This is a genomic window from Fodinicurvata halophila, assembly GCF_042651425.1.
Taxonomy (GTDB): domain Bacteria; phylum Pseudomonadota; class Alphaproteobacteria; order Kiloniellales; family DSM-21159; genus Fodinicurvata; species Fodinicurvata halophila.
The window spans coordinates 54,916-165,975 of record NZ_JBHSCW010000007.1 but is presented as its reverse complement, the minus strand read 5'-3'; the positions used below and the strand labels follow the sequence as shown (position 1 = coordinate 165,975).

Annotated in this window: 108 protein-coding genes (2 of these 108 cut by a window edge); 41 read left to right on the top strand and 67 right to left on the bottom strand. The window is 64.4% G+C overall.

Features of this window, described 5'->3' with window-relative positions:
- From ACFOW6_RS13055 to ACFOW6_RS13005, 11 genes are all read right to left on the bottom strand, one after another.
- On the bottom strand, positions 1-383 hold the 5' portion of the coding sequence (locus ACFOW6_RS13055) for an ATP-binding protein (protein WP_382422824.1). 28 nt of this gene lie to the left of the window's left edge; the window shows 383 of its 411 coding nt (coding positions 1-383); its start codon is at positions 381-383; its stop codon lies off the left edge, out of view.
- Positions 368-1,534 (bottom strand): alanine racemase, encoded by a 1,167-nt coding sequence (locus ACFOW6_RS13050; RefSeq protein ID WP_382423008.1) that lies wholly within the window; start codon positions 1,532-1,534, stop codon positions 368-370. Before ACFOW6_RS13050 ends, ACFOW6_RS13055 begins: the two co-directional genes overlap by 16 nt.
- Positions 1,534-2,214 (bottom strand): GNAT family N-acetyltransferase, encoded by a 681-nt coding sequence (locus ACFOW6_RS13045; RefSeq protein ID WP_382422823.1) that lies wholly within the window; start codon positions 2,212-2,214, stop codon positions 1,534-1,536. Before ACFOW6_RS13045 ends, ACFOW6_RS13050 begins: the two co-directional genes overlap by 1 nt.
- Complete coding sequence (locus ACFOW6_RS13040; protein ID WP_382422821.1) at positions 2,211-3,275, bottom strand: ABC transporter substrate-binding protein; 1,065 nt, start codon at positions 3,273-3,275, stop codon at positions 2,211-2,213. The genes ACFOW6_RS13045 and ACFOW6_RS13040 overlap by 4 nt, the downstream gene beginning before the upstream one ends.
- 87 nt (positions 3,276-3,362) lie before the next feature.
- A complete protein-coding gene (locus tag ACFOW6_RS13035) occupies positions 3,363-5,354 on the bottom strand; it encodes an MFS transporter (RefSeq protein ID WP_382422820.1) in 1,992 nt (663 codons plus the stop codon).
- A 3-nt stretch (positions 5,355-5,357) separates the two neighbouring features.
- Positions 5,358-6,005, bottom strand: coding sequence for a hypothetical protein (locus tag ACFOW6_RS13030; protein ID WP_382422819.1), 648 nt, complete (start codon positions 6,003-6,005; stop codon positions 5,358-5,360).
- A gap of 78 nt (positions 6,006-6,083) precedes the next feature.
- Positions 6,084-7,739 carry a Na/Pi cotransporter family protein gene (locus ACFOW6_RS13025; RefSeq protein WP_382422818.1) on the bottom strand — a complete coding sequence of 552 codons (1,656 nt, stop codon included), beginning with the start codon at positions 7,737-7,739 and terminating at the stop codon, positions 6,084-6,086.
- A 238-nt stretch (positions 7,740-7,977) separates the two neighbouring features.
- Entirely contained in the window at positions 7,978-8,742 is a 765-nt protein-coding gene (locus ACFOW6_RS13020; RefSeq protein ID WP_382422817.1) for an SDR family NAD(P)-dependent oxidoreductase, read from the bottom strand.
- 154 nt (positions 8,743-8,896) lie between these two features.
- The gene (locus ACFOW6_RS13015; RefSeq protein ID WP_382422816.1) at positions 8,897-10,228 is read right to left on the bottom strand and encodes a hypothetical protein; all 1,332 of its coding nucleotides are present in this window, start codon (positions 10,226-10,228) and stop codon (positions 8,897-8,899) included.
- A gap of 62 nt (positions 10,229-10,290) precedes the next feature.
- Positions 10,291-10,716, bottom strand: a complete 426-nt coding sequence (locus tag ACFOW6_RS13010) for a YybH family protein (protein WP_382422815.1) — start codon at positions 10,714-10,716, stop codon at positions 10,291-10,293.
- Positions 10,717-10,882: 166 nt separating this feature from the next.
- Positions 10,883-11,305 (bottom strand): VOC family protein, encoded by a 423-nt coding sequence (locus ACFOW6_RS13005; protein ID WP_382422814.1) that lies wholly within the window; start codon positions 11,303-11,305, stop codon positions 10,883-10,885.
- A 259-nt stretch (positions 11,306-11,564) separates the two neighbouring features.
- Here ACFOW6_RS13005 and ACFOW6_RS13000 point away from each other — a divergent pair, with 259 nt between their 5' ends.
- The 4 genes from ACFOW6_RS13000 to ACFOW6_RS12985 all read left to right on the top strand — a co-directional run bounded on the left by ACFOW6_RS13000 (position 11,565) and on the right by ACFOW6_RS12985 (position 15,201).
- On the top strand, positions 11,565-12,449 hold the full coding sequence (locus ACFOW6_RS13000; RefSeq protein WP_382422813.1) for a methylated-DNA--[protein]-cysteine S-methyltransferase: 885 nt from the start codon (positions 11,565-11,567) through the stop codon (positions 12,447-12,449).
- A 78-nt stretch (positions 12,450-12,527) separates the two neighbouring features.
- Positions 12,528-13,253, top strand: coding sequence for a M48 family metallopeptidase (locus ACFOW6_RS12995; protein WP_382422812.1), 726 nt, complete (start codon positions 12,528-12,530; stop codon positions 13,251-13,253).
- Positions 13,250-14,608, top strand: a complete 1,359-nt coding sequence (locus ACFOW6_RS12990) for an ActS/PrrB/RegB family redox-sensitive histidine kinase (protein WP_382422811.1) — start codon at positions 13,250-13,252, stop codon at positions 14,606-14,608. The genes ACFOW6_RS12995 and ACFOW6_RS12990 overlap by 4 nt, the downstream gene beginning before the upstream one ends.
- A gap of 20 nt (positions 14,609-14,628) precedes the next feature.
- Positions 14,629-15,201, top strand: a complete 573-nt coding sequence (locus ACFOW6_RS12985) for an ActR/PrrA/RegA family redox response regulator transcription factor (protein ID WP_382422810.1) — start codon at positions 14,629-14,631, stop codon at positions 15,199-15,201.
- 6 nt (positions 15,202-15,207) lie between these two features.
- On the opposite strand, the gene ACFOW6_RS12980 is transcribed toward ACFOW6_RS12985, so the two are convergent.
- Positions 15,208-16,671 carry an MFS transporter gene (locus ACFOW6_RS12980; protein ID WP_382422809.1) on the bottom strand — a complete coding sequence of 488 codons (1,464 nt, stop codon included), beginning with the start codon at positions 16,669-16,671 and terminating at the stop codon, positions 15,208-15,210.
- A 140-nt stretch (positions 16,672-16,811) separates the two neighbouring features.
- Positions 16,812-17,744, bottom strand: a complete 933-nt coding sequence (locus ACFOW6_RS12975; protein ID WP_382422808.1) for a diacylglycerol/lipid kinase family protein — start codon at positions 17,742-17,744, stop codon at positions 16,812-16,814.
- 170 nt (positions 17,745-17,914) lie between these two features.
- Here ACFOW6_RS12975 and ACFOW6_RS12970 point away from each other — a divergent pair, with 170 nt between their 5' ends.
- The 6 genes from ACFOW6_RS12970 to phnE (ACFOW6_RS12945) all read left to right on the top strand — a co-directional run bounded on the left by ACFOW6_RS12970 (position 17,915) and on the right by phnE (ACFOW6_RS12945) (position 23,483).
- The gene (locus tag ACFOW6_RS12970) at positions 17,915-18,742 is read left to right on the top strand and encodes a UDP-2,3-diacylglucosamine diphosphatase (RefSeq protein WP_382422807.1); all 828 of its coding nucleotides are present in this window, start codon (positions 17,915-17,917) and stop codon (positions 18,740-18,742) included.
- The gene (locus tag ACFOW6_RS12965) at positions 18,742-19,809 is read left to right on the top strand and encodes a glycosyltransferase family 4 protein (RefSeq protein WP_382422806.1); all 1,068 of its coding nucleotides are present in this window, start codon (positions 18,742-18,744) and stop codon (positions 19,807-19,809) included. Before ACFOW6_RS12970 ends, ACFOW6_RS12965 begins: the two co-directional genes overlap by 1 nt.
- A gap of 144 nt (positions 19,810-19,953) precedes the next feature.
- Positions 19,954-20,724 carry a phosphonate ABC transporter ATP-binding protein gene (phnC, locus tag ACFOW6_RS12960; RefSeq protein WP_382422805.1) on the top strand — a complete coding sequence of 257 codons (771 nt, stop codon included), beginning with the start codon at positions 19,954-19,956 and terminating at the stop codon, positions 20,722-20,724.
- Positions 20,725-20,772: 48 nt separating this feature from the next.
- Positions 20,773-21,675, top strand: coding sequence for a phosphate/phosphite/phosphonate ABC transporter substrate-binding protein (gene phnD / locus ACFOW6_RS12955; RefSeq protein ID WP_382422804.1), 903 nt, complete (start codon positions 20,773-20,775; stop codon positions 21,673-21,675).
- 75 nt (positions 21,676-21,750) lie between these two features.
- A complete protein-coding gene (gene phnE / locus ACFOW6_RS12950; protein ID WP_382422803.1) occupies positions 21,751-22,617 on the top strand; it encodes a phosphonate ABC transporter, permease protein PhnE in 867 nt (288 codons plus the stop codon).
- Positions 22,618-22,631: 14 nt separating this feature from the next.
- Entirely contained in the window at positions 22,632-23,483 is an 852-nt protein-coding gene (gene phnE / locus ACFOW6_RS12945; protein WP_382422802.1) for a phosphonate ABC transporter, permease protein PhnE, read from the top strand.
- 14 nt (positions 23,484-23,497) lie between these two features.
- On the opposite strand, the gene ACFOW6_RS12940 is transcribed toward phnE (ACFOW6_RS12945), so the two are convergent.
- Genes ACFOW6_RS12940 through ACFOW6_RS12930 form a run of 3 tightly spaced genes read right to left on the bottom strand, consistent with a single transcriptional unit; the run spans position 23,498 to position 29,317 of the window.
- A complete protein-coding gene (locus ACFOW6_RS12940) occupies positions 23,498-24,952 on the bottom strand; it encodes an efflux transporter outer membrane subunit (RefSeq protein WP_382422801.1) in 1,455 nt (484 codons plus the stop codon).
- Entirely contained in the window at positions 24,945-28,091 is a 3,147-nt protein-coding gene (locus ACFOW6_RS12935; RefSeq protein ID WP_382422800.1) for an efflux RND transporter permease subunit, read from the bottom strand. Before ACFOW6_RS12935 ends, ACFOW6_RS12940 begins: the two co-directional genes overlap by 8 nt.
- On the bottom strand, positions 28,091-29,317 hold the full coding sequence (locus ACFOW6_RS12930; protein ID WP_382422799.1) for an efflux RND transporter periplasmic adaptor subunit: 1,227 nt from the start codon (positions 29,315-29,317) through the stop codon (positions 28,091-28,093). Before ACFOW6_RS12930 ends, ACFOW6_RS12935 begins: the two co-directional genes overlap by 1 nt.
- A 177-nt stretch (positions 29,318-29,494) precedes the next feature.
- Between ACFOW6_RS12930 and ACFOW6_RS12925 the strand changes: the two genes are divergently transcribed.
- Positions 29,495-30,115: a TetR family transcriptional regulator gene (locus ACFOW6_RS12925; RefSeq protein WP_382422798.1), complete on the top strand. Its 621-nt coding sequence runs from the start codon at positions 29,495-29,497 to the stop codon at positions 30,113-30,115.
- 13 nt (positions 30,116-30,128) lie between these two features.
- Here ACFOW6_RS12925 and xseA read toward each other — a convergent pair whose 3' ends face one another.
- Positions 30,129-31,739: an exodeoxyribonuclease VII large subunit gene (xseA, locus tag ACFOW6_RS12920; RefSeq protein WP_382422797.1), complete on the bottom strand. Its 1,611-nt coding sequence runs from the start codon at positions 31,737-31,739 to the stop codon at positions 30,129-30,131.
- A gap of 61 nt (positions 31,740-31,800) precedes the next feature.
- On the opposite strand from xseA, the gene purD reads away from it, so the two are divergent.
- Positions 31,801-33,078, top strand: a complete 1,278-nt coding sequence (gene purD, locus ACFOW6_RS12915) for a phosphoribosylamine--glycine ligase (RefSeq protein ID WP_382422796.1) — start codon at positions 31,801-31,803, stop codon at positions 33,076-33,078.
- Positions 33,079-33,105: 27 nt separating this feature from the next.
- On the opposite strand, the gene ACFOW6_RS12910 is transcribed toward purD, so the two are convergent.
- The 5 genes from ACFOW6_RS12910 to petA all read right to left on the bottom strand — a co-directional run bounded on the left by ACFOW6_RS12910 (position 33,106) and on the right by petA (position 37,594).
- On the bottom strand, positions 33,106-33,921 hold the full coding sequence (locus ACFOW6_RS12910) for a VOC family protein (RefSeq protein ID WP_382422795.1): 816 nt from the start codon (positions 33,919-33,921) through the stop codon (positions 33,106-33,108).
- Positions 33,921-34,817: an S-methyl-5'-thioadenosine phosphorylase gene (locus tag ACFOW6_RS12905; RefSeq protein WP_382422794.1), complete on the bottom strand. Its 897-nt coding sequence runs from the start codon at positions 34,815-34,817 to the stop codon at positions 33,921-33,923. The genes ACFOW6_RS12910 and ACFOW6_RS12905 overlap by 1 nt, the downstream gene beginning before the upstream one ends.
- A gap of 138 nt (positions 34,818-34,955) precedes the next feature.
- Entirely contained in the window at positions 34,956-35,717 is a 762-nt protein-coding gene (locus ACFOW6_RS12900; RefSeq protein WP_382422793.1) for a cytochrome c1, read from the bottom strand.
- Positions 35,717-37,015, bottom strand: a complete 1,299-nt coding sequence (locus ACFOW6_RS12895; RefSeq protein WP_382422792.1) for a cytochrome b — start codon at positions 37,013-37,015, stop codon at positions 35,717-35,719. The genes ACFOW6_RS12900 and ACFOW6_RS12895 overlap by 1 nt, the downstream gene beginning before the upstream one ends.
- A 15-nt stretch (positions 37,016-37,030) precedes the next feature.
- Complete coding sequence (petA, locus tag ACFOW6_RS12890) at positions 37,031-37,594, bottom strand: ubiquinol-cytochrome c reductase iron-sulfur subunit (protein ID WP_382422791.1); 564 nt, start codon at positions 37,592-37,594, stop codon at positions 37,031-37,033.
- Positions 37,595-37,900: 306 nt separating this feature from the next.
- Here petA and ACFOW6_RS12885 point away from each other — a divergent pair, with 306 nt between their 5' ends.
- Positions 37,901-38,365 (top strand): tRNA (cytidine(34)-2'-O)-methyltransferase, encoded by a 465-nt coding sequence (locus ACFOW6_RS12885; RefSeq protein WP_382422790.1) that lies wholly within the window; start codon positions 37,901-37,903, stop codon positions 38,363-38,365.
- Positions 38,365-39,258, top strand: a complete 894-nt coding sequence (hemF, locus tag ACFOW6_RS12880; protein ID WP_382422789.1) for an oxygen-dependent coproporphyrinogen oxidase — start codon at positions 38,365-38,367, stop codon at positions 39,256-39,258. Before ACFOW6_RS12885 ends, hemF begins: the two co-directional genes overlap by 1 nt.
- A 9-nt stretch (positions 39,259-39,267) precedes the next feature.
- On the opposite strand, the gene ACFOW6_RS12875 is transcribed toward hemF, so the two are convergent.
- From ACFOW6_RS12875 to ACFOW6_RS12845, 7 genes are all read right to left on the bottom strand, one after another.
- On the bottom strand, positions 39,268-40,410 hold the full coding sequence (locus tag ACFOW6_RS12875; protein ID WP_382422788.1) for an ABC transporter ATP-binding protein: 1,143 nt from the start codon (positions 40,408-40,410) through the stop codon (positions 39,268-39,270).
- A complete protein-coding gene (modB, locus tag ACFOW6_RS12870; RefSeq protein WP_382422787.1) occupies positions 40,407-41,075 on the bottom strand; it encodes a molybdate ABC transporter permease subunit in 669 nt (222 codons plus the stop codon). Before modB ends, ACFOW6_RS12875 begins: the two co-directional genes overlap by 4 nt.
- Before the next feature lie 43 nt (positions 41,076-41,118).
- Entirely contained in the window at positions 41,119-41,928 is an 810-nt protein-coding gene (modA, locus tag ACFOW6_RS12865; RefSeq protein ID WP_382422786.1) for a molybdate ABC transporter substrate-binding protein, read from the bottom strand.
- A gap of 65 nt (positions 41,929-41,993) precedes the next feature.
- Complete coding sequence (locus ACFOW6_RS12860; RefSeq protein WP_382422785.1) at positions 41,994-42,365, bottom strand: winged helix-turn-helix domain-containing protein; 372 nt, start codon at positions 42,363-42,365, stop codon at positions 41,994-41,996.
- A gap of 46 nt (positions 42,366-42,411) precedes the next feature.
- Positions 42,412-43,653: a CCA tRNA nucleotidyltransferase gene (locus ACFOW6_RS12855; RefSeq protein WP_382422784.1), complete on the bottom strand. Its 1,242-nt coding sequence runs from the start codon at positions 43,651-43,653 to the stop codon at positions 42,412-42,414.
- 54 nt (positions 43,654-43,707) lie between these two features.
- Positions 43,708-44,427: a CoA pyrophosphatase gene (locus ACFOW6_RS12850; RefSeq protein ID WP_382422783.1), complete on the bottom strand. Its 720-nt coding sequence runs from the start codon at positions 44,425-44,427 to the stop codon at positions 43,708-43,710.
- Positions 44,370-44,969, bottom strand: a complete 600-nt coding sequence (locus ACFOW6_RS12845; RefSeq protein WP_382422782.1) for a DUF1285 domain-containing protein — start codon at positions 44,967-44,969, stop codon at positions 44,370-44,372. The genes ACFOW6_RS12850 and ACFOW6_RS12845 overlap by 58 nt, the downstream gene beginning before the upstream one ends.
- A 34-nt stretch (positions 44,970-45,003) precedes the next feature.
- On the opposite strand from ACFOW6_RS12845, the gene ACFOW6_RS12840 reads away from it, so the two are divergent.
- The 4 genes from ACFOW6_RS12840 to ACFOW6_RS12825 are packed head-to-tail and all read left to right on the top strand — an operon-like array spanning position 45,004 to position 51,799.
- A complete protein-coding gene (locus ACFOW6_RS12840) occupies positions 45,004-46,014 on the top strand; it encodes an AAA family ATPase (protein WP_382422781.1) in 1,011 nt (336 codons plus the stop codon).
- A 12-nt stretch (positions 46,015-46,026) separates the two neighbouring features.
- Positions 46,027-46,956, top strand: coding sequence for a DUF58 domain-containing protein (locus ACFOW6_RS12835; RefSeq protein WP_382422780.1), 930 nt, complete (start codon positions 46,027-46,029; stop codon positions 46,954-46,956).
- Positions 46,956-49,706, top strand: coding sequence for a DUF4159 domain-containing protein (locus ACFOW6_RS12830; RefSeq protein WP_382422779.1), 2,751 nt, complete (start codon positions 46,956-46,958; stop codon positions 49,704-49,706). The genes ACFOW6_RS12835 and ACFOW6_RS12830 overlap by 1 nt, the downstream gene beginning before the upstream one ends.
- Positions 49,707-49,708: 2 nt before the next feature.
- Entirely contained in the window at positions 49,709-51,799 is a 2,091-nt protein-coding gene (locus tag ACFOW6_RS12825) for a hypothetical protein (protein WP_382422778.1), read from the top strand.
- 6 nt (positions 51,800-51,805) lie between these two features.
- On the opposite strand, the gene msrA is transcribed toward ACFOW6_RS12825, so the two are convergent.
- On the bottom strand, positions 51,806-52,456 hold the full coding sequence (msrA, locus tag ACFOW6_RS12820) for a peptide-methionine (S)-S-oxide reductase MsrA (protein ID WP_449267364.1): 651 nt from the start codon (positions 52,454-52,456) through the stop codon (positions 51,806-51,808).
- A 156-nt stretch (positions 52,457-52,612) separates the two neighbouring features.
- Here msrA and ACFOW6_RS12815 point away from each other — a divergent pair, with 156 nt between their 5' ends.
- The gene (locus ACFOW6_RS12815) at positions 52,613-53,107 is read left to right on the top strand and encodes a PAS domain-containing protein (protein WP_382422776.1); all 495 of its coding nucleotides are present in this window, start codon (positions 52,613-52,615) and stop codon (positions 53,105-53,107) included.
- On the opposite strand, the gene ACFOW6_RS12810 is transcribed toward ACFOW6_RS12815, so the two are convergent.
- From ACFOW6_RS12810 to ACFOW6_RS12775, 8 genes are all read right to left on the bottom strand, one after another.
- On the bottom strand, positions 53,095-53,616 hold the full coding sequence (locus ACFOW6_RS12810) for a DoxX family protein (protein ID WP_382422775.1): 522 nt from the start codon (positions 53,614-53,616) through the stop codon (positions 53,095-53,097). The two genes, ACFOW6_RS12815 and ACFOW6_RS12810, sit on opposite strands and share 13 nt — an antisense overlap.
- 25 nt (positions 53,617-53,641) lie before the next feature.
- Positions 53,642-54,382 (bottom strand): HvfC/BufC family peptide modification chaperone, encoded by a 741-nt coding sequence (locus tag ACFOW6_RS12805; protein ID WP_382422774.1) that lies wholly within the window; start codon positions 54,380-54,382, stop codon positions 53,642-53,644.
- Positions 54,372-55,256: an MNIO family bufferin maturase gene (gene bufB / locus ACFOW6_RS12800; RefSeq protein ID WP_382422773.1), complete on the bottom strand. Its 885-nt coding sequence runs from the start codon at positions 55,254-55,256 to the stop codon at positions 54,372-54,374. Before bufB ends, ACFOW6_RS12805 begins: the two co-directional genes overlap by 11 nt.
- A 24-nt stretch (positions 55,257-55,280) precedes the next feature.
- Positions 55,281-55,601 (bottom strand): BufA1 family periplasmic bufferin-type metallophore, encoded by a 321-nt coding sequence (locus ACFOW6_RS12795; RefSeq protein ID WP_382422772.1) that lies wholly within the window; start codon positions 55,599-55,601, stop codon positions 55,281-55,283.
- Positions 55,602-55,742: 141 nt separating this feature from the next.
- Entirely contained in the window at positions 55,743-56,717 is a 975-nt protein-coding gene (locus ACFOW6_RS12790; RefSeq protein WP_382422771.1) for an NAD(P)/FAD-dependent oxidoreductase, read from the bottom strand.
- The gene (locus ACFOW6_RS12785; protein ID WP_382422770.1) at positions 56,714-58,300 is read right to left on the bottom strand and encodes a glucan biosynthesis protein; all 1,587 of its coding nucleotides are present in this window, start codon (positions 58,298-58,300) and stop codon (positions 56,714-56,716) included. Before ACFOW6_RS12785 ends, ACFOW6_RS12790 begins: the two co-directional genes overlap by 4 nt.
- A gap of 101 nt (positions 58,301-58,401) precedes the next feature.
- Positions 58,402-59,241 (bottom strand): S-formylglutathione hydrolase, encoded by an 840-nt coding sequence (fghA, locus tag ACFOW6_RS12780; RefSeq protein WP_382422769.1) that lies wholly within the window; start codon positions 59,239-59,241, stop codon positions 58,402-58,404.
- A gap of 85 nt (positions 59,242-59,326) precedes the next feature.
- Entirely contained in the window at positions 59,327-60,433 is a 1,107-nt protein-coding gene (locus tag ACFOW6_RS12775) for an S-(hydroxymethyl)glutathione dehydrogenase/class III alcohol dehydrogenase (RefSeq protein WP_382422768.1), read from the bottom strand.
- 228 nt (positions 60,434-60,661) lie between these two features.
- On the opposite strand from ACFOW6_RS12775, the gene ACFOW6_RS12770 reads away from it, so the two are divergent.
- The 8 genes from ACFOW6_RS12770 to phoB all read left to right on the top strand — a co-directional run bounded on the left by ACFOW6_RS12770 (position 60,662) and on the right by phoB (position 70,882).
- A complete protein-coding gene (locus tag ACFOW6_RS12770) occupies positions 60,662-62,938 on the top strand; it encodes an NADP-dependent malic enzyme (RefSeq protein WP_382422767.1) in 2,277 nt (758 codons plus the stop codon).
- A gap of 150 nt (positions 62,939-63,088) precedes the next feature.
- Entirely contained in the window at positions 63,089-64,528 is a 1,440-nt protein-coding gene (locus ACFOW6_RS12765; protein ID WP_382422766.1) for an ATP-binding protein, read from the top strand.
- 196 nt (positions 64,529-64,724) lie between these two features.
- Positions 64,725-65,768, top strand: a complete 1,044-nt coding sequence (locus ACFOW6_RS12760; protein ID WP_382422765.1) for a substrate-binding domain-containing protein — start codon at positions 64,725-64,727, stop codon at positions 65,766-65,768.
- A gap of 75 nt (positions 65,769-65,843) precedes the next feature.
- Complete coding sequence (gene pstC / locus ACFOW6_RS12755; protein WP_382422764.1) at positions 65,844-67,232, top strand: phosphate ABC transporter permease subunit PstC; 1,389 nt, start codon at positions 65,844-65,846, stop codon at positions 67,230-67,232.
- Positions 67,225-68,541, top strand: a complete 1,317-nt coding sequence (gene pstA, locus ACFOW6_RS12750) for a phosphate ABC transporter permease PstA (protein WP_382422763.1) — start codon at positions 67,225-67,227, stop codon at positions 68,539-68,541. The genes pstC and pstA overlap by 8 nt, the downstream gene beginning before the upstream one ends.
- A gap of 40 nt (positions 68,542-68,581) precedes the next feature.
- Complete coding sequence (pstB, locus tag ACFOW6_RS12745) at positions 68,582-69,391, top strand: phosphate ABC transporter ATP-binding protein PstB (protein ID WP_382422762.1); 810 nt, start codon at positions 68,582-68,584, stop codon at positions 69,389-69,391.
- A gap of 31 nt (positions 69,392-69,422) precedes the next feature.
- A complete protein-coding gene (gene phoU / locus ACFOW6_RS12740; protein ID WP_382422761.1) occupies positions 69,423-70,193 on the top strand; it encodes a phosphate signaling complex protein PhoU in 771 nt (256 codons plus the stop codon).
- Positions 70,190-70,882, top strand: a complete 693-nt coding sequence (gene phoB / locus ACFOW6_RS12735; protein ID WP_382422759.1) for a phosphate regulon transcriptional regulator PhoB — start codon at positions 70,190-70,192, stop codon at positions 70,880-70,882. Before phoU ends, phoB begins: the two co-directional genes overlap by 4 nt.
- A gap of 29 nt (positions 70,883-70,911) precedes the next feature.
- On the opposite strand, the gene ACFOW6_RS12730 is transcribed toward phoB, so the two are convergent.
- From ACFOW6_RS12730 to ACFOW6_RS12705, 6 genes are all read right to left on the bottom strand, one after another.
- Positions 70,912-73,647 carry a bifunctional acetate--CoA ligase family protein/GNAT family N-acetyltransferase gene (locus tag ACFOW6_RS12730; RefSeq protein ID WP_382422758.1) on the bottom strand — a complete coding sequence of 912 codons (2,736 nt, stop codon included), beginning with the start codon at positions 73,645-73,647 and terminating at the stop codon, positions 70,912-70,914.
- 92 nt (positions 73,648-73,739) lie between these two features.
- On the bottom strand, positions 73,740-74,246 hold the full coding sequence (locus ACFOW6_RS12725; RefSeq protein WP_382422757.1) for an O-acetyl-ADP-ribose deacetylase: 507 nt from the start codon (positions 74,244-74,246) through the stop codon (positions 73,740-73,742).
- A 56-nt stretch (positions 74,247-74,302) separates the two neighbouring features.
- The gene (locus tag ACFOW6_RS12720) at positions 74,303-75,622 is read right to left on the bottom strand and encodes an AmpG family muropeptide MFS transporter (protein WP_382422756.1); all 1,320 of its coding nucleotides are present in this window, start codon (positions 75,620-75,622) and stop codon (positions 74,303-74,305) included.
- Complete coding sequence (gene typA, locus ACFOW6_RS12715; protein ID WP_449267366.1) at positions 75,619-77,439, bottom strand: translational GTPase TypA; 1,821 nt, start codon at positions 77,437-77,439, stop codon at positions 75,619-75,621. Before typA ends, ACFOW6_RS12720 begins: the two co-directional genes overlap by 4 nt.
- A gap of 42 nt (positions 77,440-77,481) precedes the next feature.
- Positions 77,482-78,480, bottom strand: coding sequence for an adenosine kinase (locus tag ACFOW6_RS12710; RefSeq protein WP_382422754.1), 999 nt, complete (start codon positions 78,478-78,480; stop codon positions 77,482-77,484).
- A 139-nt stretch (positions 78,481-78,619) separates the two neighbouring features.
- Positions 78,620-79,534, bottom strand: a complete 915-nt coding sequence (locus tag ACFOW6_RS12705; protein WP_382422753.1) for a hypothetical protein — start codon at positions 79,532-79,534, stop codon at positions 78,620-78,622.
- 121 nt (positions 79,535-79,655) lie between these two features.
- Here ACFOW6_RS12705 and ACFOW6_RS12700 point away from each other — a divergent pair, with 121 nt between their 5' ends.
- The 4 genes from ACFOW6_RS12700 to ACFOW6_RS12685 all read left to right on the top strand — a co-directional run bounded on the left by ACFOW6_RS12700 (position 79,656) and on the right by ACFOW6_RS12685 (position 82,269).
- Complete coding sequence (locus tag ACFOW6_RS12700) at positions 79,656-80,318, top strand: Fe2+-dependent dioxygenase (protein ID WP_382422752.1); 663 nt, start codon at positions 79,656-79,658, stop codon at positions 80,316-80,318.
- A gap of 71 nt (positions 80,319-80,389) precedes the next feature.
- Entirely contained in the window at positions 80,390-81,169 is a 780-nt protein-coding gene (locus ACFOW6_RS12695) for an EI24 domain-containing protein (RefSeq protein ID WP_382422751.1), read from the top strand.
- Between the two features lie 221 nt (positions 81,170-81,390).
- Positions 81,391-81,867, top strand: coding sequence for a bactofilin family protein (locus ACFOW6_RS12690; RefSeq protein ID WP_382422750.1), 477 nt, complete (start codon positions 81,391-81,393; stop codon positions 81,865-81,867).
- Between the two features lie 24 nt (positions 81,868-81,891).
- Entirely contained in the window at positions 81,892-82,269 is a 378-nt protein-coding gene (locus tag ACFOW6_RS12685) for a hypothetical protein (protein ID WP_382422749.1), read from the top strand.
- Positions 82,270-82,278: 9 nt separating this feature from the next.
- Here the strand turns inward: ACFOW6_RS12685 and nth are convergent, their stop codons facing one another.
- Positions 82,279-82,917 carry an endonuclease III gene (nth, locus tag ACFOW6_RS12680; protein ID WP_382422748.1) on the bottom strand — a complete coding sequence of 213 codons (639 nt, stop codon included), beginning with the start codon at positions 82,915-82,917 and terminating at the stop codon, positions 82,279-82,281.
- A gap of 180 nt (positions 82,918-83,097) precedes the next feature.
- On the opposite strand from nth, the gene ACFOW6_RS12675 reads away from it, so the two are divergent.
- Positions 83,098-83,433 carry a DUF3253 domain-containing protein gene (locus tag ACFOW6_RS12675; RefSeq protein ID WP_382422747.1) on the top strand — a complete coding sequence of 112 codons (336 nt, stop codon included), beginning with the start codon at positions 83,098-83,100 and terminating at the stop codon, positions 83,431-83,433.
- On the opposite strand, the gene ACFOW6_RS12670 is transcribed toward ACFOW6_RS12675, so the two are convergent.
- From ACFOW6_RS12670 to hslV, 9 genes are all read right to left on the bottom strand, one after another.
- The gene (locus ACFOW6_RS12670) at positions 83,402-84,298 is read right to left on the bottom strand and encodes a transglutaminase family protein (RefSeq protein ID WP_382422746.1); all 897 of its coding nucleotides are present in this window, start codon (positions 84,296-84,298) and stop codon (positions 83,402-83,404) included. The genes ACFOW6_RS12675 and ACFOW6_RS12670 overlap by 32 nt on opposite strands.
- A 156-nt stretch (positions 84,299-84,454) precedes the next feature.
- Positions 84,455-85,114, bottom strand: a complete 660-nt coding sequence (locus ACFOW6_RS12665) for a hypothetical protein (protein ID WP_382422745.1) — start codon at positions 85,112-85,114, stop codon at positions 84,455-84,457.
- A 9-nt stretch (positions 85,115-85,123) separates the two neighbouring features.
- Positions 85,124-85,822: a hypothetical protein gene (locus ACFOW6_RS12660; protein ID WP_382422744.1), complete on the bottom strand. Its 699-nt coding sequence runs from the start codon at positions 85,820-85,822 to the stop codon at positions 85,124-85,126.
- A gap of 149 nt (positions 85,823-85,971) precedes the next feature.
- On the bottom strand, positions 85,972-86,640 hold the full coding sequence (locus ACFOW6_RS12655; RefSeq protein ID WP_382422743.1) for a hypothetical protein: 669 nt from the start codon (positions 86,638-86,640) through the stop codon (positions 85,972-85,974).
- Positions 86,637-87,314: a hypothetical protein gene (locus ACFOW6_RS12650; RefSeq protein WP_382422742.1), complete on the bottom strand. Its 678-nt coding sequence runs from the start codon at positions 87,312-87,314 to the stop codon at positions 86,637-86,639. Before ACFOW6_RS12650 ends, ACFOW6_RS12655 begins: the two co-directional genes overlap by 4 nt.
- Before the next feature lie 20 nt (positions 87,315-87,334).
- Positions 87,335-88,321, bottom strand: a complete 987-nt coding sequence (locus ACFOW6_RS12645; RefSeq protein WP_382422740.1) for a hypothetical protein — start codon at positions 88,319-88,321, stop codon at positions 87,335-87,337.
- Between the two features lie 181 nt (positions 88,322-88,502).
- Positions 88,503-91,190 carry an aconitate hydratase AcnA gene (acnA, locus tag ACFOW6_RS12640; protein WP_382422739.1) on the bottom strand — a complete coding sequence of 896 codons (2,688 nt, stop codon included), beginning with the start codon at positions 91,188-91,190 and terminating at the stop codon, positions 88,503-88,505.
- 272 nt (positions 91,191-91,462) lie between these two features.
- Positions 91,463-92,854 (bottom strand): ATP-dependent protease ATPase subunit HslU, encoded by a 1,392-nt coding sequence (gene hslU, locus ACFOW6_RS12635; RefSeq protein WP_382422738.1) that lies wholly within the window; start codon positions 92,852-92,854, stop codon positions 91,463-91,465.
- A complete protein-coding gene (gene hslV, locus ACFOW6_RS12630; protein ID WP_382422737.1) occupies positions 92,826-93,389 on the bottom strand; it encodes an ATP-dependent protease subunit HslV in 564 nt (187 codons plus the stop codon). Before hslV ends, hslU begins: the two co-directional genes overlap by 29 nt.
- A gap of 205 nt (positions 93,390-93,594) precedes the next feature.
- On the opposite strand from hslV, the gene hisB reads away from it, so the two are divergent.
- From hisB to ACFOW6_RS12590, 8 genes are all read left to right on the top strand, one after another.
- Positions 93,595-94,182 carry an imidazoleglycerol-phosphate dehydratase HisB gene (hisB, locus tag ACFOW6_RS12625; protein ID WP_382422736.1) on the top strand — a complete coding sequence of 196 codons (588 nt, stop codon included), beginning with the start codon at positions 93,595-93,597 and terminating at the stop codon, positions 94,180-94,182.
- Positions 94,183-94,198: 16 nt separating this feature from the next.
- On the top strand, positions 94,199-94,843 hold the full coding sequence (gene hisH / locus ACFOW6_RS12620) for an imidazole glycerol phosphate synthase subunit HisH (protein WP_382422735.1): 645 nt from the start codon (positions 94,199-94,201) through the stop codon (positions 94,841-94,843).
- Positions 94,840-95,400: a GNAT family N-acetyltransferase gene (locus ACFOW6_RS12615; protein WP_382422734.1), complete on the top strand. Its 561-nt coding sequence runs from the start codon at positions 94,840-94,842 to the stop codon at positions 95,398-95,400. The genes hisH and ACFOW6_RS12615 overlap by 4 nt, the downstream gene beginning before the upstream one ends.
- Before the next feature lie 18 nt (positions 95,401-95,418).
- On the top strand, positions 95,419-96,168 hold the full coding sequence (gene hisA, locus ACFOW6_RS12610) for a 1-(5-phosphoribosyl)-5-[(5-phosphoribosylamino)methylideneamino]imidazole-4-carboxamide isomerase (protein WP_382422733.1): 750 nt from the start codon (positions 95,419-95,421) through the stop codon (positions 96,166-96,168).
- Positions 96,168-96,944: an imidazole glycerol phosphate synthase subunit HisF gene (hisF, locus tag ACFOW6_RS12605; protein WP_382422732.1), complete on the top strand. Its 777-nt coding sequence runs from the start codon at positions 96,168-96,170 to the stop codon at positions 96,942-96,944. The genes hisA and hisF overlap by 1 nt, the downstream gene beginning before the upstream one ends.
- On the top strand, positions 96,941-97,288 hold the full coding sequence (locus tag ACFOW6_RS12600; RefSeq protein WP_382422731.1) for a phosphoribosyl-ATP diphosphatase: 348 nt from the start codon (positions 96,941-96,943) through the stop codon (positions 97,286-97,288). Before hisF ends, ACFOW6_RS12600 begins: the two co-directional genes overlap by 4 nt.
- A 178-nt stretch (positions 97,289-97,466) precedes the next feature.
- The gene (locus ACFOW6_RS12595) at positions 97,467-97,847 is read left to right on the top strand and encodes a histidine triad nucleotide-binding protein (RefSeq protein WP_382422730.1); all 381 of its coding nucleotides are present in this window, start codon (positions 97,467-97,469) and stop codon (positions 97,845-97,847) included.
- Positions 97,848-97,906: 59 nt separating this feature from the next.
- A complete protein-coding gene (locus ACFOW6_RS12590) occupies positions 97,907-98,086 on the top strand; it encodes a PLDc N-terminal domain-containing protein (protein ID WP_382422729.1) in 180 nt (59 codons plus the stop codon).
- Positions 98,087-98,126: 40 nt separating this feature from the next.
- Here ACFOW6_RS12590 and ACFOW6_RS12585 read toward each other — a convergent pair whose 3' ends face one another.
- The 13 genes from ACFOW6_RS12585 to rsmI all read right to left on the bottom strand — a co-directional run bounded on the left by ACFOW6_RS12585 (position 98,127) and on the right by rsmI (position 110,567).
- Positions 98,127-98,996, bottom strand: a complete 870-nt coding sequence (locus tag ACFOW6_RS12585; RefSeq protein ID WP_382422728.1) for an ion transporter — start codon at positions 98,994-98,996, stop codon at positions 98,127-98,129.
- Between the two features lie 152 nt (positions 98,997-99,148).
- Complete coding sequence (locus ACFOW6_RS12580) at positions 99,149-100,861, bottom strand: cation:proton antiporter (RefSeq protein ID WP_382422727.1); 1,713 nt, start codon at positions 100,859-100,861, stop codon at positions 99,149-99,151.
- Positions 100,862-100,941: 80 nt separating this feature from the next.
- The gene (locus ACFOW6_RS12575) at positions 100,942-102,471 is read right to left on the bottom strand and encodes a YifB family Mg chelatase-like AAA ATPase (protein ID WP_382422726.1); all 1,530 of its coding nucleotides are present in this window, start codon (positions 102,469-102,471) and stop codon (positions 100,942-100,944) included.
- A 288-nt stretch (positions 102,472-102,759) separates the two neighbouring features.
- Positions 102,760-103,188 carry a hypothetical protein gene (locus ACFOW6_RS12570; RefSeq protein ID WP_382422725.1) on the bottom strand — a complete coding sequence of 143 codons (429 nt, stop codon included), beginning with the start codon at positions 103,186-103,188 and terminating at the stop codon, positions 102,760-102,762.
- Positions 103,189-103,205: 17 nt separating this feature from the next.
- Entirely contained in the window at positions 103,206-103,697 is a 492-nt protein-coding gene (locus ACFOW6_RS12565; protein ID WP_382422724.1) for a hypothetical protein, read from the bottom strand.
- Entirely contained in the window at positions 103,694-104,527 is an 834-nt protein-coding gene (locus ACFOW6_RS12560) for a TIGR04255 family protein (RefSeq protein ID WP_382422723.1), read from the bottom strand. The genes ACFOW6_RS12565 and ACFOW6_RS12560 overlap by 4 nt, the downstream gene beginning before the upstream one ends.
- Before the next feature lie 134 nt (positions 104,528-104,661).
- Positions 104,662-105,870, bottom strand: coding sequence for an MFS transporter (locus ACFOW6_RS12555; protein ID WP_382422722.1), 1,209 nt, complete (start codon positions 105,868-105,870; stop codon positions 104,662-104,664).
- A gap of 15 nt (positions 105,871-105,885) precedes the next feature.
- A complete protein-coding gene (locus ACFOW6_RS12550) occupies positions 105,886-106,599 on the bottom strand; it encodes a ZIP family metal transporter (RefSeq protein ID WP_382422721.1) in 714 nt (237 codons plus the stop codon).
- 42 nt (positions 106,600-106,641) lie between these two features.
- A complete protein-coding gene (gshB, locus tag ACFOW6_RS12545) occupies positions 106,642-107,598 on the bottom strand; it encodes a glutathione synthase (RefSeq protein WP_382422720.1) in 957 nt (318 codons plus the stop codon).
- 109 nt (positions 107,599-107,707) lie between these two features.
- Complete coding sequence (locus tag ACFOW6_RS12540; RefSeq protein WP_382422719.1) at positions 107,708-108,562, bottom strand: SirB1 family protein; 855 nt, start codon at positions 108,560-108,562, stop codon at positions 107,708-107,710.
- Positions 108,563-108,589: 27 nt separating this feature from the next.
- On the bottom strand, positions 108,590-109,162 hold the full coding sequence (locus ACFOW6_RS12535; protein ID WP_382422718.1) for a BON domain-containing protein: 573 nt from the start codon (positions 109,160-109,162) through the stop codon (positions 108,590-108,592).
- Positions 109,163-109,338: 176 nt separating this feature from the next.
- Positions 109,339-109,701: a YraN family protein gene (locus ACFOW6_RS12530; protein ID WP_382422717.1), complete on the bottom strand. Its 363-nt coding sequence runs from the start codon at positions 109,699-109,701 to the stop codon at positions 109,339-109,341.
- A complete protein-coding gene (rsmI, locus tag ACFOW6_RS12525) occupies positions 109,698-110,567 on the bottom strand; it encodes a 16S rRNA (cytidine(1402)-2'-O)-methyltransferase (RefSeq protein ID WP_382422716.1) in 870 nt (289 codons plus the stop codon). Before rsmI ends, ACFOW6_RS12530 begins: the two co-directional genes overlap by 4 nt.
- Before the next feature lie 52 nt (positions 110,568-110,619).
- On the opposite strand from rsmI, the gene ACFOW6_RS12520 reads away from it, so the two are divergent.
- A protein-coding gene (locus ACFOW6_RS12520) for a penicillin-binding protein activator (RefSeq protein WP_382422715.1) crosses the window boundary here: on the top strand, positions 110,620-111,060 show its start. Its footprint extends 813 nt past the window's final position; only the first 441 of its 1,254 coding nucleotides appear in the window; the start codon lies at positions 110,620-110,622; its stop codon lies off the right edge, out of view.

Here is a 111,060-nt window from a genome sequence, read left to right as displayed (position 1 = left end):
GTCAGGTGATTGCGGCCACCCTTGCGCCAATAGCTCTGGTCCCGGGTCATTTTGCGCAGGAAATGGAGACCCAGGCCGCCGATCTGGCGGTCCTCCACGGAACTGCTGGTATCTGCCGCGTCGACCTCCAGGGGATTGAAGGCCTTTGCGTCATCGATCACCTGGGCCCGAATCCCGCCGTCCGTGGACTCCAGCGTGACCACGATCTCGTGCGCGCGCGCATCCTCATAGCCGTAGGAGACGATATTGGTGAAAATCTCCTCCAGGACGAGGTTCAGTTGCAGGGCTTCGGATTGCTCTATGCCCTCGGTCGCGCAGAAAGCCCCCACCTCCTCCGCCAGCCTGTCGAGATCGGACAGATCGTTGGTCAGCCTGATATCCACTCCGCCCCTCCGTCACCTTGCGGCGCTGCCGGATGATAGCGCCGCGCCGCTCGCGCGCCGAAGCTGCTCAGTACACGGTTCGGATTGATGCCCAGCGCATGACCGACGGCGTTCACGTCCTGATATGGCCCGACAATCTCGACCGCCTGCCCGCGCCGGAGCCTACCCGGCGGAAGAGTGGAAATATCCAGCGTGCTGAGCGTCATCGAGTCGCTTCCCAGAAAATCCAGGGCCCTGTCCGCGACATAGGCCTGACAGGTCTGCGTGAAGCGCTCGGGCAAGCCATCGGCGTAGCCCAGGCCCAGCGTCGCCGCACGCTTCGCCCGCTCCAGTCGGCGCCCACCGTAGCCAATGGCACTGCCGGCCTCAAGCTCGCGCACTGCGAGAACAGGGGCCTCCACCGAGATGACCGGCTCGCAGTTATAGTCCGGCAAGGCGGCGCTGCGCACGCCGTAGAGGGCGCTGCCGACTCGCGCCAGGTCCAGGTGCCAGCCGGCATCATGATAGAGGAACGACGAGGTCGCGACGCTCAACGGCACGACGGGCAACAGGTCGGCCAGCGCCTTCAGGCGGGCGAGCTGCCGGGCGTTGACGGGATTGGCCGGCTGCTCGAAATCGCTGAGCATGGTCATGACCAATTCCAGGGAGACGTTTTCCAGGAAGGCGCTGTTCTGCGCCAACTGCCGGAACGCCGCCTCGTCCATTCCCGCCCGCGACAGACCGGTATCGAGGTTGAGCGCCAAAGGAAAGGGCGCTGCGTTTCCCCGCGCCGCGCCGGCGCAGAGTTCCAGTTCCTCCGGCTGGTCGATGACGGGAACCAGTCCGGCCTGCGCGAATCGCTCGGGCGCATGCCCGAACAGGCCGTCCATGACGAAGATCCGGCTGTCCGACGGCAGACAGGCGCGCAGCCGTTCCCCCTCCTCGACCCCGGCCACCCAGAAGGCCCGGCACCCCGCAGCGGCGAGCGTCGTGCTCACCGCCTCCAGGCCGAGGCCGTAGGCATCCCGCTTGACGACCGCCGAGACCTCGCACCGAGCAAGATTCGAGAGGCGGCGGTAGTTCCGGGCAAGGGCATCCAGGTCGATGTGCAGGACCGCACGGGCAGTGCCCTGCTCCGCCTCGGTGCGCATGCTCTCCTGCCTGTTCTCCATCAGCGACACGGCCGCAGCTCCAGCCGGCGTCCGCCGTCCGGCAGAGTGGCGAGCGTCACACCGCGCCAGCCTTGTTCCAGCAACTCCTTCTGGCCTTCCAGGTCCTGCAGGTCCCGCAGGGCCGGTTCTGCCTCCTCGTCCGGCAGCTGCTCGTCGCGCACCAGCGTGTAACGCAGACGTCCTCCGTAGCGGAGCCCCAGTGCGCCAATCTGCATGCCGGCATTCAGCAGGCTGACCCAACTGGCCGCGTTGCCCGGAGCCGCCGTGGCGAACAGTCGCTGCATTCCCAGTGAGTCTGCCATCTCCAGACGTTCGAGACTGAGCGTCTGCTGCAGCCTGCGCCCACGCCATTCAGGGGCCACGGCGGAACCGCAGAACTTGGCCACCATGTCCGTTCCCCCGTCGCTCCAGAAGAGATGAGCCAGGTCATCCTCCTCGAGGCGGGTCTGCAGCAAGGCATAGGCTACCAGCTCGCCCTCCGCATCGAAGGCGCCAATTCCGCTGCCGCCCGGACCCAGGACCTCGTCGAAGAACTCGGGCGCTTCCGGGCGCACCCACTGGGGATCGGCCATATGCTGCAGAGCGCGGCGATGGAGATCGAGCACCTGGCCGACATCCGCCGGCTCCAGCCTGCGCGTGGTCAGTCCCTCCTCCTGCAGGGCGCGCGCCGCCGGGCTCATGTCAGGACCTCGGCGTAGTTCAGCATGGCCAGCGGCGGATAGAGCTCCAGCTCCTTGGCCACCTCCATGTTGATGATCAGCGAGAAGCGGCTGAGCGTTTCCGCGGGGATCTCGGCCGGCGTCTCGCCGTCGCGCAGAACGCCGATGACTTTGGACGCCGCCAGCTGGCCCACGGAATAATAGCGGCTGACCAGGCCCACCAGGGCGCCGCCCTCGCGCACCGCCAGCTCCGCCGCCCCGAAGGTCGGCAACCCGGCATCCAGGGCCGCCGGCGACACCCGATCGTAGATCGTGCCGAGAAAGGTGTCGGGCAGATAATAGAGCCAGTCCGCCCCCTGCTCCTTCAGGCCGACAACCAGGTCCTCGACGCCCTCGGCCGTGGGGCGTCCCTGGTCATCCTCGGCAAACGGTTGGGCCAGCAGCGTGAACCCCATCTCGTCGGCCAGTTCCTCCAGGTCCTCGACGATCACCACCGAGTTGTCCTCGTTGCGATTGTAGAGCACGCCCAGCCGATCGAAATCGCGATAGGCCTGCATGGCGCGCAACTGGGTTTCCGGCGGCACCACATGGATCGCACCGGTAACGTTGCGACCCGGCTTCGCGCGCTCGGGGATGATGCCGGACTGCACCGGCGCCGAAACCAGGGCGAAGACCACGGGAATGTCGCGGATATGATCCTCCGGCGCATCATCCTCATAGCGCCCCGCGATGCCGAGCGTCACTGTCGTCCCCCAGGTGTAGACCAGATCCGGCTGCACCTCCTGGATTTCCTCCACCAGCTCCGGCAGGCGGCTGTTGTCGCGATCGATATCGCGCCGGGTGAAGTCGGCCTCGAAGCCCTGAGCCTGCAGGTAGTCGAAGAAGCCGCGCTCTACTTCGGTCTCCCCGCGATAGGTCACCATGTAGATGTGCGGCCTCTCCTGGGATTGCGCGCGCGGCCGGCCCGACCCCGCGACCAGAGCGCTGCAAGCGCCGGCGCCCGCCAGGGCCAGTAGCCGGCGCCGACTGAAGCCGGCCCGTAGCTGAACGTCAGTCCGGCCCGTATGCGCATCTCGAGTCATGCGGTTCTCCCTGGATGACGCGGCGTCCTGTCCCGATATCGCAAGCGCGCTGGTAGCATAGGGTCTATCAGTGACACAAAAAACCTTTTAAGAAGACATTAAGCGCACTGCAAGGAATGCCAGGCCTCCCACGGCGGAGATGGCCCCCAGAACCAGCACGGTGGGCGCGAATCCCGAGGTCACGAGCAACAGGCCGGCCAGTACCGGGCCGATGGCACTTCCGCTGCGTTCGACCAGGCGGTAGAGACCATAGGCGGCATCCTCGTCCAGCCGATCTCCGCCCGCGCTCACCAGCTGACCGACAAGGCTGGCCTGGGGCGTGATCAGCATGGCCTGGGCGATTCCGAAGACCAGCAGCACCAGCGCCAGGGCCAGCTCTTGCGTCCCACCGAGGACGAACAACATCGCCAGTCCCGTCAGCAGCTGGCCGCCCACCACGTAGGGCAGCGCCCGGTTCCCGCGGCTGGCCAGACGCGAGAAGACGGGCACCAGCAGGACGGTCGCCACGGGATAGATCATCTGCAGCCGGCCGATCTCGGCCTCGCTGGCTCCGATCGAGAGCAGGTGAACGGGTACAAGATAGAAGCACAGCGCACTCAGCACCAGCTTGGCCGGCAGGGCACAACCTATCAACAGCGCCATGTAGACCGGCGCCCCGAGCAGGCGCCGCCAGCGCCCCCTCGTCTTGGGACGTTGCGCGTCTGCTGCCGCTTGCCTGCCCTCGTCCCGCGGCAGGCCCACATGACAGAGCAAGAAACTGAGCAAGGTCAGACAGGCGATCACCCAGAAGGCCCAAACGGCGCCGAGACGGTCCGACAGCAGGCCGCCCAGTGGCGGGCCACAGAGGGCCGCCACCATGATCGCCCCCACCATCACCGTCATGCCAAGCGTACGCGAGCGACCTTCCGTGCGGTCGATGATGAAGCCCTGGGAGGCCGCGAAGACCAGGGCAAACCCGACGGCCACCAGGGCATAGGCCAGCGAGAAGCTGAGGAATCCCGGCGCCAGCGCCCCTAGCCCGTAGCCCACCACGGCCACCGCCGCTCCGAGCAGGAAGGAAGGCTTGCGTCCCCAGCGCGCTGTCAGCAGGGAGAGCGGAATCTGCAGGACGGCAACCACCGCCATGAAGAGGCCGAGGGTCAGGCTGACGGCGAACTGCGGCGAGATCCAGTCCAGCCCCACCGCCAGGTGCTCCACATGGGCGGGCAGGAAGGGCCGCGTCATCTCGTGGGCGAACATGAACAGGAACAGGGGTGGCCGCAGCGCCTGGGCCCGGTCGGCCCCGGCCTCGAGGCGAGCGCCCAGCCCGAAACTCTCCGCCAGACGGTTGAGGCGCGCGGCGACCTGGCTGTCCTGGCGAATGCGCTGGCGCAGTTCCCTGTGGCGATGATGCAGCCGGGCAAGCTCCGCATCGATGCGCGAGACGAAATAGCCCGGCGTGCCGCGGTCGCTTTCGTCCTCCCCCGGCACCGGCGGATGCGGCCTCAGGTCGCCACGGGCCAACGCCTGCAGTCGACTTTCCAGCCCGTCCAGGCTGGCCGCCATGCGCCGTCCGAAGATCAGGCTGTAGAGCTCGAGACCGACCAGGACGGTGATCAGCAGGATGATTCCCAGATTGATCCAGAGATCCCGTATCAGGCGCTGGGCGAAGGCCTCGTCCACTGTAACCAGGATCTCGGCCAGCTGTTCGCCCTCCAGCCTCACCGGAGCACTGGCGGCCGTCTCGAAGGTTTCGACCCGGCCCGTACCGAGTTCGAAGGGGCTGCCCTCATCTGTCGATCGCAGGGTGATCCCGGCGAAGGCCTTGCTGTCCTCGAGGCGTTCGCGGAACACCTCTTCCACGCCGACCAGTTCGCGCAAGGGAATGCCGAGCTCCAGGGCATTTTCCACCTGCCGCGAGAGGGATTGGGCCGTGATTTCGGCACTCTGCTCGACCTCGGGCAGCAGCAGGCGTTCGCCCAGCTGGACCGAGACCAGCGTGATCGTCGTGTATCCCAGGGCCAGCACCGCCACCAGCAAAACGGCGATCTGGGCACGGATCCCGGGGCCCTGAACACGCAGTCTCGACAGTCCCGTCATGCGTCAGGCCCGTCCGCTACCCAGTTCCTCGGCGGCGCGGCGATGGACGTCCTCCAGCTCCTCGACCTGCGGGCGGGCCGCGCGCAGGGGCTCGGAGGGCGGCGCCAGACGCTCGGCCCGGCGCCGCAGGGCATGCAGGATGAACAGGAGTCCAAGAGTGGCCAGCACAAGCGCACCCAGAATGAACGGCAGGCTGTGCAGCAGCAGGTCCAGCGCCAGCGCCCGAATGGTCGACTGGGCTGCCTCCCTGTCCATCCACACCACGACGCTGCCGATCGTCTCGCCCAGGTCGTTCGAAAGCTCGCTGGTCACACTCCACCGTTCATCGGGCTCCGCTGCGTCTCCTACCCTGGCCTCACGGCTGCTGTAGAGCACCTCGCCGCCGGCACCGAGAACATCGATCTGCTGCAGGTAGCGCACGCCGACGCCCTCGCGCCGCAGGAGCGCCGGCAGGGTCTCCTGCTCCTCCAGGGCAATGCCAAAGGACTGGCTGCTGCGAATGGAGGTCGCAATCTGTTCGGCGACGGTCTCCATGCGCTCCGAAAGGGTGCCGAGGAAAGAGCTGCGCACGGCCTCGTAGCTCATGTAGACCCCCAGTGCGAGACTGAGGGCCACGATCAGCAGGAAGAAAGGTAGGATGCGACGAATCATGACGCCTGACGCCCCCGACAGCCCGACGCCTCACGGTAGTCTCCGCCGCAGAGGCCGGCAAGACCGCTGTCCGCCTGTCTAGGCATGCGCACTCACCTCCTCTGGAGAGACGGAGGCGGAATAACGGCGGATTAGCCAGACCAGCTGTTCGAACGTCCGGGTTGCCTCAAAGAGGGTTTCGCGCTCGCTCTGCTCCATCGCTTCTTCCTGGCGCAGCAGGGTGCGCCGTATACCCTCCATGGTTTCCGAATGATCGCTGGTCATGCTGTGCAGGAGGCTGCGGTCCATGGGATCACCATCCGCCATAAGGTCGTGCACCGTTACCAGCATCAGGTGGGCGACCTCGATCAGGGTATCGGCCAGCCCGGCCCTCTTGGCCTCCTCGTCAGGGGACGTCGCAGCCGGGCCGGAGAGCCCGTATCTCTCGGGTGCGACAAGGGTTTCCAGCGCCGTCAGGAAGGTCTCCAGTGTGTCGCAGAGCCCGGAAAGCAGCATGTTGCGGTTCTGCAGGGTCATGGCGCTCTCGAGGGCCTGGCCGCCGATATTGCGCTCCAGCAGATCGGTCAGGAAATGATCGATCTCGCCACTCAGGCTGCGCGAGGCCTCCAGGGTCCGCTTGGCCTCGGCCGGGGACGGAGCCTGCCCTCCCTCGACGGGGAGCAGGGCCGGAAAGCGGCCCAACAGGGCCCGCTGCTCACGTTCCACCAGAACGAGGGCGCTTTCCGGATCCTCCAGCGCCTGTTCATAGATGAAGCGGGGTCGGGCAAGCTCCTCATGCAGGGACACCGGCGAGAGGCGGGCACAGAACCGTTCCAGCGGGGTCTGGAACAGCGACCCCAGCAGGGCGCCGGACACCTGCACAGCCAGGAAGACGAGGGCGACCTGCATGCCGATCTCGGGCACCAACTCGCCGACTCCCGCGCGCAGCAGGGGCAGCTCCGTGTACATCTCGAGGTAGAACAGCGCCAGGATGAACAGCGTGCCCAGCAGCTTGAAGAAGACCTGGGACAGTGCCAGTTGGCGCGCCGTTCCCTCCATGCCGTAGGCGGTCAGGCCGACGCCGATGCCCGAGCCCAGCCCGGCGCCCAGGACCAGCAGGATGGTCTGGTCGAAGGTCAGGATGCCCAGGGAGACCATGGAGACGGCAATGATGGTGACCGTGGCCGAGGACTGCAGCAGCAGGGCGAAGAGCAGGCCGGTGATGAACTCCAGAAGATCGAAGCGGGCCGTGACCTGCAGCAGGTGCACGACCCACTCCATATCCCTCAGCGGCGCCGCCCCTTCCTTCATGAGCTGCAGCCCGAAGAACAGGAGCCCGATACCCAGCAGGGCCCCGGCCACATGGCGATATTTCTGCGACCGGTCGATGTTGAAGTAATAGGCCATGCCGACCAGGCCCAGCAGGAAGAGCACCATGACCCGCAGGTCCACGGCCGAAAGCAGGACCAGCCCGGCGGTGCCCACGTTCGACCAGGCTACCAGCGGCATGGCGGCGCTCACGCCCGTCAGACCGGCCTGGATCATGCTGATGGCGATCAGTGTCACCGCGTTGCTGCTCTGGGTCAGGCCGCCGGCCAGCACGCCCACGGCCGCGGCCGATGCGTGACTGCGTGTCGCCGCCGTCACGCGGCGCCGGAAGTTGCGCCCTGTCAGGCGCTTGAGGTTGTCGGCGATGAAGTGGATGCCGATGAACAGCAGGCCGAGCCCGGCAAAGAAGGTCGAGAACAACTCCATGGCCGGTTACGCCTCTCCTGCATAAAGAGAGGCCTTGCGGCGGCGCCCGCCAATCGTAGCCATGGAAAGTCCGCCTGTGGTCCTGGCTTTGCAGGAAAGACCCTTCGTTCTCGGCCGCACCTCAAATCCCCCTGAATTGGTCCCTGCCAAGCCGAAGGCGTACGGCACAAGCGGCTGCACAGGCAAGCCTTTCCTGTCGGAGCCGCCCAGACCGGAGCGCTGGCCGTGCGCGCGTTGCCTACTCCTCGCGATGAATGCGCAGCGGGCCGGGCGCCTGGTCGGTGGGCATCATCTGCAGGCGCGTTACGCTGACATGCGCCGGCCGGCTGGCTAGCCAGACGATGGTCTCCGCCAGGTCCTCCGCCAACAGCGGACGTGTGCCCTGGTAGACGGCCTCGGCCGTCTGCCGATCCCCCTTGAAGCGCACCTCGGAAAACTCCGTTTGCGTCATCCCGGGCTCCAGCACCGTCACACGCACGCCAGTACCCAGGAGATCGGCGCGCAGGTTGCTGCCCAGCTGGCGCACGAAGGATTTCGTGGCACCATAGACGTGGCCGCCGGGATAGGGGTATTCGCCGGCGGTCGAGCCCACCAGGATGATGTCGCCCTTGCCGCGTGCCACCATCTTCGGCAGGAAGGCATGAACCGTGGCCATCAACCCGTGAACGTTGACGTCCACCATGCGCTCCCAGTCCTCGAAGGGCGCATCCTGCGCCGCACCGCGGCCCAGCGCCAGGCCGGCATTGGCCACCAGCAGGTCCAGGTTCGGATGTGCCTCGGCCAGCTGGGAAAGTGCGTCGTGTGTCTGCGATCGCGCGCCGAGGTCGAGTTCGACCGGCGTCAGGCTGTCCGGATAGCGCTGCACCAGTGACTCGAGCCGCTCGCGGCGCCGCCCCAACGCCAGCACATGCGTACCCGCTTCGCAAAGTGCAGCCGCAGTCGCCTCGCCGATCCCGGCGGTGGCGCCGGTGACGAGGGCCGTTTCGGGTAGGGGGATCGTCATGTCCGAACTCCTGTCGTTTTGTTGTTCGCGCGGAATGCGCTGCGGCGGCAGAAGAGCCCCGAGAAGAGCCCTGCCCGATCATGAGCAATTTGACCGGAGAGGTCCATCTCAGGCGTTCGTGCCGGTAAGTAGGGGCTTCGCAGGTCCGTATTCCTCATCCGATGCCGATGGACACGACGATCAGCAGCAGCATGACGACCGTCATGAATCGAAGGTTGCTGCCCAGCGCCAGTCTTCTGGCCGACACATCGAAGATGCGGGTCGCTGCCAGGAAGCCGATGGAGCCCAGGGCGGCCATCGCCCCGAACGCCCAGCCGATCAGGCCCGACAGCCCCAGCAGCACCAGGTGCAGGACATCAGGCATGGCCGGTGCAAACACTGTCAGCAGGATTGTCACCGTCACCACCATGTGCAGGCCGAGGGCCGTCGGTACGGCAATCCCCACCATGGCGATCGCGATCAGGGCACCGGGTCCGAACATCTCCACCGTCTGCCCGACAACCTCCGAGATCTCCGGGACACGGGTGATCACACTTGCGAACACCAGGGCGCCGACGAAGATTCCCACCTCGCTGTCGAAACGGCGCCAGGCATCCAGCGTGATGCTCGTCATCTGGCGGCGGACCGCTTTCCCACGATACAAGGCCAGAGCCGCGCCCAGCGGTGGCACAAGCAGGATCGTCGCCTGCGGCGGCGTGAAGCCGAAGAGAAACACCAGGCTCAGGTTGGCTGCGATCAGGATCAGGACGGGAAAGAGCACCCGGGCCAGAGCCTCCCAGAACCGCCTGGGGAGGCGGCGGGGAATGCGGCATATCCCCAGGACGTGGGGAAAGGCCATCAGCAGGACGGCCAGGGCGAAGCCGCTGCCCAGCAGCACGCCGAAGGGCAGTCGCTCACCCAGGGATGAGGTCACCACGCCCATGGCCACGGTGAACGGCGAGAACAGTACCGCCAACCCCATGCCCCGCAGGGCCCAGCTTGCGGTTTCCTCGCGTACGGCCTGGTCCTTCTGCCGGGAAATCAGCGGCGCGACGACGCTGACGGTGCCGACGGCGAGGGGTACGGAAAACAGGAAGCCCAGGAACTGCACGGCGCCGCGCCGCGAGACCGGGCGAAACGCCACGAAGGCATCCTGGACCTCCCTGAGCTGCGGAGCCGTCTGGACGAAACTGCGAAGCGCATAGAGGCACCCCAGGAAGGCCGCGAACGTCGCCGCGCGGCCAAGACCGTCCAGAAGGGCGGGCCAGTCATCCCGATAGAAGGCGACGATCGCTCCGCCGCCGCCGAGCAGCACCGCGATCCAGCGCGAAAAACCACTGTGGTTCAGGACTGCCCCGATGGAAATCAGCAGGGCCAGGCCTCCGGCGATTCTCGTGGGCAGGACGGCCTCGGTGAGGGCCGCCGCCGCACTCAGGAACCAGAGCAGCAGGACCAGACCGGGCAGCACTTTCATCCAGGCAAGCGTCGCTGCTGCTGCCCATCTCATGGCATTTCCTCAGACAAGGGGCGTGATGACGCAATCCCTCATAGCCCGGCTGCCGCCCGCACTCAATGCCGGTGGGTGACCTCGTCGCGAGCATCCATATAGATCTCGGAGATGATCTGCCAGCTGTTATCGTTCTGCCGCCGCAGGACCTTCAGGGAGTGGTTGCGCCGGGTCGGCAGCGTATCGCCCTCGACCGTCTTCTGGCCGGAAATTTCCATATGGGTCTTGATCAGGACCACGTTCTCGCTGATCTGCCGGGCCTCGACCTGGGGCGCACCCTGCATCTCGCCGTCCGAGAAGTTCGGGTCGGCGAAGAGTTCCCGCAGGTAGTCGACGATGGCATCCCGGCCCTTCAGCGTCCGTCCGAAGGCGTTTGTCCAGTCCGCATCCTCGCTGTACACGTCCGTCAGGATATCGGCATCACGGCGGCGAAAGCCCTCGAGCAGCTTTCCCATCGTGGTTTCAATGGCCTGTTCGTCGGAGTCCATGTCCTGAAATCCCCCTCTTGTCATCTACATCCCGTCAGCGATACGCCCTGACTCAGGCGATGTGATGCCGAGATCTCACAGCCGGGGTTCAGATTCCCTTAATCCGCAGGCAACGTGAGCAACCCGGCTGCCCCGCCCATCGGCTGGCAACCTACCAGCTGTCTGGTCAGTGCGCAAAAACCTGGCTCATGTCCCGGAAGGACTTGAACTCCAGGGCATTTCCACTGGGATCCTTGAAGAACATGGTGGCCTGTTCGCCCACCTCGCCGGGAAAGCGCACGTGCGGATCGATCACGAACTCGATGCCGGCGTCCTTGAGCTGCTCGGCCAGGTCGTGCCAGCTGTCCCACTCGAGGATGGCACCGAAGTGCCGCACGGGCACCGCCTTGCCGTCCACCTCGCTGGCACGCACGGCCGTGGTTTCCTCAGGCTGCAGATGAGCGGTGATCTGGTGACCGTAGAAATTGAAGTCGATCCAGCGATCCGATTCCCGACCCACCGAACAGCCGAGCAGATCCACATAGAACTGTCGTGTTTGCTCAAGGTCGGCCACGGGAAAGGCGAGGTGGAAAGGAGGAAGGGCAGTCATGAAAAACCTCTTTCATGGGCGCGAGCAGCCGCGCGGCCGCTCGCGGGAGAGTACATTCGTTCTCAAAGAATTCCGCGAATGCCCGGGCGGGTCAAGCCATCGCTGGGCATTCCAGCTCAGCCGCAAATGCCGCCTGCAAGCATCGGATAGCCGGCCGCCACGCACAGGGTTATGGTAGGGCGAAACAGGCAGGACATCCGGTGAAGCCGAGGAATGGCCCTCCTTTACCAGGTCCAATGCGAAGGATGAGAGCAGACCCATGCAGACAGTTCAGACAACACCGCAACAGGACCGTCCGGAGCAGGAGTCCCGGGCGGTGGAGCAGGTGGAGCGGCTCTGCGCCCAGCTGGAAGCGGCGGAAGGTGTGCCCGTCCCGCTGCAGGAGCTGGCCCGGACAGCGGGGCTCAGCCCCTGGGCCACGCACCGGCTGTTCAAGCGTGTCACCGGCATCACGCCGCGCGACTACGCCCAGGCCCTGCGCGAGGGGCGCCTGCGCGGCGAACTGCGGCGCAGCGGCAACGTCACGCGCGCCCTCTATGAAGCGGGTTATGGATCCTCCAGCCGGCTCTACGAAGGCGCGGACGACGCGCTCGGCATGACTCCGGCGACCTATGCCCGGGGCGGGCGCAATGCCCGGATCGTCTACGGCCTGGCGGACTCGCCGCTGGGACAATTGCTTGTTGCCGCCACGGAGCACGGGCTGTGCTTCATTGCCTTGGGCGACGACCCGGACACCCTGGAGGCCGAGCTGCGCAACGACTTCCCGGCGGCGGCTGAACTGCGCCGCGACCAGGATGCGGTGGAGGAGCCGCTGGCGGAACTGCTGGCCTATCTCGCGGGCCAGGTGCCGCACTTCGACCTGCCGCTGGACATCCGGGCCACGGCCTTCCAGCGTCGCGTCTGGAACGAGCTGGTGGCCATTCCCTATGGCGAGACGCGCAGCTATGCCGAGATCGCCGAGCGTCTGGGCCTGCCCAGGGCGCAGCGCGCCGTCGGACGGGCCTGCGGCAGCAATCCCGTTTCGCTGGTGATCCCCTGCCACCGCGTGCTGCGTAGCGACGGCGACCCAGGCGGCTATCGCTGGGGGGTGGCCCGCAAGCGCCGCTTGCTGCGCGACGAAGCAACCGGCGCCGCAGGGAGCTGAAACCGACGCCAAGGAACAGCGGCTTCGGGCCGTTGGTTGTCGTTGCCCGAAGGCTCTGCCTGGCATACCTTCCCGGGCATGAGAAAAGCGGAGTCGCAGACCGGTCAGATCGAGCTGTCGGGGGAACAGTTCACCTATCGTCTGCGAACCTCTGCACGCGCGCGCCGCATCACCCTGCGCTTGGCGCCGCGCGACGGCAGCCTGCAGGTCACGGTGCCGCATGGGGTCACGCAGCGCCAGGTCGTGGCCTTCCTGGAAAGCCAGAGCGGCTGGATCGCCCGACGCCGGGCCGCCCTGCCCGGCCCCATCCCCTTCGCCGACGGAACCTCTCTGCCAATTCTCGGACAGACCCACTGCATCCGTCACTGCCCCGAGGCCCGTCGCGGCGTCTGGATGGAAGAGGGATACCTCAACGTCTCGGGACCTCATGCACACCTGCCGCGCCGGGTTGAGGATTTCCTGCATCGCCACGCCCGCGAGCAGCTGAACGAGCGGGCACGCCGGCTCTGCGGGCAGCTGCCTCCTCAGGCACGGCCCTTGGGGCGCGTTTCCGTGCGCGACACCACCAGCCGCTGGGGCAGCTGTTCGTCCGATGGCAATCTCAGCTTCTCCTGGCGCCTGATCTTCGCACCGGAACAGGTCTTCGACTACGTCGTGGCCCACGAGGTGGCGCATCTCGTGCACCTGGATCATTCCCGGGCCTTCTGGCAACTGGTCGCCAATCTTCAGGACGACATCAAAACGCCCCGCGTCTGGTTGCGCCGGGAAGGCAGCAGCCTGCTGCGCTACGGGGCCCGGTCATGAACGAGGAGACCGAGCTCTCCCGCACCTCCGGAATGCCGCAGGAAAGCACGGAACTGCTCTCCGGCATGACGGTGACCGGCGGACGCGTACGCCTGCGCACCCTGATCTTCATCCGCTGGATCGCCGTGCTGGGCCAGACCCTGGCCCTTCTCGTCGTCCAGGCCGGTCTGGGCTTCGACGTTCCCGTTATTCCGGCTGCCCTGATCATCGGGGCGCTTGCCTTCATGAACCTGCTGACGGCCGTGCGCCACCGCGGCACGGTCTGGCTGGGCGACGGCGTGGCCTCACTCTATCTCATCGGCGACCTTATCCAGTTGGTCGCCCTGCTGGCCATTACCGGTGGGCTGCAGAATCCCTTCACCATCCTGATCCTGGCGCCCGTCGTGGTCTCGGCCGCCACGCTCTCGCGGCGCAGCACGATCAAGCTGTCGGTAGCGGCCATCCTGGGCATCACAGTCCTGTCCATATGGTATCTGCCGCTGCCCTGGCCCTACCCGGATTTCTACCTTCCCTCACTCTATGTCGCCGGCATCCTCATCGCCATGATCCTGGCCGTGGTTTTCATCGCCGCCTACGTCTCCTCGCTGGCGCTGGAGGCGCGGCGCATGGCCGACGCCCTGGGCGCCTCCCAGCTTGCGCTGGCCCGCGAACAACGCCTCTCGTCCCTGGGCGCCCTCGCCGCAGCGGCGGCCCACGAGCTTGGCAGTCCCCTTGCCACCATTGCCGTAGTCGCCAAGGAACTGGAGCGTGAACTGCCGGCCGACAATCCCGACACGGCGCATCTGCGCGAGGATGCCTCACTGCTGCGGCTGGAAAGCGAGCGCTGCCGCCGGATTCTCAGCGAACTGGCCAGCCGGCCGGACGAGGACGAGAACACACCCTATCATCGCCTGCCGCTCACAGGCCTGATCGAGGCCGCCGCCGCACCCTTCCTGCGCGATGATCTTGTCTTTGATGTCCAGCTGAAGCCGGCAGAGAATGCGGACTTCTCCCCGGACCAGCAGCCCTTCCTGCCGCGTGACCCGGGCCTGATGCACGGCCTCGGCACCCTGCTGCAGAACGCGCTGCAGTTCGCGCGCCAGCGGGTCACGGTGGCCCTGGACTGGGACGAGTCCGAAATCCGCATCCACATCGAGGATGACGGTCCTGGGTTCGACGAAACCATACTCGGCGACCTGGGAGATCCCTATGTTTCCACCAGCGGGCGAGACGAGCGCGCCGACGGTGAGCACATGGGCCTGGGCATCTTCATTGCGCGCACGCTGCTCTCGCGCCTGGGTGCGGACGTTTCCTTCAACAATCGCGCCGAAGGCGGGGCCAGGGTTGCGATTACCTGGCCGCGCACCATTATATAGGGGCAGCAGAGGACACCGGAATGCCACCCGAACAGAGCAGCCATAGTACCCCCGCCCAGAGCGGCGCCGACAAGCGGCTTCTCATCGTCGACGACGACGAGCGGTTCTGCCAGCGACTGGCCCGCGCCATGGACCGGCGCGGCTTTGTCGTGGAAACGGCCGGCAGCGTCGGTGAAGGCATCGAGACGGCCCGTGCCCGCCCGCCGGCCTATGCCGTGGTCGACCTGCGCCTGGGCGACGGCAGTGGGCTGGACGTGGTGGAAACCTTGCGCGCCGCACGCAGCGATACGCGCATCATCGTGCTCACCGGCTACGGCAACATTGCCACGGCAGTGGCGGCCGTGAAGGCAGGCGCTACCGACTACCTGCCCAAGCCGGCCGACGCCGATCAGATCGAAACCGCCCTTCTGGCGCGCGAAGGCAGCCTGCCGCCGCCGCCGGAACAGCCCATGTCCGCCGACCGGGTGCGCTGGGAACACATCCAGCGGGTCTACGAGCAGTGCGACCGAAACGTCTCGGAAACCGCACGACGCCTGCGCATGCACCGCCGAACCCTGCAGCGCATCCTGGCCAAGTACGCCCCGCGCAGCTGACAGCCTTCAGACCTTGAGGACCGGGTCCCCCTCGGACGGCGGGGAATCCGGCTGATCCGGGTCTTCACCAGAGAGGTCGTCTCCCAGTGACGGTGCCTTGACCTGTGGCTGATCTTCGGCCGTTGCGGTAAGCGCCTGACCACTTGCGGCTACCGCTCCATAGCCCTGGGGATCGTCGCTCGTATGGTCATGCCTCTCCCGGTCCTCGGCCCCGGAGACAGTGCCGGCGCCCGTGGAGTCACCCGTGTAGTCGCTGCGGGGGTCCAGTTCGAAAACCGCGGCACTGGTCTGGGGCTCCATGTAGACGAAGTTCTCGCGCTCGTCGGCCGGCACCGGCGCCTTCATGCGGATGCGATAGACGGTGAAGGAGGCCAGCATCAGGGCGAAACTGCCCGCGGTCAGGAACAGCCCGCCCGGGCCGACCTGCGACATGACGTACGAGCCGACGAGCGGTCCGATGACCGCCCCCACGGCAAAAGTCAGAAGCAGGCTGCTGGAGGTCTCCACCGAATCCGCCGCATCGACGTAGTCGTTGGTGTGCGCCACGCAGAGCGCGTACATGGACAGGGCCATGGCGCCGAACAGCGCCCCGAAGATCATCAGCCAGGGCTCGAACTGCCCGAACAGCCAGAGACCGACGCTGCCGATGGTGGTTCCGATGCAGCCGATCACCAGGACCCAGCGGCGATCGATGAAATCTGACAGCCGGCCCAGGGGCCACTGGGCGATCGCGCCGGAAATGACCGCCAGGGCCATGAAATTGGCAACCGTCGCCGTATCCTTGCCCAAGCCGCTTATATAGGCCGGGGCGACTCCCCAGAAGATGCCGTTGCTGGCACCCACCAGCAGAGCACCGATCATGCCGACCGGTGAAAGCCGGTAGAGGCGCAGCAGCCGCAGATTGATGGTGGACGGCGGTGTCGGCGCAATCGTCCGGGTCAGGGCAACGGGCACGACGGAAAGCGCCATTACGACGGTAATCAGCGCAAACAGCCTGAAACTCAGCGGCGAATCAAGGTTCAACAGGAACTGCCCGGCCGTCACGGCGGCCAGGTTGACCATGATGTAGATGGACAGGATGCGCCCGCGCGTCTCGTTGGTGGAGCCCTGATTCAGCCAGCTCTCGATCGTCGTGTAGAGGCCGGCCAGGCAAAGTCCCGCGATAACACGCAGGGCCACCCAGATCCACGGGCTGGGAAACATGGTGTGAAGCAGCGGTATCGAGGCCACCACCGCGGCCAGCGCCGCAAAGGTCCGGATGTGACCCGCCCGGCGGATCAGGTAGGGCCCCAGCACGCAGCCCAGGCCGAAGCCAAGGAAATACGACGAACCCAGACCACCGATCATGACATCGGTGAAGTTCTCGAACTGCGCCCGCACGGGCAGCAACGTGCCCAGCAGTCCGTTCCCCAGCAACAGCAGAGCAACGGATAGTAGAAGCGCGAATAGGGGAGTCAGAGCGCTGACCATGATAGCGACCGGGAAACAAGCCAAATTTTGGGGAATCCTGGCCGCAATAGCCAGGACAAACGAAACATATCGCAAGTTGCAGGAAAAGGTATCGCAGAAGCGACCGCGGCCGTCCTTTTTGCGCTGCACAACCGGGCGCGTCAGTCGGGAAAGATCAGGTTGAGGGCATCGGGAAGCACGACGATGTCGCAGGGCAGGGCGGCAAGGATATCGCCATCCCCCTGTACGGGATCTTCCCCGGGACCAAGCACCTGGATACGCCGTGCTTCCAGGTATCTGATATCGGGAAGCCGCGGCAGCAGACCCAGCACCAGGGCCGCCGCGTACTTCATGGCGTGCAGCCGGCCGCTGCGCGTGAACAGGCAGACCTGAAGACTGGGCGCCTCCAATAGCGCTTCGGGGGCGACGACGAATCGCCCGCCGTAGTAGTGCGCATTGGCAACGATGGCGGAGCAGGCATGGACCTCCTGGCCATCGACATCCAGGCGGAATCCCGGAAACCGATAGACGAAAAGCTGCCGGCAGGTTTCCGCAACATAAGCAAGCTTTCCCACCCGGCGTTTCAGGGCCGGGCTGATGCCGGCCACCACATGGGCGTCGAACCCCACGCCGGCCATCAGCAGGAAATGCCGGCCGTTGGCGCGTCCCACGGCCACCGGCCGGACCTTGCCGCCGCGGATGCACGTCGCGATCGCCTGCCTGCCCTTCAGCACCCCGAGTTCGCGCGCTAGCACGTTCGCCGTGCCCAGGGGCAACAGTGCCAGGGGCAGGGTACGGCCGCCGGCGGTGTTCGCAAGCAGACCATTGGCCACCTCGTTGACCGTTCCATCCCCGCCGGCGGCCACCACCCGGTCGCAAGCGTCTGGAGTCAGCTGGCGGGCGATTTCCTCGCCATGCCCGGCATGGCGAGTGGGCATCTCCAGGATTTCGCAGCCGTCGAGCTGCAGCTGCTCGACGATCGCCGCGTAGGTCCGGCGCTGACGCAATCCGGCCGCCGGATTGTAGATCACCGCCAGGCGCAGCGGGCGGGAGCGGGGGGTCAGGGTGCTCGTGATACCGGTTTGGGGATCCAACAGCGTGATTCCAAGTAAATATTTCTATAATTATTACATATATATGAATATATTATGTATTTTCAAATACACAATATCTTTCTACTTAACGGACTCCAAGAGATTTTGCTATGGCTTCAGAGAAATCAGATTCCCCTTTCGATCACAAGTCTTGACTGGAGCGGATGGTCATGACGGATGAAACGACCTCTCTGCGTTATCGGACAATCTTCATTTCCGACATCCACCTCGGCACGCGCGGCTGCAAGGCGGAGCATCTGCTCGACTTCCTGCGGCATACCGAGGCCGAGACCATCTACCTGGTTGGCGACATCTTCGATGGCTGGCGCCTGCGCCGTTCCTGGTACTGGCCGCAGGCTCACAACGATGTGGTTCAGAAACTCCTGCGCAAGGCGCGCAAGGGCACCCGCCTGATCTACGTACCGGGCAATCACGACGAAGTGTTGCGCGACTATACAGGCCAGCATTTCGGTGGCGTCGAGGTCCGCCACGACACCATCCATGAGACGGCCGACGGCCGTCGCCTGCTGGTGATGCACGGCGACGCCTTCGACGGCATCGTCGCCTGTGCCAGGTGGCTCGCCTTCGTGGGAGATTGGGGCTATGGCGTCGTGCTCACCGCCAACACTTGGTTCAACCTACTGCGCCGCCGGCTGGGCTTCGGCTACTGGTCGCTCTCGGCCTATGTGAAGCACCGGGTGAAGAACGCGGTGCAGTACATCGCCCGCTTCGAGGAGTCCGTGGCCGAGGAGGCACGCCGGCGCAAGGTGGATGGCATCGTCTGCGGCCATATCCACCAGGCCGAAATACGCACCATCGGTGACGTCCTCTACATCAATGACGGGGACTGGGTGGAAAGCTGCACCGCGCTGGTGGAACACTTCGACGGCGAACTCGAGATTCTGCACTGGGCCGCGCTGCGCAACCTGGCGATGCTGCCCCAAGGCGCACCCCCTGCCGCCGATGCCGAGAAGAAACAGATGGGAGCGGCGGCCTGATGCGCATTCTCGTCGTCACCGATGCCTGGGCGCCACAGGTCAACGGCGTGGTCCGTACCTTCACGCGCATCCGCGAGGAACTGCACAGCCGCGGCCACCTGGTCGAGGTGATTTCCCCCGAGGGGTTCCGGTCCCTGCCCTGCCCCGGCTATCCGGAGATTCCCCTGGTGGTGCGGCCGGGCCGACAACTGGTGCGCCGGATCGAGGCGTTCGCGCCAGAGGCGATTCATATCGCCACCGAAGGTCTCCTGGGATTCGCCGCCCGCCGTTACTGCCTGCGGCGCGGCTTGCCGTTCACCAGCAGCTACGCCACACGCTTTCCCGAATACGTTTCGGCCCGCCTGCCGGTGCCGCTGTCCTGGGGCTATGCCATCATGCGGCATTTCCATCGGCCGTCTCGCGCGGTCATGGTGTCCACGGACAGCATCCGGCAGGAGTTGAGCGCACGCGGCTTCGCCAACCTCGTGGAATGGACGCGCGGCGTGGATACGGAGTTTTTTCACCCCGAAGCTGCCCAGGGCCGGCCCGACCCCTTCGAGGGCCTGCCGCGGCCCATCTATCTCTGCGTGGGACGCGTGGCCGTGGAGAAGAACATCGAGGCCTTCCTGTCCCTGGACCTGCAGCAGGGCACGAAGGTGGTCGTGGGCGACGGTCCTCAGCTTGCCGGTTTGCGGACGCGCTACCCCCAGGTTCGTTTCGCCGGAGCCCAGCAAGATGAAGACCTGGCCCGACACTATGCCGCGGCCGATGTCTTCGTCTTCCCCAGCCGGACCGATACCTTCGGTCTGGTCATGCTGGAGGCCCTCGCGAGCGGCCTGCCGGTGGCGGCCTTTCCCGTGCCCGGTCCGCTGGACGTGATAGATGGCTCCGGTGCTGGCGTCCTCAGCGAGGACCTTGGCTTCGCCATCCGCCAGGCGCTGGCCATTCCCCCGACTCGCTGCCGAACGCATGCGCTGACCTACTCCTGGGCCGCCTGTGCCGAGTTGTTCCTGGGCAACCTCGCGCCCATCGAACCGACGACCGCCGCGGCCCAAAGCCCGGACTTGGGGTTCAGCGGCGCGGTCTGAGACACAAGGCTGTTCCCGCCAGACTGCTTCTCCTGGTCATACAAGTGTCACCTCTTCTTCATTGCGGTTTCGCGGTGCTGTCATCTGCCTGGTTTAGCTGTCTATACGTTTTCGACGCCCACTGACCCTTCGGGGGCACACAGCATGCTGCAGATTCGCAACCTCACGAAGAGATACGCCGGAACACTGGCCCTGGACGATCTCTCGCTGACTATTCCGCACGGCCACATGGTTGCCGTCATCGGACGCTCCGGCGCCGGGAAATCGACCCTGCTGCGTCTGCTCAACCGCCTGATCGAACCCTCAGCCGGCACGATCGCCTTCGACCAGCAGGAGATCACGCAGCTGTCAGGTGCCGACCTGCGCCGCTGGCGCGCGCAGGCGGCCATGATCTTTCAGAGTTACAACCTATCCCCGCGCCTGGACGTGCTGACCAACGTCCTGATTGGCGCCAGCACCGAAATCCCCCAGGCTCGCCGCCTGCTGCGTGTCTATACCCGCGAGGAACGCCTGCGGGCCGCTTCCATTCTCGACGATCTCGGCATGGTCGAGAAGGCGCTGGAACGCGCCGAGCGGCTGTCCGGCGGCCAGCAGCAGCGCGTGGCAATCGCCCGCGCCCTCATGCAATCCCCTCGCATCATTCTGGCCGACGAACCGGTGGCCTCGCTAGACCCGCACAATACACGCGTGGTCATGGACACCCTGAAGTGGATCAACCGGGAACACGGCATAACGGTGCTCTGCAACCTGCACAGCCTTGAACTCGCCAGAAGCTATGCCGACCACGTGGTGGCACTGAAGGACGGCCGTCTGGAGTTCGAGGGCAGTGTGGCGGAACTGACGGGCGAGAGTCTCTCCACGGTCTACGGTGGCACGCCCGAGACCGAGGAGAAGAAGGTTCTCGAGGTGGCCTGAAGCACCTCGGAAATGCAACTGGCCAACTATTGAGCAGGAGAAAGTCTGATGATGAAGAAAGCACTCCTTGCGGGCACAGCCACGCTCGTCTTCGCGGGCCCCGTTCTTGCCGAGGACTGGCGCGACAGTCGGGACGAGATCAGCTTCGGTGTCATCCCCGTCGAAACCCAGACCGAGACCACCGACACCATGGACGAATTCGCGGCCTATGCCGAGGACAAGCTGGGCGTTCCTGTGGAAATCTTCACGGCGTCCGACTATGTCGGCGTGAACAATGCCCTGGTGGCCGAACAGATCGACATGGCCTGGACCAGTCCCTCGGCCTACTCCGGGTCCTGGCTCGACTGCGACGGCTGCCTGAAGCCCCTGGTCACCGCCACCGACAAGGACGGGAATCTGGGATACAACTCGGTGCTGATCGTCCAGGCCGACAGCCCTTATCAGTCCTATGAGGACCTGGAGGGCAAGACCGTCGCCCGCACGGACCCCAACTCCCAGTCCGGCTACCTGGTGCCCACAGTGCAGTTCCACCAGATGGACAAGCCGATCGACGAGTACTTCAACTCGCCGGTCTCGGGCGGCCATACCCAGTCCGTCCTGGGCGTTCTGGACGGCACTTACGATGCGGCCTTCACCTGGACCACCGAGGATGACGGCTACGGACAGCTCCGCACCATGATGGACAAGGGCATGCTGGACCGCGAGGACATCCGGGTGATCTGGACCTCCGAACTCGTGCCGCCGCCGCCGGTAGTCGCACACCAGAACATGCCTGCGGACATGGAAAAGGACCTGAAAAACCTCTTCCTCACACTGCACGAAGAAAACATGGAGCTCGCCGAATCCGTCGCCAAGGGCGAAACCCAGGGCTTCGTGGAAGTCGATCATTCGGTTTACGAACCGACCATCCAGATGCGCAAAACCATGCGCGAACTCAGAACCAGCAACTAAGCCCACTTCTCGGACCCCGCCAGCGGGCCCGAGAGGCTTCGCCGGCGGGGCCACTTTGCGCAAGAGCAGGGCCGCATGACGAGCACCCCCCTCGACAGCTTCAGCCACGAATGGCGGAAACGCCGAGCGGCCAATCTCCGCCAGGGCAGCCTGGGCGGGCTGCTTCTGCTGGTGGCCCTCGCCTTCTCCCTATACGTCGGACAGTTCGATCTCTGGCGGCTGATCACCGGCCTTCCCAGGATCACGGAGTTCCTGGGCGGCATGGTGCCGGAACTGCACTGGGCAACTCTCAGCCACGACTTGGCGGACTGGTTCTGGGGGATGGAAAAGTGGCTCGCGTTGCTGTGGACCACCCTGATGATGGCGCTGTTCGGCACGGCGGCCGGCACTGTCCTAGGCGGTGCCCTCAGCTTCCTGGCCGCGCGCAACCTTGGCGCCGCGTCCCTGACCATCTTCCTGGTGCGCCGCGTCATGGAAATCGCGCGCAGCGTTCCGGACCTTGTCTGGGCCCTGTTGTTCCTCTTTGCCTTCGGACTAGGGCCACTCCCCGGCGTCCTGGCCATCGGACTGCACACCCTGGGCGCACAAGGCAAACTCTTCGCCGAGGTCAATGAGAACATCGATATGGCGCCACTGGAGGGCATCCGGGCCTCGGGAGGCACCTGGCTCGACGAGATTCGCTTGGGGGTTCTGCCCCAGGTGCTGCCCAACTTCACCTCCTATTCCCTCTGGCGCTTCGAGCTCAACGTGCGTACCGCTACGGTGATGGGTTTCGTGGGCGCCGGGGGCATTGGCATCGAGCTCTACCAGGCCATCAGCCTCAACTACTTCGCTGATGCCGGCGCCATCCTGATCCTGGTCTTCCTCACTGTCGCGCTGATCGACATGTTCAGCGAGTGGGCACGTCTGAAACTCGCCGGCATTTCGCCCGATCACGCCTGAACAGGAAGCGGCCGATGGCACTCAACGAACAAAACAAGGTCTCTGCCGAACAGAGGATGGGAAATCGGGACCTGCTGAACCTCGTCTCACCCCCGCGCGCAGATAGACTACGCCGGCTCGCATTCTGGCTGGCAGCGGCCGTCCTGCTCGGTTACTCCGCCTGGGCCTCTGGTGTTATCAGCCTGAAGCTCTTCACCGGTCTGCCGAAGCTCGGTGATGCCTTCGTCATGATGCTGGTCCCGTCGGGGTTCCAGCACCTGCCGGAATTTCTCTGGGCGCTGATGGAAACTGTTGCCATGGCGTTCTTGGGCACACTGCTCGCCGGATTGATGGCCATTCCCCTGGCCCTTCTCTGCGCGCGAACAACCTTTCCCATCCGCATCCTGCAGTTCGGCTTCCGCCGCTTCTCGGACTCCCTGCGCAGCCTGGACTACCTGATCTGGGCGCTGATCTTCGTGCGGGCGATCGGTCTGGGCCCCTTCGCCGGCATTCTCGCCATCGCCGTGGTGGATCTGGGCACCCTGGCCAAGCTCTACTCGGAAGCCATCGACAACGCGTCCCGCAAGCCATCCGAAGGCGTGCAGGCGGCCGGCGGAACCTGGCTCGACAGCATCCGACTGGGCATTCTCCCTCAGGTCCTGCCCAACATACTTTCGGCCACCCTTTACATGTGGGAGTCCAACACCCGTTCGGCGACCATCCTGGGTATCGTGGGGGCTGGCGGAATCGGCTACCAGCTGGCTGATCGCCTGCGCGTCTACGAGTTCGGTCAGGCCAGCCTGATGATCATCCTCATCATCATAGCCGTGGCCTCGATCGATAGCCTCTCCGGAATCCTTAGGCGACGCCTGATCGGCCGTCAGTAGACAGGCCGGACCAGTCAGTCCGCCTCGCCAGAGGCCGCCAAAGGCGAGAGGTCTTCTTCCCAACCCCCGCCCAGGGCCTTGAACAAGGAGGCCGTTGCGTTCAGACGGGTGCGCATGGCATCGGCCAGGGCCAGTTCCGCCTCCAGCAGGTTGCGCTCAGCGTCAAGCACCTCGATGAAGCCGACGAAGCCCTCGTCATAACGCAGGCGCGCCAGGCGGGCGGTATCTTCCACGGCCTCCACCTGCCGGCGCACGCTCTCAACCCGCTGGGCCGAAGTCTCGTAGATGGCGAGCGCGTCGCGCACTTCCCGGAAGGCCGTCAGCACCGTCATCCGGTACCGCGTCTCCGCCTGGTCGCGCAGGGCTTCCGCGGTATCGACCCGGGCGGCCCCGCGGCCGAAGTCGATGATCGGACCCACCACGGAGGCACCCAGTCCCCAGGTGGTGGCCGGGGCGGTCAGCAGGTCGGCAAACTCGATGGAGGTGCTCCCCAGGAACGAGGAGAGATTGAGTTGCGGCAGGCGCTCCGCCTGGGCCACACCGATCTCTGCCGTGGACGCCATCAATGCGGCCTCCGAGGCCCTCAGGTCGGGACGGCGATTCAGCAGGTCCGAGGGCAGGACCCGCGGGATATTGCTCGGCAGGTCCAGGTCGGTCAGTTCCCCCGGCCCGAATTTGAGCTCAGTCATCAACTCCCGCGGGCTCATGCCCACCAGCACCGCCAGTGCGCTCTGCAGGGTGCGCACGCGTTCCCGCGCCGCCGGCAGGCGCGCCCGGGTTGTCGCCAGTTCCGATTCGGCCTGGCGTAGCGTCAGTGCATCGGTCTCACCGCTTTCGAAGCGCAGCTCTTCCAGCTCCAGGGTTTCCTCCCGGCTCTCGATCGTGCGCTCCAGGATGGCCACCTCGCGCTGCGCCGCACGCAGATTGGTATAGGTGGTGACCACGTCCGTGATCGTGGCCAGCTGGATGGCGTCGTGACTGAAGACCGACTCCGACAGGATGGCCTCGGCCGCCTCTTCGCTGCGCGCCAGGCGGCCCCAGAGATCGATCTCGTAGCCCAGCTGTCCCGACAGGCTGTAGAGGTTCTGGGGATCGTCGCTCACTGGCTGCAGGGTGGCGCGCTCCGAAGCGCTTTCGCGCGTCGCCTCGGCCTGGGCATCCAGGCTGGGCAGGCGATTGGCCTCGGCCAGGCCCAGGCGTGCCCGGGCCTCCTGGATTTGCTGGGTGCGCAAGCGGATATCCAGGTTCTGGTCCATGGCCCGGTTGACCAGACTATTCAGCGTGGGATCGTCGAAACGGGTCCACCAGTCCTCCCACTCCTCGCGCTCGGCCTCGGACAAGAGGACATGATCGGGCAATTCCTCAGGCAGGTCGAACTCCGGTTCCTGGTAGTCCGGGCCCAGGGCGCAGCCCGCCAGAAAGACCGCCATCAAGCCCGCAAGACCCTGCCTGTACAGACGCTTACGCATGCTTGTCCCCCTTCGTTTCCTGCGCTCCGGCAGTACGGCGCCGGCGCAGACGATCACCCACGTCCTCGATCAGCTTATAGAACAGCGGCACGAAAATCAGCGCCAGCGAGCTGGCCGCGATCATGCCGCCGACCACCACGGTGCCGATCTCCGTCCGGCTGGCCGCACCGGCCCCGCTGGCAAAAACCAGCGGCAGGGAGCCAATGATGAAGGTCAACGCCGTCATCAGGATCGCGCGGAAACGCTGCCGCGCCGCAGCACTGGCCGCCTCTCTTGCACTGCTCCCTTCGCGCCTGTTCTGTGCGGCGAACTCGACGATCAGGATGGCGTTCTTGGCCGCCAGCCCGATCAGCACCAGCAGGCCAACCTGGAAATAGACGTCATTGGGGAAGCCACTGAAGTAAACCGCCAGGGCCGCGCCCAGGACGCCGAAGGGCACCGCGGACAGCACCGCGATCGGCAGGCCCCAGCGCTCGTACTGCGCGGCCAGGATCAGGAAGACCATCAGCAGGCCCATGCCGAACGCCAGCCCACCGGCGCCGGCGGCGGCATCCAGCTGATAGGCCTCGCCGATCCAACCCAGCTGGCTGTTCGGGCTCATGATCCCGTCGGCAACCTCTTCCAGGGCTGCCTTGGCCTCGCCGCTCGTATATCCGGACGCCGGATCGGCCATGATCTTGGCCGCCGAATAGACATTAAAGCGGTTCAGGATATCCGGACCGGATTGACGCTCCAGGGTGACCAGTGAACTGACCGGCAGCATGTCCCCGGAGTCGGAGCGCACGAACACGCGCCGCAGGTCTTCGGGCCTGCTGCGGAACTCGCCCTCCGACTGCAGGTTCACCTGCCAATTGCGCCCCGACAGGATGAAGTCGTTCACATAGAGCGAGCCGAAGGTGCTCTGCATGGCCTCGAAGATGCTGGTGATCGACACCCCGGCCGCCTTGGCCTTCGCGCGATCCACCTCGGCCTGATAGCGCGGTATGCTGGTATTCAGCGTCGTGCGCGCGTTGACCACCTCCGGGCGCTGGTTGGCGGCGGCAGCGATCCGGCTCGCCATCTGCTGGATTTCCTCGGGCGTGCTGTCGTCGCGCACCTGCAGATAGCCTTCCACGCCCCCGGTCAGCGAGAGTCCCTGGATCGGCGGAAGGACGAAGGAAATGACCTGCGCCTCGGGGATCTGGGCACCCCTTCCCATTATGCGTCCGACCAGGGACTGGGCGTCCTGGCCCGGCCCCTGGCGCTCGTCCCAGTCGCTCAGGTTGGCAAAGCCAACGCCGGCGGAGGTGCGTTGCGAGCTGGCAATGATGTCGTACCCGGCAAAGCTGGTGTAATCCTCGATCTCCGGCATGGCCAGCAATCGCTCGGACAGCTCGTCGCGCACCTGCTCCGTACGGCCCAGTGCTGCAACCGGCGGCAACTGATAGGCCACCAGGGCCACACCCTGGTCCTCCTGGGGCACCAGCCCAGTGGGCAGGCGTTCGAACATGAAGAGCGCACCGCCACAGACCAGGACGAAGACCAGCACACCCAGCACGGCATGCTTCAGGACCCAGTCCACGGCCCGGCCGAACCCGTTCGTGAGGCGCTCGAAGCCGGCATTGAAATAGCGGAAGAAACGCGGTGGCTCATGCGACTGCTTGTCGAGCAACAGGGCACACATTGCCGGCGTGAGCGTCAGCGCTACCACGCCCGAGACGACGACGGAAATGGCGATGGTCACCGCGAACTGTCGGTAGAGCACGCCGGTCATCCCGCCCAGGAAGCTGACCGGCGCGAAGACAGCCACCAGGACCAGCGTCGAGGAAACGACCGCCCCGGCCACCTGCTTCATCGTTTCGATGGACGCCTCGCGCGCCTTCATGCCTTTCTCGACGATCAGGCGGTCCACGTTCTCCAGCACGATGATGGCATTGTCCACCACGATACCGATGGCCAGCACCAGACCGAAGAGAGTCAGCAGATTGATTGAGAAGCCCAGCGCCTGCATGCCGACGAAGGTCCCAATCAACGAGACGGGTATGGCCGTTACCGGAATCAGGGTGGCGCGCAGGTGCTGCAGGAACATGAAGGTCACCAGAACGACCAGGCCCACGGCGATCAGCAGAGTCACCACCACTTCCTGGATCGAGATCTCCACGAACTGCGTGGTGTCGTAGGGCACCGAATAGGTCATGTCCTCCGGAAAGCGCTCAGCCAGTTCGTCCATGGTCGCGCGGACGGCTTCGGCCGTTTCCAGGGCATTGGCCCCGGGCTGCAGGTAGACGCCCAGGGGCACGGCGGACTGCCCGTTGTAGGTGGCCGAGAAGGCATAGTCCTGGGCGCCCAGTTGGGCACGTGCCACATCGCCGAGGCGCAGCACGGAGCCGTCCTCCTCCGAACGCAGGATGATGTCCTCGAACTCCTGCGGTTCGACCAGCTGACCCTGGGTGGTGATGGTATAGGTAAAGGCCTGGTCTTCAGGGGCGGGTTCCGCACCCAGACGCCCGGCGGCAAACTGGGAATTCTGCTCGCGAATGGCGGCCGCCACATCCGAGGGGGTCAGGTCGTACTGGGCCAGCTTGTCGGGCCGCAGCCAGATGCGCATGGAATAGTCCTGCGCACCGAACAGCGAGGCATTCCCCACCCCGGGAATGCGAACCAGTTCGTCGATGATGTTCAGCAGGCCGTAGTTGCTGATGAACAGCGGATCATGGGTGCCCTCCGGGGAATAGAGCACCGGCACCATCAGGATGTTGGACGAGCGCGCTTCGACCCGTACGCCCTGGTCGCGCACGGATTGCGGCAGGCGCGAGAGGGCGGCCTGAACACGGTTGTTGACGTTGATGGTGGCCTGGTCGGGGTCCGTGCCGATATCGAAGGTCACCGTCAGGCTCATGCGGCCGGAGTCCGTATTGGTGGACTCCATGTAGATCATGTCCTCGACGCCGTTGATTTCCTGCTCCAGCGGCGCGGCCACGGAATCGGCGATGACCTTGGAGGAGGCACCGGGATAGCTCGCTTCCACCACGACCTGGGGCGGCACGACGTTGGGGTATTGCTCGATGGGCAGGATGCGCATGGCCGCCAGCCCGGCGAGCAGAATGATGATCGAGATGACGGCCGCGAAGATCGGCCGGTCGATGAAGAAGCGCAGCATCAGTTGGCCTCCCCTGTCGAGGCCTCTTTCTGCGCGTCGCTCCCGTCTTCGCTGTCACCGTTCTGAGCCTGCTGGGGCTGGACCGTCATACCGTCACGAACGGCCACCTGGCCGTTGACGATAACCTGCTCTCCGGCCTCCAGGCCTTCGGAGATCACCTGCATGCTGTCGACGACGGGGCCCAGCGTCACCTGACGCGCCTGGACGACATTCTCCTCGTCCACGACGAAGACCTGTGCGCTCTGGGGACCTTCGCCCACAGCCTTTTCGGGCACGGAGATCGCGTCTTCCAATGTTCTCAGCAGCAGCCGCACGCGCACGAACTGCCCGGGAACGATCCTGTGATCCGGATTCGGAAAGACCGCACGCGCCAGAACGGTTCCGGTGTCTGGGTCTATGGTGCTGGCCGTGAAGTCGATTTCCCCCGTCCGCTCGTATTCCTGGCCTCCCGGCAGGATCAGGGTCGCATCCCGGCGGTTGTCCCCGTTGCCGCTGCGGCCCATGGCTTCGCGGGCCTGGCGCTGGAGGGCGGCATCGCTCTCGGGCAGGGCAAAGCGCACATGCACCGGGTCCATCTGGGTAATGGTGGTCAGCAACGAACCGCGCTCCACCAGGCTGCCCTCCGGCAACGCCTCAAGGCTGGTCACGCCGGGGGCAGGTGCCGCCACGTCGGTGTAGTCCAGCTCCAGGCGAGCCTGGTCCACTTGCGCCGTGGAAAGGGCGAGCGAGGCCCGCGCCAGTTCCAGTGTGGAGAGCGCCGCATCGCGTTCGCGCTCGCTGATGGCATTCTGTTCGTACAATCGAGAGACGCGGCGCCACTCGCGTTCGGCCTGCTGTACCTCCGCTTCGGCACGGTCACGCTCGGCGCGCGCTGCCTGCAGGGCAAGCGCAAAGGGCTCGGGATCGATGGCGAAGAGCGAATCATCCTCCTCGACCACCTTGCCTTCATCGTAGAGACGCTTTTGCAGAATGCCTTCCACCCGGGCACGCACCTCCACTTCCCGGGCGCCGCGCGCTCGGCCGGCATAGTCCGCGTAGACATCCCTGTCCTGGCGCTCGGTGGTTACCACGTTCACCTGGGGAGGTGGACCGCCACCCTGTCCGCCGGCCTGGCCCTGTGCGGAGTCCTCGCTCCCGCAGGCGGCCAGCAGGGCCAGCAAGGAGGCCGCGGCCAGGCCGCGCAGGATGGCGGCACTTGAAGTCTTGTATTCTGCCGAAGTGCGCATGCTTCAGTCTTTCCCGAAAAAGAAAATTCCCGCCGGCCGGGTGGACGTGATTCTCCGCCCCAGGGTACCGCAGCCACCGATCAACAGGATTTTTCGCTTGAAACAGCCCTGCTCATGGCTTTTACATACATGCACGTTCGTTTGCAACAGTGAATGTCAAAGATTGGACCTGCCCCCATGGCGCGTCGTACCAAAGAAGAGGCCGAGGAAACGCGACAGAGGATCCTCTCTGCTGCCGAGACCGTGTTCTACGAACGCGGAGTGGCGCACACGACTCTCGAGATGATCGCAAACGAGGCCGGCGTGACCCGCGGTGCCATCTACTGGCACTTCAAGAACAAGCTGCATCTTTTCACGGAAATGCACGAGCGGGTCAACCTGCCGATGCGGGAGATGTTCTTTCAGGTCATCCGGGACGACGACGCTGCAGACAGCCTGTCCGCACTGGAGAATTTCTGCATCGACACCCTCGTCAACGTCCACAATGACGAGCGGCTTAGGAAGGTCTACACGGTCATCCTTCTGAAATGCGAGAAGTCGAGCAGCATGGAAGCGCTCAGTGAACGCACCCTGCAAACGCGCAAGGAGCTCACGAGCGCACTGGCAGCCTATTTCTCCCGGCTCAAGGAGCGCGGAATGATCCGCAGCCCCGTCTCCGGCGAAGCGCTTGCTCTGGCTCTCCACAGTTACATGATCGGCATCTTCACGGACTACCTGAGTGCCCCGGAAAGCTACACCATGCCCGAGGATGCCCAGGCGCTCATGCGGGTCTTCTTCGAGCCCCTGCGCCGGCAATGAGTCCGGGTCTGTCCTAAAGGAGGCGGCCCTGCCGCGTTTCCCCGCTCTTCTCGTTCTTGCGGGAGGATGACGAGGCGCCTCCAGCCCGGCTCTTTCCACCGGATTTCCCGCCACCGTCGGAGGATGATGCCTCCGTTCCGGCCGTAACCGGCACGCGTCCGTCGGCGAACTCGACCTGCAGGGCCTGGCCGTCGGTCACCTGGCCGGCCCGGGTCACGATCTCCGCATCACCGCGGACGACGGCATAGCCGCGCTCCAGCGTCGCCTTGTAGGACAGGCTTTCCAGCAGGCGACTCGTCGAGTCCAGCTGGCCTGCGGCATCCGCCAGGCGTCGCTGGACGGCGGGCAGGAGGCGTTCGTCCAGATGGGCCAGCGCCTGCCGGCCATGCCGCAATTCCTGGCGCGGCGGCGTCAGGGTCATGCGCTGAACGGCATGGCTGCGCTCCGCCAGGAAGGCTCGGAACGCCGGCTCCAGACGGTCGCCGGCAGCCGCCAGGCTCTGAGCGGCAAAGCGTTGCTGCTGACGAGGATGGGGCAGGCGGGCGGCATACTCGCGCAGGTCAGCCGCCAGGCCGCTAATGCGGCCCCGGGCAGCAACATCCAGGCGCTCGGCCCGATCGTCCAGTTGCTGCTGCTTCTCCCCCAGCAGGCGCCGCGGATCCGGCAGACCGCGGGCCAGGCCCTCCACGCGCTGGCGCCGTTCCTCGACCCAGCGATGGGCTGCGCCCAACAGGCGCCGCTCCAGGTCCAGGGTGATACTGACCAGCTCTGCACGCACCGGAACGGCGATCTCGGCGGCCGCGGTCGGCGTTGGTGCGCGCCGGTCCGAGGCATAGTCGATCAGTGTGGTATCGGTTTCATGGCCCACCGCCGAGATCAGCGGAATCGCAGAGGCCGCCGCCGCACGCACGACGACCTCTTCGTTGAAGGCCCAGAGGTCCTCCAGCGACCCGCCGCCGCGCGCCACGATCAGTACATCTGGTCGCGGAACCGGCCCGTGCGGCGAAAGCGCATTGAACCCCTCGATGGCGCGCACGACCTGTTCGGCCGCGCCCTCGCCCTGTACCAGCACCGGCCAGACCAGGACATGTCTCGGAAAACGCTCGGACAGGCGGTGCAGGATGTCGCGTATGACCGAGCCGGTGGGTGAGGTGACGACGCCGATGACCTGGGGCAGATAGGGCAGGGCGCGCTTGCGCTCGGCATCGAACAGGCCCTCGTCAGCCAGCTTGCGCCGACGCTCCTCCAGAAGTTTCAGCAGGGCGCCTTCGCCGGCCAGCTCCAGCGATTCGATCACCAGCTGGTACTTCGAGCGCGCGGGGTAGGAGGTGATGCGCCCCGTGGCCACCACGTCCATGCCGTCTTCCGGATTGAGAGTGAGGCGCCCGGCCAGGCCGCGCCAGCAGACCCCATCGATCACGGCATCGGCATCCTTCAGCGCCATGTAGAGATGGCCCGACGCAGCGCGCTTGAAACCCGAGATTTCCCCGCGTATGCGTACGCGTTCGAAGGCACCTTCCAGGGTGCGCTTGATGGCGCCGCTGATCTCCGAAACGCTGAACTCGGGAAGATTGCCCTGCGGTTCAGGTCGGGGCGGATCGGATCGGGGTCTTGAATCGCTCATGAGTCCTGGAGCTCATGCTACAAGACACCGGTCAGGGAACAAGGGACGAGTTGGAAAAAAGATGCGGATACTGGTGGTAGGCGGTGGTGGCCGCGAGCATGCGTTATGCTGGGCCCTGGCCCGATCGCCCTCCTGCACGGGCCTCTACTGCGCGCCCGGCAATGCCGGCACGAAGACCTGCGCGGAAACGGTGGAGATCGCCGCGGAGGATATCGACGGCCTGGTCGACTTTGCCCGCAGGCAGGGAATCGACCTGGTGATAATCGGCCCGGAAGCACCGCTGGTGGCCGGCCTGGCCGACCGTCTCGACGCGGAAGGGATTCTTGCCTTCGGGCCTTCGGCGGCGGCCGCCGAACTGGAGGGCTCCAAGGGCTTCATGAAGGATCTCTGCGCCCGGTACGGCATTCCCACCGCCGCCTATGGCCGTTTCTCCGATCTCGAGGCGGCCCGGACCTATCTGTACCGGCAGGGAGCGCCCATCGTCGTCAAGGCCGACGGCCTGGCCTCCGGCAAGGGCGTGACCGTGGCCACGACCCTGGAAGACGCGGAGGATGCGCTCGAGGATGCTATGGTCGGCGGACGTTTCGGGGAGGCCGGGGGCGAAGTCGTGATCGAGGAATGCCTCGAGGGCGAGGAGGTCAGCTTCTTCGCCCTGTGCGACGGCACCACCGCACGCCCCCTGGCCTCGGCCCAGGATCACAAACGCGCCTTTGACGGCGACGAGGGGCCCAACACCGGCGGCATGGGGGCCTATTCGCCGGCCCCTCTCATGACCGAGGCCCTCCAGGCCCAGGTGATGGAACAGATCATAGACCCCACGGTGGCTGCCATGGCCGCGGAGGGCCGCCCCTACAGGGGCGTTCTCTACGCCGGCCTCATGGTGGCGTCCGACGGCACCGCGAAGCTGCTGGAATACAACGTGCGCTTCGGCGATCCCGAATGCCAGATCCTGATGCTGCGCCTGGACAGCGACCTGGCAGAACTGCTGCGGGCCACCTGCGAGGGCCGGCTGGCCGATGCGGAGATCCGCTGGCGCAGCGACACTGCCATCACCGTGGTGCTGGCAGCCAAGGGCTATCCCGGCAGCTATGCGAAGGGCGAGACGATCGCAGGCCTGGAGGCGGCGGCGGATACGCAGGGTGTCACCCTCTTCCACGCCGGCACCAGGGAAGGCCCGGACGGCAGTGTCCTGTCCGCCGGCGGGCGCGTCCTCAATTTCTGCGCCCTCGGCCACAACCTGGCAACGGCACGCGAGCACGCCTATGCCGCCCTTGACAGGATCGACTGGCCGGGTGGGTTCTGCCGCCGGGATATCGGCTGGCGCGCATTGCGGAAATAAGGTCCGGCAGGACAGGCGGGCGAGCGCTCAGTGAGAGACGAAGCTCAGCGCGACACCATTGGCCTCGCTTGCCGGAACGTGAACACCGGCATCGTCCAGGCTGCAGGTAACCCCGTTGTGACGCAGGCAGGCTTCGGTACGACGCAGGTCGGCGGACAAAAGTGACAGGCCGGCCAAACCTTCCCTGGTGCCCGGCATCTCGGCCGGTTCCAGCAGAATCTCGCACGTGCCGCAGGTCAGCAGCGCGCGGCCATCGGCCATCTGCAGGTTCTCCTCGCCAAAAATGGCGGCGTAGGCCGGCGCCGCCTCGCCGGGATGTTGGCAGGCCACCTGAACGCGTCGCACTGCGGTCGCCGCATTCTCGTGACTGGTCCACTGCGGCTGCCACACCAGTTCCGGCGTCAGATGCTGGCAGAGGAAGGCGGGGAAGGCCGGGCTGGCTTCGGGGACGGGGTGCAGCAGGCGGAAGGCAGGCTGAACCGGTCCTTCCGGCAGTTCCAGGGCGCGCGAGAGATCCTTTGGCCCGCCGTGCTCAACGCCGTTCCCGCTCAACCGGCGGGCGGACTCCTCAATGTCGGAGGTCGCAAAGGACAGAGACAACAGGCCTTCGCCGCGCTCGGCCAGGAAGCGATCCAGGTTGTTGGTGAACTGCTCCGGATCCACGATGCCCAGCAGTTCAATATAATCATAGGGGAACATGATGCAGTAATTGGCGGTGCCCCAGCCCGTATGCCGGCCCCGCGGCGTCACGGTGAAGCCGAGGCGTGACCAGCCGGCGCGCGCCGCTTCCAGGTCCGCCACTCCGACCAACGCATGGTCCAGTCCCGCGACCGCCGTATCCATCAGTTCGCCTCCGCTGCAAGCGCACGGCCCGCCACCGCGTCCAGGCGGGCGCACGTCTCGGGATTGCGTTGCTCCGGGCGCGTGATCAGCGCATTGTCGAGCGCCCTGTCACAGCCCTGCTCGCAGGACGCGTCCCGTCCGGACAGGCGCGGCAGGACCGCCCGGATCAGCGTGCGGGCCTTCTCGGCATTCTCCATCAGGACCTTCACCACCTGCTCGACGGTGACGTGATCGTGGTCGGGATGCCAACAATCGTAATCGGTCACCATGGCCACGCTGGCGTAACAGAGCTCGGCCTCGCGCGCCAGCTTGGCCTCCGGCATGTTGGTCATGCCGATCACCTCACACCCCCAGCTGCGATAGAGGTTGGATTCGGCCAGGGTCGAGAACTGCGGGCCTTCCATGGCCAGGTAGGTCCCGCCCTTGCGGAAGGGAATGCCAGCCTCCTCGGCTGCGGCCACAAGATGATGGTCGAGACGGCTGCAGACCGGATGTGCCAACGAGACGTGGGCCACGAGGCCATCGCCGAAGAAGGTCTTTGTCCGGTTGATGGTGCGATCTATGAACTGGTCGACCAGCACGAAATGGCCGGGTGGCAGCTCTTCCTTCAACGATCCTACGGCACTCAGCGAGAGGATTTCCGTGACGCCGAGCCGCTTCAGGGCATCGATATTGGCACGGTAATTGACGTCAGAGGGGGAGAGGACATGACCGCGCCCGTGCCGCGGCAGGAAGACCACGGGCTGGCCCTCCAGTTCGCCGCAGAGGAATTCATCGGATGGCGGGCCGAAGGGGCTGTCCACCGCTTTCCATTCCGCCTTCTCGAGACCGTCCATGTCATAGACGCCACTGCCGCCGATGACACCGACCACCGGTGACGAAACTGACTCGATCATCTGGCACCCCCATTTTGGCGAATCGCTTGGCATCCCCCAGCAGTCGACAGCCTAACCCGGGAACGGGCAAGGGCAAAAAGACGAAAGGGCCGCTCTTGAGCGGCCCTTCGCCATGTTCTGCAACTCCGGCCCAATGACCTAGTGCAGGTTGGCCCACAGCTTGCGCTTGGCGGCATAGATCAGCCCCGTGAAGACCAGCAGGAACAGGATCACCTTGATCCCCATCTGCTTGCGGTCCTCCAGCTTGGGCTCCGCCGTCCACATCAGGAACTCGCTGACGTCGGCCGACATCTGGCTGACCGTCGCCTCGGTGCCGTCGGCATACTCGACGATGCCCTCGCTCAGCGGCGGCGCCATGGCGATCTGATGGCCCGGGAAGTATTCGTTGTAATACATCCCCTGCATCATCTCGACATCCTCCGGCGCTTCCTCGTAGCCGGTCAGCAGTGCATAGAGATAGTCCGGACCGCCGGCACGGGCCTTGGCCATCAGCGACAGATCCGGCGGATAGGCTCCTCCGTTGGCCGCACGTGCGGCCTCCTCGTTGGGGAAGGGCGGCGGGAACTTGTCCGAGGCCTCGGCGTCGCGCTCGTACATGTTGCCTTCATCGTTCGGACCGTCTTCCACGGTATAGTCCGCGGCAATGGCCCGGATCTCGGCATCGTTGTAGCCCAGCTCGGACAGGTTTCGGAAGGCCACCAGGCGCAGGCTGTGACAGGACGAGCAGACCTGTTCATAGACCTGGAAACCGCGCTGCAGCGCCTCGCGATCATAGGTGCCGAAGAAACCGGAGAAGGACCAGTCCTGCTCGGGAATCGCGACCCCTTCGGCGGCACTCGCCGTACTGGCGGAGAACAGCAGGCCCACGGCGGCCGTTATGGAAAGAGCGAGCTTTTTCATCAGGCTTTCTCCATCGGCTTGGCCTGGGCGGAGGTCCCGGCCCCGCCTGATTTGAGGACAGGATCGCTGATCGAGGCCGGTAGCGGCTTGGGACGCTCCAGTCGGCCCAGCAGCGGCAGGATGATCAGGAAGTGAGCGAAGTAATAGGCCGTTGCGATCTGACCGATGGTCACCCAGGGCTCCTCCGGGGGCTGGGCCCCGACATAGCCGAGCACCAGGCAGGCCACCACCAGCACCCAGAAAAAGTTCTTGTACAGCGGACGGAACCGCGAACTGCGCACCGGCGAGCTGTCCAGCCAGGGCAGGAAGAACAACAGGATGATCGAGCCGAACATCGTCAACACCCCACCCAGCTTGGCGTCGATCAGGGTGATGCCGGTGAACGGAATGGAGATGTCGAAGGTGATCGCGCGCAGCATGGCGTAGAACGGCAGGAAGTACCATTCCGGCACGATGTGCGAAGGCGTCACCAGCGGATCGGCCTCGATGTAGTTGTCGGGATGGCCCATGTAGTTCGGCGCATAGAAGACGAACAGCGCGAAGAGGATCAGGAACACGCCCAGTCCGACCAGATCCTTCACCGTGTAGTAGGGATGGAACGGGATCTTGTCCTGCGGACCCTTGGCCTCGATACCCAGCGGGTTGTTCGAGCCGAAGCGATGCAGGGCCCAGAGGTGTAGGAAGACCACGGCGACGATCACGAAGGGCAGCAGGTAGTGCAGGGCGAAGAAGCGGTTCAGCGTCGGATTGTCGACGGCGAAGCCGCCCCACAGCCAGCTGACGATGCTGTCGCCCACCAGCGGTATGGCCGAGAACAGGTTGGTTATCACCGTGGCGCCCCAATAGCTCATCTGGCCCCAGGGCAGCACGTAGCCCATGAAGGCGGTGGCCATCATCAGCAGCAGGATGATGACGCCCAGGCCCCAGAGCACCTCGCGCGGCGCCTTGTAGGAGCCGTAGTAGAGCCCCCGGAACATGTGCAGGTAGACCACGATGAAGAAGAACGAGGCGCCGTTCATGTGGATGTAGCGGATCAGCCAGCCGAAGTTCACGTCGCGCATGATGCGCTCGACGGAATCGAAGGCATGGTCCACATGCGGCGTGTATTGCATCGCCAGCAGCAGGCCGGTGGCGATCATGATCACCAGCGTAATGCCGGCCAGCGAGCCGAAGTTCCACAGGTAGTTCAGGTTACGCGGAGCCGGATAGTCGACGAGGTGCTCGTTGACGTAGGAGAAGATCGGCAGGCGGTTGTCGAACCACTTGACCGCCCGGTTGTTCGTGTTGAAGCCGCTCATGCTCTGCTTGTCCCCTTAGCCGATCACGATCGTGGTGTCTTCGGCGAATTCATAGGTCGGCACTTCCAGGTTGCGCGGTGCCGGTCCCTTGCGGATTCGTCCGGAGGTATCGTAGTGCGAGCCGTGACAGGGACAGAACCATCCCCCGAAATCTCCCTTGGGATCACTGGAGCTCTGGCCGAGCGGGATACAGCCCAGATGCGTGCAGATCCCGACCATGACTAGCCACTGCGGCTCGATGACACGTTCTGCATCGCGCTGGGGATCGATCAGGTCATCCAGGGGCACCTCTCTGGCCTGCTCGATTTCCTCGGACGTGCGGTGGCGGATGAAGACCGGCTTTCCCTGCCAGGTGATCGTTATGGCCTGACCCTCGCTGATCGGACTGAGATCCACCCGGCTGGTGGCCAGCGCGCGGATGTCCGCTGCCGGATTCAATGAGTCGATCAGTGGCCAGATGGCCGAAGCCGCTCCGACTGCACCAACGGCTCCTGCCGCCAGAAAGAGGAAGTCGCGCCGCGACGTTCCGTCACCGCCGTGCCCGGCTCCGCCTTGCCCGGCATTCGCACTGTCTGCCATATCTCTCCGTATCCCCTCGTCGTTACCGCTCGATGACCGGCCGCAGTCGCTCAGGGGCGACCCCGGTCATATCTACCGAAGGTGAGGACCGAAATAAACCCGCCATACCCCCGATTTGTCACGGTCCTTGCGGCGCATCGCCGCACAGGTACTCTGGTTACCTTGCATGACCGGCTGCATATAGAGGAAATTCCGCCCCAAAGTAAAGTCCACGACGACGGATTTGCGGCGTCGTCCCGACCTGCCGCGCTGGCGGGCGATCCTGTCACCTTCATCCCTTTTCCTGTACTGGGGGAACGGCTTGCCATGCGCCTGGCACTTTATCAACCTGATATTCCTCAGAATACGGGGACACTGTTACGTCTTGCAGCCTGCATGGGCATTGGTGTGGACATCATAGATCCTTGCGGATTCATCTGGGACGATCGGCGCCTGCGGCGCGCCGGCCTGGATTACATCGCCAGCACCCTGGTCACGCGCCACGACGGCTGGACCCGTTTTCAGGATGCCGTTGAAGGCCGGCTGATCCTGCTGACCACAAGCGGCGACACGGGTTATACCGACTTCGCCTTTCGCCCGACGGACACCCTGCTGCTGGGCCGGGAGTCCGCCGGCGTGCCGAACGAGGTGCATGCCGCCGCTGCGGCCCGGCTCGTCATTCCCATGGCGCGGGACCAGCGTTCGTTGAACGTCGCCGTGGCCGGTGCGATGGTGCTGGGCGAAGCCCTGCGCCAGACCGGCGGCTTCCCCTCCACAGAAGGACAGCATTGATGACGGCTTTTCAGGACACCTCCGAAGTCAAGGCACGCAAGGAATCGGCCAGTCGCTGGTTCGCCGAACTGCGCGATCGCATCTGCACCGCCTTCGAGGCGCTGGAGGCCGAACTCGAGGGCGAGAATGCTGAGCGCTTCGCCCACATCCCCCCGGCACGCTTCGAGCGCAAGGCCTGGGACCGCCAGGATGACGACGGGGCGCCCGGCGGTGGCGGGGTCATGTCGCTCATGCGCGGACGCGTCTTCGAGAAGGTGGGCGTGAACGTCTCCACGGTACACGGGAAGTTCCGGCCGGAATTCGCCCAGCAGATCCCGGGCGCCGAGGAGGATCCGCGCTTCTGGGCCAGCGGTATTTCCCTCGTGGCGCACCTGCAGAGTCCGCTGGTCCCCGCCGTCCACATGAACACCCGCCACATCGTGACGACAAAGAGCTGGTTCGGCGGCGGCGCCGATCTCAATCCCATTTATCCTGACGAAACGGATACCGCGGACTTCCACCAGGCCCTGAAGACGGCGTGCGATCGCCACGACCCGGACTACTACCCGCGCTTCAAGGAGTGGGCCGACGAGTATTTCATGATCCCGCATCGCGGCGAATCCCGTGGGGTGGGCGGCATCTTCTTCGACTACCTGGAAAGTGGCGACCACGAGGCCGACTTCGCCTTCACACGCGACATCGGCGAGACCTTCCTGGATATCTACCCGCAGTTGGTCCGCCGCCACATGTACAAGCCCTGGACGGAGGAACAGCGCCAGCACCAGCTGTTCAAGCGCGGCCGCTACGCCGAGTTCAACCTGATCTACGACCGCGGCACGCAGTTCGGCCTCAAGACCGGGGGCAACGTGGAAGCCATCCTGATGTCCCTGCCGCCGCTGGCCGCCTGGCCCTGATCCCGCGCGTCACTCCGCCGATACCTCTGCAGTCTCGGCCGCGCTGGCCCACGGCATCAGGTGGATGCCCTTGGCCAGCAGCGAGACCGAAGCCTGCACTCCGGCCTCGATGCCATTGCGCTGGGCCACGTGCTGCGGCACCGAGAAGTGCAGCGGCAGGTCCGGCGCATGATCCGGATAAAGGGTGAGATGCGCCGTCTGGCCCACCTTGAAGGCGGCCCCGATCACGCCCGGCACCGGATTCTCGTGCTCGCCGCGCGAGGGCCGGTCGCGCCGATGCAGCACGACGAACCCGTCGGGGATGACCCAGTGAACCGGATCGCCGGGAGCCACGCCCTGCGGCACCGTAACCTCCAGGGGCAAACCAGCCCACTTCACCACCCCTTGCCGGCTTCGCCCGTCAAGTTCCCGGACCCGCCCCTCGAAGAGATTGCGCAGTTCCACGAGCCGGGCAACTTCCGGCGAGACCGGTCGGGTGGTCACCTCCTCGGGCGCACCGCTCTGCAGCGTCTGCCCGCGATGCAGCACCACCAGGCGGTCGGCCAGCATAAGCGCTTCGTCCAGGTCGTGGGTCACCAGCACCACGGGCATGTCCAGGGTCTGGCGCAGCTGGGCGATCTCGCGATAGAGCCGTTGCCGCGTGGCCTTGTCCACCGCCGAGAAGGGCTCGTCGAGCAGCAGGGCCTTGGGCTGCCGCGCCAGCGCCCGGGCGACGGCCACGCGCTGTTGCTGTCCGCCGGAGAGTTGCGCGGGATAGCGCGCCTCCAGGCCCGATAGATGGACCATCTCGAGCAGCTCGTGTCCCCTCCGCTCCTGCTCCCTCCGGCCGGCCTTCGGCATGGCCGTCACGACATTGCCGAGCGCTGTCATGTGCGGGAAGAGGGCATAGCTCTGGAACACCATGCCCACGGCCCGACGATGGGCAGGCCGGAAGAGACCGCGCGCGGTTTCCAGCCAGTCTTCGGAATTCACGCGCACCTGCCCGGCGCGGGGGCGGTAGGTGCCGGCGATGGAGCGCAGGATGGTCGACTTGCCGCTGCCCGAAGGTCCCACCAGCGCCAGCACTTCTCCGGCCGCGCAGGCGAAGTCCGCCGCCAGGGGAATCGGCGCCTGCTGCCGCAGCGACACCGTCAGGCCCTTGGCATCCGTCATCCGAGACGCCGCCCGACACGGCGGGAGAAAGCGAAGGTCAGCGCTATGGTCGCCAGCGAGATGGCCAGCAGCAGGGCGGACATCTGGCCGGCGGCGGCATCGTCGAAGGCCTGGACCCGATCATAGATGGCGATGGCGATGGTGCGGGTTTCCCCGGGGATGGAGCCGCCCACCATCAGGACGATGCCGAACTCCCCCAGTGTGTGGGCGAAGCTCAGCACCATGGCGGTCAGGATTCCCGGCCAGGCCAGCGGCAGCTCCACGCGCAGCAGTGCCTTCCAGGGGGACAGGCCGCAACAGGCGGCCGCTTCGCGCACCTCCGCCGGTATGGCCTCGAACCCGCGCTGCATGGGCTGGATGGCAAAGGGCAGGTTGAAGATGATCGAGGCCAGCAACAGGCCTTCGAAGGTGAAGACCAGCTGCTGACCGAAGGCTGCCTGCCAGAGCTGTCCGAGGGGTGAGGCTGCACCGAAGGCCACGAGAAGGTAATAGCCGAAAACCGTGGGCGGCAGCACCAGGGGCAGCGTAACCAGGGCCTCGGCCAGCCCCTTGCCGCGGAACTCACGATAGGCCAGCCAGCGCCCCAGCAGGATGCCGATGGGCAGCAGGAAGACGATCGTGAAGAGCGCCAGCCGCAGGGAAAGCCCGAACGCCGTCCAGTCCATGGGTTCTAGTTCCTTCTCCGCCCCGCGTATGTGCGAGTGTCGCTCATTGGCTCAGCGATTCTCCCGGTAGCAGGAAACCATGACGCCGAAAGACGGCGCGCGCCTCCTGGCGCTGGAAATAGGCATAGAACCGTTCAGCCGTCGCGCCGGCCTCTTTCAGCAGTATCATGCGCTGGCGCAAGGGGCTGTGCCAGTCCTCGGGGACGAGAGCGTGGGAACTGCGCTGCGACAGCTTGGGGGAGACCGCCAGGGAATAGGCGACAAGCCCGCCTTCCGCGTTGCCGGATGCGGCAAACTGGGCGGCCTGGCTGATGTTCTCTCCGAGCACCAGCTTCGATTCGATGTCGTCCCACAGGCCCCTGTGCTCGAGCGCCTCCTTGGCCCGCAGGCCATAGGGGGCATGTTCCGGATTGGCGATGGCAAAGCGGCGGATCCGGCCTTCGTCCAAGGCCGCCTCCAGGTCCTCGAGACGACCGTCGGCCTTAAGGGAGGAACCTCTCGGAACCACCAGCGCCAGGCGGCCCACCGCATAGAGCACGCCCTCATCCCGGGCGTGGCCGTCGCGCACCAGCTCCAGGGCATAGTCCTCGTCGGCCGACAGGAAGATCGCGAAGCCCGCGCCCTGCCTGATCTGGCGCGCAAGATTGCCGGAGGATCCGAAGGACAGGCGCACCCTTTCGCCGGTCTTCTCTGCAAAGTCCTCCACAATCTCGTTGAGCGCGAACTGCAGATTCGATGCCGCCGCAATGACCGGCTGGTCCTGACTCCGCGCCGGGCCGACCGCCAGGACAACAGCCAGCACCAGCCAGGCGAGGCCGTCCCGCAGGCCGCGGACGCGGAATGCACGAACCATGAGTTGGAGCCTCCTCTCGTTATGTCTGAGTGAACATATCGGGCAGGCCATTCCCGGGTCAAAGGCTATTTCTCGCCTGTCTGCTGTATCAGTTCGCCGCGCAGGGTTTCCATTTCCTCCGAGATGGCCGCGTTGGTCAGCGACTCCATGCGTCGATAGCAGGCCAGGACACGTTCGCCGGTCGCGCTCAGGCTGGCCCCGCCTCTGGCCTTGCCGCCACGGTGCGTCTCCACCAGCGGCCTTTGGAAGCATGCGTTCATGGTTTCCACCAGATGCCAGGCACGCCTGTAGCTCATGCCCATCCTGCGGCCAGCAGCGGCAATGGAGCCGGTGTCGCGGATGGCCTCCAGGATATCCGCCTTGCCGGGACCTATGGCCACATCGGGCTCCAGCACGATGCGCAGCCGGGCGCCGGTCGTCTTGTTCCCTGCCTTCATGCCGGCACTCCTCGGCCGGAGCCGGCCGTTGCGCAAGGACCGAGCCTCATCGCCGGTCTCTCGCATCCTGGCGCTGCTGGCGAAAGCGGGCCAGAAGCGCCTCGCGGTCGGGCCTGCGGTCCTGCTGCAGCCACCAGTCCTCCAGCTCCCGCAGTGCCGCGCCCAGCTCGGGACCGCGCTTCATGCCCTCGGCCAGCAGGTCCGCGCCATCGATCGGCAAGGGAATCTCCTGCCAGTTCCGCGCGGTTGCCAGCGTTTCCTTGGGCAGAGTCCCTCCCGTTCTGGCCGCCGCCAGGCCCAACTGGGCAATCACAAGGTCACGTCCACGCTCGTGGAGCGCTCGCTGCAAGGTCCAGTCTGCCGGTGGCAGTTCGCTGAAGGCTTCGGGCCGGCAGAACTCCCGCAGCTGCCGGGTCTCGGCGCGTGACAGCCGCAGGCGATCGGCCGTCTGCTGCGCGGCCTCGGGCGCGGCAGGCAGCATGGCAGCAAGCCTCAGCAAGGGCGAACTCTCGGGCAACACCGCGCGCAAGCGGGCCAGGGGCTCTACCGCCAGGGGAACCGGCAACAGGTGAAGAAGGATGCCCTTCTCGGCCATCAGCGAAAGGGTCTCTTCCGGCTCCGGTGCCGCCAGCAGCTTCAGCAGCTCCACCCGGATGCGCTCGCCCGAGAGCGTGGCCAGCTGGGGCGCGGCCTCCGCCGTGGCGCGCAGCGCCGGCTCCTCCGGGCGGCCGCGTCCGTAATGGGCCAGGAAGCGATAGAAGCGCAGCAGTCGCAGGTAATCCTCGGCAATGCGCTCGGCAGGACTCCCGATGAAGCGGATCCGGCCGGCCTCAAGGTCCTCCAGTCCACCGAAGTAGTCATAGAGCCATCCCTCCGGATCGCAGGACAGGGCATTCATCGTCAGATCGCGCCGCGCCGCATCGGCCCGCCAGCAGTCGGTGAAGGCAACCACCGCGCGCCGCCCGTCGGTCTCCACGTCCTCGCGCAGCGTGGTGATCTCGAAGGGCTGTCCTTGGCAGACGGCCATCACCGTGCCGTGCGAGAGGCCGGTGGGTATGACCTTCAGTCGGGCGGCTTCCAGGAACTCCATGACTTGCTCGGGCGGTACGGGGGTGGCCAGGTCGATATCGCTCAGCGGCCGGCCGAGCAGTGCATCACGCACGCAGCCCCCGACATAGCGCACCTCTGCGCCGCCGGCCTGCAGGGCCGCGATCACGTGCTCTGCGGCCGCCGGATCGCCAGATTGTGGGGGTGTGATCCGCCGTACGGCGGCCTCTGTCTCGCCCATGAAATCCCCGAATGTCTCCTTGCGCCGAGTGCCGTCGGGACGATAAAGGGATCGTCAGGCCGGCGCCAGCAGCTCGCAGAAATTCCTCAGCATGCCGGCGGTCGCACCCCAGATATAGCGTTCGCCGTAGGGATAGACATAGAAGTACTGGTTGCGGCCCTGCAGTTCGCGACATTCCATGCGGCAGTTCCGCTCGTTCAGGATGAAGGAAAGAGGAACCTCGAAGATCTCGACCACCTCGGCCGGATCGGGATTCAGTTCCAGCGGTGGCTCCAGGGCGCCGACGAAGGGCGTGATCTCGAAGCCCGTGCGCGTGATATAGGTTTCCATCTGCCCCAGGGGCCGCATCTGGCTGCGCGGCAGGCCGATTTCCTCCTCGGTCTCGCGCAGGGCGCAGGCCAGGGGTCCATTGTCGCGCATCTCCAGCCGGCCGCCGGGAAAGGAGATCTGGCCGGCGTGGCTGGTCAGGTGGTCCGCCCGCTGTGTCAGCAGGATGGTCAGGCCCGTGGGTCGTTCCACCAGCGGCACCAGTACGGAGGCCGCGCGCAACTCCAGCGAAGGATCGTAGAAATCCAGCTCGGGATTCAGCTCGTGATCCCCGCGCCGGACATCTCCGCGCCGGACCTGCGAAGATCCCGGCGCACGCGCATGGCCGTCAGAGTGCCCGCCTCTGTCGCTCAAGGGAGCGCAATGCTGCAGATGCCGCGCGATGGTCTTCAGGTCGAGGTTGTCTGCCCTGCGTTTTCCAGGGGAAAGAAGGTGTTCTTGCTCCATATCCCCAGTATTTCCTCCCCATTGTGGTGTCCGGGCACGGCCAGTTCGACCAGATGATAGAAGACGGACCGGGCCAGTCGCGCCTCCAGATTGTTGCGTACCGTTATATAGGGGCGCGGTTCGCCGGTTTCAGGGTCCTGCTCGACGCGCAGAGGGTGTTCGCTGTCCAGTTCCACCCAGTCGCCGACGTTGGTGCGGAACTTAAGGACGCGCGTCTGTCCTTCCCCTTCCTCCTGGATTTCCTCGGCGATAAAGGGGGCATCCTCGACTTCGATACGCCCGCGCTCCACGGGGGTCACCAGCCAATAGGTCCCGTCATCTTCTCGCCGCAAAACGGTGGAAAAGAGTTTGACCAGTTGCATGCGCCCGATCGGTGTCCCCCGGTAGAACCAGGTGCCGTCGCGAGCGATGCGCATGTCGAAATCGCCGCAGGAGGGAAAGTCCTCCGCGGTCGGTTGAGGTGACTCGCCAGCCTCCTGCTGTCCGTCTATGCTTGAAGCTGCCGGGCTTTCGTTCGAGGTCATGGCCTTGTACCACTCCATCAGATTCGCCAGAACAGGAGTTGCGGAAACCGTGATGACAAACACCGCTTCCCAGACCGACGCCGAGGCCGAGCAGATCGCCGCCGAGATCGACTCCCTGGGCGAACGTCTGCAGAGCCTGCGTTCTGCCGTCGGTCAGGTTATATTTGGGCAGCAGGCCGTCATCGATCAAACTCTTATTTCCCTGCTGGCCGGCGGCCACGTCCTGCTGGTAGGCGTGCCGGGCCTTGCCAAGACCCGGCTGGTCGAGACCCTGGGCCGTGTTTTCGGCCTCGACGACCGCCGCATCCAGTGCACGCCCGACCTGATGCCGGCCGACATTGTCGGCTCCGAGGTGCTGGACCAACTGGCCGACGGAAGCCGCAGTTTCCGTTTCGTGCCCGGTCCCATCTTCGCCCAGGTCCTGATGGCCGACGAAATCAACCGGGCCAGCCCGCGCACCCAGTCGGCCCTGCTGCAGGCCATGCAGGAACAGAGAGTCACGGTCGGCGGGCAGTCCTATGACCTGCCGCAGCCCTTCCACGTCCTGGCCACCCAGAACCCCCTGGAGCAGGAGGGGACCTATCCGCTGCCGGAAGCCCAGCTCGACCGCTTCTTCATGGAGGTCGACGTGGCCTATCCCGACCTGGAGTCCGAGCGGCAGATGCTGCTGGCCACGACGGGTGCGGAGCAGGCGGAAGCTCCGCGAGTCTTTGACGCCGAGGAATTGATCGCAGCCCAGCGGCTGGTCCGACGGATTCCCGTCGGGGAAAAGGTGGTCGAGGCGATTCTCTCCCTGGTCCGTGAGGGCCGGCCGGAGAGCACCGGCCTGGAGGACGTGCGCCGTCATGTTGCCTGGGGTCCGGGGCCGCGTGCCAGTCAGGCCCTGATGCTTGCGGTGCGCGCGCGGGCCTTGCTGGACGGCCGCCTGGCCCCTTCGCTCGATGATGTGGTGGACCTGGCCGCGCCGGTGCTGCGACACCGCATGGCGCTCAATTTCGCGGCCCGTGCGGAAGGCATCGGCGTGGAGGACATCGTCGAGCAGCTCTGCGCCCCGCACGCCTGAGGACAAAGGACCATGGCCGCCCTGCCTGGAAGATCCGGATCTGCGGTCGCCTCGTTGCGGCAGGGTGCTGAACGTCTGGCCGGCCCCCTGCCGGCACTGCAGGTTGCCGCCGAGCGGGTTGCCGCGACCGTCGCCCAGGGTCTGCACGGACGCCGGCGCACGGGGCAGGGTGAAGCCTTCTGGCAGTTCCGGCCCTACGAAACCGGCGATCGCCTGCAGCAGATCGACTGGCGCCAGAGCGCCAAGGGCGACCGCCTCTACGTACGCGAACAGGAATGGGAAGCGGCCCAGTCGCTCTGGCTCTGGTCCGATCCTTCGGGCTCCATGGACTGGAGTTCGCAGGCACGTCGCCTGCCCACGAAGAAACAGCGGGCCGAGCTGCTCGCCATGGCGCTCGCCTGTCTTCTCCTGAAGGCCGGCGAGCGTGTGGCCCTGCTGGACTCGCCCAGGCCTCCGGCCACCGGCCGGTCAGCTCTCGCACGTCTCTGTCTGGAGCTGGAGGCCCGCCACAATACGGCCGGCGGAACGCCGATAGCCGACCTGCCACATGATCCCCGGGTTCCGCGCCATGCCCGCCTGGTGCTCCTTGGCGATTTCCTGAATGCAGACGACGAGGTCTATGACCGTCTGCGCCGCTATGCCGAGAACGGGGTCCAGGGCCACCTGGTACAGGTCCTCGATCCGGCGGAACTGGCCTTCCCCTATCAGGGTCGCGTGCGGTTCCGCGGCCTGGAGGGCGAACCTTCCTGGCTGGTCAACCGCAGCGAAAGCCTGCGCGAGGATTACCTGCAAACCCTGGAGATTCGGCGGGGCCGTCTGGCGGAGGCGGCTCGGGCCCTGGGCTGGAGCTATACGCTTCATGTCACCGAGCACCCGGCGGAGGGGCAGTTGCTCCAACTCCACCAACTGCTCGCCAATGGCCCGCGCATGGGGAGCCGCTGATGCTGACCTACGGCGTCATCGCCTTTGCCAGCCCCTGGCTGCTGCTGGCCCTTCTGGCCCTGCCGTTCTTCTGGTGGCTGATGCGCGTCACCCCGCCGGCGCCAAGACACCAGACCTTCCCGGCGATCGGCCTGCTGCTGGGCCTGAAGCCTGCGGAGCAGACTCCGGCCCGCACCCCCTGGTGGCTTCTTGCCCTGCGGTTCCTGCTGGCCACCCTGGTCATCCTGGCACTCTCGCAACCGCTCCTGAATCCCCAGCCCGCCGCCCGCAATGACGGTGCCTACCTGATCGTGCTCGACAACGGCTGGTCGGCCGCCCGCAACTGGCAGGAAACCCGCGCCACGGCCCAGCAGCTGCTGACACGGGCCGAGCGCGAGAACCGCAGCGTCTACCTGGCAACCACAGCCGATCCCGAGGCGACCGCCCCCGGCACCACGGCCAATGCCCTGGAACCGCTGGATGTGGAAACGGCCCGGCAGAGACTGGGGGTGATCGAACCGCGTCCCTGGCCGGCCCGGCACGACGCCCTTGCCGCCCAGCTCGAGGACTTCCCCCGGGATGTGGCCGTCGTGCCCTTCTGGCTGAGCGACGGTGTTCTCTCCGAGGAAGCCGACAGCGCGAAGGCGGAACACCTGGGCGAGACACTCGATCGGCTGGGCGAGCTCACCGTCTATCGACCGGAACGCGAAAGCCTGCCACACCTGCTGCAGCCGCCGCACGACGACGGCCGACGCCTGCAGATTGCCGTACAGCGCCTGGTCGCAGGCTACGAAGAAACGCTCACCCTCTTGGCCCACGACACGCAGGGCCAGGTTCTGGACCGCGTCCCCGTGGATTTCCCGGCAGACAGCCGGGAAACGCGCGTGGAGCTCGACCTGCCGCTGGCGCTGCGCAACAGGATCGAACGCCTCAGCCTGGACGGCGAGGCGGGCGCCAACAGCGTGGCGCTCAGCGACGAACGCTGGCGTCGGCGGCCCGTGGGACTCCTCACTCCCGCGGAGACTGAACGCCGCCAGCCGCTGCTCAGCGACAGTTATTATCTCTCCCGAGCGCTCAGCCCTTTCACCGAAGTCACGCAGGGCACGCTGGAACAACTCCTGGAAACGCCCCAGGCCATGATCGCGCTGCCGGACCGCAATCTGAGCGACGAGGAAGCGCGCCGGCTGGACGGCTGGATCGAAGAGGGCGGCCTGCTGCTGCGGTTCGCCGGGCCACGCCTGGCGGAGACCGAGTCCCGCCAGCTGCTGCCCGTCGAGCTGCGACGGGGCGGACGGACCTTGGGCGGCACCCTGACCTGGGACCAGCCGATCCCGCTGGACAGCTTTCCCGAGGACACTCCGCTGGAAGGCCTGGAGGTGCCCGAGGAGGTGACGATCTCCAGCCAGGTTCTGGCGCGCCCGAACCTGGACCTGAGCGAAAAGACCTGGGCCCGTCTGCAGGACGGCACGCCCTTGATCACGGCAGAGCAGCGCGGCAATGGCTGGCTGGTGCTCGTGCACACCTCCGCCGGGCCGGACTGGAGCAACCTGCCGCTGTCCGGCCTCTACGTGGAGATCCTGCGCCGGCTCGTGGCCACCTCAGCCGGCGTGGGCGGGCAGGGGGAGGGGCCGCTTTCCCCCTGGCGAGTCCTGGACGGCTTCGGTGCCCTGCAGGATCCCGCCCCCGAGATTCGCCCGCTGCCGCAGGAGCGGGAGAACGCGGAGATCGGCCCCCGTCAGCCCCCCGGCTATTACGGCAGCGAGATGGCACGCCAGGCACTCAATCTCGCGCCCGCGCTGACCTCAGCCGCCGTCATGCCGCCGCTCGGCGACTACGGGGAGCAGCGTTCCTATGACAGCGGCCAGGAACGCCCGCTCCTGCCCTGGCTGCTGGCCGCGGCCCTGGGCCTGGCCCTGCTGGATCTGCTGATCTCCCTGGGAATGCGCGGCCTGCTGCCTGCCAGGCCTGCCCTCCGGCGCGGCACGGCCGTGCTGTCGTTCGCTCTTGTGGCGAGCCTGGCCCTGACAGACGCAGCGCGGGCCCAAAGCGGCCAGCCTGACCGCGCGGAAAGCCGCGCCATGCAGGCCAGCCTGGAAACGACGCTGGCTTTCGTGCAAACCGGCAATCCCCAGGTCGATGAACGCAGTCGTGCAGGGCTCACCGGCCTCGGCCGCATTCTGACCCGCCGAACCACCATCGAACCGGGACCCCCAATGGGCGTTCGACCAGGCGAGGATGAGCTGGCCTTCTTTCCGCTGCTCTACTGGCCGATCACCGAGCAGCAGCCCACGCCAGACCGCGCGGCGCGGCGCGCGTTGCAGGACTACCTTGATCGCGGCGGCACCCTGCTGCTGGATCTGGGCGAAGGTCGCACCAGCCGGCTGGATGGGAACAACCGGCTGCAGGAACTGTTGAGGGGTATCGAGATTCCCCGCCTCATTCCCGTACCCTCCGATCACGTCCTGACCCGGGCGTTCTACCTGCTGCAGGAGTTTCCCGGCCGCTACGAGGGGGAAACCCTGTGGGTGGAGGACACCGAGGAAACCCGTAACGACGGGGTGTCCACCGTGATCGTCGGCAGTCACGACTGGGCCTCGGCCTGGGCCGTGGACGAAACCGGCACGCCGCTCGCCGCAGTGGTGCCCGGCGGCGAACGGCAGCGCGAGATGGCCTATCGCTTCGGCGTCAATCTCGTGATGTATGCCCTGACCGGCAACTACAAGGCCGACCAGGTGCATGTGCCCTACATCCTGGAACGGCTGGGGCAATAACCATGCTGGGATCGCTCTCGCTGACGTTCAGCCCCCTTGTTCCGCTCTGGCTGCTGGCCGGTGCGGCCGTGCTCTCCCTGGTCCTGCTGGCTTTCGGCCTTCTGGCGCGCGCCTCTGGACTGGCCCTGCGCGCCCTGGTCCTGGCCACGCTTCTGCTGGCGCTCGCCAACCCCGCGGCGGTCCGGGAACAGCGCGAGACGCGCGAGGATGTTGCCCTGGTGGTCACTGACCGCAGTCCCAGCCAGACGCGCATCGACCCCCGCTCCGCCCAGACGGATCAGGCGCTGGCACAACTGGACGACCACCTGGAGCGACTGGAGAACACCCAGGTCCGGCGTCTCGAAAGCCGGGGACAGGGGGGTGCTGGCAGTGCTTCGGGCACACGGCTGTTCGGGGATATTTCCACCAGCCTGTCGGATATCGGGCGCGAGCGTGTCTCCGCCGTCTTCCTGATCAGCGACGGCCGCGTCCACGATGCGCCCGAGCGCCTGGAGAACCTGGGCATCGACGCCCCGGTCCATCACATCATGACCGGCAAAGACGAGGAGCGCGATCGCCGCATCACCGTCGAGGAGATCCCGAGCTTTGCCCTGGTGGATCAGGCGGAGCGCCTGCGCTTCCGCGTGGATGACCTGGGCGGCGTCCAGGGCAACGGGCGCGCCGAGGTCACACTCTCCCTGAATGGCGAGACGGTGGAACGAATGGAGGTGCCTGTGGGGGAGACGCACGAGGTTCCCTTCACGCTGGAGCGCCGGGGCGCCTCGGTGCTCGAGCTGGAGGTCGCCGCGGCGGAGGAGGAGCTGACCGAGCTCAACAATCGCGTGGCCACCACCGTCAACGGCGTGCGCGATCGGCTGCGTGTGCTGCTGGTCTCCGGCGAGCCGCATCCCGGCGGCCGGGCCTGGCGCAATATTCTGAAGTCCGATCCCTCCGTCGACCTGGTGCACTTCACCATCCTGAGGCCGCCGGAAAAACAGGACGGAACCCCCATCGACGAGCTCTCCCTCATCGCCTTTCCCACGCGCGAGCTCTTCGAGGTCAAGCTGCCGGAGTTCGACCTTATCGTCTTCGACCGCTACCAACGCCGCGGCGTACTGCCCACGGCCTACTACAACAACATAACCGACTATGTGGAAAACGGCGGGGCTCTGCTGGATGTCTCCGGGCCGGACTACGCCTCGCCCCTTTCGCTCTGGCGCACGGGCCTGCGCCGGGTCCTGCCCGCCGCGCCCACCGGCGAGGTGTTCGAGGAGCCCTACCATCCGCAGCTGACCGAAACCGGCGAACGCCATCCCGTGACCGGTCGCTTGTCGCAACAGGCTCCTCGGGACGATTCGGATCAGCCGAGATGGGGCGAATGGTTCCGATTGATCGAAACCGAGCCGAACGGGGCAGATGTCCTGATGTCAGGAACGCGCGACAGTCCCCTGCTGCTGCTCTCGCGCCAGGGCGAAGGGCGTGTCGCGCAGCTGGCCAGCGACCAGATCTGGCTCTGGGGCCGCGGCTACGACGGTGGGGGCCCGCAACGCGAACTGGTGCGCCGCATCGCCCACTGGCTGATGAAGGAGCCCGATCTGGAGGAAGAGGATCTGCTGGCCCAAACGCGTGAGGATCGCCTGCAGATCACGCGCCGCTCGCTCGCCGAGGAAACCGGGCCCGTAGAAGTTACCTTCCCGGACGGCAGCACACGCTCGGTCCCCCTGGAGGCCACCGATCCCGGACGCTTCGAGGCCGAAATCGCCATCGAGCAACAAGGGCTCTACCGGATCGAGCAGGGCGACCTGCGGGCGCTGGCGGCGCTGGGCGCGATCAACGCGAAGGAATTCGAGGATCCGCGCGCCACGGCAGAGCTCCTGACCCCGCTGCGCGAAGACAGCGGCGGTGGACTGACGGCCCTGCACGAAGCAGAGGTGCCGAGCTTGCGCAAAGTCGCCATGGGGCGCGACCGGCACGGCTCCGGCTGGGCCGGCGTGGTGGAGCGCGACAGCTACCGCGTCACCGGCGTCGAGCGCACGCCGCTGCTGCCCGGCTTGCTGCTCCTGCTGCTGATCCTGGGCGGGCTCGTCGCCGCCTGGTACCGCGAGGGACGCTAACGCCTCTCAACTCTCGGCTGCGACCCCCGTGGGCAGCGGACAGCTGACACCGGTGCCGTCCACGCCGCAGTAGCCGTTGGGATTCTTCGCCAGGTACTGTTGGTGATAGTCCTCGGCGAAGTAGAACGGCCCGGCTTCGCGGATTTCCGTGGTGATGGGCCCGAAGCCGCGGGCGCTGAGCGCCTCCTGATAGACCTTGGCCGAGGCTTCGGCCTCTTGGCGCTGCTCCTCGCTGGTGACGTAGATCGCGCTACGGTACTGGCTGCCCACGTCGTTGCCCTGGCGCAGGCCCTGCGTGGGGTCATGCTCTTCCCAGAAGACCTTCAGGAGGTCGCGGTAGCTGACCTGATTGGGGTCGTATACCACGCGGACCGCCTCGGTATGGCCGGTGCCGCCGGAGCAGACCTCCTCGTAGGTGGGATTGGGCGTGGCACCGCCGGCATAGCCGACGGCAGTCACGTAGACGCCGGGAATCTGCCAGAACAGGCGCTCGACGCCCCAGAAGCAGCCCATGCCGAAGACGGCCGTTTCCAGTCCCTCCGGATAGGGCGGCGCCAGGGGCCGGCCATTCACGAAGTGATTGCCGGGCTCGAAAAGCGGCGCGTCGCGGCCAGGCAGCTCACTGCCGGGCGTAGGCATTTCTGCGGTGCGTTTCATGAAAAACATGGAGAAACCTTCATCTCACAGCCATCCATTGGGAAGTCCCTGGAATATAGGCTCTGGCTACGGGGATTTCATCGGCTTCCGGCGTTTCGGAAGAAAGATCCCCCGAATCCCGATCCTCTTGGATAGCCGCAGGAGGCGCATTTGAACATGCTTCAATCCATGGCCGATAGGGGCACAGCCTCCGGATTTGTGCCGCCCCGGACTACCTTCCCGCACGACGCGCTCCGGCGGCTTCACGAGCTCTGGCAGGACAAACGGGCCGGACATCCCTTGCCCGCCTGGGCGGACATCGACGTGCTGGAGCTGGAGCCCTGGCTGGGGCACCTGATCCTGGCCGACGTGCAGCGTGTAGAGGAAGATTACGACTTCCGTTATCGCGTCTACGGTACGGCATTGGCCGGCTGGTTCGGCCGCGACCTGACCGGGAAGGCCAGCGGCGACCTGCCGGATAACCTGCGCCGGCGCAGCGAGGCCGGCTACCGGTCCGCCTGCCGCAAGGCGCAGCCGGAGATGGTCTGTCAGCCTTGCACAACAAGAGAGACCCGCTGCCAGCTGGCCAAGCTTATCCTGCCCCTCGGCCCTTCAGGTCCCCGGCCAGGTCTCGAGGTCAAGCATCTTCTGATCGCCGCCTATCTGGTCTGATCTCCGGAGCGGAAGACAAGACGCGACAATACACCGTCCAGGGACAGCGGTCCCGGCCCCCGCACCACGACCAGCAGCAGCAGGAACATCCAGAAGTAATGGACCGGGTTGGCGATGTTGTTCTCCAGCCCCTGCGGCGTCTGGCCGACGACGAACTGGATCACACAGGTCATGATCAGCAACCCTACAGCCGATATCCGTCCCGCAAGGCCTGCCATGAACAGCACCGACAGGCCCAACTCGCCGGCGGTCGTCAGAGGCGCGGCCAGCGCGGGCGGCAGGCCGGGGACGGGATGGATCTGGTCGAACAGGAAGCTCTGGCTGCCCCAGTTGGTGATGCGCGCCCAGCCGGCATTGAAGAAGATCAGGCCGATCCAGATGCGCGCCCCGAGCAGCAATAGCGGCATGCCCAGGAACTCCAGCTGCCCCGTCACCCTGTGCCAGAGCGGCGCCCATCTGTTCAGGAGGGCACTGCCCGGCATCGTTCCGCGCTCCAGTGAACTGTCCATGATTCCCTTCTCCTTTTGCTTTCGTTCATGAGCCGGCCGGGAAGGTGAAGGCACCCAGCGGCAGGAATTTCACGAGGAAGGACTGCAGGTCGAACTCCGGCTGTCGTGTGTGGGCCGCCTGTGTCGCTGTCTCCAGGTCCAGCCCGTCGGCCAGAGCCGAGAACAGGGCGGCTTCGCCTTGGTTCAGCGTACAGACCGCCACCTCGCTGTCCTTGCGCAGGACGGCCAGATGGCGCTCCCCGGCTGCAACTCCGGTCCAGGACACGTCCCCGGACTTGTAGCGATCCACGTCGTGGCCCAGGCGCAGCAGCCGTGTCGCCGGATGCAGCGGCAGGCCTGACTGCAGAAGATCCTCGGGTGCCAGGGCCTGCAGGGCCGGCAGGTCGAGGACCTCCGCATCCGTCGCGAAGGCCGTCTGCAGGCAGGCCCATTCCAGTCGCGCCAGATCGGCCAGCGCGGGTTTGTCGGCTGTATGTCGATAGCTCTCGAGATAGGCCGCCAGTTCCGCGCCATAGGCGGCCAACACGGCCTGGCGGGGCGGATGAGCCTGGATAAAGGCCCGGGCGAGCACACCGAAGTTCCGCTCACCCAGCACGCTCTCCAGGCAGGGATAGGCGGCGGCCAGGGTCTGACGCAGCGAGTCCTGCACCGTCACGCGATGGACCGACAGGCGCGCGGCCGGATCGACGCCCGCGACCTCCAGGGGCCGTTCGCAGGTGCCTTGCAGCACGGCCTGCGCCATCTGTCTTTGCAAGTCATGCAGCATGGCTGGCCGCTCCTTTCGCGGCGAGCCGTCGGTCGGCACCTTTGGCCTCATCCAGCAGGACGGGCAGCGGCGGCAGCGCCGTATCCCATTCGATCAGCGTCGGCCGGGGCCCGGAGAGCTCGAGGAGTCTCTCGTACAGCTCCCAGACCTCTGGGCAAACCTGGCTTCCGTGATCGTCGACCAGCAGGGTTCCGTGGGCGTCCGTCCGTCGCGCGTGGCCGGCCAGGTGAACCTCGCCGACGGCGTCCAGCGGCAGGCCTTCGAAACAGTTGGATAGATCCCGTTCGTGATTGACGGCCGAGACATAGAGATTGTTCACGTCCAGCAGCAGGCCGCAATCCGTGCGGCGCACCACCTCGGCCAGGAAAGCATTTTCCGGAATGACGCTCTCGGCAAGGGCCAGGTAGGTTGAGGGATTCTCCACGAGGATCCGACGTCCAAAGGCTTCCTGGGCACGATCCACGTTCCGGCAGACCACCTCCAGCGCTTCCTCGCTGTAGGGCAGGGGCAGCAGGTCGTTCAGGTAGACCCCATCCACGACGCTCCAGGCGATGTGCTCGGAAACCTGGACCGGGGCGAAGCGATCATAACTCCGGCGCAGACGGGCCAAGTGCGATTCATCCAGCCCCTCGGCCGAGCCCAGCGACAGGCCGACGCCGTGGAAGCTCAGCGGATAGTCAGCGGCAATGGCCTCGAGTTGGGCCAGCCGCGGCCCACCCGGCACGAGGTAGTTTTCGGAATGCACCTCCAGCCAGGAGACCGGCTGACTTTCCGCCAGGAAGTCCGGCACATGGCCGTGCCGCAGGCCCACTCCCGCCGCAGCGGGAAGGGGCCAGCGGTCGGCCGGGGCGGGAGCGGCTGATAGGACTGTCATGCCAGATCTCCCGACCCTCTGGCGTCAGGACTCTTCCATCTTGACGTTCTCTTCGTTACTGCCTTCGAATGCCTCGAGTTGTCCGCCCATTTCCTCGCAGGCTTCCTCGCTTTCGGCAGCCTTCCAATCCAGGCCGGAATAGTCCTCGGTGGACTGGCCGGCGCAGGAATGCGTTCCTGCCGCATTGGCGCAGTCGTTCTCCCCAGCCTTGGCGATGCCATAGCATTTCACCTGGTCATCGCTCTGGGCCTGGGCCGGCGCCACCCCGGCCTGGCCACCCAGGGCCATGACACCGGCGAGTGCGGCAGCAGCGGAAAGAGCGGTTACGGATTTGCTCATGCTCATCTGAATTCTCCCTTGTTCCTGTGGCGCAAGGATTTGCGCTACTCGGCAAGCTAGGTCCTGGTCGAGATGAAGGGAAATCAAGTCGCTTCACATGAGCGTGAGCGGCCTGTGAGAGGAACTCCGCGCCCCAGGCGTCGACTGTCAGGCGAAGGCGGCCAGCATGTGCCCCAATTGACGGCCGCTGTCCCAGGCCGCCTCGACGCGGGCCCCCAGGCACCAGTCGCCGCAGGCGGCCAGCCCCTTGTCGGCGTCCAAAAGGAAGGGCGCGGCCAGGGGCGTGTCCACTCGCGCATAGAGCCAGCTGTGACTTTCCAGATGGCACGGCCGGGGCAGGGAGGACCGGCCCAGTTGGTTCTGCCATTCTGTCAGCAGGGCCTCCCCGCGCGCTTCGGGGCTTGCTTCCAGGAAACCGGCGCTCCACTGCGGGTGAGCCTGGAGAACCCAGCTGTCGGGGGCCTCGGGCCGATCCGGCTTGGAGCTGTTGCGCGCAGCCCAGCTCACCGGTGCCTCGCGCTCGCGCAGAAGATCCTGTCCCGGGAGGATGGCCTGGTCGAAGGCGACCATGGCCGTCATGCAGGGAGCGAGTGTGCAGTCCGCTGCAGCATCGAACAGCCTGCTGTGTGGCAGCAACAGCTCGCGCGCCTGGCGGGCCGGCATGGCCGCCACCACCTGGTGGAACCGTCCCAGTTCCCGGTTTTCCGTATCCTGGAGACACCAGAGACCGTCCCGTGTCCTGATGGACTGCACCTGGCTTTCCAGATGGAGACTCACTCCTTCTGCCAGTGGGGTAACCAGGTCCGTCATGCCCGGCCGGCCTACATACCAGGTCTCGGTCAGTTCAATACCGCGCGGTTGCCAGACGGCCGCCGCCTGTGCCGCCTGTGCGGTTTCGATCACCTCGCGGAAGCCCGGGCTGCGGGCCGTGACATACTGGGCTCCGTGATCGAAACGCAGGTCGCCGCGATAGCGTGTCGCCAGGCGGCCGCCACTGCCGCGGCTCTTCTCGAAGACCACGACCGAACCGCCGGCCTGCTGCACCTCGCGGGCACAGGCGAGCCCTGCGATGCCGGCGCCGATCACCGCCAGGCGCAACTGCCTGCCGCTGTTGCTGTTCATGCGGACTCCGGCAGGTGGAACTGATAGAGCCAGGTCTCACTCAGGGGGCCATTGTCACTGTCCTTCAGGAAGAGCCGCAACTCCACCGGTTCCTCGCCTCCGGCATCCAGGTCGAAAATGGCACGCCAGCGATTGCTGTCGGGCACCTGTTCCGTGGAGCGATTGGAGATATCCCCGCGCGATGCGGAGACCTCCATCTCGGGCGCCGTGTCCGCGTCGCGTCCTCTCAGGACCTTGCCCTCGAATTCCACGACGAATTTCCAAACGCCCTCGGGACGCTGCGTTCCCGCTTCGCCACCCCGGCCGATGCGGGTGGCGGCCACCTGGGCCAGCTCCTCGTTCGGATAGGGCTCTTCGGCCAGCCAGTGCAGGCGATAGCGGAAATGGTAGGCGGCGCCGGCTTCCACTGGCTCTTCCGGAACCCAGAAGGCAACGATATTGTCGTGGATCTCGTCATCAGTGGTCAGCTCCACCAGCTGCACGCTGCCGGCGCCCCAGTCGTCCAGCGGCTCCACCCACAGCGAGGGACGACGATGATAGTTCACGCCGTCCAGGTAGTTCTCCGGGTCGCGGTCGCGCTGCAGCAGCCCGAAACCGCGCGGATCGCGGTCCATGAAGCTGGAAACCACCGTCCGCGGCGGATTGTTGAGCGGACGCCATATCCGTTCGTTGTTGCCGGTCCACAGCGCCAGCCCGTCGGAGTCGTGTACCTCCGGACGCCAGTCCACCATTTTCGGGCGATTGTATTCGCCGTACCAGAACATGGAGGTCAATGGCGCGATCCCGAAGCGTTCGATAGCACGTCGGGTGAACAGGTGGCTGTCGACCTCCATAAGTACGCCGTCTGTGCGCCGGATCTCGAACCGGAAAGCTCCGGTCAGGCTGGGCCCCTCCAGCAGGGCATAGACCCGCACGGCTTCCTCCCGGTTGGGGGCCGAAGCGATGTAGAATTCGGTGAAGTCGGGAAATTCTTCCGGCCCGCCAGTGGCCGTGTTCACGGCTATGCCGCGCGCGGAAAGCCCATACTGACCAAGTTCGCCGATGGCCCGGAAATAGGACGCCCCCAGGAAGGCAACCCAGTCCTGGGTCTTCCAGTCGTCGCGCTGGCGCGCCTCGTGTAGCCGGAAGCCGGCAAAGCCGCTGTCGTCCGGCATCTGCCGGGCGGGGCTGTTCTCCGGCATGTCGAAGTAGTCGGGATTGTAGAGGATTTCCCGCGCCTTCCCGTCCTGCAAGGCATGAATGCGCACACGCTTGGGGAAGAAGCGCCCCAGGTGGAACAGGCTGACAGGATAGACGCCTGGCCCCTCGCCGTAGAGCGCTATGTCCTTGTCGAAGTGGATCGCTCCGTGCGCATCATAGTCGATCTCCTGAACCACATCCGGCGCCGGGCGATAGGGAGGCTCGTACTCGTCCTGCGCGCGCTGGCGGGCGCGTTCGATCAGCGTATCGAAACTGAAATCCTCCTCGGGTCCGAACTCCAGTCCGGACGCGGCCCGAAGCGGATGCCCCGGGGTCACGAGCGACGCCAGGAGCGCCGTGGCGGCGGCGGACTGCATAAGGCGACGGCGGGTCAGAGAAGCCATGGGCAAGCCTTTCAACTGTTGGACATGCAGCATACTGGGGCAGCATCGCAATGGCTTATCTTGTGCCTATCGCGGCGGTTTCAATCACCGGCTGAACCGGCTCAGCGAAGTCGCTCGGCGTGGAAGGCCAGGTGCTCCTCGATAAAGCTGGTGATGAAGAAATAGGAGTGATCATAGCCGTCCTGTCGGCGCAGGGTCAGCTTCTGCCCGCCCTGGCGGGCGGCCTCTTCCAGCAGCTCCGGACGCAACTGCTCCTCAAGGAAGCCGTCGGCCGTGCCCTGGTCCACGAGAATGTCATCGAAATGTCCCGCAGCTGTTCCGGATGCCATCAACAGTGAGGCATCATGCTTCTCCCAGGTTTTCGATTCCGCACCCAGATAGGCGCTCAGCGCCTTCTCGCCCCAAGGGCATCGGGTCGGCGAGACGATCGGCGCGAAGGCCGACACCGAGGCAAAGAGCTCGGGATGATGCAACGCCAGGGTCAGGGCGCCATGACCGCCCATGGAGTGGCCCGACAGGCCCATGGGGCCCTGACGGGCCGGGAAGTCGCTCTTGAGCACGGCCGGCAGGTCCCGTGTGACATAGCTGTACATCCGGAAGTGCGGGGCCCAGGGCTCTTCGGTGGCGTCCACGTAGAAGCCGGCGCCCTGACCCAGATCATAGCTGTCCGCATCGGCCACGTCCTCGCCCCGCGGACTGGTGTCCGGGGCCACCACCATCAGGCCCAGTTCGGCCGCCTTGCGATAGGCGCCGGCCTTGGTGGTGAAATTCTCTTCCGTACAGGTCAGGCCCGACAGCCACACCAGGACCGGAAAGGGTCCGTCTCCCGGCGGCAGGTAGATCGAAAAGCGCATCTCCGTCCCCGTTGCCCTGGCGTGATGGCTGCAGTAATGCACCTCTCCGCCGAAACAGCGGCTGCTGGCGCGGGTTTCCACGGTCATGAGCAAAACTCCCGATAAGCTGCTGGATCGGCGGGCCGTCCTGCGCGAACGGCCCGCCGGGCATCTGCGCCCGTGCGATCCCGGGTCAGTAGGTGATGACGCTGCGGATCGACTTGCCCTCGTGCATCAGATCGAAGGCGTCGTTGATCTTGTCCAGCGGCATGGTGTGGGTGATCAGATCGTCGATGTTGATCTTGCCGTCCATGTACCAGTCGACGATGCGCGGCACATCGCTGCGGCCGCGGGCGCCGCCGAAGGCGCTGCCCCGCCAGCTGCGGCCGGTAACCAGCTGGAAGGGACGCGTGGAGATCTCCTCCCCGGCGCCGGCCACGCCGATGATGATGCTCTGGCCCCAGCCCTTGTGCGCGCATTCCAGCGCCTGGCGCATCACCGAGACGTTGCCGATGCACTCGAAGCTGTAGTCGACGCCGCCGTCCGTCATCTCGACGATGGTCTGGGTGACGTTGTCGACCTCTTTGGGATTGACGAAGTCGGTCATGCCGAACTTCTCGGCCAACGCTTTCTTCTCGGGATTGATATCCACGCCGATGATGCGCTCGGCGCCCACCATGCGCGCGCCCTGGATGACGTTGAGGCCGATGCCGCCCAGGCCGAAGACGGCCACTGTGGCGCCGGCCTCCATCTTCGCCGTGAAGACCACGGCCCCGATGCCCGTGGTGACGCCGCAGCCGATGTAGCAGACCTTGTCGAAGGGCGCGTCCTCGCGGATCTTCGCCAGCGAGATCTCAGGCAGAACGGTGTAGTTGGAGAAGGTGGAGCAGCCCATGTAGTGGTGAAGCGGCTTGCCATCCAGAGAGAAACGGCTGGTGCCGTCGGGCATCAGGCCCTGGCCCTGGGTGCCACGGATTTTCTGGCAGAGATTGGTCTTGGGATTGAGGCAGAGCTTGCACTCCCGGCATTCCGGCGTATAGAGCGGAATCACGTGATCGCCCGGCTTCAGGTGCTTCACGTCCGGCCCCGTTTCGACCACGACGCCGGCGCCTTCGTGCCCCAGGACCGAGGGAAACAGTCCCTCCGGATCGGAACCGGACAGCGTGAAGGCGTCGGTATGGCAGACGCCGGTCGCCTTGACCTCCACCAGCACTTCCTCTGCGCGCGGCCCCTCCAGATCAACTTCGGTGACTTCCAGCGGCTTTCCGGCCTCGAACGCGACAGCGGCTCTTGTCTTCATGCTTCCTCTCTTCCTTCTGCCAGGCGATTCGAAAATAAGCTGTGAGAAACTCTATCATTTTCTTTCCGGCGAGCACGCGTCAATCACCCGTCCGCCGGAATTTCCGCCACAGGCGACAGAATGAGGATCACCGTTTCCTCAAGCGATTACATGCACTAACATTCCGTCTCCGGCCCTGGTGCCCCGTTCCGGGGCGCCGGCCGAGCAGAACAAGAAAAGAGACTGGGAATGGAAAAGAAAACGCCCCGGACGAACGCAGCCGAAGCCCTGGACTTCCATGCCCAGGGACGTCCAGGAAAACTGGAGATCACGCCCACAAAACCGCTGACCACGCAGCGGGACCTTTCGCTGGCCTACTCCCCGGGCGTGGCCGAGCCCTGCCTGCGTATCGCCGATGACGTCTCGCTGTCGTACGATTACACTGCCAAGGGCAACCTGGTCGCGGTGATTTCGAACGGGACCGCCGTGCTCGGGCTGGGCAATCTCGGCGCGGCCGCGTCCAAGCCGGTGATGGAGGGCAAGGCCGTTCTCTTCAAGCGCTTTGCCGACGTGGACGGCTTCGATCTCGAGGTCTCCACCGAGGACGTGGACGAGTTCATCAACTGCGTGCGCTTCCTCGGCGCCTCTTTCGGCGGCATCAACCTGGAGGACATCAAGGCGCCCGAGTGCTTCATCATCGAGCAGCAGCTGAAGGAACTGCTGGACATCCCCGTCTTCCATGACGACCAGCACGGCACCGCCATCATCGCGGCGGCCGGCATCATCAACGCCCTGCATCTGACCGGGCGCGAGATGCCCGAGGCGAAGATGGTCATCAACGGCGCCGGCGCTGCTGGAATTGCCTGCGCTGAACTGGTCAAGGCCATGGGCTTCAAACCCGAGAATGTCATCATCTGTGACACCAAGGGCGTGATCCATCAGGGCCGTGAAGAAGGCATGAACCAGTGGAAGTCGGCCCATGCGGTGAAGACCGATCGTCGGACCCTGGCCGAAGCGCTGGAGGGGGCGGATATCTTCTTCGGCCTCTCCGTAAAGGGTGCGCTGACCCAGGACATGGTAAAGTCCATGGCCGACGATCCCGTGATCTTCGCCATGGCCAATCCGGATCCCGAGATCACGCCGGAGGAGGTGGCCGAGATTCGCAACGACGCCATCATGGCGACGGGGCGCTCGGACTATCCCAACCAGGTCAACAACGTGCTGGGCTTTCCCTACATCTTTCGCGGCGCCCTGGACGTACGCGCCTCCACCATCAACATGGAGATGAAGGTGGCCGCCGCAGAAGCCCTGGCCGCGCTCGCCCGCGAGGACGTACCCGACGAGGTGGACCGGGCCTATTCCGGGCGTCGCCTGCGTTACGGACGGGAGTACATCATTCCCGCTCCCTTCGACCCGCGTCTCATCGTCAAGGTGCCGCTGGCCGTGGCCCAGGCGGCCGTCGACAGCGGCGTCGCCCGCAAGCCCATCGAGGACATGGAGGATTACGTCCGCCAGTTGACCGGCCGGCTCGACCCCACGGCCTCCAGCCTGCAGAATATCTTCGAGAAGGTACGCCACTCTCCGCGCCGTGTGGTCTTCGCCGAAGGTGAGGAAGAGACGACGATCCGCGCGGCCCTGTCCTACTACAACGCCGGCTTCGGCACGCCGATCCTGGTCGGTCGCGAGGAACGCATTCACGAGACCATGCAGGCCATCGGCCTGCAGGGGGATTTCGCCGAGATCGTCAACGCGGCCATCGGCAATCACCGGGAACGCTACACCGAATTCCTCTACAACCGCCTGAACCGCAAGGGGCAGCTGTTCCGTGACTGCCAGCGGATGGTCAACCAGAACCGCAATGTCTTCGCCGGCTGCATGCTGGCCTGCGGCGAGGCCGATGCCCTGGTGACCGGACTGACCCGCCCCTTCAACATCGCCTATGACGATCTGCGATTCTGCCTCGACAGCCGTCCGAGCCACCAGGTCTACTGCCTCAACATCATGGTTCATCGCGGCCGATCGATCTTCATCGCGGATACCCAGATCCACGAACTGCCCCCGGCGGAGGTCCTGGCCGACATCACCGAACAGGCGGCCGAGGCCGCCCGCGCCATGGGTCACGAGCCCCGCGTCGCCCTGCTCAGCTTCTCCAACTTCGGCAACCCGCCGCGCGAAAAGGCCGTACGCGTACGCGAAGCCCTGGAGTTGCTGGACGCACGTCAGCCGGACTTCGAGTACGACGGCGAGATGCAGGCCGACGTCGCCCTGAACCATGACCTGATGATGGAGCTCTATCCCTTCTGTCGTCTCTCGGGCCCGGCCAACGTGCTGATCATGCCGGCCCTGCACTCGGCCAACATCGTCACCAAGCTGGTGAAGGAACTGGGCAGCGGGACCATGATCGGCCCGCTGCTCATGGGGCTCGCCAAGCCCGCTCAGATCGTCAGCCTGGGCTCCACGGTCAGCGACCTGGTCACCTCGGCCGCCCTGGCCGCCCATGGGGCGATCGAGAACAGGAGCGGCTGACGAGCGGCCGAAACGGGCCGAACCAGCGGAACGCCTGCGCCGTTTGCGTGCAGGAAAGGCTGTCTCTGCAACGTAACAGTCTTCTGCTAGGCTGATCGCCCTCAGGCCGCGTCGCGTCCTGAAGTGTCTGTTCTGCAAGGAAAGGTCGGGATGTCCCGCAAGGCCCAACTCCGGCGTCACCTGTTGTTTGCCGCGGTCGTGTTCTCGGGACCGGCGATCACGGTTTTCCTGGCGCTCGCGATCGCGGGTGTGCTGGCCTGGCCCCATGCCCTGGGCGGACTGCTGGTCACCCTGATCGGGACCGGCCTGCTGCTGCGTCTGCACTTCCGGCACCTGCAGGGCCTGTTCGCATACCTGGAATCGATCCGCCACCCGGCCGAGAGCCCACTGCCGCGTCCGACCACAGCCGGCTCCGACCTGCTGTCCCCGCACCTGGAAGCCGCCATCTATCACACGGCCAGCGAACGCGAGCGCCAGAAACGTCAACTCAGGGAGGTTACCGCCAGCAACGAGGCCATCCTCTCGACCCTGCCGGATCCCCTGCTGATGCTCGACCGTTCGCGCCGTATCCTGCGTGCCAACAAGGCCGCACTGGACCTCCTGGGCCACGACATGACCGGCCGGGACCTGCTCGCAGTGGTGCGCCATCCCTCCCTGGTCGCCGCGGCCGATGCCGCCATTTCCGGCGCGGAGGGGCAGGAGGTGGACTTCCAGCTGCACGGCGAAGTGGACCGACATTTCAGCGCCCAGGTGGTGGCTCTGCAGAGCCCCTCGCACGACGGCACCGTCGCCATTGTCGCCCTGCATGATCTGACGGCGGCCTATCGGGCGGAGAAGATGCGTGCCGATTTCGTGGCCAATGCCAGCCACGAGCTGCGCACGCCCCTGTCCAGCCTGATCGGCTTCATCGAGACCCTGCGCGGACCAGCGCGTGAGGACAGCGAGGCACGGGACTCCTTCCTGGAGATCATGCACGACCAGGCCAGCCGCATGGTGCGACTGGTCGAGGACCTGCTGAGCCTGTCGCGGATCGAGATGCGCGAGCATTCCCTGCCATCCGGCGAAGTCGAGGTAACGGGCCTGCTGGACAAGGTCCTGCGCAGCCTGGAAATCAAGGCGCAGGGAAAGGACATCCGGCTGACCAGCAACGTGGGGGAGCTGCCGCCGGTGGTGGGCGACCCGGACGAACTCACCCAGGTGTTCCAGAACCTGGTCGACAACGCGATCAAGTACGGCCGCAATTCGAGCGAAGTGCGAATCGAGGCGGAGACTGTCCGACCCGAACAGGATGCCGGGGCGCGCCGCCTGGGACGAGCGGGTCTGGCCGTGCGGGTGATCGACCAGGGCGAAGGAATCTCGCGCCAGCACCTGACCCGCCTGACCGAGCGTTTCTATCGCGTGGACACCGCCCGCTCGCGCGAGCTGGGCGGGACCGGCCTGGGCCTGGCCATCGTGAAACACATCCTCAACCGCCATCGCGGCTTCCTGAAGGTGGACAGCGAAGTGGGTACAGGCTCCACCTTTACCGTCTACCTGCCCGCCGAAAGCCGGGAAGAGCGCAAGAGCGTGGAAAATCGCCAATCCGCCTAGCCTGCGCGCATGACCTCCCGGCCTCTTCGCAGTAACAGAAAAATTGGCCGGGTTTCAAAAAACCGTAACACAAAGGTCATATAACCTTTTCCAAGTCTGGATAGGGTCAGCCGCGTCATCGAGGCCGGCAGGCGGTCCGCCTTGCCCCCTCATGGGATTTCGTCTGACAAAGCACCCTTCAGGAGGTGAGCGACTAATGAAAAAGGTTCTTCTTGCCAGCACCATGGCGGCCGCAGCCCTGGCTGTAGCCTCCGGCGCCCAGGCCCAGTCCCGCGAACAGCTCCGCGGTGTCGGCTCCTCGACCGTCTTCCCCTATTCAACGATGATCGCCGAGGAATTCGCCAACATGACCGGCAATCCGGCCCCGGTCATCGAGTCCACCGGCACCGGCGGCGGCATGCAGATCTTCTGCCAGGGCATCGGCGTGGATCACCCCGACCTGACCGGCGCGTCGCGCGCCATGAAGCAATCGGAATACGAACTCTGTGTCGGCAACGGTGTCGACGACATCAGCGAACAGGTGCTCGGCTACGACGGCATTGCCTTGGCCACCAGCCGTGACGGCGAAGTCTTCGATATCAGCCTGGCCGAGTTGCACCAGGCCCTGGCGGCCGAAGTGGCGGTCGACGGCGAGATCGTCCAGAACCCGCACGAGACCTGGGCGGACGTAAACCCAGATTTCCCCGATGTCGAGATCCAGGTTATGGGCCCGCCGCCGACCTCCGGCACGCGCGATGCCTGGGTCGAGCTGGTGATGGAAGAAGGCTGCAGCGAGTTCGAGGCCATCGAGGCCCTGCATGAGAGCGACGAGATCCGCTATGAGGAAGTCTGTCAGCGCATGCGCGAAGACGGCAAGTTCATCGAGGCCGGCGAGAACGACAACCTGATCGTCCAGCGCCTCGATTCCGATCCGACATCCTACGGCATCTTCGGCTATTCCTTCTTCTTCGAGAACCAGGACAGCCTGCAGGTGGTGTCCATCGAGGGCGTCGAACCTGCCGAGAGCACCATCGCCGATGGTTCTTACCCGGTGTCCCGGCCGATCTTCATCTACTACAAGAACGCGCACCGCGAAGTCATCCCGGGCATGGAAGCGTTCATCGAGGAGGCCACCAGCGAGGCCGCCATTGGCCCGGGCGGTTACCTGACCGACATCGGCCTGGTGCCGGCGCCGGAAGACCAGCGGGCCAAAACCCGTGAGGCCGTGCGCAACGCCGAACACATGGGCCGATTCGAGTAAGGCCCCATTTGTCCGGCGGCGTGAGGCTGGGAAAGCCTCACGCCGCCATTCCTACATGGCAGGTACTCCAGCATCATGCCTCTGACCACCGTCGCCCTGATCGTCATCCTGCTGGCCATCTACGGCTATTTCCTGGGCCAACGGCGCGCCTGGAAACTGGCGGGAGACGGGGCCGTGGCCGGCAAACTGCATTCCCTGCCGTCCTATCACGGTTCATATGTCGCTCTCTGGGCGGCCCTGCCGAGCCTGGTGGTCCTGCTTTGCTGGAGCCTTTTCGGACAGGCCATCATCGATCAGATGGCCCTGCACTCCCTGCCCGCCGAACGCCTGGAAGGCGCGGATGCAGGCGAGCGCGGCCTGCTGCTGGCGTCCATCAAGAACACGGCGGCCGGCGGCGGATTCGCCTCGGACGATCCGGTCATCATTGCCGCGGCCGAGTACATGAACAGCCTGCAGGCGACCGGCCAATGGGCGGTCGGCATCCTGGCGCTGGCACTCTCCATCATGGCGCTGGCATACGCCGCGCGCCATCTTGCTCCGCAGTTCCAGGCACGCCATCGCGTGGAACGCACGGCCCAGGCCCTGATGATCCTCTGCTCGGTGATCGCCATCATCACGACCTTCGGCATCGTGATCTCGCTGTTCTTCGAATCCCTGCGCTTCTTCGAGCGCTACTCCATCATCGATTTCGTCTTCGGCCTGAAATGGAGCCCGCAGACCGCCATACGCGAGGATCAGGTGGGCTCTTCCGGTGCCTTCGGCGCCGTTCCGGTCTTCATGGGCACCATGCTGATCGCGGCCATCGCCATGGCCGTGGCCGTGCCCATCGGCCTGTTGAGCGCCATCTATCTCTCGGAATACGCCCCCTCGCGCATTCGCGGCACGGTCAAGCCGGTGCTCGAAGTGCTGGCCGGCATTCCGACCATCGTCTACGGCTTCTTCGCCGCGCTAACGGTAGCCCCGGCCTTCCGCGAGCTGGGCCAAGTCATGGGCCTGCCGGTATCGGCCAACTCTGCGCTCGCTGCCGGCTCGGTCATGGGCATCATGATCATCCCCTTCGTGTCCTCGCTGTCGGACGACGCGATCCGCGCGGTTCCGCAGTCCCTGCGCGAAGGCTCCGCTGGCCTAGGCGCGACCAAGTCCGAGACCATCCGCCAGGTGATCTTTCCGGCCGCCCTGCCCGGCATTGTCGGCGCCATCCTGCTGGCCGTCAGCCGGGCGGTGGGCGAGACCATGATCGTGGTCATGGCCGCCGGCCTGTCCGCCAATCTGACGCTCAACCCGCTGGAGCAGGTCACCACCGTGACGGTCCAGATCGTCGCCAACCTGACGGGCGACACGGCCTTCGACAGCGCCAAGACGCTGTCCGCCTTCGCACTTGGCTTCATGCTCTTCCTGACCACGCTCTGTCTCAATGTCATGGCCATCCTGGTGGTCCGCAGATATCGCGAGAAATATGACTGATACGACCCCGACGTCCTTCACGACGCACGGCCTGCATACATCGGCAGCAGCCCAGGCCCGCCTGCGCCGCCGCTATGCCGCCGAACGACGCTTCCGGCTCTACGGCATAGCCGCCATCGTAGCGGCTTTGGGCGTGCTCGCGGTGCTGCTCTTCACCATCGTCAGCCAGGGCTACACTGCCTTCGTGAACACGGAGATCGAGCTGGAGGTCTATGTCGATCCCGCCGACTTCTCGTTCCAGGGGACAACGCCCACCTCCGAGGAAATCCGCGCCGGCAACTATCGCAATCTGCTGTCCAGCGCCCTTGAGGAAAACCTGCCGGATGCCGACGCCCCCGGAGCGGCGCGCGACCTTCGCGGCGTTCTCAGCGGCCAGGCCTACCGGCAGCTGCGCGAGCGCCTGCTGGCGGATCCCTCCCTGATCGGCCAGCGTGTGTCCATGTCCTTCCTGGCCACCAGCGACATCGACCAGGCCTTCAAGGGCAACACGCCCCGCGACGTCCCCGAAGAGCGCCGGCGCGTCAGCAACCTGCAGTACGAGTGGATGGACTACCTGGAAGAACAGGGCCGGATCTCCACCAGCTTCAACTCCAACCTCTTTACCGAGGCGGACAGCCGTCAGCCGGAGCAGGCGGGTCTGTGGGGCGCCATCGTCGGTTCGTTCTACCTGATGCTGGTCACCGCCGTGCTCTCGATTCCCCTCGGCGTGGGCGCGGCCATCTATCTGGAAGAGTTCGCGCCGAAGAACCGGCTGACCAGCTTCATCGAGATCAACATCAACAACCTGGCGGCGGTGCCGTCGATCATCTTCGGCCTGCTGGGCCTGGCGGTCTTCATCCAGGTCTTCGGGCTGCCGCGATCGGCGCCCCTGGTGGGCGGCCTCGCCCTGACGCTCATGACCCTGCCCACCATCATCATCGCCTCGCGCGCCAGCCTGCGTGCCATCCCGCCCTCGATCCGCGAAGCGGCCTACGGCCTGGGCGCCTCCAAGATGCAGATGGTCTTCCATCACGTGCTGCCACTGGCCCTGCCGGGCATCCTGACCGGCTCCATCATCGGCCTGGCCCAGGCGCTGGGGGAAACGGCCCCGCTGCTGATGATCGGCATGAACGCCTTCATCACCACGGCGCCGGACTCCATCTTCAGTCCCGCCACGGCACTGCCCTCACAGATCTACATCTGGGCCGACAGTTCCGAGCGTGGTTTTGTCGAGCGCACCTCGGCAGGTATCATGGTGCTGCTCGGCTTCCTGATCCTGATGAATGCGACAGCAATCTTCCTGCGCAAGCGTTTCGAGAAACGCTGGTAACGGAGCGAACGGACAACAGGGGCGGACGAAAGAAGCGATCATGAACTTCGAGAGCAAGACGGCGGAAGAGCTTATGGCGACTGAAAACAGCGCTGAAACCAAGATGCGTGCGCGCGACGTGCGGGTCAGCTACGGCGACACCGAGGCCCTGCACGGCGTGAACCTGGATGTCTATCGCAACGAGGTCCTGGCATTGATCGGGCCTTCGGGCTGCGGGAAGTCGACCTTCCTGCGCTGCCTGAACCGGATGAACGACACCATCGACATCTGCCGGGTCAGCGGCGAGATCACGCTGGACGGCCAGAACATCTACGAGCGCTCCATCGATCCCGTCCAGCTGCGCGCCCGTGTGGGTATGGTCTTCCAGAAACCCAATCCCTTCCCCAAGTCGATCTTCGACAACGTGGCCTACGGGCCGCGCATCCACGGCTTCACGCGCGACAAGGAGGAGCTGCGGCAGATCGTCGAGACCAGCCTGCGCCGTGCCGGCCTGTGGAACGAGGTGCACGACCGGCTGGACGAACCCGGCACCGGCCTGTCGGGCGGCCAGCAACAGCGCCTGTGCATCGCCCGCGCCATCGCGGTCAATCCGGAAGTGATCCTGATGGACGAGCCCTGCTCGGCCCTGGACCCCATCGCCACCGCCCTGATCGAGGAGCTGATCGACGAGATCAAGCAAAGCTACACCATCGTGATCGTCACCCATAACATGCAGCAGGCTGCACGCGTCTCGGGCCGCACCGCCTTCTTCCATCTTGGCAACCTGGTGGAGGTCGGCGCGACCGAGCAGATCTTCACAAACCCCGGCGACGAGAAAACCCAGGACTACATCACCGGCCGTTTCGGCTGATGTCCGGAGGCCTCACCCGCGGAGAGTTACGATGACTTCAGAACAAGGCGACCACATCATCCGGTCCTACGACGAGGAACTGGAACACTTGAAGGAACTGATCGCCCGCATGGGCGGTCTGGCGGAAACCCAGCTGGCCGACGCCGTGGACAGTCTGGTGCGCAACGACCAGGAGCTGGCCACCCGCACCATCCGCAACGACGAGAAGATCGACGAGATCGAGCACGAGCTCGATGCCTACACCGTGCGGATGCTGGCCCTGCGCCAGCCGGTGGCCTCCGACCTGCGCATGGTGATCTCGGCTCTCAAGGTGGCCAGCGACCTGGAGCGTATCGGCGACTACGCGGCCAACGTGGCCAAGCGGGCCGTGGCCCTGCACCAGCAGCAGCCGCTGGACCCCGTACGCTCCCTGCCGCGCATGGCCAAACTGGTCCAGGGCAACATCAAGCGGGTGCTGGATGCCTACGCCAAGCGCGATGCCAACATGGCGCTGAACGTCTGGGAGAGCGACCAGGAAATCGACGAGATGTACACCAGCCTGTTCCGCGAGACCCTGACCTACATGATGGAGGATCCGCGCAGCATCACGGCCGGAACCCATCTGCTGTTCATTGCCAAGAACATCGAGCGTATCGGAGACCACGCAACCAATATCGCCGAGATCGTCTACTTCATGGCCACCGGCAACCAGCTCATGATCGATCGTCCCAAGGGCGACACCTCCAGCTTCGCGGTTGTCGAACCGCCGGAAGAGGGCAAGGGGCCCCGCAAGGAATCCAACAACGGAGATGAACAAAAATGAAGCCTGTCATCCTGATCGTCGAGGATGAAGCGGCGCTGGTCACCCTGTTGCGGTACAATCTGGAACGCGAAGGCTTCCGCCTGCTCGAGGCACGCGACGGCGAGGAGGCCCTGGTCCTGGCCCAGGAGGAGAAGCCCGACCTGATCCTGCTGGACTGGATGCTTCCGCTGGTGTCCGGCCTACAGGTCTGTCGCCAGCTGCGCCGCGATCGCGAAACCCGGGAGATTCCCATCATCCTGCTGACGGCGCGCGGCGAGGAAACCGACAAGGTACGCGGGCTGGAAAGCGGGGCCGACGACTATATCACCAAGCCCTTCTCGCCGGCGGAGCTGACCGCTCGGGTGCGCGCCGTGCTGCGGCGGGCGGTTCCCGCAAGCTCGGGGGAAACCCTGAATTTCGCCGACATATCGGTGGACCTGAACGCCCACCGGGTGCGTCGCGGCGAGCGCAACGTCCACCTGGGCCCCACGGAATTTCGCCTGCTCAGTCACCTGATGCAGCATCCCGGCCGGGTCTTCAGTCGCGAGCAGCTGCTCGATGCCGTCTGGGGCCATGACGTCTACGTCGAGCCGCGCACCGTGGATGTCCATATCCGCCGCCTGCGTAAGGCCCTGAACGAGGACGAGGAAAGCGACCTGATCCGCACGGTGCGCTCGGCCGGGTATTCCCTGGATCACCCCGGCAACTGAGCGCAGAAGCTCGGCCGATTGCGGCGGACTTACGCCTTCTCGGTGGCTGCGGCGGGGCCCAGCGTCTTGCTCACCCGCACGATGTTCGGATCCTCGGCCAGCAGCCTGCGTTCGAAACCGAGATCCTTGACCAGTTCCAGCATGCGCGTGTTCTCACTCAGCACATCCCCCCAGACCTCGTGAATACCCCGACGGGCGGCATAGTCGAGGATGCGCCGCATCAGCAGGTAGCCGAGGCCCCGTCCCTTCAGGTCCGAACGCACGGCCACGGCATACTCCGCGCGCTCGTTCTCGGGATCGGCGGCGATTCGCGCCACGCCCCAGAGCTCGGCGGCGTTCTCCGGCGAGATTGCGACCAGGGCCATTTCACGATTGTAGTCGATCTGCGTGAAGCGCGCGGCCGACTCGTGGCTGAGCTCGGCCATGTGTGAGAAGAAGCGCATGCGCACGTCATCGGGTGTCAGGTGCTTGTAGAGAGCGCTCAAGGCCGGTTCGTCCTCGGGCCGGATCGGCCGCACGAAGACCTCGGTCCCGTCCAGCAGATGCCCCCATTGCTCCAGAAGGCGCGGATAGGGCCGGATGGCCAGGCGATAGGCGGGCCCCCGGCTATGGTCCACCTCTTCGCGGGGCCGCAGTCGTACCCGGGCATCCAGGGCGATAACGCCTTCGGCATCGGCCAACAGGGGATTGATGTCGATCTCCTGCACCTCGGGGCGCTCGGCGGCGATCTGCGAGATATGCATCAGGGCCGCGGCAATGGCGTCCAGGTCGGCCGGTTCCTGGGCGCGATATCCCTTTAGGCGATCGTAGATGCGCGTTTCCGCCATCAGGGAATGCGCCAGCGCCATGTTCAGCGGCGGCAAGCCCACCGCCTTGTCGCGAATCACCTCCACTGCTGTGCCGCCCTCGCCGAACAGGATGACGGGCCCGAACTGCCGGTCCTCGGTCAGCCCCAGGATCAACTCCTGGGCCCCGGGACGCCGGCACATGGCCTGTACGCTGAAGCCATCCACCCGGGCCTCGGGCCGGGCCTGGTGCACGCGTTTCAGCATTTCCTCGGCTGCAATCCGCACCCTGTCACTGTTGGCCAGGTCGAGCTTCACGCCGCCTACATCGCTCTTGTGCGTGATGTCCGGGGACAGGATCTTGATGGCAACGGGAAAGCCGATTTCCTCGGCCTGGCGCACGGCCTCGTCCGGATCAGTAGCCTTGCGGGTTTCCACTGTGGCAACGCCATAGCAGGACAGCAGGGCCTTGGCTTCAGGCTCGCTCAGCCATTCACGGCCTTCGGCCAAGGCCTCCTCCAGCAGGGCCTGAACGGATTCACGGTCCGGATCCTTCTCATCCGGCAGGCTGGCTGGCGTCTCCATCAGCTCTTCCTGGCCGCGGCGATAGCGCACCAAGTGCATGAAGCTCCGCACGGCCCGCTCAGGAGTGTCATAGGTAGGAATATGGCTCTCGGCGAAGAGCGAACGTGAATTGGCCACGGCCTGGTCGCCGAGCCAGGCGGTGAAGATCGGCTTGCGTTTGCGGGACGGTCGTGCCTGAACGCTCTCGATGACGCTTTCTGCCACGGCATTGGGGTCCGCCACCGCCACGGGACAATGCATGACCAGCAAGGCATCCACGCCCTTGTCCTCCAGCAGGTTCTGCGTTGCGTTGCGGTAGCGTTCCGGATCTGCATCCCCGACAATGTCCACGGGGTTGCCGTGACTCCAGGTGGGCGGCAGGGCCGCGTCCAGGCCCTGCATCGTTTCGTCCGAAAGCTCTGCCAGGTGACCCTTGTGCTCGATCAGAGCATCGGTGGCCAGGACACCCAGACCGCCGCCATTGGTCAGGATGGCCAGCCGATCATGGTCCCCATGCCGCAGCGGTGTGGATGTCGCCAGCGTCTGGACCGCATCGAACAGCTCCTCCAGCGTGAACACGCGCAGCACACCGGCGCGTCGGAAGGCAGCGTCATAGACTTCGTCAGCGCCGGCCAGGGCGCCGGTATGCGAGGTTGCGGCCTTGGCCGCTTCGGCAACGCGGCCGCCCTTGATGACGATCACCGGCTTGATGCGCGCACAGGCCCGCGCGGCCGACATGAACTTGCGTGCATCGGTGACCGCCTCGACATAGAGCATGACCGCGCGTGTCTGCGGATCGACCGCCAGGTAGTCCAGCATGTCGCCGAAATCCACATCCGCCATGTCACCCAGGGAAACCACATGGGAAAAGCCGATGCCGCGGCCGCTTGCCCAGTCCAGCATCGCCGTCACGATGGCGCCCGACTGGGTGACGAAGGCCATGTCACCCGGCAGGGCGGCCTGGTGCGCAAAGCTGGCGTTCAACCCCTGGCGCGGGGCCAGCAGGCCAACGCAGTTGGGCCCGACGATGCGCAGAGTATGGGGACGGGCGGCATCCAGCATGGCCTGGCGCAGGCTGCGGCCCGCCTCCTGACCTCCCTCCCCGAAGCCGGCGGTGACGACAACCACCGCCTTCGTGCCCTGCTCGGCAAGTTCGCGGGTGATGTCCGGGACCGTATCTGGGGGCGTGCAGACAATCGCCAGGTCCGGGACCCGAGGCAGGCTGGAGACGGAGGGATAGGCCAGCACGCCCTCGATCGAGTCGCGCCGGGGGTTTACCGGCATGATCGGGCCCTGGAAGCCGCTGTGGAAGAGATTCCGGGCCAGGAAATGTCCGACCGACCCCTTGCGCCCGCTGGCGCCAACCAGGGCGACACTGCGCGGGTGAAAGAAGGCTTCGAGATTCCGCGTGGTCACACCGATTTCTCCCTGTGTCTCGGAGCTGGAGAGCCCATGTTGCGTCGCAACATGGAACTGGACAAGCCCTTCTCTTATCGCCTACGCGATTGTCATGACAGCAGCTTGCGATAGGCTTCCGCCGATTCGTCGTCGAAGACGCAGAAAACGATCCGATTGGGCCGTGCCTGCCCGACCTCTTCCTGCACGCTCGAAACGGCAATCTCAGCCGCCCTGTCGGCCGGGAACCCGTAAACCCCGGTGGAAATCGCCGGAAAAGCGATGGATTGCAGCCCTTTCTCGGCAGCCAGGCGCAGGCTGTTTCGATAGCAGTTTTCCAGGGCTGCCTCTTCCCCGTTGTCGCCGCCCTGCCAGACAGGACCGACGGTATGGATCACGTGCCACGCCGGCAGGGCGAAGCCGGGCGTGATCCGGGCCTCTCCTGTCGGACAGCCGCCCAGTGCGCGGCAGGCTTCCGCAAGTTCCGGACCGGCAGCCTTGTGTATGGCCCCGCAGACACCACCGCCTGGGCGCAACTCGTTGTTGGCCGCGTTGACAATGGCATCGACCTTAAGCTTCGTGATGTCGCCTTGATGGAGTTCAAGCTTGTTCCGCGTCATGTGCGAAGTCTAACAGCCTGCTGTTGCTGTTTAAACGCCGTGCAGGCCGGCCACTCCTACTCCGCCGGCGCCGGCCGCAACTGACCGGTGGGGTAGAGGCGGCTGATCCAGATGAGCAGCAGCAAACCGGGTATAGCCATCAACGAAGTGGACATAAAGAACAGGACCCAGCCCATCTGGTCCACCAGCCAGCCACTGCCGGTGGACATCAGTGTGCGTCCGAAGGCCATCAGCGAGGTCAGAAGCGCATACTGAGTGCCCGTAAAGGCCACGTTGCAGAGGCTGGACAGGTAGGCCACGAAGGCCGCCGATCCCAGGCCGCCCGTGAAGTTGTCGACGCCGACCACGACAGCCAGAAGCCAGAGATCGGGCCCGTGGACGGCCAGCCAGGCGAAGAAGATATTGGTGACCGCCTGCAGAATGCCGCCAATGAAAAGCGCCTTCAGCACCCCGATCTTCGCCACCAGCATGCCTCCCACGAAGATGCCGAACAGCGTGGCGAAGACGCCGAAGAACTTGGTCACGCTGCCGATCTCCACACCACTGAAACCCACCTCGTTGAAGAAGGGGTTGGTCATGGTGGCGGCGATGGCATCGCCGTACTTATAGAGCAGGACGAACAGCAGGATCGCAAACCAGCCGCGTCGCGTCAGAAATTCCGCGAAGGGGTCGACCACGGCACGCTTGAGCCAGGCCAGCGCTCGTTCGATCCGATTGTCCTCGGCCTTGCCCACGGGTTCCGTCGCCGCCTTCGGAACCTCCGGTTCCGGGCCGATCAGCACGCCGATCATGCCGATCAAGACCAGGGACCCCATGGCGGCATAGACCCAGAACCAGGAGATGAAGTCGCTCAGTGCCAGGGCACCGGCGCCGGCCACGATCATGCCCAGGCGATAGCCGGTCTGGGTGACGGCGGCGCCCGCCCCCTGTTCGTTCTCTTCCAATACCTCGATGCGATAGGCGTCGATCACGATGTCCTGGCTGGCGGAGAGAAACGCCACCAGCAGGGCATAGGCCGCCATGACAAAGGGTGCGTTCTCCGGATCACTGGTTCCCAGCAGCAGGATGCTGCCCGCCAACAGGACCTGGATGGACAGGGCCCATCCCCGTCGCCGGCCGAAAAGCCGGCTCATGACCGGCAATTTCACGTGGTCGATCAGCGGCGCCCAGAGGAACTTGAGGGCGAAGGGGGTGGAGACCGCTGCAAAAAGACCGATGGTGGTACGGTCGATCCCGGCCGTCGAAAGCCAGTAGGACAGAGTGGAAAAACCGAGCAGAAGGGGCAATCCGCTGGAGAAGCCCATCAACAGGATCGCCAGCATGCGGCGGTCGTTGTAGACCGCCGCAGCGGCGGTCCATCTGCTCAGAAGGGTCATACGGCCTCGCGTTGACGGCTCTGGCGCTTTCGGGCGTGGTGATCCAGCAGGCGCTTGCGCAGGCGGATCGATTTTGGCGTCGCCTCAACGAGTTCATCGTCCTCGATATAGGACAGCGCCTGTTCCAGGGACAGCTCGCGCGGCGGCGTCAGGCGCACGGCCTCGTCCTTGCCGCTGGCCCGGAAATTGGTCAGCTGCTTGCTCTTCATCGGGTTCACTTCCAGGTCGACGTCACGATTGTGCTCGCCAATGATCATGCCTTCATAGACCGCCGTACCCGGCGTGATGAACATGATCCCGCGGTCCTCGAGGTTCCACAGCGCATAGGACGCCGCCTGGCCCGAGGAATCGGCAATGATCACACCATTGCGGCGCCCCTGGATCGGCCCCTTGTAGTGCGCATAGCCATGGAAGACCCGGTGCATGATGCCGGTGCCGCGGGTGTCGGTCAGGAACTCGCCGTGATAGCCGATCAGGCCGCGGGCCGGTGCCAGGAACCTCAGGCGCACCTTGTCGCCGCCCGAAGGCTTCATCTCCTGCAGCTCCGCCTTGCGCTGGCTCATCTTGTCGACAACGGGCCCGCTGTAGGCCTCGTCGACGTCGACCTGCACCTCCTCGATGGGCTCCAGCCGCTGCCCGTCGCTCTGCTGCACCAGCACCCGCGGGCGGCTGATGGACAGCTCATAGCCCTCGCGGCGCATGGTCTCGATCAGGACGCCCAGCTGCAGCTCGCCGCGACCCGCCACCTGATAGGCATCCTTGTCTTCGGTTTCGGTGATCTGAAGGGCCACGTTGCCCTCCGCTTCACGCAGCAGGCGATCGCGGATCATGCGGCTGGTGACCTTGTCGCCCTCGCGCCCCGCCAGCGGCGAATCGTTGACCGAGAAGGTCATGGCCAGGGTCGGCGGATCGATGGGCAGCGAAGGCAAGGGTTCGTCCACCGAGATCTCGCAGATGGTGTCGGCGACGGTGGGCTTCTCGAGCCCGGCCACGGCCACGATATCCCCGGCCTGGGCTTCTTCCACGGGCACGCGCTGCAGGCCTCGGAAAGCCAGCAGCTTGGTCAGGCGCGCTTCCTGAAGACGTTCCCCTGTGCGGGACAGCGCCTTGACCGTCATGTTCATGCGAGCCCGGCCCGAATAGATACGACCGGTCAGCATGCGGCCCAGATAGGGATCCATCTCCAGTGTGGTCGCCAGCATGCGGAAGGGGCCTTCCTGCTGCGCCACCGGCGCCGGGACATGTTTGACAATGGTCTCGAACAGCGGCTGCATGTTCTCACGCGGCGCGTCGGGATCGGTCATGGCCCAGCCGTTGAGCGCCGAGGCGAAGATCGTGGGAAAGTCCAACTGCTCCTCGTCGGCCTCCAGGGCGGCGAAGAGGTCGAACACCTCGTCCTGCACCTCATAGGGACGTGCATCGGGCTTGTCCGCCTTGTTGATCACCACGATGGGCTTCAGTCCGCGCTTGAGCGCCTTCATGGTGACGAACTTGGTCTGGGGCATGGGCCCCTCGGAGGCATCGACCAGCAGCAGCACGCCGTCCACCATGGACAGGATGCGCTCCACCTCGCCGCCGAAGTCGGCGTGGCCGGGGGTGTCGACGATGTTGAAGCGCTTGTCCTGCCATTCGACGGAGGTGCACTTGGCCAGAATGGTGATGCCGCGTTCGCGCTCGAGATCGTTGGAATCAAGAGCCCGTTCGGCCACCTGCTGGTTGGCGCGCACAGCGCCGGATTGTTTCAGCAGTTCGTCCACCAGGGTGGTCTTGCCATGATCGACGTGGGCGATGATGGCGATGTTGCGCAGGTGTTCTATAGGGGTCACAGGGTTTGTCCACTGTCGGAAATAAGCAATGGTCTACAGCTGCAGCTCCCGGGCGGCAAGCAGCTCGCTCAGGCTCTGCTGGGGCCGGGGACCGACGTGAGAGATGGCCTCGCCCGCGGCCAGGGCCCCGATGTGTCCGCAGGACGACGGGGGATGGCCCCGGGTATGGCCGTAAAGGAAGCCCGCCGCATAGAGATCGCCGGCACCGGTGGTGTCGACAACCTCACCCAGGGTTTCTGCCGCAACCTCGACGCTCTCCTCTCCCTGAAGGATCAGGGATCCGGCCGCGCTGCGGGTAATGACAACCGTATCGCAATGATGGCGCAGCTTCGCTGTGGCCTTGTCCAGCTTCTCACAGAGATACAGGCTCTTTGCTTCCTGTTCGTTCGCGAACAGCAGGTCGACGTGATGCTCTATCAGGTTCAGGAAACTCTCCCTGTGACGCTCCACGCAGAACGGATCGGACAGAGAAAGCGCCACTTGCGTTTCATTGGCCTTTGCCGTGGCCACGGCATCCAGGAAGGCCTGCTTCGCGGATTCAGCGTCCCAGAGATAGCCTTCCAGGTAAAGGACACGGGCCTCCGCGATCAGCTCGTGATTGACGTCCTCCGGTCCCAGGGTCACCGAAATGCCGAGGTGCGTGGCCATGGTGCGCTGGGCATCCGGCGTGACGAAGACGAGACAGCGGCCCGTGGCCGCACCGTCATCGCCAGGCAGCGTGGTGAAGGCGATCCCCGTGGAACGGATGTCATGCCGGAAGATTTCGCCCAGCTGGTCGTTGCGCACTTTGCCGATGAATCCGCCGCGGCCGCCCAGAGAGGCCAGGCCAGCCAGGGTGTTGGCAGCCGACCCTCCGGACATCTCCGTGGTCGGGCCGGTGGCGGCATAGAGCTGACGCGCGCGTTCCGCATCCACCAGGGTCATGCCGCCCTTCGACAGATCGTGCTCTTCCAGAAAGGCGTCGCTGGACGTGGAAATGACATCGACGATGGCATTGCCGATGCCCACCACGTCGAAGGCTTTGTCCGTCATTCGAGGGATCCGTGCCGACTGTCGTTGATAAGCGGCGCCAACCTACACCTGTCCCTCTCAGGCGTCCAGCATGCACAAGACGGCCTCCGGCAGCCCCACAGGACCGCCGGAGGCACGATCCAGCCGCTTCGCTGCAACCTTACTGCACTGAGAGGGTCGCAATCTCCACCTTGGCCGCCGCCCCATACAGAACGCTAGGCTGCTGATCCACGCTTTCGGGAGGAACCAGGGACGGCCAGAGCGGCTCGACCGCGGAAATCTGCGCCTCGATCCGCCCGATTGCTTCGCCGGCCTGCGTGCGCTCTTCTTCGGACAGCTGGTCCAGCATGTCCTCGGCCACACGCACAAAGCCGAGGGCATCCTGGTATTCATGGGCGTTGGAGACGCGTCCGTCGTCTTCCACCGCAATATCGTATTCCTCGGCTGCGGTGGCAAACAGGCGATGAATCACGGCCAGACGCGTGTCCAGACCGACCTGGCCGACCGCGCCTTCGGCTTCCGACATGGCTGTCAGGAGAGATTCGTAGCGGCTTTCCACCTCCTCGACCGACTGCTCCTGCTCGACTGCCTCGGCAAGCGCCTGCAATTCCTTCGCAAAGCCTTCGGCATCCCTGGCCTCGAGCGCTGGTACGAAACCGGCGTAGAGCTCGTCCTCGGGATGTTTCATGTGGGTGACGGACGCCTGCTGATGCCCCTGGCGATAGAGATCAACCCCGACCTTCAGATGCCCTCGCATAAGGGCCAGCGTGGACAGATAGGCGGCATCGTCGCTGACAGCCGAAGCGCCTTCGCCACCTTCGCCACCTTCGCCACCTTCGCCGCCTTCACCGCCTTCACCGCCTTCACCGCCTTCACCGCCTTCACCGCCTTCACCGCCTTCACCGCCTTCACCGCCTTCGGCAAGCTGGACGGAAGACAGGGAGCTTCTGGCTTTCAAGTCCTCACCATTCAAAAATTCCCCGTTCTCGGACGCAGCGGATGCAGATGCCGACAGGCCGGTGCCCAGCGCAGCCGCCATACCCAGAGCCGTAAATGCCTTGAGTTGATCTTTCATGGCAGGAATCCTTTCTCTGTCTTTCGGAATACCGGAGGACGTGCTAAAGCAAGATCATAATTGATTATGATAATCAATATCAATATTAACGTCGCACTCCGCTCGCTGGGCAGGCTTTCCCATGCTCCACATCATCGATAACATCCTCTCCGCCGTCGAATGTCAGGCCTTGCGGGAGGCCATGGACGATCCCGGCCTGTTCGAGGATGGCCGTAACAGCGCCGGCTGGCATGCCCGTCAGGTGAAGAAGAACCAGCAGCTCAAGAGCGGAACACAGCGCGATGGCGTGATCCGCAAGGTGGAGCAGGCGCTCTCGCGGCATGAGGTGTTCCGCGCCGCAGCCTGGCCCAAGCGCTTCGTGAAACTGCTTGCAAGCCGCTACGAGCCGGGCATGGAATATGGACTTCATGTGGACGATGCGCTGATGGGCGGTCAGCGCACGGATCTTTCCTTCACCTTGTTTCTCAGCGATCCCGCGGACTACAGCGGCGGCGAACTGATGATCATGGAAAGCAGCCTGGAACGTGCCGTGAAGCTGCCACCGGGCCAACTCGTGCTCTATCCCTCCGACAGCCTGCACCGCGTGGCGCCGGTGGATGCGGGACTGCGTCTGGCCGTGGTGGGCTGGGTGCGCAGCTACATTCGCCGGGCGGACCAGCGCGCCATCCTCTTCGACCTGGAAAGCGCGCTCAAGGAGGTCTACCAGAGCGAGGGCAAGAGCAGCCTGTTCGACCGCCTGGCACGCACCCGTAGCAACCTGCTGCGCCAATGGAGCGAGGATTGAGGCCAGACCCCACCACAGCCTGCTGAGATTCTCGCTTGCCTGCAGCGAAAGGGCATTCTAAGCCTGCGCTCATGCTCTCCGATTTCATGAAAGCGCTCGGCATCCTGACCGACCCGGAATCCCGCCGGGTGATGCGCCTGTCCTTCGGCCTGACGCTTCTGACCTTCATCGTTCTATGGATCAGCGCCACCTTCGGTCTCAGCGCCTTTGGCGAATACCTCTACCACTGGGCCGATGCCCAGGGCTGGGGGGAATTCTGGCTGGGCATCATTCGCTTTCTCTATGCCACGGCCGCTTTCAGCGGCATACTGATTGTCAGCTTCCTGCTGTTCCCGGCCGTGGTCGGGCTGGTACTCTCCTTCTACCTTGACCCCATCTGCGATGCCGTGGAACGCAAGCACTATCCCGAGCTGCCGCCGGCACGCGAGCAGCCGCTCATGGAAATGGCCGGCGATGCCCTGCGCATGACCCTGATCATCATTCTGGTGAATCTGGCAGCCCTGCCGCTCTACCTGATTCTGCTGTTCTTCCCGCCGTTCAATGCTCTGGTCTTCTACAGCGTGAACGGGTACCTTCTGGGGCGGGAGTTTTTCGAAATCGCGGCCGTGCGCCGACTGTCCTCCAGCGAGGCTGGTCGGCTGCGGCGCAGGCAGCAGGGGCGAATTTTTCTGACGGGGGTCGTCATAGCCATATTATTGACTCTTCCCGTCATCAATATCGTCATGCCAATCGTGGCGATCGCCTTCATGCTGCACGTTTTCGAAAGGATGCGGCGGCAGGGGGGATATCCACCCGATACCCGCAATGACGCGCGGGAATCGGCCTTTCATCCAGAAGGAGACAGGATCTAGCGATGTTCGGAAAGCGAAAGAATGAGGCAGACACCGGCACAAAGCCGGGATCTGCGGATCCCCGCACCCAGCAGGGGGGCGCAAAGGGGCGCACCTCCAGTCGGCCGGATGCTTCAGCCGTGCTTGACCGGCAGCCGGTCCCGCCCGTCCGCAGACCCGCGGAGTACAGTGGCGGCGCCGATCGTCGCGGAAGTGAACAGGCTGCAGGCAAAGAAGGGACCATGAGTGAAATGAAAAGCCAAGAGGAAGGTGAGGGCAAGAAGCTGATCGTCGGTCGGGGTATAAAGCTCTCTGGCGAGATCAACGCGTGCGAGAAACTGGTGGTCGAAGGCGAGGTCGAGGCCGACCTCAGCGGTGCCCAGGTTCTGGAAATCTCGGAACACGGCCTCTTCCGCGGACGGGCCATGGTGGACTATGCCGAGATCAGCGGCACCTTCGAGGGCGAGCTGACCGTGCGGGACCGGCTGCTTCTCCATTCCAGCGGCCAGATCGACGGTGAGCTGCACTATGCCGAGATCGAGGTCGAGCGCGGCGGTCGTATCCGCGGCAAGGTCTCGGAAGGCGAGGAAAAGGCGAAGAGCGCCGCCTCAAGCACGACGAAATCCGGCAACGGTGAAGCCACAGGCACCGCCAAGCCTGCTGCCGCCGCCGAAAGCGGCGATGAGGCCCAGGGCGAAAAGGCCAGCGTGGCCGGTTAAGTCGAGAGGTTCAGCGGCTCAGTTGTGTCGTCCGTCGTGATCTTGCGTGCCCTTGGTTTCTGCCTGCTGCTGCTCATGCTCGGCGGTTGTGCTGGCGGCCCGCAGGAGACGGGACAAGCGGGGCCCTCCGGGGTCCCCGCTTCCACGGCACACAAGCAGCCGGAGAGCTTGATCGGTCTGGATCGTGCCGGTCTGACCTCGACCTTGGGCGAGCCACGCATGCTGCGTCGTGAGGCCCCGGCGGAGATCTGGCAGTATCGCAGCCGAAGCTGCGTGCTCGACGTCTTCCTCTATGAGACCCCCGGTGGTATCGAGACCGTGACCCATCTGGAGGCGCGCAACAACTTGGCCGAAGCCGTGGCCATGGATCGCTGCATGGGCAGCGTGCTCAGGAGAACCTGAAGCTGCCCCTCAGCCGGCCGTGGTCTTTGCCGTGTAGCTGCAATAGGGCTCGACCACGCAGCGTTCGCACTCTGGCCGGCGCGCCTTGCAGACATAGCGTCCGTGCAGGATCAGCCAGTGGTGGGCGTGCTGCTTGCGGTCCTCGGGCACCACCTTCTCCAGCGTCTTCTCGACCTCCAGCGGCGTCTTGCCGGGGGCCAGGCCGGTGCGGTTGCTCACGCGAAAGATATGGGTGTCCACCGCGATCGTCGGCTCGCCGAAGGCGATGTTCAGGACCACGTTGGCCGTCTTGCGGCCAACGCCCGGCAGCTTCTCCAGCGCCGCGCGATCCCGCGGCACCTGGCCGTCGTGCTGCTCCACCAGCTGGCGCGACAGGGCCATGACATTCTTGGCCTTGGTGTTGAACAGACCGATGGTCTTGATGTACGTACGCAGCCGCTCCTCCCCCAGGTCCAGCATCTTCTGCGGTGTATCGGCCACGGCGAAGAGCGCCCGGGTGGCCTTGTTGACTCCTGTGTCCGTGGCCTGGGCCGAGAGGACCACGGCGACCAGCAGGGTATAGGGATTCACAAACTCCAGTTCGCCCTTGGGCGCCGGGTTCGTCTCGGCAAGTCGGTCGAAGAAAGCGGCGATATCGGCCTTGCGCATGGATGGTCTTCCCGTCTTGAAATCTCTCTCCCGCACCCCCTTAGAGCAGGATTTCCGCCAATATTCAAACCACAAGCAAGGGAGAGGGCGGTAGCAACCATCCCCTCTCGCCGCGAAGGGGCTTGCAGGCCCGGCGGTCTTCCGTTAGGCCCGGTTCAGGCAAGTCAGGCAGAAGTTCCCATGAGCAGAGAAGCGCCCGAACCCGAGAAGCAGAACACGGCCCTGTCCGAGGACGGTCTCGATCCTCTGGCAGAGACGATCCTTGAACTGCTGCGGGATGCAGAGCCCGGCAAGACCATTACCCCCACCGATGCCGCCCGGACCTATGCAGCCACCCGGCCGGAAGCGAAGAAGAGCCGAGAGCTCTGGCGCCGTTATCTGCCGGCCGCGCGCCAGCAGGCCCTTTTCCTGGCGCGGCGCGGGGATATCACGATCTATCGCCGGGGCGTTCCCCAGGACCCCCACGCGCCGGTGAAAGGGCTCATCAGGCTGGGGCTGGCGAGCCCGCAGAGCTGACCCGGACGTCCACCTCCATGTCCAGGAAATCCTCGGCCGCCCCGCTGTAGGAGCCTTGCAGGGGAACGGCCTGTCCGGGGTCGCGCGCGACACCCACCCGTATCAGGTTGGCACCTCCGATCAGCCCGTTGGTGGGATCGAATTCCACCCACCCCGCACCGGGCAGGTAGACCTGGACCCAGGCATGGGTGCTGCCGGCCCCGCGGACCGTCGAGGCGCCCGCTTCGTCGAGGGCCGGATCGTAGAGATAGCCTGTGACGAACCGTGCGGCCAGTCCCAGGGCCCGCACCGCCTCCATCATGAACAGCGCGAAGTCCCGACAGGTGCCCGTACCGCTGTCCAGCGTGGCGATCGGACTCTGGGTTCCCACGGCATAGCGCCGCTCGTAATGGAACTGCTGTCCGACGGCAGCCGTGATGCGGCTAAGCAGCTCTCGGGTGGCGACCTGTCCCTGGCCGTCCAGGAAGGCCTTCACCCAGCCGTCCAGCCGGCGCTCCGGATCGGGATAGTGGCGTTCCGTGGTGCGCCCCAGGTCCGGAATCTCCTCACTGGGATAGGAGAAGGGGTAGGTTTCCGCATAGGGCTCCAGCGGGAAGTCCGGATCGGACAGGCCGTAATGCTCGATCTCGATGTTGCTTTCGAAGCGCAGCTCCTCCGCGGCCTCCTGGAAGCTGGCCACGGCGATGGAATTCGAGAAGACGTCGTGAAACCAGTGAACCCGCGCCGGCGGCGAGATCGCCAGGCCGGTGTTGATGAGTCGCAGGTCGTGACTGTCCCGCGGCCGGAACATCAGGCGATGCTCGCCGAAAAGGACGGGTCTGGAATAACGATAGACCGTCGTATGCGAGACGGTAAGACGCGTCATGGCAAGTCCTGCCTGTCAAGGTGCTGCTCTTCTATGGCAAGCCGGAAGAAGGCCTAAAATACAACCCCATATGCAAGCAAGCACAAGCTGCTCTGCTGTGGTTTCACCGGTTGACTGGCACGAGGCCCCCTTACAGGACGACTTGGAGAATGGGTGTTATCTATCGCGCAACAGATGCACGATCTCCGAGAACTGGTCCGCGGGATAGCCCGCATTATTGCGCATGATGAGAAGATGGTCATGGAGGGCGGCAAGCACGACATCATCTCCTTGCGTCATTTCACCCTCGTACTGCGCTTCCTTGTCCATGGCTATCTCGAAAACAGCCTCTTCATTGTCGAGCGAAACCATGGCTACGTCCGAGCCTATGGATGGCTCTTCAACGAGGGTTACCTGTAGGGGTCGTCCGGTATCGACAAGCCGCATGAGAGCCTGGGAAAGATAGGCATCCTCGGGCAGGCGATGAAAAACCGCCTGAAAATCCTCCTCTTCGTTGCGATAAACCACCCTATCCTCGTCCAGGAATTCGTAAGTGAATGCAAACTCCCCTTCTTCTTCGGGATAGGTGATCACGATGCGATCGCCAGACACCTCATAACGTCCTCCAGAAAATCCGTTCGCCTGATCAACGTTGACATCAAGGCCGCGTAGGGTGCCATCAGCGCCAAGTGATTCGATCAAATAGATTTCGCTCAGATCGAATTCTTCTGAGCCTGCCGAATCGTACCAATAGCCTTGAAAACGTTCATCGGCCAGAACGGGCATGGCCGAAAGCACGAGACAGGAGGCAAGTGCGAATTTGATAAAGATTTTCATGTCCATCCCTCAGTCTGCAGCTTTCTGCGCCGATGCAATGCTCTCTTGCATGATCGTGATCATCTTCTCGAAGGCTTCGTCTGGATAGGCCGTGCCCATTCTGAACGCGGCAAGATGCGCAGAGACCGTGGACACCACTGGCTCACCATTCCGCTTGATCTGCCCGCCGAAGGCCTGACGTTTGTCGCTGAACAGGATGAATCGCGCGAATGGATCTTCGGTGGTCATCAGAACGGCTCGTTCACCGAAGTCGCTGTCGACCTCGAGTTCCGCTTCATTAAGCTGGCCGCTTTCGGCCAGCCCCAGAAGAGCCAGAGTTAGATGTGCATCACTCGGGAGCCGCCTGTAGTAGGACTTGGCATCTTCAGGGTTTTCATAGTCCCCGGCTTCATCCGTATAGAGCAGGGTATCACTATCGATGAATTCGTAAGTGTAAGGATAGCGTTGGGGCTCCTCATCCGATCCACGGGGATAGATGAATGTGATTTCATCACCCTCAACGCCGTACTTTGCAGTGGTGTCACTGCTCAGTTCTTTGCCGTCGGAGGTCAGGTTTATGAGCGTACCATCAGGATGGAGGGCCCCGATTTGAGCGTCGTCGATTCTGAAGCCAGGCGCCCCCTCTTCAAGATACCAATAACCCAGAAGCCGTTCATCGGCCTGTGCCGCCGCAACTGGCAAAGTCAGACATACAAGAAGACTCCCCAACAAACCCCTCATTAAGCCCTACCCCTTTTTTGTTCAGTTTCAACTGACAGGCTACAGGCAGCTAGTGGAAAGTCTAGTCCGCAGGGCAAAGGAGGGGACACAACTCGGCCTGCCGGCACTGAAGTCTGGTCATCAAGCCAAGAGATGGCCTAGCGGGTCGATATCCTGCCGACCAGCCGCTCGAAACGCGGCAGAAAGCTTTCCGGACCAAGGGCCAGCGCGACGACATCACGAGAGATCGGGACCAGCCAGTCATGCGCCCTGTGCGTGACAGCGCCATCACTCCGCGATCCCGCGAAACCGAGCAGGAGGATCGACTCCCTCGCCGCATCTAGGTAGACCTGTGCTGCTTGTGGTGCTCCCAGAATACGCCGCCCATCGCCGTCCAGGACCTGGATCGAACGCACTTCACCGCTTTCAGCAAGCCTGACGGCGGTTGCCCACAAACCGTTTTTCCCGGAGAGCGCATGGAATTCAATTGAACGATCGCTACCCGACGAGAGGATCAAGGTGTCCTCCCCCTCGAACCCGATCCGATGGTGGCTGCGATCCCTATCTGGAAAAGTGAACGTCAAATCCTTGCCGGCAACCTCGAAGCGGTCCCCGGTGATGACTTCCATGCGGTTGCTTGGATCAATGAAGATCTCGACCAGGTTTCCGCCTGGTCTCATCACCATGATGTATTCGGCGTTCTCGACAACAGGTCGCGCGCCCTCCGCAACGCGGAACCACGCACCCTGTATGCCCTCGTTGGCACTGGCCGCCTGTGCGAAGAGGCAGAGTGCAATCGCCAGTGAGCCGCGTTTCCAGTTGATCACTTGCTCTCCGACACAAGCGGGTGGGACGCCTCGGAAAGCAGGCGCGTCACCTTCTCCGGTGCTGCACCCGGAGTGAGCCAGAAGGCCATGACGTTCGGTCCGAGGGGCCACCCCCAAGGCGCATCGTCAATCCTGATGGCCCCTTCCAGTCGAGCGCCCGGCATATGAACCAGCAGAAGCCGGCCACCATTGTCTTTCAGATCGACGGCGATTCTCTCGGCATCTCCGAAAAAGTCATCCATGACAGCGGGTTGGTATCGCGCCACCTCGCCGGTCAAGACCAGACGCAGAAGAGCAGCATGCAGGTACGCATCCTCTGGCATCCGCCTGAGGAAGAACTCACCCTTCATGTTCACGAAGTGGATCAGATCATCGTTGAGCAGTTCATAGTAGTATTCGCTGTCATACAGAACCTCGGGTGAGGTGAAGACCGCTATGTTCCCCTGGATCTCGACATCCATGGTTGCGATAGCGTCCGCATCAGCCGACAGGGTCCTTGGAAGTATGGCTAGGCGTCCATCAGGATGAAGGGCATTGAGGGTCTCCGTCCGGGCAAAGTCGGGAAACCCATCGCGACCGGAGAGGAACCAGTAGCCATGGATCCGATCATCGGCGAGTGAGAAGCTTGGCGTAAAGACAGCCAGCGAAAGAAGCACCAGCAGGGTCCGGACCATCATTACTCCTTGAGATAGGCTTAATTTCTGGCCACGAGGAGTGCGTCCATGAGGCCGTCAACCCGATACCAGAGCGTATATTTTTCACCGTTGTCTTTGCGGAATATCAGGGAAATGCGCGGGTCCTGCATCTGGGAAAGATTAAAGGCAAACTTGCTATAGGAAATCGTGACATCCAGGGCGATGATCTGATCATCGCGATCACATGGCATGGCACGGCCCGACTTGCCGCCGGCAATGTGCGAGAAGGACTCGTGGCAGGTCGCGCAAACGATAAAACTATCTGTCCTGGTACAAGCCTGTTCCTGTGACAGGGTCGCAAGTTGGATTGTATCCTCACTTGCCTGATCTTCGAGTCTGAGTTCTTCAAAGCGTGCAAGATAGAACTTGTGATCCTCAACTGCCGCTTTATGAACTATGGTACTGAATTCTAGGCGGACCTTCCCGATGGACTGCCCGTACAAGCACAAGGCACGCTGTTTTCTGCCATCCTCCGATCGCTTGACGTATCCCAGTTCAGCACATTTCTTCATGGCATCCGCCAGCGCCGGCGGAAAGGGCGGAAAGAGCGGACCTTCCGGATTGGTCTCGTATTCTCCAACAACCGCATCACCCCAGTCCGCAATCCGCTTCAGGACCCTGTCGCCACCATCCCGAATATCCAGCCACTTGGACGGCAGACTGTAACTGACCATGGATCTGAGGTTGGCCGTCATCATATCGAAGCGCGAATGGTTGGGCGTAATGTAGATGGCCGATCCCCGATCACGCCCGCTTGCCCTTGCCTCAAGCGCGCGCCATCGACGCTCCTTGATTCGTGCGTCATCAACCTCCTCCTGGGCCAGAAGATCGGCCATGCCATCGACCGCATCCTTGTAATCGTCCGCCCGCACATCGGCAGTCTGCCCGAGGAGGAAGATCGCGATCAAAAGCGCAACAAGATGTGGATGCCGACGCGACACTGTTTTCACATGCCGAATGATGACATGCGCCGAACTCTGTCTCATGTGGTTGATGCCCCCTGATTATGTGCCCCTGACACTAATGCCTTTTTACCCTTATCCCACAGAGTGATAGCAATCGCGACATATAAACTAATGGGAAGCACTGCCAGGAACATATCCATGAAAAAGGGGCGGATGCCTTCACGGCATCCGCCCCTTGTCTCAGGCTGATTTCAGGGTCGTATCAGGCCGCCTTGTCGGACTGCATCAGGTTGCGCAGCACGTAGTGCAGGATCCCGCCGTGGCGGAAGTATTCCACCTCGTCCTCCGTGTCGATGCGGCAGAGCAGGGATATCTCCTCGGTCTGTCCGTCGGCATAGTGGATCTTCGCCGGCACCTTCATGCGTGGCTTGATCCCGTCCTCCAGACCCAGGATGTCGAAGGTTTCCGTACCGTCCAGGCCCAGGGTCTGGCGCGTCGTGCCTTCCTCGAACTGCAGGGGCAGAACGCCCATGCCGACCAGGTTGGAGCGGTGGATGCGCTCGTAGGACTCGGCGATCACCGCCTTCACGCCCAGCAGACGCGTGCCCTTGGCTGCCCAGTCGCGCGACGATCCGGTGCCGTACTCCTTGCCGGCCACGATCACCAGCGGCGTGCCCTCGGACTGGTATTTCATGGCGGCATCATAGATCGGCATCTGCTCGCCGTCGGGCTGATGGGCAGTCACGCCGCCCTCGACCCCCGGCACCATCTCGTTGCGGATGCGGATGTTGGCGAAGGTGCCCCGCATCATCACTTCATGGTTGCCGCGCCGCGAGCCGTAGGAGTTGAAGTCCTGCGGGCGTACCTGGTGTTCCATCAGGTACTGTCCGGCGGGACTGTCCTTCTTGATGGCGCCGGCCGGCGAGATGTGGTCGGTGGTCACGGAATCGCCCAGAATGGCCAGAGGGCGGGCGCCCTCGACATTCGAGAAGCTGCCGGGCTCGGGTGAGATGTCCTGGAAGAACGGCGGGAAGCGCACGTAGGTGCTGTCGTCGTCCCAGTCATAGGTCATGCCCGAGGCCGTCTCGATGCCCTTCCACTGTTCGGGGCCCTCGAAGACATTGCTGTAGCGGCTGCGGAACATCTCCGGCGTCAGGTTCTGCCGGATGACCTCCTCGATCTCGTGGTTGCTGGGCCATATGTCCTTCAGATAGACGTCCTGGCCGTTCTTGTCCTTGCCGAGCGGTTCCTTGAAGACGTCGGTCAAGGTATTGCCCGCCAGCGCATAGGCCACCACCAGCGGCGGCGAGGCCAGGTAGTTCAGCCGGGTCTGCGGATGGATGCGGCCCTCGAAGTTGCGGTTGCCGGACAGCACCGCAGCCACGTGCAGGTCGCCATCCTCGATGGCCTTGGCAATGTGATCGGGCAGTGGCCCGGAGTTGCCGATGCAGGTCGTGCAGCCATAGCCCACCAGTTCGAAGCCCATGGCGTCCAGGTCATCCTGCAGGCCGGCGGCCTCCAGGTAGTCGGTCACCACCTGGCTGCCCGGTGCCAGCGAGGTCTTCACCCAGGGCTTGGTTTCCAGTCCCAGTTCGCGCGCCTTGCGCGCCAGCAGGCCGGCAGCGATCAGGACCGAGGGATTGGAGGTGTTGGTGCACGAGGTGATGGCCGCAATCACGGCGGCCCCGTTCTCGAGCTCGTAGTCCGTGCCTTCCACCGGAACGCTCTTGGCCGGATCGGCCTTGGCCTCGGTGATGGTGGTCCGCGCATTCTGCGCCAGGCCCGAGAGTGCCACGCGGTCCTGCGGGCGTTTCGGACCGGCCAGGGACGGCTCGACGCTCGAGAGATCCAGTTCGACCACGTCGCTGAAGACCGGCTCCGGCTCGGCCGGGTCGTACCACAGCCCCTGTTCCTTGGCGTAGGCCTCGACCAGCGCCACGTTCTCCTCGTCGCGCCCGGTGAAGGCCAGATAGCGCAGGGTTTCCTCGTCGATGGGGAAGAAGCCGCAGGTGGCCCCGTACTCCGGCGACATGTTGCCGATGGTCGCGCGGTCCGCCAGTGTCAGTGTCGGCAGGCCCGGTCCGAAGAACTCGACGAACTTGCCGACAACGCCCTTCTTGCGCAGCATTTCGGTGACCGTCAGCACCAGGTCCGTGGCGGTGGAGCCTTCCTTCAGCTTGCCGGTCAGCCGCACGCCAACCACCTCGGGGATCACCATGGTGACCGGCTGACCGAGCATCGCGGCTTCCGCCTCGATGCCGCCGACACCCCAGCCCAGCACGGAAAGACCGTTGATCATGGTGGTGTGGCTGTCGGTTCCGACCAGCGTGTCGGGATAGGCAATCCGCTTGCCGTCGACTTCCTTGTTCCAGACCACCTCGGCCAGGTATTCCAGGTTCACCTGGTGGCAGATGCCGGTGCCCGGCGGAACCACGCGGAAGTTGCCGAAGGCGTTCTGGCCCCAGCGCAGGAAGGCATAGCGCTCGCCGTTGCGCTCGAATTCGTGATCGACGTTTTCCTTGAAGGCCTGATCATTGCCGTATGCGTCGACCATGACCGAGTGGTCGATCACCAGGTCGACCTGGGAGAGCGGGTTGATCTTGCGCGGATCGCCGCCCAGTTCGTCCATCGCCTCGCGCATGGCGGCCAGGTCGACCACGCCCGGCACGCCGGTGAAGTCCTGCATCAGCACGCGTGCCGGGCGATAGGCGATTTCCTGATCCGAGCGCTTGTCCTTCAGCCACTGGGCGATGGCCTTGATGTCCTCGACGGTGACGCTCTTGCCGTCCTCGTGGCGCAGCAGGTTCTCCAGCAGCACCTTGAGCGAGGCGGGTAGGCGCGAGATGTCGCCCAGCGTTTCTTCGGCGGCCTTCAGGCTGAAATAGTCGTAGTCCTTTCCCTTGACGGAAAGCTTGCGGCGGGTTTTGAGGGTATCCTGTCCGAGGCTCACGAAATCTCTCCTTCGTTCTTACGCCGGATCGGGATCTGCAGGGTGGGCCCGTCGCCTCGATCCGGTGTCAGTGGGTCGCTCGCGCCGCCTCATCGGGCTTGGCCGGACAGAAGGCGATGGCACTCCTGCCCCAGGCGGCACAGCGCCCCGCAACCGGTAGCGACCATGTCTGCGGGAAGACGCTTTGTACGATTTATGAGCCTTATATACGCATCCACACCCGCTCAGCCAAGACCCTTGCGGGGGCCTCGCCCCCTTGGCCCGCATCGACGTCAGAGTATGAACTTCGTCAGGTCGGCGTTGCGGGCCAGCTCGGACACCTGGCTGTGCACCAGTTCGGCCGTGATCTCGATGCGTTCGCCGCCGCGGTCGCTGGCGGTGAACGAGATCTCCTCCAGCAGCTTCTCCATGACAGTGTGCAACCGGCGGGCCCCGATGTTCTCCACCGAGGAATTGATCTCGGCCGCCAGGTCGGCGAGTGCGTCCACGGCCTCGTCGCTGAACGACAGCTCCACGCCCTCGGTTTCCATCAGCGCCTTGTACTGGCGGATCAGGCTGTTTTCCGGCTCCAGCAGGATGCGCTTGAAGTCGTCGCGGGTCAGTGCCTGCAGCTCCACGCGGATCGGCAGGCGACCCTGAAGCTCAGGCAGCATGTCCGAGGGCTTGGCCAGATGGAAGGCGCCCGAGGCCACGAAGAGGATGAAATCGGTGCTGACCTGGCCGTGCTTGGTGGTCACGGTGGTGCCCTCGATCAACGGCAGCAGGTCGCGCTGCACGCCCTCGCGGCTGACGTCGCCGCCGCCATGCTGGTCGGCGCGGGCGGTGATCTTGTCGATCTCGTCCAGGAAGACGATCCCGTTCTGCTCCACGTTGCGGATCGCCTCAGCGGTGACCTTCTCCGGGTCCAGCAGCTTGTCGCTCTCCTCGGCGATCAGCACGTCGTAGGAATCCTCCACGCTCATGCGGCGTGACTTGGTACGCCCACCGAAGGCCTTCCCGAACATGTCGTTCAGGTTGATCATGCCCATCTGACCGCCGGGCATGCCCGGAATATCCATGGTGGGCATCTGCATGCCGCTGTTGTCCTGGAGCTGCAACTCCACTTCCTTGCCGTCGAGCTCGCCGTTGCGCAGCATGCGGCGGAACTTCTCCTTGGTGTCGTTCCCGGCCTTCTCGCCCACCAGAGCATCGATCAGGCGGTTTTCCGCATTCAGCTCGGCCTTGGCATGGACCTCGCGGCGCATGCGCTCGCGGGTGATGTTCAGCGAGGCCTCGACCAGATCGCGAATGATGGATTCCACATCCCGGCCTACATAGCCCACTTCCGTGAACTTGGTGGCCTCGACCTTCAGGAACGGCGCCTGCGCCAGCTTGGCCAGACGGCGCGCGATCTCGGTCTTGCCGATCCCCGTCGGCCCGATCATCAGGATGTTCTTGGGCAGGACCTCGTCGCGCAGGTCGTCGGGCAGCTGCTGGCGGCGCCAGCGGTTGCGCAAGGCCACGGCCACGGCCCGCTTGGCCTCGCGCTGGCCGACGATGTAGCGATCCAGTTCCGAGACGATCTCGCGCGGACTGAAGGCATTGGCGCTAGAGTCCTGCTGTCCCTCGGGGTGATAGGGGGTTTCTTCCGGCACCTCAGATGCTTTCGACGATAATGTTGTCATTGGTATAAATACAGATTCCAGCGGCTATGGACATGGACTTGCGGGCAATCTCCTCGGCCTCGAGGCCTTCAAGGTCGATCAGGGCCCGCGCGGCGGAGAGCGCATAGGCACCGCCGGAGCCGATTCCGATCAGCCCGTCTTCAGGCTCCAGTACATCGCCGTTGCCGGTCAGCACCAGGGATGTCTTGGTGTCGGCCACCGCCATCATGGCCTCGAGACGGCGCAGGTAGCGATCGGTGCGCCAATCCTTGGCCAACTCGACCGAGGCCCGCATCAACTGTCCGGGGTGGTTCTCCAGCTTGGCCTCCAGGCGCTCGAACAGCGTGAAGGCATCGGCCGTGGCACCGGCAAAACCGGCGATCACTTCCGCGTCACGCCCGAGGCGACGGACCTTGCGCGCGTTGGATTTCATGACCGTGTTGCCGAAGCTGACCTGGCCGTCCCCGGCAATGACCGCCTTGTCGCCCTTGCGTACGGAGAGAATGGTGGTGCCCCGCCACGAAGCGGGACCGTTCTGTTCTGCTTCACTCGACATGAGCCCTCAAATGGCAGCGGATCTCTGACGGATCAAGGTATCTCTCGCGGCTTTTTCGCGCCCTCTTATCGGGCATGTGGTGATCCGGGCCGGAAATGCATACAGGCCATGCCCACGCGAAGGTGGCTTTTCCCGGCGCGGCTTGCTACAACCGCGCGCGGTTCACAGTTGAACCGTGAAATCAGCCCAGCGGGAAACAAAGGCCATGCGCACGGCCCGTATCGAGAGAAACACCAAGGAGACCCGGATCTCCGTCAGCGTCAACCTGGACGGCAGCGGCAGTTACGATGTCGCCACCGGCATCGGGTTCCTGGACCATATGCTCGAACAGCTTTCCCGGCACAGCCTGATCGACATCACGCTGCGGGCCGACGGCGACCTGCACATCGACCAGCACCATACCACCGAGGACAGCGGCCTGGCCCTGGGACAGGCCGTGGCCGAGGCCCTGGGGGACCGTCGGGGCATCCGGCGCTACGGCTCTGCGCTGATTCCCATGGACGAAACCCTCAGCCGCGCGGCCCTGGACGTCTCGAACCGTCCCTACCTGATCTGGCGGGTTGATTTCAGCCGCGACAAGATTGGCGAGATGGACACCGAGCTGTTCAAGGAATGGTTCCAGGCCTTCGCCCAGAAGGCCGGCCTGACGCTGCATGTCGAAACGCTCTACGGCACCAACAATCATCACATGATCGAATCCTGCTACAAGGCGCTCGCCCGTGCCCTGCGCGAGGCCATCGAGATCGATCCACGGAAGGCCGAGGACATTCCCTCGACGAAGGGCAGCCTCTAGGTTCGGATACCCGCGGATGACCTGCGTGATCATTGACTACGGTTCGGGCAATCTGCGCTCAGCCGCCAAGGCACTGGAACGTGCCGCGGCGCAGGGCGGCACCGACATTGCCATCAAGGTAAGCGACCGGGCCGAGGACCTGGCCGGCGCCGACCGGATCGTATTGCCCGGTGTCGGTGCCTTCGGGGATTGCCGTCAGGGCCTTGCCGCCGTACCTGACATGATGGAAGCCCTCCAAGAGGAAGTGCGCCGGAAGGGCAAGCCCTTCCTGGGGATCTGTGTGGGCATGCAGCTGATGGCCGCGCGTGGCGTGGAATACGGTGTCCATCCGGGCCTGGGCTGGATCGGCGGCGATGTCACACGCATCGAAGCCCCTTCGGATCACAAGATCCCGCACATGGGCTGGAACGATCTGACCTTCATGCCCGGCCCGTCCCACCCGGTTCTGGAGGGCCTGGAAAACGGCGTGCATGCCTATTTCGTGCACAGCTACGCCCTGCATGCGGAAGACCCCACTCATGTCCTTGCCTGGACCGACTACGGCGGACCGGTCACCGCCGTCGCGGGACACGACAATCTCATCGGCACACAGTTTCATCCCGAGAAGAGCCAGGCCGCCGGCCTGCGCCTCCTCGGCAATTTCCTGAGGTGGACCCCGTGAACGAGAATTCCTCCCCCAACCAGGGTGGCGCCCCGAAGACCGCTGTCGAGCAGATCACAGAGTTTTCCGGCTCGGACCTGCATGACCTCTGCGACGCGGCGGATGCGGCCATCGTCGACGGCGGCGGCTTCGGCTGGCTGACTCCGCCGCCGCGCGAGGTGATGGAAGCCTACTGGAAGGGCGTCCTGCTGATTCCCGAGCGCCAGGTCTTCGTCGGCCGCCTGGACGGCATGATCGCTGGCTCGGCCCAGCTGCTGCATCCGCCCAAGAACAACGAGGCCGGCGCGGCCTGCGGCAACCTGACGACCTTCTTCGTCGCCCCCTGGGCCCGCGGCCACGGCCTGGCGCCCCAGCTGGTGAGCATCGCCGAGGCCGCCGCCCGGAAAGTGGGCTTCGAAGTCCTGAATCTGGACGTACGCGAAACCCAGGAGCGGGCAATCCAGGTCTACGAGCAGATGGACTTCGTGCGCTGGGGCACGCATCCCTATTACGCTTACGCAGGCGGGCGCTGGCTGAAGGGCCACTATTACTACAAGGATCTGACGGCACAGACCTGAGCGCGAGAACGGACAGCCATGATTCTCTACCCCGCCATCGACCTGAAGGACGGCCAGGCCGTGCGCCTGCTGCGCGGCGATATGGACAAGGCCACGGTCTTCAACAAGGACCCGCTGGACCAGGCACGCGCGTTCCAGGCCGCCGGCTTCCAATGGCTGCACCTGGTCGATCTCAACGGCGCCTTCGAGGGCCGGCCGGTGAATACCGAAGCTGTCGAGCGCATAGCAGGCGGTATCGACCTGCCCATACAGCTGGGTGGCGGCATCCGCTCGCTCGACACCATCGAACGCTGGCTGTCCGCCGGCGTGGCCCGCGTCATCTTGGGGACGGTGGCGGTCAAGGACCCCGAACTGGTTCACGAGGCCTGCCGCCGCTTTCCCGGCCGCATCGCCGTGGGCATCGACGCGCGCGACGGCCGGGTGGCCGTGGAGGGCTGGGCCGAAACCTCGGACCTGCTGGCCAGCGACCTGGCGCGCCGCTTCGAGGATGCCGGCATGAACGCCATCATCTACACCGATATCGATCGCGACGGCGCGCTGCAGGGGGTCAATGTCGCCTCCACGGCCGAGTTGGCACAGGCCGTCGACCTGCCGATCATCGCTTCGGGTGGTGTTGCCTCCCTGGACGACATTGCGGCCCTGGCCAGTGTGGGCGAGCGGCCCGACCAGCGCCCCATTGCCGGCGTGGTCTGTGGCCGTGCACTCTATGACGGACGCCTTGACCCGGAAGCGGCCCTGGCATTGCTGCGCGAAAGGAAGGAGGCCTGATGCTGAAGGTCCGCATCATTCCCTGCCTCGACGTCAAGGACGGGCGCGTGGTGAAGGGCGTCAATTTCGTCGGGCTGCGCGATGCCGGCGATCCGGTGGAACAGGCACGCATCTACGATGCGGCGGGCGCCGACGAGCTCTGCTTCCTGGATATCACGGCCAGCCACGAGAACCGCGGCACCATCCTGGAGGTCGTACGCGAAACGGCGGAGCAGTGCTTCATGCCGCTGACCGTGGGCGGCGGCGTACGCACGCTGGAGGATATCCGCCAACTACTGCTGGCCGGGGCCGACAAGGTCTCCATCAACACCACCGCCGTCCACAATCCGGAATTCGTGCGCGAGGCCGCCGAGAAGTTCGGCACCCAGTGCATCGTCGTGGCTGTCGATGCCAAGCTGGGGGACAGCGGGGATTTCGAGATCTTCACCCATGGTGGCCGCAAGCCCACCGGCCTGGAAGCCATCAGTTGGGCTCGACGCATGGTCGAGTATGGCGCCGGCGAGATCCTGCTGACCTCCATGGACCGCGACGGCACGAAGACGGGATTCAATCTGGAGCTGACACGGGCGGTGGCCGATGCCGTGACGGTTCCCGTCATCGCCTCGGGCGGCGTCGGCACCCTGGATCACCTGGTGGAGGGAATCCGCGACGGCCACGCCGCCGCGGTGCTGGCGGCCTCGATCTTCCACTTCGGCACCCACAGCATCGCCGAGGCCAAGGCTCACCTGGCGGCCGCCGGCATTCCCGTACGCCCCATGGAGGAGGCCGGATCATGACCAAGGACAAGGCGGCTCCGGACAGCGCGCTCATGCTGGACGAACTCTATGAGGTCATCGCAGCTCGCCGGAATGCCGATCCCGAAAGTTCCTACACCGCGAAGCTGTTCGCCAAGGGCGAGACCAAGATCGCCCAGAAGCTGGGCGAGGAAGCCGTGGAGACCGTGATCGCCGCGCTCAAGGAGGACCGCCAGGCCCTGGCCGCGGAAAGCGCCGACCTGCTCTATCACCTCCTCGTGCTCTGGGCCGAGAAGGGCGTCACGCCGGACGAGGTCTGGGCGAAGCTGCGCGAGCGCAAGGGCACGTCGGGGCTGGCCGAGAAGGAAGCACGCAGTACGGAATAGGCACTGAGAGCTTCTCAAGTCCGGAAAAAGCCACAGCTTGCCGAGGGGGTGTATCTTTCTCTCGGGGTGGAGTTCTCTTGTCGATTCCCCCATATAGCTGAACATGCTACGCTTTCCGGGGGTTGAGAGGATCCCGATAAGGATCGCAACAAGGACGAGAAACGAAGGGGGAGCAGACGTGACGGATACCGCCGTTTCCTATGATCCGGACAACATCTTCGCCAAGATCCTGCGCGGGGAGATTCCCTGCAACAAGGTGTTCGAGAACGAGCACGCGCTGGCCTTCCACGACATCAATCCCCAGGCGCCCGTGCATGTGCTGGTGATTCCCAAGGGCGAATACGTTTCACCCGAGGATTTCACCGCACGGGCCAGCGATGCCGAGATCGCGGGGTTCATGCGCGCCGTGGGCGAAACCGCCCGACAGCTCGGTCTCACTGCGAACGGCTATCGTCTGCTGGCCAATCACGGGCCTGACTCCCGCCAGGAAGTCGCGCATCTTCACGTTCACATTACCGGCGGCCGTGACCTGGGCCGCCTGCTCGAACCGGAGGCGTAGGCTCTTTCCTGTCCAGGACTCGGACAGGTATCTTTGCACAACCATAAAGGAGTCCCTTCATGGGCATCGAAGTCACAGGCATATTCGGTCTGATCCTGCTGATCCTCGTGATCTACGCCATCGTCAAGACGGTTCAGAGCGGCGCATCCACGGGCGGCAAGGTGATCTGGATCGTCGTCCTGATCCTGCTGCCGCTGCTCGGTTTCATCCTGTGGCTGCTGTTCGGTCCCAAGGGATGATCGAAACGCCCGATCACTAAAGAGCCCCCTCCGGAAGCGCTCAACCGCTGCGCTCACTCTCGCTCCCGGAGGAGGACCCATTCTTCTCCGGTTTCAGGTCCTGGACCTCCTGGCGGATCTCGCGCACCTCCTGCAGGATGGCTTCCGCATCGGCGTGTGCGGCCTCGCGTTCCGCCTGGATGTCCGAATCATGCTGGGACTGCATGGCGTTCACGATGATCGCGATGAAGAGATTCAGGACCGTGAAGCTGGTCAGCAGGATGAAGGGCACGAAGAATATCCAGGCCAGTTCGAAACGTTCCATGACCGGACGCACGATATCCATGGACCAGCTTTCCAGCGTCATGATCTGGAACAGCGTATAGGCCGAGGCGCCGATGGTGCCGAACCATTCGGGGAAAGCTTCTCCATAGAGCTTCGTCGCCATCACCGAGAAGACATAGAAGACCAGGGCCAGCAGGGCGACAATGGAGCCCATGCCCGGAATTGCGCTCAGCAGCGCCCCGACCACGCGGCGCATGGAGGGCACCACCGAGACCAGGCGCATGACGCGCAGGATGCGCAGGGCACGCAGGACCGAGAGGTTGCCCGTCGCCGGGACCAGCGCAATGCCCACCACCAGGGTGTCAAAGATGTTCCAGGGATCGCGCACGAAACGCCAGCCATAGGCCGTCATCTTCGCCAGAAGCTCCAGGACGAAGACTGACAGAATCGCCCGGTCCGCTGCCACCAGCAGATCGCCCGCCCTGGCCATGGCGGTTTCGCTGGTCTCCAGCCCCAGGGTGATGGCATTGATGACAATCAGCGCGGTGATGAAGTGCTGCGTCCGGCGATGCTCTACCAGCCTGCGCAGGGTATTGCGCACCTTGCCTTCCGAACCGCCATTATTCTGCGCAAACGGCTTGTCCATGCCATAGTCCCTTCGCCTCTGCTGCTGCCGGTCAACCGCCCATCGGCCACCAGCTGCCTCGCGGCGCAGACATAAGACGATGCGGGGGGCGCCTGACAAGTCCTTTCGCACGACGCAGCCGGTTGAATCATGCCACTGCCGCCCTCAGTCGATCAGGAGGCCTGTCCCGCCCCGAAGATCTCCTCCTCCTGGCGGACCGGCTGGCCGGTGATCTTCTCCACGGCCCGGGCCGCCCCGTCGCTGAAGGGGTTGAGCACCACGTCCGCGCCGGCTTTCACCATCTGGCGCGCGTCCCAGAGATCGTGGCTGGTTACCGCGATCCGGCCCGTGTAACCGGCATCGCGCAGGGTTTGGATCAGGGCGACCCGCTGATCCACCCCGATCACACCTGTGCGCTGCGGCGGGGTGGCCATGATGACCCATTCCGCCTGCCGATAGGGCAGGTGCAACAGGAATTCGGGATCCGAGACATCGCCATAGAGCGCCGGGTATCCCCGGGCATGGTAGCGCTTGAGGGTTTCCGGGTCGAAGTCGATGCCCAGCAGGGACTTCTCCTGTGCCATCAGATCTCGTGCGATGCCACGGCCGTAACGCCCCAGCCCAAAGAGGATGACGTCATAGCGGCCTTCGATGACAGCCTCCTCCTCACTCTGCTCACGGTAGGGCATACGGCGTTCGAAAATGCCCAGCAGCGGCTCGAGCAGGTGATAGAGTGTCTGCGAATAGGTGATCAGATAGGTGGACAGCATGATCGTCACCAGGCCCACCAGGGTCACCAGGCCCATGGCCTCGTCGCCCACGTGGCCCAGCGAGAGTCCCATGGCCATGAAGATCAGGGAAAACTCGCTGATCTGCGAGACGGTCAGGCCGGCCAGGAAGCCGGTGCGCTTGCGATAGCCCATGATTCCCATGATGATCAGCACGATCAGCGGATTGCCGATCAGCACGAAAAGCGAGAGAATCACGGCCGGTCCCACCTGATCACCCAACAGGTCCAGGTTGAGGCCCATGCCCAGCGAGATGAAGAAGAACAGCAGCAGGAAGTCGCGCAGGCTGGACAGGCGGGTGGCCACATTCTCGCGATAGGTGGAGGAGGCCAGGGAGACACCGGCCAGCAGTCCGCCCAGCTCCTTGCCCACACCGGCCATCTCGCCCAGGGCCGCGAAGATCACCGCCCAGGTTATGGCGAAGATGATCAGCAGTTCCGGCACCCGGGCCAGCCGCCGCAGCAGGGGTTCGGCTAGGTAGCGGATGAAGACCACCACCGCGGCCACCATGAGCAGCCCGCCGCCCAATGCCGTCAGGACCGCCATGGTCCCGCCATCCCCACCGGCGCCCGCGCCGATGCCCACAGCCGAAAGCACCACCATGGCAACCACCACGGCGATGTCCTGAACGATCAGGAACCCCAGCGCGATGCGGCCGTAGAGGGAATCGATCTCGCCCTTGTCGGACAGCAGCTTGACGATGATGATGGTGCTGGAAAAGGTCAGCGCCACGGCCACATAGAGACTGGTCAGCGGATCCAGGCCCAGTCCCAGACAGATGAAATAGCCGAACACCGAGGTGAAAATCACCTGGCCCAGGCCTGTGGCCACGGCAACCGGCCCCAGCGTGCGGACCAGCTGCAGGTCCAGCTTGAGCCCCACCAGGAAGAGCAGCAGCGCAATGCCGATTTCGGCCAGCAGGGAAATGGCCTCGTTGGCGCTGGCGAAGCCGGTAACATCCGGGCCCGCGATGATGCCGGCGGCAATGAAGCAGACGATCAGGGGCTGCCTCAGGGACACGCCGATGATGCCCACCAGGGTCGCCAGGCCCAGCAGGCCCGCGACCTCATAGAAGATCGTCTGGTCAATGTGCTCCAAATGCCCCATCCCGAATCGGCTTGCAGAGTCAGGACAGCCTAGCATGCCCGCGGGATGGAGAAAGACCCTGTTCCGGCGCCTTAGGCCATGGCCGGCATGACCCGTCGATAGCCCAGCGCCTCGGCAATGTGCAGGCGGCGCACACAGTCGCTGTCGTCCAGGTCGGCGAGCGTCCGGGCCACGCGTAGTACGCGATGATAGCCGCGAGCCGAGAGTTTCATGCGGCTGGCCGCCTCCTGCAGCAGCTTGCGTCCCTCGCTGTCGGGCTCGGCGCAGGCTTCCAGCTGTTGGCCGTCCAGTTCCGCATTGCTGGGAACACGCCCCGCCGCGCTGTCTGCCTGAGCCGCATTGCGCCGCGCCTGTCGCAGGCGCGCCGAGGCGACGCGAGCGGCCACGTCGACGCTGGTCTCCGCCGGCGGGGGCAGGGCCAGGTCGGCGGCGCTGACCGCCGGGACGTCCACGTGCAGGTCGATGCGGTCGAATAGCGGGCCCGAGATGCGGGCCTGGTAATCCTGGCCGCAGCGCGGCGCCTTGCTGCACGCCGCGCCCGGATCGTCCAGATGGCCGCAGCGGCAGGGATTCATCGCCGCCACCAGCTGCACGCGCGCCGGATAGGTGACATGGGCATTGGCCCGGGCGATTGAGACACGGCCCGTTTCCAGGGGCTGGCGCAGGGATTCCAGCGTCGCGCGGGCAAACTCCGGCAGCTCGTCCAGGAACAGGACCCCGTGATGCGCCAGCGAGATCTCGCCCGGCTTCGCACGATGCCCGCCACCCACAAGCGAGGGCAGGGACGCCGAATGGTGCGGATCTCGGAAGGGCCGGGTCTGGAGCAGTTTGCCCTCCGCCAGGGTGCCGGCCACGGAATGGATCATCGAAACCTCTAGCGCCTCGGCCGGGCTGAGCGGTGGCAGCAGGCCGGGCAGGCGCTGGGCCAGCATGGACTTGCCGGATCCGGGCGGGCCGGTCATCAGGAGGTTGTGAGACCCTGCGGCCGCGATTTCGAGTGCGCGTTTGGCGCTCTCCTGGCCCTTGATCTCGGCCAGGTCGGGCGGGTTCGTGCCGTCATCGGCCAAGGCGGCCTGCGGCTGGCCCAGGACCTGCGTGCCCTTGATGTGATTGACCAGCGCCAGCAGGTCGCGCGGCGCCAGGACCTCGATATCCGGCGCCCAGGCAGCCTCGCCGCCTTGCGCCGCCGGGCAGATGAGCCCCTGGCCGCGGGCCGAGGCATGGATGGCCGCTGGCAGCACGCCGGCCACGGGATTGATCCGCCCGTCCAGGGACAGCTCCCCCAGAGCCAGGTGGGTGGCCAGCGCGTCCGCCGGCAGCACGCCCATCTCGGCCATCAGTCCCAAGGCGATGGGCAGGTCGTAGTGGCTTCCTTCCTTGACCAGATCGGCCGGCGCCAGGTTGACCACGATGCGTTTGGGCGGCAGCGAGAGGCCAAGGGCCGTCAGCGCCGCCTTGACGCGTTCGCGGCTTTCCCCCACTGCCTTGTCGGCCAGCCCCACCACGAGGAAGTTCGGCATGCCCGCGGTGGCCTGCACCTGGACATCCACGTCCACAACCTCGACCCCCTGGAAGGCCACCGTTCCGATACGCGCGACCATGAAACGCTCCCCGCCCGTGCACCACCACCTTTTGGTGTTACGGCAAGCCTGTTCGAAAGTCGACCTTTTTCAGGCGTCTTTTGCCTGTATCTGATTGAATTCCGAATTCATTATTATGATCGCTGGCCTTAGGCTCAGAGCGCCGTCGCAATTCTTGAGGCAGCTGGGCCGTCAGCGACCCAGGAAGAACAGGACAGCTTAGAACTGGTAGACAAAGTTATACTATTGAAATTGGTAAAGTATTGTATATATCTTAATATAAATATTTCTCGGTTCGTAAATAGCATATTACCCTGGATACTTAACAATAGCTGAATTTCTGACAAGAAACCTAGCAATACGCTTACTTATACGCCTTCCCGCCCCCCAAATTTCTGCATGATATGGATTTCCCTCCATTGGAGAGGTGCCAACCATCAAGCTCTCTTCACGAGGAATGCTGGCCAATACTCTAACAGCTCCGTTCTCCGGAGAACATTGACCCTCGGAAGGTAGGCCGTCTTGAAGCATTTGATTTTCTAAGTCTACAGATATTCCATGGTGAGGCTCAGAAGATGGGCTAAAGGTACCTGAGCTTAGACGATAGCCGTTTGGAGCTTTATCATCTCGGACTATATGATCTTTACTGAAATACCTGATAAGTGCTTCATCGTTTTTGATATTGGGATCATCGTATGGTACAATTATTCCATTTTCATCTCTAGTAATACTATTCATACGCCCCCCTTAGGTTATCAAAGTCGACTAAGGAGGGCCTGAACATTTGTAAAATTATTAGTTCCCTCGAATTCTAATACTTCCTCATTTTCCACATCTTCAAAATAAACTCTAAATCTATTAGCTCTCTCAATTTCTATTTCAAGATCTCCTTTTAGAGAATGCCATTCAATTTGAACTCCCCCATAAGAAAGTGGAACCACTTGTGCTTTTACAGACTGGTTTTCACCGAGTACATACTGAAGCAATATGAGAGAAAAATAAAAAGAGTCAGTGGAAATAGGTTTCCCCCGATATCCATCCCAACCCTTCTTTTTATTAAGAAGTTGTGAATATCTTAAAAATACTTCTCTTAATTCTGAGGGGTAAGTATTAGGCAATCGTTCGTCAGAATTTTCAGGTTCTATGTAATTTCTATGCTCTGTAAGGGCATAAATATTGTCAGGTGCATAAAATTCACTCCATTCTGAAGTTTCTTCAGTCATGCTATCCCATCGTATGGCACTCATTTTTTTCTCCCCCATATTTCATGCATACTATCTGTAGTAATTTTTGTAAAATAATTAACTATTTCTTCTCTGCCAAAATCAAAAAAATCTTCTATATCTTTAATATTATATCCTGAAGGCATGCCTCTTGCCGTTAGCTGAAGCCTAATAGCTTCACCATCATTTTCTAGATACTTTGTATTTAATTTTGTGTGCAATCTTCCAATTTCTGAGTCTTTAGATTTTAGTATTGATGACCATGATAGTTTTATATTCTCTAATTCAGGTTCTCCATTTAATACATCGCTCTTCCAAATTCGAAGTATCTTACAAAGAAAGTCGTTAATATTTGATTTTTCAGACGAGAATTCAATCTCGTTAATATATGTTATTTCACACTGATTTATGTCAGGTTCGGCAAACCCAATGTCAGCAAGTGTTCGACAAAAAGTTTTATAGTTAGAAAAAAAATCCTCTCTTATTGATTCATACCTAGGATATTCTGCTTTTGAGCTTTCCTTTCTCCAGTTTTGTAAAAATCTATCTTTTTGTATTTGTATTAATTGATCATTATTCTCGGATATAAACCAATACCTAGGTACATCCGGCCTATCTTGTAAGCTTAACTTAAAGGGAATAGAAGAATGTACTTGGCGTCTTCCGAATGTCTCCAATACGTGAGGCAAAGGAGGCAATTCTTTAGTATATGGATATTTGTCCTTATACGCCTCCCATATGATTCCACCGTGTAAAGTTTGCAAATTCTCTAACGGTGTGAATTGCACGCCCAATGCAACCTCTATCAGAGGAGGAGATGTGAAATCTGGTAAATGTCCAGGACGTGTGCTCATAGAGGTCTCTTATTTGACGCGGTTGACGAGCATGCCAAGCCTTAGGACTCCTGTAAAGTTGCTTTTGTCAGTTTGTAACCTAGGACATGTCTTAATCTAACTACCTTTCTCTAGTTTTATATAAATATCTCTAGTTATAATTTTAAGCTTTCCTCCTTTGGCAGCAGGGCCGTCAGCAGGCCGAGGAAGGGCAGGACGGCGCAGAGCTGATAGACGAAGCCGATGCCGTAGGCATCGGCCAGGACCCCCAGGATGGCGGCGCCCAGGCCGCCCATGCCAAAGGCGAAGCCGAAGAACAGCCCGGAAATCAGGCCCACGCGCCCAGGCACCAGCTCCTGCGCATAAACGACGATGGCCGAGAAGGCGGAGGCCAGCACCAGGCCGATGACCACCGACAGGACGCCGGTCCAGAAGAGGTTGGCGTGGGGCAGCATGAGGGTGAAGGGCAGCACGCCCAGGATGGAGATCCAGATCACCGGCCGCCGCCCGATGCGGTCGGCCAGCGGTCCGCCCAGGATGGTGCCCACGGCCACCGCACCCAGGAAGACGAACAGCAGGATCTGCGAATGCCGGATGGTCACCCCGAAGGTCTCGATCAGGTAGAAGGTGTAATAGCTGGTCAGGCTGGCGAGATAGACGTACTTGGAGAAGATCAGCACCGCGAGCACGCCGATGGCAAAGAGCACGCGCCGGCGCGGCAGCGGAAGGGCCGGCGCAGGCGAGGCCGATCGTGTCCGGGCCTGGCGATGCTGCCGCTTTGCCCAGGAGCCCACCCACCACAGGATCAGCATGCCGAGCAGAGCCACGGCCGAGAACCAGGCAATCCCGGGCTGGCCCAGCGGCAGCACCACATAAGCTGCCAGCAGCGGGCCCACAGCCGTGCCCGTGTTGCCGCCGACCTGGAAAATCGACTGGGCCAGGCCGAACCGCCCACCGGAGGCCGTGCGGGCCAGGCGCGAGGCGTCGGGATGGAAGATGGAGGACCCCAGCCCCACGGCACAGGCCGCGAACAGCAGGAAGAGGTAGTGCTGCGCCGTGGCCAGCAGCAGCAGCCCCACCAGCGTGCAGCCCATGCCCACCGAAAGCAGGCGGAAGCGCTGGCGCCGATCGGTATAGAGCCCCACCGCCGGCTGCAGCAGCGAGGCCGTGACCTGGAAGGCCAGGTGCAGGATGCCGATCTGGGTGAAGGTGAGAGCGAAGTTCTGCTGGAGCACGGGATAGATCGCCGGCAGCAGCGACTGCATCATGTCGTTCAGGAAATGGCAGAGACTGAGGGCACCCAACACCAGGAACGCCGTCCTGTTCGCGCTTGCCGTTTCCGTCGTGTTCGCCGCCGTCGCCATGCCTCTCCCCTGCTTCTAGTGCAGAAGCATATGCCCCCACAGCCCGAGAAGAAAGCCGCCCACCGCCCCCAGGGGCGGTGCCCAGTGACGCTCCAGATAGGCCTGGGGCGCGATATCCTGGAAATTCAGGTAGAGGATGCCGCCGGCGGCGAAGAACATGATGCTGCCCAGCAGGCTCTCCAGAGCATGGAGATGGCTGAAGCCGATCCAGGCAGCCAGCGGACCCAACAGCACGATGCCGCAGAAGGCGGCCAGGATGCGCCCTGCCGACAGGCCGCTGCCACGCCGCAGTTCCCGATAGGCGTTGAAGCCCTCGGGCAGGTTCTGCAAGGCGATCAGCCCGGCGAGCAGCAGGCCGGCAGCCTTGCCGGTGACCAGCATGGCCCCGAGAGCCAGGGATTCCGGTACGAAATCCAGCAGCATGGCCATCAGCTGGGACGCGGAACCGCCGGCACGGGCGATCAGCCAATCGATCAGGAAGAAGAACAGCCCGCCCAGGACGAACGCCGGCAGCGCCAATGCGGCGGAGGTAAGTTTCATGCCCTCGGGAATCAGGACGAGGGCCACGGCAGCCAGCAGAGCGCCGCCGCCGAAGGCGATCACGGAATGACGGAATTCCGTCTCCAGCCAATCCGGCCGGATGTGCTCGACACGGGCCGCGAAGCCGCCAAGCGGAATGGCCGCACCGGCCAGCAGGGCGTAGCTCATGGCGCTCAGCACCTCAGGCATGGCATCCCCCGCTCCGGTACAGCTCCTGCGCGGCGCCAGGTGTTACTCCGGAAGCAGGTTCTGGAAACGCGATTCGATGGCATCCCAGATCAGGCCGGCGGCATTGACGTCGTCGAAGCGCTCCAGTTCCTGCAGGCCAGTGGGCGAGGTCACGTTGATCTCGGTCAGGTAGTCGCCGATGACATCGATGCCCACAAAGATCAGGCCGCGCTCCTTCAGCAGGGGTCCGATGGTGTTGCAGATCTCCCGGTCGCGCTCAGACATCTTCACGGCCACGGCCTTGCCGCCCACGTGCAGGTTCGAGCGGGCCTCTCCCTCGGCCGGAACGCGATTGATGGCGCCCACCGGCTGTCCGTCAACCAGGATGATCCGCTTGTCGCCCTTGCGGATATCCGGAAGGTACTTCTGCACCATCACCGGCTCGCGTGAGATCTGGGTGAACAGCTCGAGCAGCGAATTCAGGTTCTCGTCGTCCTCCTTCAGATGGAAGACACCGGCACCGCCGTTGCCGAACAGCGGCTTGACGATGATATCCCTGTGTTTGCGGCGGAATGCCTCGACCTCCGTCTTGCTGCGCGTGATCATTGTGGGCGGCATCAGCTCGGGGAAGTGGGTCACGAACAGCTTCTCGGGGGCATTGCGCACTTCAGCCGGATTGTTCACCACCAGGGTGGAGGGCGGCAGGTGCTCCAGCAGATGCGTGGCCGTGATATAGGTCATGTCGAACGGCGGATCCTGACGCATCATGACCACGTCCATGCCCGCCAGGTCCAGCGTTTCCGGCGTGCCCAGCGTTGCAGGACGGTCGGCTTCACGCTGGAAGACAGCCGGGCGCAGGGCGGCATAGACGCGGTCGTCGCAGTAGGTCAGGTCCTGCGGCAGGTAATGGTACAGCCCGTGTCCACGGCGCTGCGCCTCGATTGCCAGCGCGAAGGTGCTGTCGGCGTTGATGTCGATGGGCTCCACCGGATCCATCTGGAAAGCGACGGCAAGTGACATGGTTACTCCTCGATCACAGGCGACGTCCTTGTAACTTTCGGAACGCGTAGCATCCCGCGCGGGATTTTCCCAGAGATATCAGTGCCCGGCCCGCAGGACCGGACCCGGTTCAGTTCAAACGCCCGCGCATTTCCTCCAGCAGCTGGGCCGTTTCCTGGCGATGCTCATCGGGACCGGCCAGGTTCAGGTACTGTTCCAGCGCATGGATACCCTCCCGCAGTTGTCCCAGGTGATTGTGAATCAGGCCGGCCTCGCGCCAGAGGTCGGGCGTTTCGGGGGCCAGCAACAGCATGCTCTCGACCACCGGCAGGGCCTCGTCGGCCTTCTGGGCGCGCAGCAGGCAGAGCTTGAGGTTGTTCTGCAGCCGCAGGAGAATCTGCAGGTCGCTGCTGGCCGCATAGTGTTCGCGCGTCAGTTCCGCGTCGATCCCGGCCAGTGCCTTGAGAAGCTGGCGCATGTCGGCCGGGGTGCAGCTGCGGCCTTCGTTGAAGGGGTCGAGGACGCGCCGCTCACCGCCATAGCCTACGCGGATGAGGAAATGGCCGGGGAAGGACAGGCCATCGGCCTCGCAGTAGAGCCGGCGGGCGATGTGCAGGTAGAGGATGCCCAGGGCCACCGGCAGGCCGCGGCGGCGGTCGATCACGGAAAACAGGTCGGCATTGCTGAGATCGTCGTAGTTTTCATCGTCTCCGCGGTAGCCGTACTGCTCGTAGAGCACGCTGTTGATTGCCGTTATGATGCCTTCGAGGCTCTCTCCGCTGTTCTCCGCCACCAAACGGGCGCCGGCCTCCCGGGTCATTTCGGACAGGTGGTTCTCATAGGCGGAGAGGTCGACCGCCGGTCGCTCCCGGGCCGCGAGCAGCAGGGCCGTGCGCGCCAGGTTGATCTCTCCGTTCGGCAGCGAGCCGACTCGCCGCAGTTCGTCCTCGATATCCTTGCGGGTCGTTGCGGGTATGCTGTTCACCCGTGACCTCCTTGTCCTTATTCTTGCCTATCCGTCCTCTTGGTCCAGAAGGCGCACGTATTCGGTGACCTCTCTCACATAAGGCACAGACTTGGCATGCGCCACCACACGCTCGAGCTCGTCCTGGCTGCGTGCGACCCCGATCAGGTAAACCTTCTGGTTGACCACCTCGGTGGAATAGTTGATGTCCTTGACCTCCACGTCAAACAGCAGCAGCCCATCCAGGCGCAGGTTGATCCAGTGATCCAGGGCCGCGTCGCTCAGGCCCGAGCTATCCTCGACCTGCAGTTCGTCGATCACTTCGTTGACCCCTTCCGGGCGCCAGGCCAGACGAAAGATCTGCACCTTGTCTTCTGGCGTCGGGACGCTTCCGCTCAGGAGCACGCGCCCTTCTTCCACCTGCAGGTGCACCGAGGTATAGATGTCGAAGCCTTCCTGCAGCAGCAGGGTGTTCAGCTGGAAGCGGATGCGCGTGTCATCTGCCGCCGTGGCGAAGCCCTTGTCCTTGCTGGCCGCCACGCCACCGGTGGCTGCCGCGCCGACGACCATTCCCGTACGCGTACAACCTGTAGCCGCCACGCAGAGCATGAGGAGAAGCACCAGGAGCGCCGGCGCCCCGATGCCCGGGACGCCGGAAGTGACATCTCCTGGGCGGAATCCTGCCTGATCCGCTTGCCGATGCAAAGCTGGGTCCCCCAAAGAATTGAACCTGATCCGGCCGGGCCGGACAGGGAAATCATACGCAATCCCCAAGATTCGTAAATAGAGCCGGCCGGTCACGGACGCCAGAGATCGGGCAGGTGACGGGGCAGGCGCCCCGGTGCCAGCAGCAGGCCGTCGAAGCGCAACAAGGCGTCCGCACAGCCGGGATTGCGGGCCAGGAAGAATTCCGCGGCCCGCTCTATGCGCCGGCGCTGGCGATCGCTGATGGAGGCAAGGGCCTGTTCGTGCGCGCCACGGTACTTGACCTCCACGAAGGCCACCACGCGTCCGCGCCGCACGACCAGATCGATTTCTCCCACAGGTGTGCGCAGATCCTGGGCCAGGATGCGATAGCCCTTCATGCGCAGCCAGAGGCGGGCCAGCGCCTCGGCCCGACGCCCCCGCAGCCAGGCCGCATGGCGGGCGGTACTGCTCATTTCCCGGACTTCCCCGTCAGCTCCAGCGCCCGATTGTAGACGCGCCGGCGCGGCAAGCCGCTTTCCGAGGCCACCCGGTCCACGGCATCGCGCAGGCTGTCCTCCGCCAGGGCCATCTGCAGGCGTGAATCCAGCTTGGCCTCGGCCTCGGCCGCACGTGCGGCCTGCGACAGGGGCGCCACCAGGATCACGACCTCGCCCTTGGGGGCGCCCGCGTCGGCGTAATGGGCCGCCAGCTCCTCCAGCGTACCGCGACGCACTTCCTCGTAGAACTTGGTGAGCTCCCGCGTCACCGCTCCCTGCCGTCCCGCACCCAGGATGTGAGCCATGTCCTGCAGGCTGTCCGCTACCCGATTGGGGGATTCATAGAAGATCAGGGTGCCCGGCACCTCGTGCAGGCCTTGCAGCTCGTTGCGCCGGGCGCCGCTGCGCGAGGACAGGAATCCCGCGAAATAGAAGCGGTCGGGCGGCAGCCCGGAGATGGTGAGTGCCGTCAGGACAGCGGAGGCGCCGGGCAGCGCGGTGACCTCGAAGCCCTCCTCCTGCACGGCCCGGACCAGCTTGTAGCCCGGATCAGAGACCAGGGGCGTTCCCGCATCGCTGACCAGCGCCACAGATTTGCCACCGCTCAGCGCTTCCAGCAGCTTCGGGCGGACCCGTTCGGCATTGTGCTCGTGATAGGCTGTGAGAGAACGCTCTATGCCGTGGGCCTGCAGCAGGCGTGAGGTCATGCGCGTGTCCTCGCAGGCCAGAAGATCGACCCGTGCAAGAACATCCAAAGCACGTAAAGTGATATCTGCGAGGTTGCCGATCGGCACCGCGACAAGGTAAAGCTGCGGGGCCAGCGGATGTGAAGGGGACTGCATTTCTGTTCCGTACCTTTAGCCGGAAGGCCACGTTGTTGTTAGGAGATCGTCCATGAGCCTGCTGCCCACCCGTTTTCTCGCCATTTTCCTGATCCTGGGCCTTGCCGCCTGCCAGACCCAGCAGGCTACGCAGCCGGACAGCGGCGCGCAACAACCGGAAGACAGTGCCCAGTTCGGCGACAGGGACGACGGACTGCCTCCGGCCGCCGAAGACGGACGCATCCGGGTGGCCCTGCTGGCTCCGCTGAGCGGGGAGCACCGCCAACTGGGCCGCAGCCTGGTCAACGCAGCCCAGATGGCACTCTTCCGGCTTGCGGGCGAGGACTTCGAACTGGTCGTGAAGGATGCCGGGGATACCGCCCGGCAGGCCCAGAACGCCATGGACGAGGCCCTGAACGAGAACGTCCAGCTGGTCCTGGGGCCGCTCTTCTCGCAATCCGTATCCGCCATCGAGCCCCAGGCCACGCGGGCCGGCGTGCCGGTACTGGCCTTC

What these genes read in the sequence shown, in the direction of transcription:
- ACFOW6_RS12815 (WP_382422776.1), top strand. Translation starts at nt 52,613, where the DNA reads ATGCTTCAATCCATGGCCGATAGGGGCACAGCCTCCGGATTTGTGCCG.
- ACFOW6_RS12845 (WP_382422782.1), bottom strand. Translation starts at nt 44,969, where the DNA reads ATGGAGTGGTACAAGGCCATGACCTCGAACGAAAGCCCGGCAGCTTCA.
- ACFOW6_RS12705 (WP_382422753.1), bottom strand. Translation starts at nt 79,534, where the DNA reads ATGAAAGATCAACTCAAGGCATTTACGGCTCTGGGTATGGCGGCTGCG.
- ACFOW6_RS12675 (WP_382422747.1), top strand. Translation starts at nt 83,098, where the DNA reads ATGAGCAGAGAAGCGCCCGAACCCGAGAAGCAGAACACGGCCCTGTCC.
- ACFOW6_RS12600 (WP_382422731.1), top strand. Translation starts at nt 96,941, where the DNA reads ATGACCAAGGACAAGGCGGCTCCGGACAGCGCGCTCATGCTGGACGAA.
- ACFOW6_RS12805 (WP_382422774.1), bottom strand. Translation starts at nt 54,382, where the DNA reads ATGCTGCATGACTTGCAAAGACAGATGGCGCAGGCCGTGCTGCAAGGC.
- phoU (WP_382422761.1), top strand. Translation starts at nt 69,423, where the DNA reads ATGACTTCAGAACAAGGCGACCACATCATCCGGTCCTACGACGAGGAA.
- ACFOW6_RS12875 (WP_382422788.1), bottom strand. Translation starts at nt 40,410, where the DNA reads ATGACGGATGCCAAGGGCCTGACGGTGTCGCTGCGGCAGCAGGCGCCG.
- xseA (WP_382422797.1), bottom strand. Translation starts at nt 31,739, where the DNA reads ATGAGCGATTCAAGACCCCGATCCGATCCGCCCCGACCTGAACCGCAG.
- pstA (WP_382422763.1), top strand. Translation starts at nt 67,225, where the DNA reads ATGACTGATACGACCCCGACGTCCTTCACGACGCACGGCCTGCATACA.
- ACFOW6_RS12835 (WP_382422780.1), top strand. Translation starts at nt 46,027, where the DNA reads ATGGCCGCCCTGCCTGGAAGATCCGGATCTGCGGTCGCCTCGTTGCGG.
- ACFOW6_RS12885 (WP_382422790.1), top strand. Translation starts at nt 37,901, where the DNA reads ATGCGCCTGGCACTTTATCAACCTGATATTCCTCAGAATACGGGGACA.
- ACFOW6_RS12585 (WP_382422728.1), bottom strand. Translation starts at nt 98,996, where the DNA reads ATGGACAAGCCGTTTGCGCAGAATAATGGCGGTTCGGAAGGCAAGGTG.
- ACFOW6_RS12850 (WP_382422783.1), bottom strand. Translation starts at nt 44,427, where the DNA reads ATGGAGCAAGAACACCTTCTTTCCCCTGGAAAACGCAGGGCAGACAAC.
- rsmI (WP_382422716.1), bottom strand. Translation starts at nt 110,567, where the DNA reads ATGCAGTCCCCTTCACATCCGCTGGCCCCGCAGCTTTACCTTGTCGCG.
- modB (WP_382422787.1), bottom strand. Translation starts at nt 41,075, where the DNA reads ATGGACTGGACGGCGTTCGGGCTTTCCCTGCGGCTGGCGCTCTTCACG.
- ACFOW6_RS12935 (WP_382422800.1), bottom strand. Translation starts at nt 28,091, where the DNA reads ATGCTGCGCTTCTTCATCGACCGGCCGATCTTCGCGGCCGTCATCTCG.
- ACFOW6_RS12790 (WP_382422771.1), bottom strand. Translation starts at nt 56,717, where the DNA reads ATGAACAGCAACAGCGGCAGGCAGTTGCGCCTGGCGGTGATCGGCGCC.
- ACFOW6_RS12720 (WP_382422756.1), bottom strand. Translation starts at nt 75,622, where the DNA reads ATGACCCTTCTGAGCAGATGGACCGCCGCTGCGGCGGTCTACAACGAC.
- ACFOW6_RS12560 (WP_382422723.1), bottom strand. Translation starts at nt 104,527, where the DNA reads ATGAGCACACGTCCTGGACATTTACCAGATTTCACATCTCCTCCTCTG.
- ACFOW6_RS12940 (WP_382422801.1), bottom strand. Translation starts at nt 24,952, where the DNA reads ATGCGTAAGCGTCTGTACAGGCAGGGTCTTGCGGGCTTGATGGCGGTC.
- ACFOW6_RS12710 (WP_382422754.1), bottom strand. Translation starts at nt 78,480, where the DNA reads ATGACGGACAAAGCCTTCGACGTGGTGGGCATCGGCAATGCCATCGTC.
- ACFOW6_RS12840 (WP_382422781.1), top strand. Translation starts at nt 45,004, where the DNA reads ATGACAAACACCGCTTCCCAGACCGACGCCGAGGCCGAGCAGATCGCC.
- ACFOW6_RS12795 (WP_382422772.1), bottom strand. Translation starts at nt 55,601, where the DNA reads ATGAGCATGAGCAAATCCGTAACCGCTCTTTCCGCTGCTGCCGCACTC.
- bufB (WP_382422773.1), bottom strand. Translation starts at nt 55,256, where the DNA reads ATGACAGTCCTATCAGCCGCTCCCGCCCCGGCCGACCGCTGGCCCCTT.
- ACFOW6_RS12765 (WP_382422766.1), top strand. Translation starts at nt 63,089, where the DNA reads ATGTCCCGCAAGGCCCAACTCCGGCGTCACCTGTTGTTTGCCGCGGTC.
- ACFOW6_RS12810 (WP_382422775.1), bottom strand. Translation starts at nt 53,616, where the DNA reads ATGGACAGTTCACTGGAGCGCGGAACGATGCCGGGCAGTGCCCTCCTG.
- fghA (WP_382422769.1), bottom strand. Translation starts at nt 59,241, where the DNA reads ATGACCGTGGAAACCCGCGCCAGCAGCCGCTGTTTCGGCGGAGAGGTG.
- ACFOW6_RS12665 (WP_382422745.1), bottom strand. Translation starts at nt 85,114, where the DNA reads ATGAAAATCTTTATCAAATTCGCACTTGCCTCCTGTCTCGTGCTTTCG.
- hisB (WP_382422736.1), top strand. Translation starts at nt 93,595, where the DNA reads ATGCGCACGGCCCGTATCGAGAGAAACACCAAGGAGACCCGGATCTCC.
- ACFOW6_RS13035 (WP_382422820.1), bottom strand. Translation starts at nt 5,354, where the DNA reads ATGACGGGACTGTCGAGACTGCGTGTTCAGGGCCCCGGGATCCGTGCC.
- ACFOW6_RS13040 (WP_382422821.1), bottom strand. Translation starts at nt 3,275, where the DNA reads ATGACTCGAGATGCGCATACGGGCCGGACTGACGTTCAGCTACGGGCC.
- ACFOW6_RS12985 (WP_382422810.1), top strand. Translation starts at nt 14,629, where the DNA reads ATGCCACCCGAACAGAGCAGCCATAGTACCCCCGCCCAGAGCGGCGCC.
- ACFOW6_RS12995 (WP_382422812.1), top strand. Translation starts at nt 12,528, where the DNA reads ATGAGAAAAGCGGAGTCGCAGACCGGTCAGATCGAGCTGTCGGGGGAA.
- pstC (WP_382422764.1), top strand. Translation starts at nt 65,844, where the DNA reads ATGCCTCTGACCACCGTCGCCCTGATCGTCATCCTGCTGGCCATCTAC.
- ACFOW6_RS12760 (WP_382422765.1), top strand. Translation starts at nt 64,725, where the DNA reads ATGAAAAAGGTTCTTCTTGCCAGCACCATGGCGGCCGCAGCCCTGGCT.
- ACFOW6_RS12690 (WP_382422750.1), top strand. Translation starts at nt 81,391, where the DNA reads ATGAGTGAAATGAAAAGCCAAGAGGAAGGTGAGGGCAAGAAGCTGATC.
- ACFOW6_RS12860 (WP_382422785.1), bottom strand. Translation starts at nt 42,365, where the DNA reads ATGAAGGCAGGGAACAAGACGACCGGCGCCCGGCTGCGCATCGTGCTG.
- ACFOW6_RS12895 (WP_382422792.1), bottom strand. Translation starts at nt 37,015, where the DNA reads ATGAGCGGCTTCAACACGAACAACCGGGCGGTCAAGTGGTTCGACAAC.
- ACFOW6_RS12770 (WP_382422767.1), top strand. Translation starts at nt 60,662, where the DNA reads ATGGAAAAGAAAACGCCCCGGACGAACGCAGCCGAAGCCCTGGACTTC.
- ACFOW6_RS12575 (WP_382422726.1), bottom strand. Translation starts at nt 102,471, where the DNA reads ATGGTCGCGCGTATCGGAACGGTGGCCTTCCAGGGGGTCGAGGTTGTG.
- ACFOW6_RS12990 (WP_382422811.1), top strand. Translation starts at nt 13,250, where the DNA reads ATGAACGAGGAGACCGAGCTCTCCCGCACCTCCGGAATGCCGCAGGAA.
- ACFOW6_RS12700 (WP_382422752.1), top strand. Translation starts at nt 79,656, where the DNA reads ATGCTCCACATCATCGATAACATCCTCTCCGCCGTCGAATGTCAGGCC.
- ACFOW6_RS12775 (WP_382422768.1), bottom strand. Translation starts at nt 60,433, where the DNA reads ATGAAGACAAGAGCCGCTGTCGCGTTCGAGGCCGGAAAGCCGCTGGAA.
- gshB (WP_382422720.1), bottom strand. Translation starts at nt 107,598, where the DNA reads ATGTCACTTGCCGTCGCTTTCCAGATGGATCCGGTGGAGCCCATCGAC.
- ACFOW6_RS12855 (WP_382422784.1), bottom strand. Translation starts at nt 43,653, where the DNA reads ATGGGCGAGACAGAGGCCGCCGTACGGCGGATCACACCCCCACAATCT.
- ACFOW6_RS12570 (WP_382422725.1), bottom strand. Translation starts at nt 103,188, where the DNA reads ATGAATAGTATTACTAGAGATGAAAATGGAATAATTGTACCATACGAT.
- ACFOW6_RS12650 (WP_382422742.1), bottom strand. Translation starts at nt 87,314, where the DNA reads ATGGTCCGGACCCTGCTGGTGCTTCTTTCGCTGGCTGTCTTTACGCCA.
- hisH (WP_382422735.1), top strand. Translation starts at nt 94,199, where the DNA reads ATGACCTGCGTGATCATTGACTACGGTTCGGGCAATCTGCGCTCAGCC.
- hemF (WP_382422789.1), top strand. Translation starts at nt 38,365, where the DNA reads ATGACGGCTTTTCAGGACACCTCCGAAGTCAAGGCACGCAAGGAATCG.
- ACFOW6_RS12970 (WP_382422807.1), top strand. Translation starts at nt 17,915, where the DNA reads ATGACGGATGAAACGACCTCTCTGCGTTATCGGACAATCTTCATTTCC.
- ACFOW6_RS12530 (WP_382422717.1), bottom strand. Translation starts at nt 109,701, where the DNA reads ATGAGCAGTACCGCCCGCCATGCGGCCTGGCTGCGGGGGCGTCGGGCC.
- phnD (WP_382422804.1), top strand. Translation starts at nt 20,773, where the DNA reads ATGATGAAGAAAGCACTCCTTGCGGGCACAGCCACGCTCGTCTTCGCG.
- ACFOW6_RS12725 (WP_382422757.1), bottom strand. Translation starts at nt 74,246, where the DNA reads ATGACGCGGAACAAGCTTGAACTCCATCAAGGCGACATCACGAAGCTT.
- ACFOW6_RS13000 (WP_382422813.1), top strand. Translation starts at nt 11,565, where the DNA reads ATGCAGACAGTTCAGACAACACCGCAACAGGACCGTCCGGAGCAGGAG.
- ACFOW6_RS12900 (WP_382422793.1), bottom strand. Translation starts at nt 35,717, where the DNA reads ATGAAAAAGCTCGCTCTTTCCATAACGGCCGCCGTGGGCCTGCTGTTC.
- ACFOW6_RS13010 (WP_382422815.1), bottom strand. Translation starts at nt 10,716, where the DNA reads ATGGACTCCGACGAACAGGCCATTGAAACCACGATGGGAAAGCTGCTC.
- petA (WP_382422791.1), bottom strand. Translation starts at nt 37,594, where the DNA reads ATGGCAGACAGTGCGAATGCCGGGCAAGGCGGAGCCGGGCACGGCGGT.
- phnE (WP_382422802.1), top strand. Translation starts at nt 22,632, where the DNA reads ATGGCACTCAACGAACAAAACAAGGTCTCTGCCGAACAGAGGATGGGA.
- hslU (WP_382422738.1), bottom strand. Translation starts at nt 92,854, where the DNA reads ATGACAACATTATCGTCGAAAGCATCTGAGGTGCCGGAAGAAACCCCC.
- phnC (WP_382422805.1), top strand. Translation starts at nt 19,954, where the DNA reads ATGCTGCAGATTCGCAACCTCACGAAGAGATACGCCGGAACACTGGCC.
- hisF (WP_382422732.1), top strand. Translation starts at nt 96,168, where the DNA reads ATGCTGAAGGTCCGCATCATTCCCTGCCTCGACGTCAAGGACGGGCGC.
- ACFOW6_RS12965 (WP_382422806.1), top strand. Translation starts at nt 18,742, where the DNA reads ATGCGCATTCTCGTCGTCACCGATGCCTGGGCGCCACAGGTCAACGGC.
- ACFOW6_RS12910 (WP_382422795.1), bottom strand. Translation starts at nt 33,921, where the DNA reads ATGGATACGGCGGTCGCGGGACTGGACCATGCGTTGGTCGGAGTGGCG.
- ACFOW6_RS12930 (WP_382422799.1), bottom strand. Translation starts at nt 29,317, where the DNA reads ATGCGCACTTCGGCAGAATACAAGACTTCAAGTGCCGCCATCCTGCGC.
- ACFOW6_RS12550 (WP_382422721.1), bottom strand. Translation starts at nt 106,599, where the DNA reads ATGCCTGAGGTGCTGAGCGCCATGAGCTACGCCCTGCTGGCCGGTGCG.
- phnE (WP_382422803.1), top strand. Translation starts at nt 21,751, where the DNA reads ATGACGAGCACCCCCCTCGACAGCTTCAGCCACGAATGGCGGAAACGC.
- ACFOW6_RS13005 (WP_382422814.1), bottom strand. Translation starts at nt 11,305, where the DNA reads ATGACTGCCCTTCCTCCTTTCCACCTCGCCTTTCCCGTGGCCGACCTT.
- ACFOW6_RS13050 (WP_382423008.1), bottom strand. Translation starts at nt 1,534, where the DNA reads ATGGAGAACAGGCAGGAGAGCATGCGCACCGAGGCGGAGCAGGGCACT.
- ACFOW6_RS13025 (WP_382422818.1), bottom strand. Translation starts at nt 7,739, where the DNA reads ATGGAGTTGTTCTCGACCTTCTTTGCCGGGCTCGGCCTGCTGTTCATC.
- ACFOW6_RS12830 (WP_382422779.1), top strand. Translation starts at nt 46,956, where the DNA reads ATGCTGACCTACGGCGTCATCGCCTTTGCCAGCCCCTGGCTGCTGCTG.
- ACFOW6_RS12695 (WP_382422751.1), top strand. Translation starts at nt 80,390, where the DNA reads ATGCTCTCCGATTTCATGAAAGCGCTCGGCATCCTGACCGACCCGGAA.
- nth (WP_382422748.1), bottom strand. Translation starts at nt 82,917, where the DNA reads ATGCGCAAGGCCGATATCGCCGCTTTCTTCGACCGACTTGCCGAGACG.
- ACFOW6_RS12555 (WP_382422722.1), bottom strand. Translation starts at nt 105,870, where the DNA reads ATGGCGACGGCGGCGAACACGACGGAAACGGCAAGCGCGAACAGGACG.
- ACFOW6_RS13045 (WP_382422823.1), bottom strand. Translation starts at nt 2,214, where the DNA reads ATGAGCCCGGCGGCGCGCGCCCTGCAGGAGGAGGGACTGACCACGCGC.
- purD (WP_382422796.1), top strand. Translation starts at nt 31,801, where the DNA reads ATGCGGATACTGGTGGTAGGCGGTGGTGGCCGCGAGCATGCGTTATGC.
- ACFOW6_RS12590 (WP_382422729.1), top strand. Translation starts at nt 97,907, where the DNA reads ATGGGCATCGAAGTCACAGGCATATTCGGTCTGATCCTGCTGATCCTC.
- ACFOW6_RS13020 (WP_382422817.1), bottom strand. Translation starts at nt 8,742, where the DNA reads ATGACGATCCCCCTACCCGAAACGGCCCTCGTCACCGGCGCCACCGCC.
- modA (WP_382422786.1), bottom strand. Translation starts at nt 41,928, where the DNA reads ATGGTTCGTGCATTCCGCGTCCGCGGCCTGCGGGACGGCCTCGCCTGG.
- ACFOW6_RS12980 (WP_382422809.1), bottom strand. Translation starts at nt 16,671, where the DNA reads ATGGTCAGCGCTCTGACTCCCCTATTCGCGCTTCTACTATCCGTTGCT.
- ACFOW6_RS12785 (WP_382422770.1), bottom strand. Translation starts at nt 58,300, where the DNA reads ATGGCTTCTCTGACCCGCCGTCGCCTTATGCAGTCCGCCGCCGCCACG.
- ACFOW6_RS12905 (WP_382422794.1), bottom strand. Translation starts at nt 34,817, where the DNA reads ATGATCGAGTCAGTTTCGTCACCGGTGGTCGGTGTCATCGGCGGCAGT.
- ACFOW6_RS12645 (WP_382422740.1), bottom strand. Translation starts at nt 88,321, where the DNA reads ATGAGACAGAGTTCGGCGCATGTCATCATTCGGCATGTGAAAACAGTG.
- hisA (WP_382422733.1), top strand. Translation starts at nt 95,419, where the DNA reads ATGATTCTCTACCCCGCCATCGACCTGAAGGACGGCCAGGCCGTGCGC.
- ACFOW6_RS12565 (WP_382422724.1), bottom strand. Translation starts at nt 103,697, where the DNA reads ATGAGTGCCATACGATGGGATAGCATGACTGAAGAAACTTCAGAATGG.
- ACFOW6_RS12925 (WP_382422798.1), top strand. Translation starts at nt 29,495, where the DNA reads ATGGCGCGTCGTACCAAAGAAGAGGCCGAGGAAACGCGACAGAGGATC.
- hslV (WP_382422737.1), bottom strand. Translation starts at nt 93,389, where the DNA reads ATGTCGAGTGAAGCAGAACAGAACGGTCCCGCTTCGTGGCGGGGCACC.
- ACFOW6_RS13030 (WP_382422819.1), bottom strand. Translation starts at nt 6,005, where the DNA reads ATGATTCGTCGCATCCTACCTTTCTTCCTGCTGATCGTGGCCCTCAGT.
- ACFOW6_RS12670 (WP_382422746.1), bottom strand. Translation starts at nt 84,298, where the DNA reads ATGACGCGTCTTACCGTCTCGCATACGACGGTCTATCGTTATTCCAGA.
- ACFOW6_RS12825 (WP_382422778.1), top strand. Translation starts at nt 49,709, where the DNA reads ATGCTGGGATCGCTCTCGCTGACGTTCAGCCCCCTTGTTCCGCTCTGG.
- phoB (WP_382422759.1), top strand. Translation starts at nt 70,190, where the DNA reads ATGAAGCCTGTCATCCTGATCGTCGAGGATGAAGCGGCGCTGGTCACC.
- ACFOW6_RS13015 (WP_382422816.1), bottom strand. Translation starts at nt 10,228, where the DNA reads ATGAGATGGGCAGCAGCAGCGACGCTTGCCTGGATGAAAGTGCTGCCC.
- pstB (WP_382422762.1), top strand. Translation starts at nt 68,582, where the DNA reads ATGAACTTCGAGAGCAAGACGGCGGAAGAGCTTATGGCGACTGAAAAC.
- msrA (WP_449267364.1), bottom strand. Translation starts at nt 52,456, where the DNA reads ATGAAACGCACCGCAGAAATGCCTACGCCCGGCAGTGAGCTGCCTGGC.